111 protein-coding genes, 5 tRNA genes and 9 pseudogenes (2 of these 125 only partly in view) are annotated in these 111,344 nt (G+C 66.5%); 62 read left to right on the top strand and 63 right to left on the bottom strand.

The features are described from left to right. Window positions 1-87 carry the start of a TetR family transcriptional regulator gene (locus B8W69_RS05695; protein WP_085288947.1) on the bottom strand. 549 nt of this gene lie to the left of the window's left edge, so 87 of the gene's 636 nt are visible here — the first part of the coding sequence; it begins with the start codon at window positions 85-87; its stop codon lies beyond the left edge, outside the window. Between the two features lie 209 nt (window positions 88-296). Between B8W69_RS05695 and B8W69_RS05690 the strand changes: the two genes are divergently transcribed. Genes B8W69_RS05690 through B8W69_RS05675 form a run of 4 tightly spaced genes read left to right on the top strand, consistent with a single transcriptional unit; the run spans window position 297 to window position 3,879 of the window. Continuing rightward, window positions 297-1,766, top strand: coding sequence for an aldehyde dehydrogenase (locus B8W69_RS05690; protein ID WP_085288946.1), 1,470 nt, complete (start codon window positions 297-299; stop codon window positions 1,764-1,766). A gap of 29 nt (window positions 1,767-1,795) precedes the next feature. Continuing rightward, entirely contained in the window at window positions 1,796-2,545 is a 750-nt protein-coding gene (locus tag B8W69_RS05685; protein WP_085288945.1) for an SDR family oxidoreductase, read from the top strand. A 48-nt stretch (window positions 2,546-2,593) separates the two neighbouring features. Continuing rightward, window positions 2,594-3,451, top strand: a complete 858-nt coding sequence (locus tag B8W69_RS05680) for an NAD(P)-dependent oxidoreductase (protein WP_085289024.1) — start codon at window positions 2,594-2,596, stop codon at window positions 3,449-3,451. After that, window positions 3,451-3,879 carry a carboxymuconolactone decarboxylase family protein gene (locus B8W69_RS05675; protein WP_044487447.1) on the top strand — a complete coding sequence of 143 codons (429 nt, stop codon included), beginning with the start codon at window positions 3,451-3,453 and terminating at the stop codon, window positions 3,877-3,879. The genes B8W69_RS05680 and B8W69_RS05675 overlap by 1 nt, the downstream gene beginning before the upstream one ends. Before the next feature lie 10 nt (window positions 3,880-3,889). On the opposite strand, the gene B8W69_RS05670 is transcribed toward B8W69_RS05675, so the two are convergent. Next, window positions 3,890-4,255, bottom strand: a complete 366-nt coding sequence (locus tag B8W69_RS05670) for an aldo/keto reductase (RefSeq protein WP_085288944.1) — start codon at window positions 4,253-4,255, stop codon at window positions 3,890-3,892. Between B8W69_RS05670 and B8W69_RS05665 the strand changes: the two genes are divergently transcribed. Further along, window positions 4,254-4,535 (top strand): winged helix DNA-binding protein, encoded by a 282-nt coding sequence (locus tag B8W69_RS05665; protein WP_085288943.1) that lies wholly within the window; start codon window positions 4,254-4,256, stop codon window positions 4,533-4,535. The genes B8W69_RS05670 and B8W69_RS05665 overlap by 2 nt on opposite strands. A 50-nt stretch (window positions 4,536-4,585) precedes the next feature. Next, window positions 4,586-5,854 carry a phosphoribosylamine--glycine ligase gene (gene purD, locus B8W69_RS05660; protein ID WP_085288942.1) on the top strand — a complete coding sequence of 423 codons (1,269 nt, stop codon included), beginning with the start codon at window positions 4,586-4,588 and terminating at the stop codon, window positions 5,852-5,854. On the opposite strand, the gene B8W69_RS05655 is transcribed toward purD, so the two are convergent. Together B8W69_RS05655 and B8W69_RS05650 are read right to left on the bottom strand one after the other, a co-directional pair. Further along, on the bottom strand, window positions 5,851-7,434 hold the full coding sequence (locus tag B8W69_RS05655; protein WP_085288941.1) for a gamma-glutamyltransferase family protein: 1,584 nt from the start codon (window positions 7,432-7,434) through the stop codon (window positions 5,851-5,853). The two genes, purD and B8W69_RS05655, sit on opposite strands and share 4 nt — an antisense overlap. A gap of 52 nt (window positions 7,435-7,486) precedes the next feature. Beyond that, window positions 7,487-8,404: an alpha/beta hydrolase-fold protein gene (locus B8W69_RS05650; RefSeq protein WP_085289023.1), complete on the bottom strand. Its 918-nt coding sequence runs from the start codon at window positions 8,402-8,404 to the stop codon at window positions 7,487-7,489. Between the two features lie 61 nt (window positions 8,405-8,465). On the opposite strand from B8W69_RS05650, the gene B8W69_RS05645 reads away from it, so the two are divergent. Continuing rightward, a complete protein-coding gene (locus B8W69_RS05645; protein ID WP_085288940.1) occupies window positions 8,466-9,083 on the top strand; it encodes a TetR/AcrR family transcriptional regulator in 618 nt (205 codons plus the stop codon). Between the two features lie 7 nt (window positions 9,084-9,090). Here the strand turns inward: B8W69_RS05645 and B8W69_RS05640 are convergent, their stop codons facing one another. Further along, complete coding sequence (locus tag B8W69_RS05640) at window positions 9,091-9,837, bottom strand: DUF429 domain-containing protein (protein WP_085288939.1); 747 nt, start codon at window positions 9,835-9,837, stop codon at window positions 9,091-9,093. Between the two features lie 49 nt (window positions 9,838-9,886). Here B8W69_RS05640 and purB point away from each other — a divergent pair, with 49 nt between their 5' ends. From purB to B8W69_RS32390, 3 genes are read left to right on the top strand one after another with little or no spacing between them, the layout of a single operon-like run. Further along, window positions 9,887-11,305, top strand: a complete 1,419-nt coding sequence (purB, locus tag B8W69_RS05635; protein WP_085288938.1) for an adenylosuccinate lyase — start codon at window positions 9,887-9,889, stop codon at window positions 11,303-11,305. Further along, window positions 11,302-12,564, top strand: a complete 1,263-nt coding sequence (locus B8W69_RS05630) for a cytochrome P450 (RefSeq protein WP_085288937.1) — start codon at window positions 11,302-11,304, stop codon at window positions 12,562-12,564. Before purB ends, B8W69_RS05630 begins: the two co-directional genes overlap by 4 nt. Next, window positions 12,561-12,776 carry a hypothetical protein gene (locus B8W69_RS32390; protein ID WP_085288936.1) on the top strand — a complete coding sequence of 72 codons (216 nt, stop codon included), beginning with the start codon at window positions 12,561-12,563 and terminating at the stop codon, window positions 12,774-12,776. The genes B8W69_RS05630 and B8W69_RS32390 overlap by 4 nt, the downstream gene beginning before the upstream one ends. On the opposite strand, the gene B8W69_RS05620 is transcribed toward B8W69_RS32390, so the two are convergent. Further along, window positions 12,773-13,393 (bottom strand): hypothetical protein, encoded by a 621-nt coding sequence (locus B8W69_RS05620; RefSeq protein ID WP_085288935.1) that lies wholly within the window; start codon window positions 13,391-13,393, stop codon window positions 12,773-12,775. The genes B8W69_RS32390 and B8W69_RS05620 overlap by 4 nt on opposite strands. 52 nt (window positions 13,394-13,445) lie before the next feature. Here B8W69_RS05620 and B8W69_RS05615 point away from each other — a divergent pair, with 52 nt between their 5' ends. The 3 genes and pseudogenes from B8W69_RS05615 to B8W69_RS05605 form a co-directional block, all read left to right on the top strand. Continuing rightward, entirely contained in the window at window positions 13,446-14,336 is an 891-nt protein-coding gene (locus B8W69_RS05615; protein ID WP_085288934.1) for a phosphoribosylaminoimidazolesuccinocarboxamide synthase, read from the top strand. Next, entirely contained in the window at window positions 14,333-16,495 is a 2,163-nt protein-coding gene (locus B8W69_RS05610; RefSeq protein ID WP_085288933.1) for a S9 family peptidase, read from the top strand. The genes B8W69_RS05615 and B8W69_RS05610 overlap by 4 nt, the downstream gene beginning before the upstream one ends. A 10-nt stretch (window positions 16,496-16,505) precedes the next feature. Next, window positions 16,506-16,845, top strand: a pseudogene (locus B8W69_RS05605) (TetR/AcrR family transcriptional regulator); the annotation flags it as partial. 53 nt (window positions 16,846-16,898) lie between these two features. Here B8W69_RS05605 and B8W69_RS05600 read toward each other — a convergent pair. Then, a complete protein-coding gene (locus B8W69_RS05600) occupies window positions 16,899-18,512 on the bottom strand; it encodes a DHA2 family efflux MFS transporter permease subunit (RefSeq protein WP_085288932.1) in 1,614 nt (537 codons plus the stop codon). A 139-nt stretch (window positions 18,513-18,651) separates the two neighbouring features. Beyond that, window positions 18,652-20,271, bottom strand: coding sequence for a DHA2 family efflux MFS transporter permease subunit (locus tag B8W69_RS05595; RefSeq protein ID WP_245843130.1), 1,620 nt, complete (start codon window positions 20,269-20,271; stop codon window positions 18,652-18,654). A gap of 156 nt (window positions 20,272-20,427) precedes the next feature. Between B8W69_RS05595 and B8W69_RS05590 the strand changes: the two genes are divergently transcribed. Both B8W69_RS05590 and B8W69_RS05585 read left to right on the top strand, forming a co-directional pair. Beyond that, on the top strand, window positions 20,428-21,132 hold the full coding sequence (locus B8W69_RS05590; RefSeq protein ID WP_085288930.1) for a DUF2334 domain-containing protein: 705 nt from the start codon (window positions 20,428-20,430) through the stop codon (window positions 21,130-21,132). A 47-nt stretch (window positions 21,133-21,179) separates the two neighbouring features. Then, window positions 21,180-22,847, top strand: coding sequence for an FAD-binding dehydrogenase (locus B8W69_RS05585; protein WP_085288929.1), 1,668 nt, complete (start codon window positions 21,180-21,182; stop codon window positions 22,845-22,847). A gap of 24 nt (window positions 22,848-22,871) precedes the next feature. Here the strand turns inward: B8W69_RS05585 and B8W69_RS05580 are convergent, their stop codons facing one another. Further along, window positions 22,872-23,510 carry an MBL fold metallo-hydrolase gene (locus tag B8W69_RS05580; RefSeq protein ID WP_085288928.1) on the bottom strand — a complete coding sequence of 213 codons (639 nt, stop codon included), beginning with the start codon at window positions 23,508-23,510 and terminating at the stop codon, window positions 22,872-22,874. Here B8W69_RS05580 and B8W69_RS05575 point away from each other — a divergent pair. The 3 genes from B8W69_RS05575 to purQ all read left to right on the top strand — a co-directional run bounded on the left by B8W69_RS05575 (window position 23,487) and on the right by purQ (window position 25,194). Continuing rightward, window positions 23,487-24,221, top strand: coding sequence for an ATPase (locus B8W69_RS05575; RefSeq protein WP_181447334.1), 735 nt, complete (start codon window positions 23,487-23,489; stop codon window positions 24,219-24,221). The genes B8W69_RS05580 and B8W69_RS05575 overlap by 24 nt on opposite strands. A gap of 62 nt (window positions 24,222-24,283) precedes the next feature. Further along, complete coding sequence (gene purS, locus B8W69_RS05570; RefSeq protein WP_044487430.1) at window positions 24,284-24,523, top strand: phosphoribosylformylglycinamidine synthase subunit PurS; 240 nt, start codon at window positions 24,284-24,286, stop codon at window positions 24,521-24,523. Next, window positions 24,520-25,194 (top strand): phosphoribosylformylglycinamidine synthase subunit PurQ, encoded by a 675-nt coding sequence (purQ, locus tag B8W69_RS05565; protein ID WP_065028463.1) that lies wholly within the window; start codon window positions 24,520-24,522, stop codon window positions 25,192-25,194. The genes purS and purQ overlap by 4 nt, the downstream gene beginning before the upstream one ends. Here purQ and B8W69_RS05560 read toward each other — a convergent pair. Further along, entirely contained in the window at window positions 25,161-26,576 is a 1,416-nt protein-coding gene (locus tag B8W69_RS05560) for a WS/DGAT/MGAT family O-acyltransferase (protein ID WP_181447333.1), read from the bottom strand. The two genes, purQ and B8W69_RS05560, sit on opposite strands and share 34 nt — an antisense overlap. 28 nt (window positions 26,577-26,604) lie before the next feature. Next, a complete protein-coding gene (locus B8W69_RS05555) occupies window positions 26,605-27,420 on the bottom strand; it encodes a lysophospholipid acyltransferase family protein (protein WP_085288925.1) in 816 nt (271 codons plus the stop codon). 146 nt (window positions 27,421-27,566) lie between these two features. On the opposite strand from B8W69_RS05555, the gene B8W69_RS05550 reads away from it, so the two are divergent. Next, the gene (locus B8W69_RS05550; protein WP_085288924.1) at window positions 27,567-28,637 is read left to right on the top strand and encodes an NAD-dependent epimerase/dehydratase family protein; all 1,071 of its coding nucleotides are present in this window, start codon (window positions 27,567-27,569) and stop codon (window positions 28,635-28,637) included. 16 nt (window positions 28,638-28,653) lie between these two features. Here B8W69_RS05550 and B8W69_RS05545 read toward each other — a convergent pair whose 3' ends face one another. Both B8W69_RS05545 and B8W69_RS05540 read right to left on the bottom strand, forming a co-directional pair. Continuing rightward, entirely contained in the window at window positions 28,654-29,121 is a 468-nt protein-coding gene (locus tag B8W69_RS05545; protein WP_085288923.1) for a hypothetical protein, read from the bottom strand. Between the two features lie 117 nt (window positions 29,122-29,238). Continuing rightward, window positions 29,239-29,433, bottom strand: a pseudogene (locus B8W69_RS05540) (UTRA domain-containing protein); the annotation flags it as partial. Between the two features lies 1 nt (window position 29,434). Between B8W69_RS05540 and B8W69_RS29780 the strand changes: the two are divergent. Continuing rightward, window positions 29,435-29,524 (top strand): annotated as a pseudogene (locus B8W69_RS29780) (VOC family protein); the annotation flags it as partial. On the opposite strand, the gene B8W69_RS05535 reads toward B8W69_RS29780, so the two are convergent. The 7 genes from B8W69_RS05535 to B8W69_RS05510 all read right to left on the bottom strand — a co-directional run bounded on the left by B8W69_RS05535 (window position 29,518) and on the right by B8W69_RS05510 (window position 34,482). Continuing rightward, on the bottom strand, window positions 29,518-29,982 hold the full coding sequence (locus tag B8W69_RS05535; RefSeq protein WP_085288922.1) for a cupin domain-containing protein: 465 nt from the start codon (window positions 29,980-29,982) through the stop codon (window positions 29,518-29,520). The pseudogene B8W69_RS29780 and the gene B8W69_RS05535 overlap by 7 nt on opposite strands. A 3-nt stretch (window positions 29,983-29,985) precedes the next feature. Continuing rightward, window positions 29,986-30,672, bottom strand: coding sequence for a haloacid dehalogenase type II (locus B8W69_RS05530; RefSeq protein ID WP_085289022.1), 687 nt, complete (start codon window positions 30,670-30,672; stop codon window positions 29,986-29,988). A gap of 2 nt (window positions 30,673-30,674) precedes the next feature. Beyond that, on the bottom strand, window positions 30,675-30,923 hold the full coding sequence (locus B8W69_RS30505; RefSeq protein WP_165762554.1) for a hypothetical protein: 249 nt from the start codon (window positions 30,921-30,923) through the stop codon (window positions 30,675-30,677). 56 nt (window positions 30,924-30,979) lie between these two features. Then, window positions 30,980-32,026 carry a zinc-binding dehydrogenase gene (locus B8W69_RS05525; protein ID WP_085288921.1) on the bottom strand — a complete coding sequence of 349 codons (1,047 nt, stop codon included), beginning with the start codon at window positions 32,024-32,026 and terminating at the stop codon, window positions 30,980-30,982. A 144-nt stretch (window positions 32,027-32,170) separates the two neighbouring features. After that, entirely contained in the window at window positions 32,171-32,842 is a 672-nt protein-coding gene (locus tag B8W69_RS05520; RefSeq protein WP_245843129.1) for a TetR/AcrR family transcriptional regulator, read from the bottom strand. Window positions 32,843-32,861: 19 nt separating this feature from the next. Next, the gene (locus tag B8W69_RS05515; protein WP_085288920.1) at window positions 32,862-33,557 is read right to left on the bottom strand and encodes a TetR/AcrR family transcriptional regulator; all 696 of its coding nucleotides are present in this window, start codon (window positions 33,555-33,557) and stop codon (window positions 32,862-32,864) included. 58 nt (window positions 33,558-33,615) lie between these two features. Next, window positions 33,616-34,482 (bottom strand): alpha/beta fold hydrolase, encoded by an 867-nt coding sequence (locus B8W69_RS05510; protein WP_085288919.1) that lies wholly within the window; start codon window positions 34,480-34,482, stop codon window positions 33,616-33,618. Window positions 34,483-34,715: 233 nt separating this feature from the next. Here B8W69_RS05510 and B8W69_RS05505 point away from each other — a divergent pair, with 233 nt between their 5' ends. Continuing rightward, window positions 34,716-36,419: an MOSC and FAD-binding oxidoreductase domain-containing protein gene (locus B8W69_RS05505; protein WP_085288918.1), complete on the top strand. Its 1,704-nt coding sequence runs from the start codon at window positions 34,716-34,718 to the stop codon at window positions 36,417-36,419. 4 nt (window positions 36,420-36,423) lie between these two features. Here the strand turns inward: B8W69_RS05505 and B8W69_RS05500 are convergent, their stop codons facing one another. From B8W69_RS05500 to B8W69_RS05490, 3 genes are all read right to left on the bottom strand, one after another. After that, the gene (locus B8W69_RS05500) at window positions 36,424-37,164 is read right to left on the bottom strand and encodes an SDR family NAD(P)-dependent oxidoreductase (protein WP_085288917.1); all 741 of its coding nucleotides are present in this window, start codon (window positions 37,162-37,164) and stop codon (window positions 36,424-36,426) included. Between the two features lie 68 nt (window positions 37,165-37,232). Next, window positions 37,233-38,030 carry a family 1 encapsulin nanocompartment shell protein gene (locus B8W69_RS05495; RefSeq protein WP_085288916.1) on the bottom strand — a complete coding sequence of 266 codons (798 nt, stop codon included), beginning with the start codon at window positions 38,028-38,030 and terminating at the stop codon, window positions 37,233-37,235. Next, a complete protein-coding gene (locus B8W69_RS05490; protein ID WP_085288915.1) occupies window positions 38,027-39,037 on the bottom strand; it encodes a Dyp-type peroxidase in 1,011 nt (336 codons plus the stop codon). The genes B8W69_RS05495 and B8W69_RS05490 overlap by 4 nt, the downstream gene beginning before the upstream one ends. A 100-nt stretch (window positions 39,038-39,137) precedes the next feature. Here B8W69_RS05490 and B8W69_RS05485 point away from each other — a divergent pair, with 100 nt between their 5' ends. The 7 genes and pseudogenes from B8W69_RS05485 to purM all read left to right on the top strand — a co-directional run bounded on the left by B8W69_RS05485 (window position 39,138) and on the right by purM (window position 46,997). Further along, window positions 39,138-40,445 carry a M18 family aminopeptidase gene (locus B8W69_RS05485; RefSeq protein ID WP_110881853.1) on the top strand — a complete coding sequence of 436 codons (1,308 nt, stop codon included), beginning with the start codon at window positions 39,138-39,140 and terminating at the stop codon, window positions 40,443-40,445. Between the two features lie 53 nt (window positions 40,446-40,498). Then, window positions 40,499-40,696, top strand: a pseudogene (locus B8W69_RS31230) (aminoglycoside phosphotransferase); the annotation flags it as partial. 57 nt (window positions 40,697-40,753) lie between these two features. Continuing rightward, the gene (gene purL, locus B8W69_RS05475; RefSeq protein WP_085288914.1) at window positions 40,754-43,063 is read left to right on the top strand and encodes a phosphoribosylformylglycinamidine synthase subunit PurL; all 2,310 of its coding nucleotides are present in this window, start codon (window positions 40,754-40,756) and stop codon (window positions 43,061-43,063) included. A gap of 19 nt (window positions 43,064-43,082) precedes the next feature. Further along, window positions 43,083-43,712, top strand: coding sequence for an Rv0804 family intramembrane glutamic endopeptidase (locus B8W69_RS05470; protein WP_181447332.1), 630 nt, complete (start codon window positions 43,083-43,085; stop codon window positions 43,710-43,712). Window positions 43,713-43,777: 65 nt separating this feature from the next. Next, entirely contained in the window at window positions 43,778-44,167 is a 390-nt protein-coding gene (locus tag B8W69_RS05465) for a sterol carrier family protein (RefSeq protein WP_085288913.1), read from the top strand. Between the two features lie 137 nt (window positions 44,168-44,304). Next, window positions 44,305-45,831: an amidophosphoribosyltransferase gene (gene purF, locus B8W69_RS05460; RefSeq protein WP_085288912.1), complete on the top strand. Its 1,527-nt coding sequence runs from the start codon at window positions 44,305-44,307 to the stop codon at window positions 45,829-45,831. A 71-nt stretch (window positions 45,832-45,902) separates the two neighbouring features. Further along, window positions 45,903-46,997, top strand: coding sequence for a phosphoribosylformylglycinamidine cyclo-ligase (gene purM / locus B8W69_RS05455; protein ID WP_085288911.1), 1,095 nt, complete (start codon window positions 45,903-45,905; stop codon window positions 46,995-46,997). A gap of 67 nt (window positions 46,998-47,064) precedes the next feature. On the opposite strand, the gene B8W69_RS05450 is transcribed toward purM, so the two are convergent. Beyond that, a complete protein-coding gene (locus B8W69_RS05450) occupies window positions 47,065-47,250 on the bottom strand; it encodes a DUF3073 domain-containing protein (protein ID WP_085288910.1) in 186 nt (61 codons plus the stop codon). Between the two features lie 146 nt (window positions 47,251-47,396). After that, the gene (gene ygfZ / locus B8W69_RS05445) at window positions 47,397-48,491 is read right to left on the bottom strand and encodes a CAF17-like 4Fe-4S cluster assembly/insertion protein YgfZ (protein WP_085288909.1); all 1,095 of its coding nucleotides are present in this window, start codon (window positions 48,489-48,491) and stop codon (window positions 47,397-47,399) included. Between the two features lie 110 nt (window positions 48,492-48,601). Between ygfZ and B8W69_RS05440 the strand changes: the two genes are divergently transcribed. Next, entirely contained in the window at window positions 48,602-49,459 is an 858-nt protein-coding gene (locus B8W69_RS05440) for an aminodeoxychorismate lyase (RefSeq protein ID WP_110881852.1), read from the top strand. Window positions 49,460-49,706: 247 nt separating this feature from the next. Here B8W69_RS05440 and B8W69_RS05435 read toward each other — a convergent pair whose 3' ends face one another. The 7 genes from B8W69_RS05435 to lmeA form a co-directional block, all read right to left on the bottom strand. Continuing rightward, window positions 49,707-50,363, bottom strand: a complete 657-nt coding sequence (locus B8W69_RS05435) for a heme-binding beta-barrel domain-containing protein (protein ID WP_085288907.1) — start codon at window positions 50,361-50,363, stop codon at window positions 49,707-49,709. A 146-nt stretch (window positions 50,364-50,509) separates the two neighbouring features. After that, on the bottom strand, window positions 50,510-50,812 hold the full coding sequence (locus B8W69_RS05430) for a DUF1416 domain-containing protein (protein WP_007777644.1): 303 nt from the start codon (window positions 50,810-50,812) through the stop codon (window positions 50,510-50,512). 1 nt (window position 50,813) lies between these two features. Next, window positions 50,814-51,647 (bottom strand): sulfurtransferase, encoded by an 834-nt coding sequence (locus B8W69_RS05425; RefSeq protein ID WP_085288906.1) that lies wholly within the window; start codon window positions 51,645-51,647, stop codon window positions 50,814-50,816. Window positions 51,648-51,683: 36 nt separating this feature from the next. Then, entirely contained in the window at window positions 51,684-52,154 is a 471-nt protein-coding gene (locus B8W69_RS05420) for a DUF4395 domain-containing protein (RefSeq protein WP_085288905.1), read from the bottom strand. A 104-nt stretch (window positions 52,155-52,258) separates the two neighbouring features. After that, complete coding sequence (locus B8W69_RS32095) at window positions 52,259-52,348, bottom strand: Ms5788A family Cys-rich leader peptide (RefSeq protein WP_369332967.1); 90 nt, start codon at window positions 52,346-52,348, stop codon at window positions 52,259-52,261. 29 nt (window positions 52,349-52,377) lie between these two features. Beyond that, the gene (locus B8W69_RS05415; RefSeq protein ID WP_085288904.1) at window positions 52,378-52,797 is read right to left on the bottom strand and encodes a thioredoxin family protein; all 420 of its coding nucleotides are present in this window, start codon (window positions 52,795-52,797) and stop codon (window positions 52,378-52,380) included. After that, the gene (gene lmeA, locus B8W69_RS05410; protein ID WP_085289018.1) at window positions 52,794-53,606 is read right to left on the bottom strand and encodes a mannan chain length control protein LmeA; all 813 of its coding nucleotides are present in this window, start codon (window positions 53,604-53,606) and stop codon (window positions 52,794-52,796) included. Before lmeA ends, B8W69_RS05415 begins: the two co-directional genes overlap by 4 nt. A 177-nt stretch (window positions 53,607-53,783) precedes the next feature. Between lmeA and B8W69_RS05405 the strand changes: the two genes are divergently transcribed. The 6 genes from B8W69_RS05405 (at window position 53,784) to pstB (ending at window position 59,567) form a co-directional block, all read left to right on the top strand. Further along, window positions 53,784-54,563: a winged helix-turn-helix transcriptional regulator gene (locus B8W69_RS05405; RefSeq protein ID WP_085288903.1), complete on the top strand. Its 780-nt coding sequence runs from the start codon at window positions 53,784-53,786 to the stop codon at window positions 54,561-54,563. Further along, window positions 54,560-55,492, top strand: coding sequence for a mycothiol synthase (mshD, locus tag B8W69_RS05400; RefSeq protein WP_085288902.1), 933 nt, complete (start codon window positions 54,560-54,562; stop codon window positions 55,490-55,492). The genes B8W69_RS05405 and mshD overlap by 4 nt, the downstream gene beginning before the upstream one ends. A gap of 166 nt (window positions 55,493-55,658) precedes the next feature. Beyond that, window positions 55,659-56,780, top strand: a complete 1,122-nt coding sequence (pstS, locus tag B8W69_RS05395) for a phosphate ABC transporter substrate-binding protein PstS (RefSeq protein WP_085289017.1) — start codon at window positions 55,659-55,661, stop codon at window positions 56,778-56,780. Between the two features lie 51 nt (window positions 56,781-56,831). Next, the gene (gene pstC / locus B8W69_RS05390) at window positions 56,832-57,866 is read left to right on the top strand and encodes a phosphate ABC transporter permease subunit PstC (protein WP_439330588.1); all 1,035 of its coding nucleotides are present in this window, start codon (window positions 56,832-56,834) and stop codon (window positions 57,864-57,866) included. Further along, the gene (gene pstA, locus B8W69_RS05385; protein WP_085288900.1) at window positions 57,863-58,777 is read left to right on the top strand and encodes a phosphate ABC transporter permease PstA; all 915 of its coding nucleotides are present in this window, start codon (window positions 57,863-57,865) and stop codon (window positions 58,775-58,777) included. The genes pstC and pstA overlap by 4 nt, the downstream gene beginning before the upstream one ends. 13 nt (window positions 58,778-58,790) lie before the next feature. Beyond that, window positions 58,791-59,567: a phosphate ABC transporter ATP-binding protein PstB gene (pstB, locus tag B8W69_RS05380; RefSeq protein ID WP_065028428.1), complete on the top strand. Its 777-nt coding sequence runs from the start codon at window positions 58,791-58,793 to the stop codon at window positions 59,565-59,567. A gap of 14 nt (window positions 59,568-59,581) precedes the next feature. Here pstB and phoU read toward each other — a convergent pair whose 3' ends face one another. The 5 genes from phoU to B8W69_RS05355 form a co-directional block, all read right to left on the bottom strand. After that, window positions 59,582-60,250 carry a phosphate signaling complex protein PhoU gene (gene phoU / locus B8W69_RS05375; protein WP_007777625.1) on the bottom strand — a complete coding sequence of 223 codons (669 nt, stop codon included), beginning with the start codon at window positions 60,248-60,250 and terminating at the stop codon, window positions 59,582-59,584. A 58-nt stretch (window positions 60,251-60,308) separates the two neighbouring features. Further along, on the bottom strand, window positions 60,309-62,384 hold the full coding sequence (locus B8W69_RS05370; RefSeq protein ID WP_085288899.1) for an LCP family protein: 2,076 nt from the start codon (window positions 62,382-62,384) through the stop codon (window positions 60,309-60,311). 210 nt (window positions 62,385-62,594) lie between these two features. After that, the gene (dusB, locus tag B8W69_RS05365; protein ID WP_085288898.1) at window positions 62,595-63,728 is read right to left on the bottom strand and encodes a tRNA dihydrouridine synthase DusB; all 1,134 of its coding nucleotides are present in this window, start codon (window positions 63,726-63,728) and stop codon (window positions 62,595-62,597) included. 7 nt (window positions 63,729-63,735) lie between these two features. Next, window positions 63,736-64,758, bottom strand: a complete 1,023-nt coding sequence (locus tag B8W69_RS05360; RefSeq protein WP_085288897.1) for an acyl-ACP desaturase — start codon at window positions 64,756-64,758, stop codon at window positions 63,736-63,738. Window positions 64,759-64,931: 173 nt separating this feature from the next. Further along, the gene (locus tag B8W69_RS05355) at window positions 64,932-65,546 is read right to left on the bottom strand and encodes a TetR/AcrR family transcriptional regulator (protein WP_110881841.1); all 615 of its coding nucleotides are present in this window, start codon (window positions 65,544-65,546) and stop codon (window positions 64,932-64,934) included. A 68-nt stretch (window positions 65,547-65,614) separates the two neighbouring features. On the opposite strand from B8W69_RS05355, the gene B8W69_RS05350 reads away from it, so the two are divergent. Beyond that, on the top strand, window positions 65,615-66,688 hold the full coding sequence (locus B8W69_RS05350) for an oxygenase MpaB family protein (protein WP_085288895.1): 1,074 nt from the start codon (window positions 65,615-65,617) through the stop codon (window positions 66,686-66,688). A gap of 21 nt (window positions 66,689-66,709) precedes the next feature. Here the strand turns inward: B8W69_RS05350 and B8W69_RS05345 are convergent, their stop codons facing one another. The 3 genes from B8W69_RS05345 to B8W69_RS05335 are packed head-to-tail and all read right to left on the bottom strand — an operon-like array spanning window position 66,710 to window position 67,903. Further along, the gene (locus B8W69_RS05345) at window positions 66,710-66,910 is read right to left on the bottom strand and encodes a zinc transporter Slc39a7 (protein WP_085288894.1); all 201 of its coding nucleotides are present in this window, start codon (window positions 66,908-66,910) and stop codon (window positions 66,710-66,712) included. Between the two features lie 43 nt (window positions 66,911-66,953). Next, complete coding sequence (locus B8W69_RS05340; protein ID WP_133057973.1) at window positions 66,954-67,361, bottom strand: ArsR/SmtB family transcription factor; 408 nt, start codon at window positions 67,359-67,361, stop codon at window positions 66,954-66,956. A gap of 44 nt (window positions 67,362-67,405) precedes the next feature. After that, complete coding sequence (locus B8W69_RS05335; protein ID WP_085288893.1) at window positions 67,406-67,903, bottom strand: nucleoside deaminase; 498 nt, start codon at window positions 67,901-67,903, stop codon at window positions 67,406-67,408. A gap of 116 nt (window positions 67,904-68,019) precedes the next feature. Between B8W69_RS05335 and B8W69_RS05330 the strand changes: the two are divergent. Continuing rightward, window positions 68,020-68,917 (top strand): annotated as a pseudogene (locus B8W69_RS05330) (class I SAM-dependent methyltransferase). Between the two features lie 39 nt (window positions 68,918-68,956). Here the strand turns inward: B8W69_RS05330 and B8W69_RS05325 are convergent. Continuing rightward, window positions 68,957-69,032, bottom strand: a tRNA-Lys gene (locus B8W69_RS05325). A gap of 124 nt (window positions 69,033-69,156) precedes the next feature. Here B8W69_RS05325 and B8W69_RS05320 point away from each other — a divergent pair. The 3 genes from B8W69_RS05320 (at window position 69,157) to B8W69_RS05310 (ending at window position 69,439) form a co-directional block, all read left to right on the top strand. Further along, a tRNA-Glu gene (locus B8W69_RS05320) sits at window positions 69,157-69,229 on the top strand. A 29-nt stretch (window positions 69,230-69,258) separates the two neighbouring features. Continuing rightward, window positions 69,259-69,335 (top strand) — tRNA-Asp (locus B8W69_RS05315). A 27-nt stretch (window positions 69,336-69,362) separates the two neighbouring features. Further along, window positions 69,363-69,439: transfer RNA gene (locus B8W69_RS05310), tRNA-Phe, on the top strand. Window positions 69,440-69,471: 32 nt separating this feature from the next. On the opposite strand, the gene B8W69_RS05305 is transcribed toward B8W69_RS05310, so the two are convergent. The 5 genes from B8W69_RS05305 to B8W69_RS05285 all read right to left on the bottom strand — a co-directional run bounded on the left by B8W69_RS05305 (window position 69,472) and on the right by B8W69_RS05285 (window position 73,530). Continuing rightward, a complete protein-coding gene (locus B8W69_RS05305) occupies window positions 69,472-70,629 on the bottom strand; it encodes a tyrosine-type recombinase/integrase (protein ID WP_041787011.1) in 1,158 nt (385 codons plus the stop codon). Further along, on the bottom strand, window positions 70,630-70,860 hold the full coding sequence (locus tag B8W69_RS31225; RefSeq protein ID WP_041787012.1) for a helix-turn-helix transcriptional regulator: 231 nt from the start codon (window positions 70,858-70,860) through the stop codon (window positions 70,630-70,632). Between the two features lie 10 nt (window positions 70,861-70,870). Next, window positions 70,871-72,217 (bottom strand): hypothetical protein, encoded by a 1,347-nt coding sequence (locus tag B8W69_RS05295; protein WP_014379116.1) that lies wholly within the window; start codon window positions 72,215-72,217, stop codon window positions 70,871-70,873. Next, complete coding sequence (locus B8W69_RS05290; protein ID WP_041787013.1) at window positions 72,214-72,636, bottom strand: hypothetical protein; 423 nt, start codon at window positions 72,634-72,636, stop codon at window positions 72,214-72,216. The genes B8W69_RS05295 and B8W69_RS05290 overlap by 4 nt, the downstream gene beginning before the upstream one ends. A gap of 99 nt (window positions 72,637-72,735) precedes the next feature. Further along, the gene (locus tag B8W69_RS05285) at window positions 72,736-73,530 is read right to left on the bottom strand and encodes a GntR family transcriptional regulator (RefSeq protein ID WP_014379118.1); all 795 of its coding nucleotides are present in this window, start codon (window positions 73,528-73,530) and stop codon (window positions 72,736-72,738) included. Between the two features lie 78 nt (window positions 73,531-73,608). On the opposite strand from B8W69_RS05285, the gene B8W69_RS05280 reads away from it, so the two are divergent. After that, window positions 73,609-74,037, top strand: a complete 429-nt coding sequence (locus B8W69_RS05280) for an NUDIX hydrolase (protein ID WP_041787014.1) — start codon at window positions 73,609-73,611, stop codon at window positions 74,035-74,037. A gap of 68 nt (window positions 74,038-74,105) precedes the next feature. Here B8W69_RS05280 and B8W69_RS05275 read toward each other — a convergent pair whose 3' ends face one another. The 3 genes from B8W69_RS05275 to B8W69_RS05265 form a co-directional block, all read right to left on the bottom strand. Further along, window positions 74,106-74,705, bottom strand: coding sequence for a TetR family transcriptional regulator (locus B8W69_RS05275; protein WP_041787015.1), 600 nt, complete (start codon window positions 74,703-74,705; stop codon window positions 74,106-74,108). Between the two features lie 156 nt (window positions 74,706-74,861). Then, entirely contained in the window at window positions 74,862-75,752 is an 891-nt protein-coding gene (locus B8W69_RS05270; RefSeq protein ID WP_041787016.1) for an alpha/beta fold hydrolase, read from the bottom strand. A gap of 72 nt (window positions 75,753-75,824) precedes the next feature. Further along, window positions 75,825-78,902: an MMPL/RND family transporter gene (locus tag B8W69_RS05265; protein WP_014379122.1), complete on the bottom strand. Its 3,078-nt coding sequence runs from the start codon at window positions 78,900-78,902 to the stop codon at window positions 75,825-75,827. A gap of 790 nt (window positions 78,903-79,692) precedes the next feature. Here B8W69_RS05265 and B8W69_RS05260 point away from each other — a divergent pair. Then, window positions 79,693-80,388, top strand: coding sequence for a TetR/AcrR family transcriptional regulator (locus B8W69_RS05260; protein ID WP_014379124.1), 696 nt, complete (start codon window positions 79,693-79,695; stop codon window positions 80,386-80,388). 433 nt (window positions 80,389-80,821) lie between these two features. Here the strand turns inward: B8W69_RS05260 and B8W69_RS31220 are convergent, their stop codons facing one another. After that, a complete protein-coding gene (locus B8W69_RS31220; protein WP_044059196.1) occupies window positions 80,822-81,193 on the bottom strand; it encodes a hypothetical protein in 372 nt (123 codons plus the stop codon). 107 nt (window positions 81,194-81,300) lie between these two features. Continuing rightward, entirely contained in the window at window positions 81,301-82,770 is a 1,470-nt protein-coding gene (locus B8W69_RS32185) for a rolling circle replication-associated protein (protein ID WP_014379125.1), read from the bottom strand. 173 nt (window positions 82,771-82,943) lie between these two features. On the opposite strand from B8W69_RS32185, the gene B8W69_RS05245 reads away from it, so the two are divergent. Further along, window positions 82,944-83,011: transfer RNA gene (locus B8W69_RS05245), tRNA-Phe, on the top strand. 30 nt (window positions 83,012-83,041) lie between these two features. Here B8W69_RS05245 and B8W69_RS05240 read toward each other — a convergent pair. Then, a pseudogene (locus B8W69_RS05240) lies at window positions 83,042-84,418 on the bottom strand (TIGR00366 family protein). Between the two features lie 238 nt (window positions 84,419-84,656). On the opposite strand from B8W69_RS05240, the pseudogene B8W69_RS05235 reads away from it, so the two are divergent. After that, a pseudogene (locus B8W69_RS05235) lies at window positions 84,657-85,040 on the top strand (cytochrome P450); the annotation flags it as partial. 116 nt (window positions 85,041-85,156) lie between these two features. Here the strand turns inward: B8W69_RS05235 and B8W69_RS05230 are convergent. After that, window positions 85,157-85,606, bottom strand: coding sequence for a DUF5994 family protein (locus tag B8W69_RS05230; RefSeq protein WP_085288892.1), 450 nt, complete (start codon window positions 85,604-85,606; stop codon window positions 85,157-85,159). A 468-nt stretch (window positions 85,607-86,074) separates the two neighbouring features. Here B8W69_RS05230 and B8W69_RS05225 point away from each other — a divergent pair, with 468 nt between their 5' ends. The 4 genes from B8W69_RS05225 to B8W69_RS05210 all read left to right on the top strand — a co-directional run bounded on the left by B8W69_RS05225 (window position 86,075) and on the right by B8W69_RS05210 (window position 88,818). Next, entirely contained in the window at window positions 86,075-86,308 is a 234-nt protein-coding gene (locus B8W69_RS05225; RefSeq protein ID WP_085288891.1) for a hypothetical protein, read from the top strand. Window positions 86,309-86,865: 557 nt separating this feature from the next. Further along, window positions 86,866-87,069, top strand: coding sequence for a cold-shock protein (locus B8W69_RS05220; protein ID WP_085288890.1), 204 nt, complete (start codon window positions 86,866-86,868; stop codon window positions 87,067-87,069). A gap of 156 nt (window positions 87,070-87,225) precedes the next feature. After that, window positions 87,226-87,924 (top strand): M15 family metallopeptidase, encoded by a 699-nt coding sequence (locus B8W69_RS05215; RefSeq protein WP_085288889.1) that lies wholly within the window; start codon window positions 87,226-87,228, stop codon window positions 87,922-87,924. Window positions 87,925-88,005: 81 nt separating this feature from the next. Further along, window positions 88,006-88,818 (top strand): methyltransferase domain-containing protein, encoded by an 813-nt coding sequence (locus tag B8W69_RS05210; protein WP_085289015.1) that lies wholly within the window; start codon window positions 88,006-88,008, stop codon window positions 88,816-88,818. A gap of 4 nt (window positions 88,819-88,822) precedes the next feature. Here the strand turns inward: B8W69_RS05210 and B8W69_RS05205 are convergent. After that, a pseudogene (locus tag B8W69_RS05205) lies at window positions 88,823-89,659 on the bottom strand (SDR family oxidoreductase). A gap of 70 nt (window positions 89,660-89,729) precedes the next feature. On the opposite strand from B8W69_RS05205, the gene B8W69_RS05200 reads away from it, so the two are divergent. Genes B8W69_RS05200 through B8W69_RS05185 form a run of 4 tightly spaced genes read left to right on the top strand, consistent with a single transcriptional unit; the run spans window position 89,730 to window position 93,726 of the window. Continuing rightward, on the top strand, window positions 89,730-91,307 hold the full coding sequence (locus B8W69_RS05200) for a methylmalonyl-CoA mutase family protein (protein ID WP_085288888.1): 1,578 nt from the start codon (window positions 89,730-89,732) through the stop codon (window positions 91,305-91,307). Further along, entirely contained in the window at window positions 91,308-91,748 is a 441-nt protein-coding gene (locus B8W69_RS05195) for a methylmalonyl-CoA mutase C-terminal domain-containing protein (RefSeq protein ID WP_085288887.1), read from the top strand. Continuing rightward, a complete protein-coding gene (locus B8W69_RS05190; protein WP_085288886.1) occupies window positions 91,733-92,689 on the top strand; it encodes an LLM class F420-dependent oxidoreductase in 957 nt (318 codons plus the stop codon). The genes B8W69_RS05195 and B8W69_RS05190 overlap by 16 nt, the downstream gene beginning before the upstream one ends. Then, window positions 92,686-93,726 (top strand): CaiB/BaiF CoA transferase family protein, encoded by a 1,041-nt coding sequence (locus B8W69_RS05185; protein WP_085288885.1) that lies wholly within the window; start codon window positions 92,686-92,688, stop codon window positions 93,724-93,726. Before B8W69_RS05190 ends, B8W69_RS05185 begins: the two co-directional genes overlap by 4 nt. Window positions 93,727-93,784: 58 nt before the next feature. On the opposite strand, the gene B8W69_RS05180 is transcribed toward B8W69_RS05185, so the two are convergent. Then, on the bottom strand, window positions 93,785-94,690 hold the full coding sequence (locus B8W69_RS05180; protein ID WP_085288884.1) for a LysR family transcriptional regulator: 906 nt from the start codon (window positions 94,688-94,690) through the stop codon (window positions 93,785-93,787). A 164-nt stretch (window positions 94,691-94,854) separates the two neighbouring features. Here B8W69_RS05180 and B8W69_RS05175 point away from each other — a divergent pair, with 164 nt between their 5' ends. Further along, window positions 94,855-95,748, top strand: coding sequence for an SDR family oxidoreductase (locus B8W69_RS05175; protein WP_085288883.1), 894 nt, complete (start codon window positions 94,855-94,857; stop codon window positions 95,746-95,748). 20 nt (window positions 95,749-95,768) lie between these two features. Then, window positions 95,769-96,585: pseudogene (locus B8W69_RS05170) on the top strand (LLM class flavin-dependent oxidoreductase). A gap of 146 nt (window positions 96,586-96,731) precedes the next feature. On the opposite strand, the gene B8W69_RS05160 reads toward B8W69_RS05170, so the two are convergent. From B8W69_RS05160 to B8W69_RS05150, 3 genes are read right to left on the bottom strand one after another with little or no spacing between them, the layout of a single operon-like run. Further along, complete coding sequence (locus tag B8W69_RS05160; protein ID WP_085289014.1) at window positions 96,732-97,997, bottom strand: amidohydrolase family protein; 1,266 nt, start codon at window positions 97,995-97,997, stop codon at window positions 96,732-96,734. 41 nt (window positions 97,998-98,038) lie between these two features. Then, complete coding sequence (locus B8W69_RS05155) at window positions 98,039-98,353, bottom strand: DUF4286 family protein (protein WP_085289013.1); 315 nt, start codon at window positions 98,351-98,353, stop codon at window positions 98,039-98,041. 20 nt (window positions 98,354-98,373) lie between these two features. Continuing rightward, window positions 98,374-98,712, bottom strand: coding sequence for a 2Fe-2S iron-sulfur cluster-binding protein (locus B8W69_RS05150; RefSeq protein WP_085288882.1), 339 nt, complete (start codon window positions 98,710-98,712; stop codon window positions 98,374-98,376). A gap of 124 nt (window positions 98,713-98,836) precedes the next feature. On the opposite strand from B8W69_RS05150, the gene B8W69_RS05145 reads away from it, so the two are divergent. From B8W69_RS05145 to B8W69_RS05130, 4 genes are read left to right on the top strand one after another with little or no spacing between them, the layout of a single operon-like run. After that, the gene (locus tag B8W69_RS05145) at window positions 98,837-100,240 is read left to right on the top strand and encodes a class I adenylate-forming enzyme family protein (protein ID WP_085288881.1); all 1,404 of its coding nucleotides are present in this window, start codon (window positions 98,837-98,839) and stop codon (window positions 100,238-100,240) included. Then, a complete protein-coding gene (locus B8W69_RS05140; protein ID WP_085288880.1) occupies window positions 100,218-101,123 on the top strand; it encodes an acyl-CoA dehydrogenase family protein in 906 nt (301 codons plus the stop codon). Before B8W69_RS05145 ends, B8W69_RS05140 begins: the two co-directional genes overlap by 23 nt. Then, on the top strand, window positions 101,110-102,198 hold the full coding sequence (locus B8W69_RS05135) for an acyl-CoA dehydrogenase family protein (RefSeq protein WP_085288879.1): 1,089 nt from the start codon (window positions 101,110-101,112) through the stop codon (window positions 102,196-102,198). The genes B8W69_RS05140 and B8W69_RS05135 overlap by 14 nt, the downstream gene beginning before the upstream one ends. Before the next feature lies 1 nt (window position 102,199). Beyond that, the gene (locus tag B8W69_RS05130; protein WP_064882445.1) at window positions 102,200-102,970 is read left to right on the top strand and encodes an enoyl-CoA hydratase/isomerase family protein; all 771 of its coding nucleotides are present in this window, start codon (window positions 102,200-102,202) and stop codon (window positions 102,968-102,970) included. 21 nt (window positions 102,971-102,991) lie between these two features. Here the strand turns inward: B8W69_RS05130 and B8W69_RS05125 are convergent, their stop codons facing one another. Continuing rightward, entirely contained in the window at window positions 102,992-103,864 is an 873-nt protein-coding gene (locus tag B8W69_RS05125) for a proline iminopeptidase-family hydrolase (RefSeq protein WP_085288878.1), read from the bottom strand. A 180-nt stretch (window positions 103,865-104,044) separates the two neighbouring features. On the opposite strand from B8W69_RS05125, the gene B8W69_RS05120 reads away from it, so the two are divergent. The 3 genes from B8W69_RS05120 to B8W69_RS05110 all read left to right on the top strand — a co-directional run bounded on the left by B8W69_RS05120 (window position 104,045) and on the right by B8W69_RS05110 (window position 107,102). After that, a complete protein-coding gene (locus B8W69_RS05120) occupies window positions 104,045-105,184 on the top strand; it encodes a thiolase family protein (protein ID WP_085288877.1) in 1,140 nt (379 codons plus the stop codon). 7 nt (window positions 105,185-105,191) lie between these two features. After that, the gene (gene meaB / locus B8W69_RS05115; protein WP_085288876.1) at window positions 105,192-106,079 is read left to right on the top strand and encodes a methylmalonyl Co-A mutase-associated GTPase MeaB; all 888 of its coding nucleotides are present in this window, start codon (window positions 105,192-105,194) and stop codon (window positions 106,077-106,079) included. Between the two features lie 123 nt (window positions 106,080-106,202). After that, on the top strand, window positions 106,203-107,102 hold the full coding sequence (locus B8W69_RS05110) for a thiamine pyrophosphate-dependent enzyme (RefSeq protein ID WP_181447331.1): 900 nt from the start codon (window positions 106,203-106,205) through the stop codon (window positions 107,100-107,102). Here B8W69_RS05110 and B8W69_RS05105 read toward each other — a convergent pair. Next, window positions 107,095-107,748 (bottom strand): response regulator, encoded by a 654-nt coding sequence (locus B8W69_RS05105; RefSeq protein WP_085288875.1) that lies wholly within the window; start codon window positions 107,746-107,748, stop codon window positions 107,095-107,097. The two genes, B8W69_RS05110 and B8W69_RS05105, sit on opposite strands and share 8 nt — an antisense overlap. A 113-nt stretch (window positions 107,749-107,861) precedes the next feature. On the opposite strand from B8W69_RS05105, the gene B8W69_RS05100 reads away from it, so the two are divergent. Then, on the top strand, window positions 107,862-109,082 hold the full coding sequence (locus B8W69_RS05100) for a sensor histidine kinase (RefSeq protein ID WP_110881850.1): 1,221 nt from the start codon (window positions 107,862-107,864) through the stop codon (window positions 109,080-109,082). Window positions 109,083-109,246: 164 nt separating this feature from the next. On the opposite strand, the gene B8W69_RS05095 is transcribed toward B8W69_RS05100, so the two are convergent. The 3 genes from B8W69_RS05095 to B8W69_RS05085 form a co-directional block, all read right to left on the bottom strand. Beyond that, entirely contained in the window at window positions 109,247-110,317 is a 1,071-nt protein-coding gene (locus tag B8W69_RS05095) for a GGDEF domain-containing protein (protein WP_085288873.1), read from the bottom strand. 139 nt (window positions 110,318-110,456) lie between these two features. Next, on the bottom strand, window positions 110,457-111,200 hold the full coding sequence (locus B8W69_RS05090; RefSeq protein WP_085288872.1) for a class I SAM-dependent methyltransferase: 744 nt from the start codon (window positions 111,198-111,200) through the stop codon (window positions 110,457-110,459). Window positions 111,201-111,247: 47 nt separating this feature from the next. Further along, window positions 111,248-111,344: the 3' end of an FAD-dependent oxidoreductase gene (locus B8W69_RS05085; RefSeq protein ID WP_085288871.1), read on the bottom strand. It continues 1,520 nt past the right edge of the window; only the last 97 of its 1,617 coding nucleotides appear in the window; its start codon lies off the right edge, out of view; its stop codon occupies window positions 111,248-111,250.

The following is a 111,344-nucleotide window of genomic DNA, read 5'->3' as shown; positions in this document are numbered from 1 at the left end:
GGTCTCCTCCTGGCGACGGTTGCGCGTCGGCTGACCGGTCTGGCGGTCGCCGTCGGATGTGATCGTCACGAGTGCGTCGCTGGACACATGTCCAAGCTAGTGGATCGAAATGGCGTGAAGCAAGCCCGTGAGACAAATATGCTGTGTAATGGCTATTTACCGGAGCGCTTCGGGGGACGTTCGAGATCGGCCCTTGCACCGTCGGCGACGTGGCGACTATGGTTCGATCGGACAATATCGGACAACTGTCCACCAGAAGGCGTGCCGGGTTGGCCGTGCGCAGACGGGAGCGGGAGATGGCCTTACTGGCCGACGGCGTGAGTGAACTCTTCATCGACGGCAAGCTGTCGGCCGGCAGCGCCGGCAACTTCCCCACGGTGAACCCGGCGACCGAGGAGGTGCTGGGCGTCGCCGCCAACGCCGACGCCACCGACATGGACCGCGCCATCGACGCCGCGCGGCGCGCCTTCGACGAGACGGACTGGTCCCGCAACACCGAATTGCGGGTGCGCTGCATACGACAGCTGCGCGACGCGATGCGCGAGCACATCGAAGAACTGCGCGACATCACCATCGCCGAGGTCGGCGCCCCCCGGATGCTCACCTCGGCCGCCCAGTTGGAGGGACCGGTCGGCGACCTGAGCTTCGCGGCCGACACCGCCGAGTCCTACGAGTGGAACTCCGACCTCGGCCAGGCATCGCCGATGGGCATCCCGACCCGGCGCACGATCACGCGGGAAGCCGTCGGTGTCGTCGGCGCCATCACCCCGTGGAACTTTCCGCACCAGATCAACCTCGCCAAACTGGGACCCGCGCTGGCCGCCGGCAACACCGTGGTGCTCAAGCCCGCACCGGACACCCCCTGGTGTGCCGCCGTGCTCGGCGAAATCATCGCCGAACAGACCGACTTCCCGCCCGGCGTCGTCAACATCATCACGTCGAACGACCACCGGGTGGGGGCGCTGCTCTCGAAAGACCCTCGGGTGGACATGGTTTCGTTCACCGGATCGACCGCGACCGGTCGCAGCGTGATGGGCGATGCCGCCGCGACCATCAAGCGGGTGTTCCTGGAGCTGGGCGGCAAGTCCGCGTTCGTCGTTCTCGACGATGCCGACCTGGGCGGGGCATGCTCGATGTCGGCGTTCACCGCTGCCATGCACGCCGGACAGGGCTGCGCCATCACGACCCGGCTGGTGGTGCCGCGGGCCCGCTACGACGAGGCCGTCGCCATCGCCGCGGGCACCATGGGCTCGATCAAGCCCGGCGACCCCGACGACTCCGGAACCGTGTGCGGGCCAGTGATTTCCGCCCGGCAACGGGACCGCGTGCAGAGCTACCTGGATCTCGCGATCGCCGAGGGCGGGACGTTCGCCTGCGGCGGCGGACGCCCGGCGGACAAAGACCGCGGCTTCTTCATCGAGCCCACCGTCATCGCGGGCCTGACCAACGACGCGCGGCCCGCCCGGGAGGAGATCTTCGGGCCGGTGCTCACCGTGATCGCCTACGACGGCGAAGACGACGCGCTGCGCATCGCCAACGACTCGCCATATGGCTTGTCGGGCACCGTGTTCAGTGCCGACCCCGAGCGGGCGGCCAACTTCGCCGCGCGGATGCGAGTGGGCACCGTCAACGTCAACGGCGGTGTCTGGTACTCCGCCGACGCGCCGTTCGGCGGATACAAGCAATCCGGCAACGGACGCGAAATGGGCCTGGCCGGCTTCGAGGAGTACCTGGAAATCAAGACCATTGCCACAGCTGTGCAGTGACCGCGCCAATAGGCGACCGAGAGGAAAACATGCGATTCGAGAATAAAGTCGGCATCGTCACCGGGTCCGGTGGCGGCATCGGGCAGGCATACGCCGAGGCGCTGGCCCGCGAGGGCGCGGCGGTGGTGGTCGCCGACATCAACGCCGAGGCCGCCGCCGCGGTCGCCAAGCAGATCGTCGCCGACGGCGGAACCGCCATCAGCATCCCGGTCGACGTGTCCGACCCCGCATCCGCCAAGGAGATGGCCGACCGCACGCTGGCCGAGTTCGGCGGCATCGACTACCTGGTCAACAACGCGGCGATCTTCGGCGGCATGAAGCTCGACTTCTTGCTCACCATCGACCCGGAGTACTACCGCAAGTTCATGAGCGTGAACCTGGACGGCGCGCTGTGGTGCACCCGTGCGGTGTACAAGAAGATGGCCAAGCGCGGCGGCGGAGCGATCGTCAACCAGTCGTCGACCGCCGCTTGGCTTTACGCGAATTACTATGCCCTGGCCAAGGTCGGGCTCAACGGCCTGACACAACAACTCTCCCGCGAACTGGGTGGCCAGAACATCCGGATCAACGCGATCGCCCCCGGTCCCATCGACACCGAGGCCAACCGGACCACCACCCCCAAAGAGATGGTCGACGACATCGTCAAGGGTCTGCCGCTGTCGCGGATGGGTACGCCTGCGGATCTGGTCGGCATGTGCCTGTTCCTGCTCTCCGACGAGGCGTCGTGGATCACCGGACAGATCTTCAACGTTGACGGCGGGCAGATAATCCGATCATGAGTCGCGCCGGTGACGATGAAGAGCGAAGCGATGAAGAGGAGCGGCGCCATGAGTGACGATTTGAAGCTCGGCTACATCGGGTTGGGCAACATGGGCGCGCCGATGGCCACGAAGATGATCGAATGGCCGGGCGGGGTAACGGTTTACGACATCCGCACCGAGGCGATGACCCCGCTGGTCGAAAAGGGTGCCAGCCTGGCTGACAGCGTCGCCGACATCGCCGCCGCCGACATCGTCCACATCACCGTGCTCAACGACGCCCAGGTGCGTGAGGTGGTCGGCGAGCTGGCGACCCACGCGAAACCCGGGACCGTCATCGCGATCCACTCGACCATCAGCGACACCACGGCGGTCGAGCTCGCGGCCGAACACACACCGCGGGGCATCCACATCGTCGACGCACCGGTCAGCGGTGGGGCCGCCGCGGCGGCGAAGGGCGAGCTCGCCACCATGGTGGGCGCCGAGCGTGAGGTCTACGAGAAGATCAAGCCGGCGTTCAAACACTGGGCGGCGATGGTCGTCCACGCCGGCGAGCCGGGCGCAGGAACCCGAATGAAGCTGGCGCGCAACATGTTGACGTTCACCTCGTACGCCGCGGCGTGTGAGGCGATGAAGCTGGCCGAGGCGGCCGGGCTGGACCTGCAGGCCCTGGGCCGGGTGGTCCGCCACACCGACGCGCTCACGAGCGGTCCGGGGGCGATCATGGTCCGCGACAACATGAAAGACATTGAGCCGGACAACTTTTTATACGAGTCCTTCGTGCACGCCCGCGGCCTGGGGGAGAAGGACTTGAGCCTGGCGCTGGCCCTCGGCCAGGCGGTGTCGGTCGACCTGCCGCTCGCCCAGTTGGCCTACCAGCGGTTGGCCGCCAGCCTTGGGGTTCCGCACACAGAGAAAGAGGCGTGATGGACGAGTTGCGCAGCAAGGGTCTCGCGAAGATGAACGAGGTCTACGGCTGGGAGATGCCCAACATCGAAGGCGACGCGTACTTCGACCTGACCGTGGACCACCTGTTCGGCAGCATCTGGACGCGACCGGGATTGTCGATGCGCGACAAGCGCATAATGACGCTGACGGCGGTGACCGCGATCGGAAACCGCGACCTGGCCGAAATCCAAATCAACGCGGCACTTCTCAACGGCGAGCTCACCGAGACCGAGCTGAAGGAGATGGCCGTCTTCCTCACCCACTACCTGGGCTTCCCGCTGGGTTCGGCGCTCAACGGCGCGGTCGACGCCGTGGTGGCCAAGCGCAAGAAGGCCGCGGCGAAGGGCTCCGGTGAGGACAAGAAGGCCAACGTGGACGCCGCGTTGAAGATGCACTCGGGCGAGTGACCCACCAATCTCAGTACGGCTGAACGCCTTCGGGCATCACGTACTCAGAGATCGGTCCGGCGATCCCGTTGATCGTCGTTCCGCCGTTGATGATGCCCGGGGCCATGTCCAGCATGTTGTGCGGGAATCCGAACCGCGGCTTGGTCAGCGCGTCGAGCCGGGCCAGCTCGTCGGCGCTCAGATTCACATCGACGGCCCGGATGTTGTCCTCGAGCTGGGAGAGCCGGCGCGCCCCGATGATGACGGACGAGACGGCGCGCTGCGCGCGCACCCAGGCCAGCGCCACGCTGGCGACGTTGGTTTCGTGCGCCTTCGCGATGGCCTCGAGTTCGTCGATGACTGCGTAGGTCTTCTCGTTGAGAAAGGCGTCGACCATGGCGCCCCGGTCGGCGTTGTGCTACCGGGTGCTGCTCTCGGTCATCTCGTGCGTCGAGGCCGATATCTGCGCGCTGGGCCTCGAGTCCAAGGAACTGTTTCTGCTCGCCGAGATCGACCCGTGCGATCTGCGTCGCCACCGGCTGCTGCTCACCCCCGCCGGACGCCTGGCCGCCAGGAAGGGCCTGACGCTGCTCTCCGACGAGTTCGACAAGCGTCTCGGACGCCTTACCGTCGCGCAGCGCAACGACCTCAGGGCGCTGCTGGGGAAAATCGTGTGAATCCGGGGACGGTGGGCGTGGGCCGTTTGACCGGGCTAGTCTGACGTGTCGTGCGCGTCTTGGTGATTGGTTCCGGTGCCCGTGAACATGCGTTGCTGCTGGCGCTTCGCGAAGACCCCGAGGTAGCGGGGCTGGCGATCGCTCCCGGCAACGCCGGCACCGCGCGGCTGGCCGACCAGCACGACGTCGATGTCACCTCGACCGACGATGTCGTCGCCCTGGCCCGCGAGGTCCGCGCCGACCTGGTGGTCATCGGTCCCGAGGTGCCGCTGGTCCTCGGGGTGGCCGACGCGGTGCGGGCCGCGGGCATCGCCTGCTTCGGTCCCAGCAAGGACGCGGCCCGCATCGAAGGCTCCAAGGCTTTCGCCAAAGAGGTCATGGCCGCCGCCGGGGTGCGCACCGCGACCAGTGAAATCGTCGATAGCCCGGCGCATTTAGACGCCGCCCTGGACCGGTTCGGCCCGCCAACTGGGGATGCGGCCTGGGTGGTGAAGGACGACCGCCTGGCCGCCGGCAAGGGCGTCGTGGTGACCGCGGATCGCGGTGTCGCACGCGCGCACGCCGCCGGGCTGCTCGAGGCGGGCCACCCGGTCCTGTTGGAGTCCTACCTGGACGGCCCGGAGGTGTCGCTGTTCTGCGTCGTCGATGGCGCAACCGTGGTGCCTCTGCTGCCGGCGCAGGACTTCAAGCGTGTGGGCGACGGCGACAGCGGGCCCAACACCGGCGGCATGGGCGCCTACGCGCCGGTCCCGTGGCTTCCCGACGAGGTGTATCGCGACGTGGTCAGCAACATCGTCGAACCCGTTGCGGCCGAGATGGTTGCGCGGGACAGCTCGTTCAGCGGATTGCTGTATGCCGGCCTCGCGATCACCGCGAACGGACCCGCGGTGGTCGAATTCAATTGTCGCTTCGGCGATCCCGAGACACAGGCGGTGCTGGCGCTGCTGGAATCGCCCCTGGGCCAGCTGTTGTACGCGGCCGCCAACGGCACCTTGGCGGACTTCGGCGAGCTGCGCTGGCATGACGGCGCGGCCGTGACGGTGGTGCTGGCGGCGGAGAACTATCCCGGACGCCCCCGCGTGGGAGACGTCATCGTCGGCTCGGAGGCCGACGGGGTGTTGCACGCCGGAACGGCGCGGCGCGACGACGGCGAGATCGTCTCGTCGGGTGGCCGGGTGCTGTCGGTGGTGGGCACCGGCGCAGACCTGACGGCCGCCCGGGCCCAAGCCTACGAGGTCGTGCGTTCAATTCGCCTGCCGGGCAGCCATTTCCGCAGCGACATCGCACAACTGGCGGCAGACGGGAAGATCCGCGTCTAGAAGGCGGCGGCCTGACCGTCGCGGCGCGGATCGCTGGCCGCGAAGTAGCCGTCCTCGAGGCGCCAGATCGCCTGGCAGCTGCCGAATTGGTTGTAGTCGTCGACGGCAACGAGATCGTGTCCGCGGCGGCGCAATTCGTCCAGCGTCGAATCCGGGAAGCCCTTTTCGCAGCTGACCTGCATGCCCTCGACCCACCGGAACCGGGGGCCGTCACATGCCGCCTGCGGATTCTGCCCGTGGTCGGCGATGCGCACCATCACCTGCACGTGACCCTGGGGCTGCATCATTCCGCCCATCACCCCGAAGCTCATGACCGGTGCGCCGTCTTTGGTTACGAATGCCGGGATGATGGTGTGGTAGGGACGCTTGTTCGGGGCCACGGTGTTCGGATGTCCAGGGTTGGCAACAAAATTCGCGCCCCGGTTTTGCAGGGAGATCCCGGTGCCCGGGACCACCACGCCCGAACCGAACCCCATGTAGTTCGACTGGATCATCGACACCATCATCCCCGCGGCGTCGGCCGCGGTGAGGTAGACGGTTCCGCCCGCCGGAGCCCCGGCGGATGCGGGCTTGGCCCGCCCGCGGTCGATCAGTCCCGCGCGCTGCTTCAGGTACTCGTTGTCCAACAGGTGTTCCGGCTCCAGCGGCATGTGTTCGATGTCACCGACATAGGCCTGGGCGTCGGCGAACGCCAGCTTCACCGCTTCGATCTGAAGATGCACGCTGTCAGCGGAATCCGCTGGCAGCGCGGCCATGTCGAAATGCTCCAGAATGCCCAGGGCGATCAGCGCGACGATGCCCTGTCCGTTGGGTGGGATCTCGTGCACCGTGTATCCGCGGTAGCCGCCGTCGACCGTGCCCACCCAATCGGCACGGTGGGCCGCCAGGTCGCTGGCCCGCATGGCGCCGTCATTGCCCAGCGCGTGCGCCTCGAGCCTGGCCGCCAGTTCCCCACGGTAGAACGCTTCGCCGTTGGTCGAGGCGATCGTCTCGAGCGTCGCGGCATGATCCGGCAAGCTGAAACGCTCACCCGGTTTCGGTGCCCGCCCACCGGGCAGAAACGCCGGGGCGAAACCGGGCTGGCTTTCAAAGAGCGGCACCTGCGCCGCCCATTGCTCCGCGACGGTCGGCGAGACCGGAAATCCGTTGCGGCCATACGATATTGCGGGTTCGAAGAGCCGCTCGAACGGCAGCTTGCCGAATTTGGCATGCAGTTCGGTCCACGCCGATACCGCGCCGGGCACGGTCACCGAGTTCCAGCCCAGGATCGGAACGCCCTTGCCGCCGAAGTATTCCAGCGTCCACGCCGCGGGCGATCGGCCCGAGGCGTTCAGGCCGTGCAGTTGCTTGCCATCCCACACGATGGCGAAGGCGTCCGAACCGATGCCATTGGACACGGGCTCCACGATCGTCAGGGTGATGGCGGTGGCGATGGCCGCGTCCACCGCGTTGCCGCCCTGCGCGAGCATCCGCAGGCCCGCCTGGGCGGCGAGCGGTTGCGATGTGCACACAACGTTTTCCGCCAGGATGGGCTTGCGCGGCCAGGCGTAGGGGAGGGTCCAGTCGAAAGGTGCGGTCACCTCCGCGAGCGTAACGCTACGGCGGGGTTCGGCCTCATATCGCGCCGTGCGCTCACGCCGTCAGCAGCGGTGCCATCCAGGTGAGCTCGGCGGGCAACTGCGAGCTCCAAAATGCCCCGTCGTGGCCACCGGGCGAGAAACCACCGGCCGGCGGATTGGGCAGTTGCGCGATGAACTGCTTTGTTGCAGCGTAAAACGGATCGCTGTCGCCGCAATCGATCCGGATGGGGATCGAGGCCAGGGCGGGCGTGCCGAACACCGAGTTGGCCGCGAAGTCGTCCGGCCCGTCGAAGGCGCCGGGTGCGGCCGCACCCGAGGACATCCACAGCGCCGGGCTCACCGCGCAGATCGCCGCGGTGCGCGCCGGTCCCAGCCGGCCGCCCAGCAGCAAAGCGCCGTAGCCGCCCATCGACCAGCCCAGGAACGCCACCCGTGAGGTGTCCAGATTCTGGTTGCCCAGCATCGGGATGAGCTCGTCGAGCACCATGGCGCCGCTGTCCTCACCGGACGACCGCTTGTGCCAGTAGCCGCCACCACCGTCGACGGCGACCACCGCGAACGGTGGCAGCCCGGCATCGACGGCTTGGGCCAGACCATGTTCGACGCCGCCCGCCATCACGGTGGACGCGTCGCTGCCCTTGCCGTGCAGCGCGATCACGGGTCGCAGCGGCTTCGTCTGGCCGGGCGGGCGCGCGATGGCCCAATTGGTGTTCGCCCCGCCGCGCGCGGCGGAGACGAAGGAACCGGTCACCATCGTCGGCGCGGCCGCCGCCGGGGGAGCCGGGTCGCGAGGTGGGCTGGGCGGCGGCGCCAACGGCATCTGGGTGGCGGCGGTCGACGCCGGCATCGCGTGAGATGTGCGGGGCTCTAACAGGATGTCGAGCGCGTAGGCGCCCACCGCCCCCACGGCCGCGCTGGCGCCGAGGCCGAGTAGGGCGCGTCGGCTCAGGTCGGGCATGCGGGCCATTATGCCCTGGCCGTTTGGCCGAAATGGCAATGCAGTACCACTTTGGCTGGCACGATGGCTACTCGTGACAGCAGCGGTTACTCCAAAAGGAGAACGTCGACGGTACGCGCTCGTCAGCGCCGCCGCCGAGCTGCTGTCCGAGGGCGGCTTCGAAGCGGTGCGGCACCGGGCGGTTGCCCGGCGGGCCGGATTGCCGCTGGCGTCCACCACTTATTACTTCTCCTCCCTCGACGATCTGATCGCGCGCGCCGTCGAACACATCGCGATGATCGAGGTGGCGCAGTTGCGGTCGCGGGTCAGCGGCTTGTCGCGGCGGCGCCGGGGACCGGAGACCATCGCCGAGGTGCTGGCCGATCTGCTCGTGGGCGACGTGTCCGGCCCGGGCCTCACCGATCAGCTGATCTCGCGATACGAGCGGCACATCGCGTGCACCCGGCTGCCCGCGCTGCGCGAGACCATGCGCCGCAGCTTGCGCCAGCGCGCCGAGGCGATCGCCGAGGCCATCGAGCGCTCGGGCCGTTCGGTGCACATCGAACTGGTGTGCACGTTGATCTGCGCGGTCGACGGGTCGGTGGTGTCGGCCCTGGTGGAGGGGCGGGATCCGCGAGCGGCGGCGCAAGGTGCCGTGGTCGACCTCATCGAGGTGCTCGCGCCCATCGATCAGCGGCCCGTGCAGATCTGACCGACCGCTACGCGCGGACCGGATCCGCCGGCAGCGACGGCGTCACGATGTACCCGGTGTCCAGGTCGCCGTAGATCGTGACGTTCCCCGGGCTGCGCTGCGCATACACCGCCACATAGGCGCACACCACGGCGTCGACCGGATCCTCCGAGCGGCGCAGCTCGCTTTTGCGCTGCGCGGCCGCGACGGCGCGGCGCAGCGCGACCCAGCCGGCGTGCCCGGCCACCCGGAGCGGCACCGGGGCCTGCGCCAGCCGCTCGACGCCGTCCATCAGCAGCAACAGCTCGGATTGGAGCCCGTCCACGGTCCGACCGGGCTTCGCCTTGTATTTCAGGGTCCGCTCCAGGCGGAACAGCGCGACGGTCGCCGCGTGCGGGTAGACCTCGATGGCGCGCCGGGCGGCCGGCGATCGCGGATCCAGATCCAGGCCCAGCGCCGCGGCCAGCCGGCCCGCGCGCGGACCGCCGGCGAACTCGGGCTTCCCGGTGTTGCAGGGGTGGGCGCCGGCCTCGTATCTCCGGAAATCGCGGTTCAGCGCGGTCTCGGCCGGACGCTGGCCGGTCGGGTTGGTCACCACCAGGGGCGCATCGAAGGCGACCAGGCAATCGCCCCGCACATAGGGGCGCAACGCGGCCAGGATCTCGTCGTCGTCGCGGACCGCGCACACACTCACCAGAGCGCCGCCCGAGTCGACGACGGCGACGCCGGTCGGGTTACGACCCGCCCAGGCGAGGTCGATGCCGGCGAAGTACATCCGCATAGGTTATGACCCCGACCGTAAGCTGTGTGTTCGTGAGGACCAAGTGAGCATTCCGAATGTGCTGGCCACCCGGTACGCCAGTGCCGAGATGGTCGCGATCTGGTCGCCGGAGGCCAAGGTCGTCGCCGAGCGGCGGCTGTGGCTGGCGGTGCTGCGCGCACAGGCGGAATTGGGTGTATCGGTACCTTCCGAAGCCATCGCCGACTACGAGCGGGTGATCGAGGACGTCGACCTGGCGTCCATCGCGGACCGCGAACGGGTGCTGCGCCACGACGTGAAGGCGCGCATCGAGGAATTCAATGCGCTGGCCGGTCACGAGCACGTGCACAAGGGCATGACCAGTCGCGACCTGACCGAGAACGTGGAGCAACTGCAGATCCGGCGCTCGCTGGAACTGGTCTTCGGTCACGGCGTGGCGGTGGCCGCGCGGCTTGCCGAGCGGGCCGTAACCTACCGCGACCTGGTGATGGCCGGACGCAGCCACAATGTCGCCGCGCAGGCCACCACGTTAGGCAAGAGGTTCGCGTCGGCGGCACAGGAGACGCTGATCGCGTTGACCAGGCTGCGGGAGCTGATCGACCGCTACCCGCTGCGCGGCATCAAGGGCCCGATGGGCACCTCGCAGGACATGCTCGACCTGCTGGACGGTGACGCGGCCAAGCTCGCCAACCTCGAGCGGCGCGTCGCCGAATTCCTGGGATTCGCAACGGTATTGACCAGCGTCGGGCAGGTGTATCCGCGTTCGCTGGACCACGACGTGTTCTCGGCGCTGGTGCAGCTGGGCGCCGGGCCGTCGTCGCTGGCCCACACCATCCGGCTGATGGCCGGGCATGAACTGGTCACCGAGGGATTCGCGCCCGGACAGGTGGGCTCGTCGGCCATGCCGCACAAGATGAACACGCGCAGCTGCGAACGGGTCAACGGGTTGCAGGTCGTGCTGCGCGGTTACGCCTCGATGGCCGCCGAACTGGCCGGTGCGCAGTGGAACGAGGGCGACGTGTTCTGTTCGGTGGTGCGACGAGTGGCGTTGCCGGACAGCTTCTTTGCCATCGATGGGCAGATCGAGACGTTCCTGACGGTGCTCGACGAGTTCGGCGCCTATCCGGCGGTGATCAGTCGCGAACTGGACCGCTACCTGCCGTTCCTGGCCACCACCAAGGTGTTGATCGCCGCGGTGCGCGCCGGCGTCGGGCGCGAGGCCGCGCATCACGTGATCCGCGAGCACGCGGTGGCCACCGCCCTCGCCATGCGCGAACACGGCGCCGAGCCCGACCTGCTGGAGCGGCTGGCGGCCGACGAGCGGTTGCCGCTGGACCGGGCGGCGCTGGACGCCGCGCTCGCCGACAAGAAGGCGTTCACCGGCGCCGCCGGTGACCAGGTGGACGAGGTGGCGGCGCAGGTGGACGCGCTGGTGAATCGCTACCCGGACGCGGCCAAGTACGCCCCGGGTGCGATCCTGTGACGCTGGCCGGCGCGCTCGCGGAGATCGACTTCACCGATCTGGACAACTTCGCCAACGGATTTCCGCACGATCTGTTCGCGATCCATCGCCGTGAGGCGCCGGTGTACTGGCATGCGCCGACCGACAACACCCCGGACGGCGAAGGGTTCTGGTCGGTGGCAACCTACGCGGAAACGCTTGAGGTGCTGAAGGATCCGGTGACGTATTCATCGGTCACCGGTGGCGCGCGACCGTATGGTGGCACGCTGTTGCAGGACCTGGCGATCGCGGGTCAGGTGCTCAACATGATGGACGATCCGCGGCATTCGCAGATCCGGCGGCTGGTCAGCTCCGGGCTGACGCCGCGGATGATCCGGCTGGTCGAGGACGATCTGCGGACCCGGGCGCGCCGGCTGCTGGACGCGGTGGCGCCGGGCGAGCCGTTCGACTTCCTGGTGGACATCGCGGTCGAATTGCCGATGCAGATGATCTGCATCCTGCTGGGAGTGCCTGAATCCGAACGGCATTGGTTGTTCGAGACGATCGAGCCGCAATTCGACTTCGGCGGCTCGCGCAAGGCCGCACTGTCGCAGCTGTCGGTCTCCGAAAGAGACGCGGCGGCCGGGTCGCGGATGTATGAGTACGGTCAGCAGCTGATCGCGGCCAAGCGGGAGCACCCGACCGACGACATGTTGTCGGTCGTGGCGAACGCCATGCTGGAAGACGCCGACGGCGGGTCCGCCCTGTCCGACCTCGAGCTGTACCTGTTCTTCAGCCTGTTGTTCAGCGCCGGGGCGGAGACCACCCGCAACGCCGTCGCGGGCGGCCTGCTGGCGCTGGCCGACCATCCGCAGCAATTGCGGTCACTGCGCGGCGATCTCGACGCGCTACCCACGGCCGTCGAGGAGATGGTGCGGTGGACGTCGCCGTCACCTTCCAAGCGCCGCACCGCCACCCGCGACGTCACGCTGGGCGGGCAGCCGATCGAGGCCGGACAGAAGATACAGATCTGGGAAGGCTCGGCGAATCGCGACCCCGGCGTGTTCGAGAACGCCGACGAGTTCGATATCGCCCGAAAACCCAACCCGCATCTGGGGTTCGGCCAGGGTGTGCACTATTGCCTGGGCGCCAACCTGGCCCGGCTCGAGTTACGGGTCTTGTTCGAAGAACTGCTGTCCCGGTTCGGCGGGATCCAAGTCGTCGGGCCGGTCGAATGGGCCCGCAGCAATCGGCACACCGGCATTCGGCACCTCGTCGTGGAGCTACGCGACCAACCGTGACGATCCGGCTCGCCGATGTCGAGCCCTCACCCGATGTGTTCGCCGCGGTGATGGCGACGGGAATCTTGTCCATCGGCGCGCACGATCACGGATACCGGTTGATCATTGACGCGATGGGCGTCATCGCCAGGTGTTCTTCTGGGATGCGTTGGCCGCCTGGATCATTGTGGTCGTCGCAGGGCTGCTACTGGTGGCGCGGGCGCTGTTGCTAGCTCCCGCGCAGCGCAACTCCGGCCGACCGTAGTTCGAGCGCGACCAGGGCCCCGATGGTGGCCGGATCCTCACGGCGCCACCCGCCGACCGGATCCGCGCTGACGGCGATCAACTTCCGGGGCGGGCGGTTCGTCAGCGCGCGCAGCGCAAGCAATTGCGCACCCCCCGGGGTCGCGGCCAGTGTGGTCACCGCCAACTTGCGCCGGAAGAATCGCAGTCGCAGAAGCAGCCACGGCAGCGCCACGATGAGGATCGGGACCGCGACGACGGCCATCGCGAGCAGCACCGCGAGCCAGCTTGCCGCGCTGTCCAGATCGTGGCCCGCGCCGGCGATGTCCAGCGCGGCGTGGCTGGCGGAGTTGAGCGGCTTGCTGACCGTGTCACCCACCACCGGGATGTGCTGGGCGCCGTGGCCGGCGGACTCGAGATTGCCGGCGATTCCGTTCGCGCCGCTCTCCACCTGCCGGCCCGCGTCGGCGATGGTGGCGATGGCGTCGTAGACGGCCAGCCCGACGAGCAGCCAGAGCACTGTCCAGATGACGACGGCCAAGTCGCTGAACAGCTGGACGGCCAGCCGGCCGGGCCTGGTGGAGTAGGGCACAAACCGCAGTGTCATAGCCCCGATCCCAGCACAAAGCGCGTTTGCAGGTGCCCGATAGGCTGACCGGATGCCTGCACTGTCCGACTACCAGCATCTGGCCAGCGGCAAGGTCCGCGAGCTGTATCGCGTCGACGACGAACACCTGCTGCTCGTCGCCACCGACCGGATCTCGGCGTACGACTTCGTCCTGGACAGCACCATCCCGGACAAGGGGCGCATCCTCACCGCGATGAGCGTCTTCTTCTTCGGCCTCGTCGACGCCCCCAACCATCTGGCCGGGCCACCCGACGACCCACGCATTCCCGACGAGGTGCTGGGCCGCGCGCTGGTGGTGCGCCAGCTGGAGATGCTTCCGGTGGAATGCGTGGCTCGGGGCTACCTGACCGGCTCGGGATTGCTGGACTACCAGGCGACCGGAAGCGTCTGCGGTATCACGCTGCCGCCGGGACTGGTCGAAGCCAGCAGGTTCGCCGAACCGCTGTTCACTCCCGCAACGAAAGCCGCACTGGGCGACCACGACGAGAACATCCCCTTCGCCCGCGTCATCGAGATGGTCGGTGCCGTGCCCGCCAACCAACTGCGCGACCGCACCCTGCAGATCTACGTGCAGGCCGCCGATCACGCCCTCCGGAAGGGAATCATCATCGCGGACACCAAATTCGAGTTCGGCACCGACCGTGTCGGCAACCTGCTGCTCGCCGACGAAATCTTCACGCCGGATTCGTCGCGGTATTGGCCGGCCGACGAGTATCAGGTCGGCGTCGTCCAGAACAGCTTCGACAAGCAGTTCGTCCGCAACTGGTTGACCGGGCCCGAGTCCGGCTGGGACCGCCACGGCTCACAACCCCCGCCGCCACTGCCGGAGCACATCATCGACGCCACCCGAGACCGCTATATCGATGCCTACGAACGCATTTCCGGCCTGAGCTTCAACGACTGGATCGGTCCCAGCGCATGACCGAGACGCACTTGGAGGGCTCGGGGCCCCCGGTCGCCAAGCGGGTGGAGAGTCGACGTGAGCACCACGGCGACGTCTTCGTCGACCCGTACGAGTGGCTGCGCGAAAAGACCAACCCCGAAGTCATCGCCTACCTCGAGGCGGAGAACGCCTACGTCGATCAGATGACCGCCCACCTGGAACCGCTGCGGCAACAGATTTTCGACGAGATCAAGGCGCGCACCAAGGAGACGGATCTTTCGGTGCCCACCCGGCAGGGCGAGTGGTGGTACTACGCGCGCACCTACGAGGGCAAGCAATATCGCGTCCAATGCCGTTGCCCGATAAGCGGGCCCGACGACTGGGACCCGCCGACGCTGGACGAGAACACCGCGATCCCGGGCGAGCAGATTCTGCTCGATTCCAATGCCGAAGCCGAGGGACACGAGTTCTTCTCCCTGGGGGCCGCGACGGTGAGCCTCGACGGAAACCTGCTGGCGTACTCCGTCGACACCCTCGGCGATGAGCGTTACACATTGCGGTTCAAGGACTTACGCACCGGCGAGTTGTTCCCCGACGAGATCGTCGATATCGGCGCGGGTGCGACGTGGGCCGCCGACAATCGCACCGTGTACTACCTGACCCTGGACGACGCACACCGCCCCGACAAAGTGTGGCGGTACCGGGTGGGCTCCGGTGAAGAGGCCGAGCTGGTCTATCACGAAGAAGACGAAAAGTATTGGCTCGGCGTGGGACTCACCCGCAGCGAGGCCTACATCTTCATCGCCTCGGGATCCTCGATCACCTCCGAGTACCGCTACGCCGACGCCGCCGATCCACAGGCACAGTTCACCGTCGTGCTGCCGCGCCGCGAGGGTGTTGAGTACGCGGTCGAGCACGCGGTCATCGGCGGGCAGGACCGGTTCTTGATCCTGCACAACGACGGCGCGGTCAACTTCACCCTCACCGAGGCGCCGGTCAGCGATCCGACACAGCAGCGCACCCTGATCCCGCACCGCGACGACGTCCGGCTCGACGCGGTCGACGCATTCGCCGGTCTCCTGGTGGTCAGCTACCGGCGCGAGGCGCTGCCCCGGATGCAGCTGTGGCCCATCAACGCCGACGGCACCTATGGGCAGCCCGAAGAGATTTCGTTCGACTCCGAGCTGATGACGGCCGGCCCGGCCGGCAACCCCAACTGGGAGGCGCCCAAGCTGCGGATCAGGGCGGGATCGCTGGTCGTTCCGGCCCGGGTCTACGACATCGATCTCGCCACCGGCGAGCGCATCTTGCTGCGCGAGCAGCCCGTGCTCGGCGATTACCGGCCCGCGGACTATGTGGAACGGCGTGACTGGGCGGTCGCCGACGACGGCACCCGGATCCCGGTGTCCATCGTGCACCGCGCCGGGATCGAATTTCCGGCGCCCGCATTGCTTTACGGCTACGGCGCCTACGAGCTGTGCACCGACCCGAGCTTCTCCATCGCCCGATTGTCGCTGCTGGATCGCGGCATGGTGTTCGCCATCGCCCACGTGCGTGGCGGCGGTGAGATGGGCCGGCTGTGGTACGAGCACGGCAAGCTGTTGGAGAAGAGGAACACGTTCACCGACTTCGTCGCGGTGGCACGGCATTTGGTGGATTCCGGCGTCACCCGGCCGCGTCAGCTGGTGGCGCTCGGGGGCAGCGCCGGCGGATTGCTGATGGGGGCGGTGGCCAACCTGGCGCCGGAGCTCTTCGCCGGAATTCTCGCGCAGGTCCCGTTCGTCGACCCGCTGACCACCATCTTGGATCCCTCCTTACCGCTGACCGTCACCGAGTGGGACGAATGGGGAAATCCCTTGGCGGACAAGGATGTCTACTCCTACATGAAGTCCTATTCGCCGTACGAGAATGTCGAGGCCAAGCGGTATCCGGCGATTTTGGCCATGACGTCGCTGAACGATACGAGGGTCTACTACGTGGAGCCGGCCAAATGGGTCGCGGCGCTGCGCCACGCCAACGGCGACGGCAGTCCGGTCCTGTTGAAGACCCAGATGAACGCCGGACACGGTGGTGTCAGTGGCCGCTACAAGGGTTGGGAGGAAGCCGCCTTCCAATACGCGTGGCTGCTAGCGGCCGCCGAGGGCGACCGCTACGGCGGCCGCCAGGAAGACGATCTCGGCGCCGATCCGCAGCTGTAGCCGGGTCGTCATCGATTTCGGCGATCCGGCATCCGGGACGCACAGATGTTGGCCGGGAAGCCGGCAGACCTACCATCACGGCGACTTGCGCGCGGTGATCCTGGCCGAGGCCGCGGGGCTGGTGGCAGAGCGCGGCGCCGACGGCGTCTCGCTGCGCGTTGGCCCGGTCCGCGGGCGTCTCCCACGCCGCGCCGGCGCACCACTTCACCGATCGCCGGGGTCTGTTCACCGCGCTGGCCGCAGAGGGCTTTGCGCGGTTCGCACAGGCTCTGGTCGATGCCCGGGGCGACTTCGTCGACGCCGCACTCGCGTATGTGCGATTCGCCATCGACCACCCGGGCCACTACCGCCCGACGGAGACGGTGCGACGGATCGCGAGGATGCTGTTCGCCCGGTGAGGGCGCTATTCGCCGGCGGGCTGGCTCGGCGGCTTCTTCGGCAAGAACGATGCCGGGATGATGGTGAACGCCACCAGCACGACGGCCAGCACGAACACCGCGGTATAGGCGTGCGCCAGGTGGTGCGACACGTGGCTGGCCAGATCGGGGGCAAGCGGCTGTCGCGGGACGGCGGACGGATCCGCCGGCAGGCCGTGCTTGCCGGCGCCCGGGCGCACCCCGCCCATCTCGTTCGCCGCCATCAGGGCCTCGTTGCGGTTGAACTGATTGGTCAGGATCACCGCCATGAGTGCGGCCCCAATCGAGCCGCCGACCTGCTGGTTGACGCTGATCAGCGTCGTCCCGCGGGCAACCTGATGCGGGGCTAGCGCCTGCATGAGCGCCGCGGAGAGCGGCGTGGTGGTGAGGCCGATGCCCAGCCCCATGATCGCCAGCCCGGTCACCAAGACCGGCGAATACGCGGCCTGCCTGGCGACCCCGTAGGTGAAGACACCCAGCCCCACCGCCATGAGCGGCAGCCCGATCAGCACGATGTTGCCGGGCCCGCGCTTATCCACGAAGGCTCCGCCGAGCGGCATGGTCAGCACCGCGCCGATCCCGATCGGCAGCATGTGCAGACCGGACTGCATCGGCGTCTCGTGGCCGACGATCTGGAAGAAACTCGGCACCAGCAGGCCGGTACCGACCGAGGCGGCGGCGAACACCAGCAGCGTCGCGTTGACCTGGGTGACCACCGGGTTTCGGAACAATCGCAGGTCGATCAGGGGGTGATCGGTGCGATACCAGGCATGCAGGATGAACGCGGCGATCAGGCCCAGGCCGAGGAGGGCCGGGCCCAACACGTAGCGGTCGGCGATCGTGTGCCGCCCCGGGATGGAACACACCCCGCACAGAAAGATCGCCACGCCGGGCGACAGGAGCAGCGCGCCGGTGATGTCGAGCGCCTCCGACGGCGCCGAACGATCCTTCGGGAACATGATCGCTGCCAGGGCGAAGGCGGTGAGCCCGATCGGCAGGTTGATCAGGAAGATCCACTTCCAGCCGTAGGCGCCGATCAGCCAGCCACCTAGGATGGGCCCGCCGATGGGGCCGAGCAGGATCGGGATTCCACCCACCGCCATCAGGCGGCCGACCCGTTTCGGTCCCGCCTTGCGCGTCAGGATCACGAAGCTCAGCGGCAACAACATGCCGCCGCCGACGCCCTGGACTATCCGAAACAGGATGAGCAACAGTATGTTTGGCGCGACCGCGCACAGCAGCGATCCCAGCGTGAAGATCAGCACTGAACCCATGAAGAGGCGCTTGGTGCCGAACCGATCCGCCGCCCATCCGGTAATCGGAATCACGGTGGCGAACGCGAGCATGTAGCCGGCGATCGTCCACGAGACGATGGCCTGGGTGGACCCGAACTGCGCGATGAAGGTGCGCTGTGCGACGGCGACGACGGTGCTGTCCAGCACCGCCATGATGCAGGCCAGGCCGCACACTCCGGCGATCCTGAACAGCGCGGCGTCCAGTTTCTCGGGGTATTCGTCGGAGCGCAGCGGCGATCCCGGGCCGGTGGGCAACGGGACACTGAAAGCTGCGGAGCGGGTCTTCTGCATGGCGCCGCTGAGCATATCCACAGGGTTGCCCCGACAGAAGGTTTTTACTCGTATCCGCTTATTCGCACGCGTGTAATTCGCACCGCTGAGATCGCGTCCTGAACCCTCGCTAAACCGCCAAACGTCCTGGTTGCGCGGTTACCGGGCGATCATGTTATTCGCCGGCCGTTTCGCTTGCCGGCTTTTTCGGCAAAAACGACGCCGGAATGAAGGTGCACACCACCAGCACGACGGCAATCACAAATACCGCGGTATAGGCGTGCGAAAGATCGTGCACCACATTGCTCGCAAATCCCTGGGCAAGCGACTGCCGGGGTATCGCCGACGGATCGACCGGCACTCCGTCGGCCAACGCCTTCTGGTGCAGGGCGGCAAGCTTGTTTGCTGCGACGATGTTGGGACTCCGATTGAACTGGTTCGTCAGGATCATCGACATCAGCGCGGTTCCCATCGAGCCGCCCACCTGGTGGCTGACGCTCATCAGCGTCGTTCCCCGGGCGATCTGATGGGGCGCCAGCGCCTGCACGGAGGCGACCGACAGGGGCATCATCGTGCAGCCCATGCCCAGGCCCATGATTGCCAGCCCGACCAGCAGGATGGGCAGGTAGTGGGCCTGGGTGGCCACCCCGAAGGCGAAGGCGCTCAGGCCGGCGGTGATCAGCGCGATCCCGACCAGCACGATCTTGCCGGGACCCTGCCTGTCCACCAGCGGCCCGGTGAGCCGCATGGTCAACATGGCGCCCAGCCCCTGGGGGATCATGTGCACGCCCGCCTGCATGGGCGTCTGGTGCAGCACCTGCTGGAAATAGCTCGGGAGCAGCAGGCCGGCGCCGAAAAATGCGCCGGCGAACACCAGCATCGTCACGTTGGCGTGCGTGAGCACGGGGTTGCGGAACAGCCGCAGGTCTATCAGCGGGTGGTCGGCGTGATGCCACGCGTGCGCGACGAAGCCCGCGATCAACCCCAGCCCGATCACCGCCGGTATCACCACCTGGCGGTCGGCCACGGTGCCGCGGCCCGGGATGGAGGACACCGCGAACAAGAACATCGCCAGGCCCGGCGAGAGCAGCAGCACGCCGACGGCGTCGAAGGTCTCCGACCGGGCCGGGTGATCCCGCGGGAAGATGATGGCGGCCAGTGCGATGGTGAGAAATCCGATCGGCACATTGATCAGAAAGATCCACCGCCAGCTCGAGGTGTCGATCAGCCAGCCGCCCAGGATCGGGCCGCCGATCGGGGCGAGCAGCATCGGGATGCTCAGGATCGACATCAGGCGCCCGAGCCGTCCCGGGCCTGCTTCGCGGGTCAAGATCATGAATCCCAACGGCAGCAGCATGCCACCGCCGATTCCCTGTACCACGCGAAACGCAATGAGCTGCACGATGTTTGCGGCAATCGCACACAGCAGCGAGCCCAATATGAACGCCACCACGGAACCCATGAAGAGCCGTTTGGTGCCGAACCGGTCGGCCGCCCACCCGGTTATCGGGATCACGGTCGCCAGGGCGAGGGTGTAGCCGGTCATCGTCCAGGCCACGACGGCCTGTGAGGACGCGAATTGGTCGATGAAGGTGCGTTGCGCGACGCTGACGACCGTGACGTCCAGGATCGCCATCACGGTGGCCAAGATGCACACACCGGAGATCCGCAACAGCGCGGCATCGAGCTTGTCGGGATATTCCCGTTCCTCGACACCCGGCTGCCCGGTGGGGGCGTGGGGCAGCGGCGTTTTCGCCGCTGAGTACGAGGCCTCATCCATGGCGTTGCTTAGCATATCGAACTGATCACATTGCCTGACGCTCGCGGCGGTCGTAGTCTGTGCAGGTCTGGCAGCGGCCGAAATCAGTTATCGCGCTTGGGCGAGTGCATATACGCCTGCTGTCTGCGTGTCCTTCACCATTCCGACACTTGGGATCGGCAAACTGCTGGTGTGTCTGGAAAATTGATCGTCTCGGTCTCGGGGATCGGTGAAAGCACCCTTCCCGACGTCGAGGCGTTCTGCGCAAAAATGGATGCCCGCAAGGTACCGGTGTCATTGCTGGTGGCGCCCCGCCTGTCCGGTGACTACCGGCTCGACCACGACCCACGAACCGTTGAATGGCTGACCACCCGTCGCGCCGGCGGCGACGCCATCGTGCTGCATGGCTACGACGACGCCGCGACCAAAAAGCGCCGCGGCGAATTCGCGATCCTGCGGGCGCACGAGGCCAACCTGCGATTGACGGCCGCCGACCGGGTGCTCGAGCACCTCGGGCTGCGCACCCGCTTGTTCGCCGCGCCCGGCTGGGTGGTGTCACCCGGCGTTGTCAAGGCATTGCCGGACAACGGATTCCGCTTGCTGGCTGATCTGCATGGGATCACCGACCTGGTCCGCCACAACACCGTCCGCGCACGCGTCCTCGGCATCGGCGAAGGCTTCCTCACCGAGCCGTGGTGGTGCCGGATGGTGGTGCTTTCAGCCGAGCGGATCGCTCGCCGCGGCGGCGTCGTGCGGGTTGCGGTCGCGGCTCGCCACCTGCGCAAGCCCGGGCCGCTACAGGCCATGGTGGACGCGGTCGACCTGGCCTTGATGCACGCCTGCACACCCACCGTGTATCGCTGGGAGCCGGCTAAAGCGGTGCTCGACGCCGCCTGACGAAGCGGCTGTCTGACCTGCTCGTCGGGGCACTACCCTGGTCCGACATGAGCGATTCTTCGGTTGCGGGGTTCGACGCTGATGCCATCGTCGTCGGGGCGGGCTTGGCCGGCCTGGTCGCCGCCTGCGAACTGGTGGATCGCGGCTTACGGGTGCTCATCGTCGATCAGGAGAACAGCGCCAACCTGGGCGGGCAGGCCTTCTGGTCCTTCGGCGGCCTGTTCTTCGTCGACAGCCCCGAGCAGCGCCGGTTGGGTATCCGCGACAGCCATGAACTCGCGTTGCAGGACTGGCTCGGCACGGCGGCCTTCGACCGTCCCGAGGACTACTGGCCACGCCAATGGGCGCACGCCTACGTCGATTTCGCCGCCGGGGAGAAACGCAGCTGGCTGCGGTCGCGGGGGCTCAAACTCTTCCCGCTGGTGGGTTGGGCCGAGCGCGGCGGCTACGACGCACAGGGACACGGCAATTCGGTTCCCCGCTTCCACATCACCTGGGGCACCGGGCCCGCGCTGGTCGACATCTTCGCCCGTCAACTGCGCGACCGCTCGTCGGTCCGGTTCGCGCACCGCCACCAGGTCGACGAGCTGATCGTCGAGGGCGACGCGGTGACCGGCGTCCGGGGCACCGTGCTGGAGCCGTCGGCCACGCCCAGGGGAGTCGCGTCATCGCGAAAATCGATAGGGCAGTTTGAATTTCGCGCCGACGCGGTGATCGTGACGAGCGGCGGCATCGGCGCCAATCATGAACTGGTGCGCAAGAATTGGCCGAAGGACATGGGCCGCGTTCCAGAGCAACTGCTGAGCGGGGTGCCGGCCCACGTCGACGGCCGGATGATCGCCATCTCGCAGCGGGCCGGTGCGCGGGTGATAAATCCCGACCGGATGTGGCACTACACCGAGGGCATCACCAACTACGACCCGATCTGGCCGCTGCACGGGATCCGGATCATTCCGGGCCCGTCGTCGCTGTGGCTGGACGCGAGCGGCAGGCGGTTGCCGGTCCCGCTCTACCCCGGTTTCGACACGCTGGGCACCTTGGAGTACATCACCAAATCCGGGTTCGACTACACCTGGTTTGTGTTGAACACCAAGATCATTGAGAAGGAATTCGCGCTGTCCGGGCAGGAACAGAATCCCGACCTGACCGGACGGAGCGTCCGCGAGCTGCTGCGAAACCGGGCGCGTTCCGGGCCGCCGGGGCCGGTGCAGGCGTTTGTCGACCGGGGTGTGGACTTCGTCAGCGCGAACTCGTTGCGCGACCTGGTGACGGCGATGAACAAGCTGCCCGACGTGCAGCCGCTGGACTACGCCACCGTGGAGGCCGAGGTCACCGCCCGGGATCGGGAGGTGGCCAACAAGTTCAGCAAGGACGGGCAGATCACGGCGATTCACGGCGCGCGCAACTATCTTGGCGACCGGCTGGGCCGGGTGGTGGCGCCGCACCGGCTGACCGATCCGAAGGCGGGGCCGATGATCGCGGTCAAGCTGCACATCCTGACCAGAAAAACGTTGGGCGGCATCGAAACCGACCTTGCCTCGCGGGTGTTGAAGGCCGACGGCACGCCGCTGAGCGGCCTGTACGCCGCCGGCGAGGTGGCCGGGTTCGGCGGCGGCGGCGTGCACGGCTACCGCGCCCTGGAGGGCACCTTTCTGGGTGGCTGTATCTTTTCCGGCCGCGCCGCCGGACGCGGCGCCGCCGACGACATCACCTAGCCGCGGGCGAGGGCCAACCGGTCGCTAGAACGTGACGGCGTCTTCCTCGGGCAGCACCTGGAAGTCAGTGCTGGTCATCTCTGTCAGGCGTCCGTAGTAGATGCCGCGCGCATCCGGGGCGATGATCCCCTGGTGAATGGGAACGGCGCGCTCCGGAGCCACGGCACGCAGGTAATCGACCGCTTCGGACACCTTCATCCACGGCGCGGCCGCCGGGGTGGCCAACACGTCCACCGGTTCGTCGGGCACGAAGAGTGCATCACCGGGATGCATCAGCCGGGCGCGATGGCCGGCATCGCCCACCAGAAACGAAATGTTCTCTATCACAGGAATTTCCGGGTGGATGACCGCATGTTTGCCGCCGACCGCGCGAACCGTCAGTTCACCGATGTGCAGCTCGTCGCCGACGTGCACCTCGCGGCAGGGCGCGCCAAGTTGCGCGGTGGTCTGCGGATCGGCGTAGAGCGCCGCATCCGGGTTACCCTCAAGCAATGCCGGCAGCCGTTTGGCGTCGACATGGTCGGGATGCTGATGGGTGATCAAGATGGCGGTCAGGCCGGTGATTCCCTCGAATCCGTGCGCGAAGGTACCGGGGTCGAAGAGCACGCGGGTGTGGTCGAACTCGGCAAGTAGGCACGAATGGCCGAAATGCGTCAGTTGCATATCTACGATTGTGCCTTGATGGACAAGCTGCCGATGCGCGTGATCCTGGCCACGATGCTGGTCGCAGGCAGTTTCGCAGTTGCTCTGATCGTCGTCGTCCCTGCGCACGCCGAGCCGGAGACTTGCCCGGGGCTGTGCGACCGAATCCCGAATACCGCGTGGATCGATCAGCACGCCGTCCCGCTGGACGCCGTGTACCACTGGCCCGCCCTGGCCGGCCAGGCTCTGCAGACGACCGGTTCGGCGCCCGGCCCGCGGTTCCGGTTCGAGGAGCTGTGCGCCGCGCCGGCGATACCCCAGGACCCCCGCGACTCGGCCGTCGCGGCCCGCGTGACGGTGCAGCATCCCGACGGGCAGTGGCAACTGCAGGCCCAGGTCCTGCACTGGCGCGGTGACACCGCGCACGGTGGCGCGATCGCGACCACGGCGTTCAGCAATGCCGTCGCCGCGCTGCGGGCCTGCCAGCAGCGTGCACCGCAGGAGTCACCGTCGCTGACCATCGACGAATCGAATCGGATGGCCGCCGTGATCAGCGGCCCGGTGGTGATGCACACCTATCTGTTCGCCCACCCGGCCAGCAGCACGATCAGCGAGGTCACGCTCTGGTCGACGGCCCCGCCGCAGACGGCCTGGCCGGCGATGGCGGACGATCCGGTGCTCAATGCCATGAGCGGACCCCTGTGCGAGGCCTACATTGCCTCGTGCCCGTAACCCCGAGCTGCGCGTTCGCCGGTAGAGTTGGCGCCGAAAACGCCAACTGAGGAGGAGCGCCGGTGGCCCGGGTGATCGTGAGCGTGATGCCCAAAGCGGAGATTCTCGACCCGCAAGGTCAAGCGATTGTGGGCGCGCTGGGTCGCCTCGGACATCCGGGAATCTCAGAAGTTCGGCAAGGCAAGCGGTTTGAGCTCGAAGTGGACGACAGTGTCGACGATTCGGCGCTCGCCGAGATCGCGGAATCGCTGTTGGCGAACACCGTGATCGAAGACTGGACGATCAGCCGGGAGACGCAGTGACGGCACGCATCGGGATCATCACCTTCCCCGGCACACTCGACGACGTGGACGCCGCCCGCGCCGCGCGGCGGGTGGGTGCCGAGGCGGTCAACCTGTGGCACGCCGACGCCGATCTGCGGAGCGTGGACGCCGTGGTGGTGCCCGGCGGCTTCTCCTACGGCGACTACCTGCGAGCCGGTGCGATCGCCAGGTTCGCCCCGGTGATGACCGAGGTCGTGGAGGCCGCCCGGCGCGGCATGCCAGTGTTGGGCATCTGCAACGGTTTTCAGGTGCTCTGCGAGGCCGGCCTGCTGCCCGGGGCGCTGACCCGCAACGTGGGCCTGCACTTCATCTGCCGCGACGTGTGGCTGCGAGTGGCGTCGACCTCGACGGCGTGGACGTCTCGATTCGAGCCCGACGCCGATCTGCTGGTCCCGCTGAAGTCCGGCGAGGGACGCTACGTGGCGCCGGCTGAGGTGATCGAGGAGCTCGAGGGCGACGGGCGGGTGGTGTTCCGGTACCACGAGAACGCCAACGGATCGCTGCACGACATCGCCGGGGTCAGTTCCGCCAATGGCCGCGTGGTGGGCCTGATGCCGCATCCCGAGCACGCCATCGAGGCACTGACCGGGCCTTCCGACGACGGCCTGGGCCTGTTCTATTCGGTGCTGGACGGCGTGCTCGCCGGTTGAGCGGAAACGCCTGCGGCATCGCGCAATTCGGCGAATGACGCGGCGATGGCATCCGTCGCCTCGTGCGGGTCGTTGAACGTCCGGTCGTCGGTGAGCACCGCGACGCCGAGTCGGTCCACATAACTCCACACGGTGATGTTGACCGGGGCGCCGGGCGACAGCACGCCGGTGGAATAGATCTCGCTGACGGCCGCGCCGCCGAAGTGGCCGCGCTCGCGCGGCCCTACCACGCTGGACACCGCGACGTTCATCAGCTTGTTCGGCGCGTCGCGCAGGCCCAGCCACCGAAATGCGGCGGGCGCGAAGGCGGTCGGAAGGTAGGCCATCATTTTTCCGTAGAGCTCCGGGCCGAGGACCTCGTGGTCTTCCTTGGCGATCCTGGTGGCCAGGGCGACCAGCTGGGCCCGCTCCTTGGGGTCGGCGACATGGACCGGCAGCGAGATCATCAGCCCGCTGATCTCATTGCCGGTGATCCGGTCCGACTTGTCGGTGGCCGTCGGCACCGAGGCGATGATCGGGCGCTCGGCCGCGCCGTCATAAGCCAGCAACAACGTCCGCAGCCCGCCGGTCGCCATGGCCAGCACCACATCGTTCACCGTGATGCCCAACGCCTTTGCCGTCGCTTTGACCTCCGGCAGCGATAACGACGTGCTGGCGAACCAGCGTTGCGGCGAGACGAGATGGTTGAGGAATGTCGGCGGTGCGTCGAACGCCTCGGCCAGGTCGGGGTGGGCCCCGCGCTCTCTGGACCGACGGCGCACCCGCATCATGCCGACGGCCGCGTCCTTGAGCAGCCTGGGCAGTTCACCGATCTGCCGGACGTGGTCGCGCGCCGCCGCACGCAACAGGTCGGCATTGGACGTGGTGACGCCGCCCTCGTCGTTGTCGCGCTCGTCGGTGTGCCCGTCGCGCAGATCCATCGCGCGGGCCAGCAGGTTGACCGATGCGACACCGTCGGCCAGCGCATGGTGAACTTTGCCGATCAAGGCGAATCGGCCACCGGCCAGCCCCTCGGCGAAATGGAACTCCCACAGCGGGCGACTGCGGTCCAGCGGAGTGGATGCCACGTTGCCGATCACCTGATCGAGCTCGCGCCGACCACCCGGCGCGGGCACCTGCACCCGCCGCAGGTGGTAGTCCAGGTCGACGTCGCAGTTCTCCTGCCACATGGGGTGGTGCAGATGCCAGGGAATGTCAACGAGCTTGTAGCGCAACGGTTCTAGTAGATGGAGCCGGCGACGCACGTGGCGACGAAACGCCTCGAAACCGAATTCGCCGTCGAAGTCGGCGGGGTCGATGATGGCCACCTTCAGCGTGTGCGTGTGCAGGTTGGGCGTCTCGCTGTAGAGCAGCATCGCGTCCATACCGTTGAGTCTTTTCACACGCCACCTCCAGCGGCCCCGGGTGCGGTCAGCCCAGGATCGGGAACCGGCGCTGGCCGGCGAGCCGCTGCAGCGCGGCTTCCATGACGGCGCGTACGTGGGCGTCGACCTCGTCGACGTCGGGGTCGGCCCCGAACCGGGCGGTGATGTCGATCGGCTCGAGAACCTCGGTGACGACCTTTGCCGGCAGGGGCACGTTGGGCGGGAAGATGACGCTCAGCCCGAAGGGGAATCCGACGCTGATCGGCAGGATGTCCATCCGCGCCTTCGTTAGGCCGAGCTTGCGGGCCAGCCAGTTGCCCCGGGTCAGGAACAACTGGGTCTCCTGGGCGCCGATGGACACGGTCGGCACGATGGGCACCCCGGCTTCGATGGCGGTCCGCACGTAGCCGGTGCGGCCGTTGAAGTCGATGGTGTTGGCGCTGAAGGTGGGCCGGTAGGAGTCGTAGTCGCCACCCGGGAACACCAGCACCACGGCGCCGGAATGCAGGGCGGTGGCGGCGTTTTCACGGCTGGCCTCGATGACCCCGAGGCGGCGCAGCCAGCCGTCCAAGGGCCCGATGAACAGCCCGTAATGGCCCAGCGTGTAGACCGGGCGGTCGTAGCCGAACCTGTTGTAGAAGGCGGGGGAGAAGATCAGGACGTCCGGGGTCAGCATGCCGCCCGAGTGGTTGGAGACCACCAGGGCTCCGCCCGACGACGGCACGTTGTCAATATTTCGCACCTCGGCCCGGTAGTACCGCTTGATGGCCGGTCCGAGCACCTTCGTCACCTGTTTTGTTAAGGCCGGATCCCATTTGGCCGTTTCGTGGTTGTCCGCCGCGTCCACACCGTTGCCCTTCATGGCTCCCCGCCGTCCGTTCTGCGCTCTTTGCTACTTGTTGCCGGTGTGACGCCGGTCTCAAACCTGAGCCCTCGATCGGCATATGCTACTCTCCATTAAAGAGAATGTCATATCCGTTTGCTGGGGCGAACGCGTAGCGGGGGAGTATGTCCGAAAAGGTTCTTGTTACCGGGGGTTTCGGACTCGTCGGCTCGCAGACGGTGCGCCGGCTGGTTGCCGACGGCCATCGCGTCGTCGTGACCGACCTGGGCACCGCCGCCCAGCGCAAAGCCGCGGCGGCGCTGCCGGCCGGAGCCGAGGCGCACTGGGCGGATCTGACGGACCCGGGACAGGTTGATCGGCTGCTCGCCGAGACGTCGCCCACCGCCATCGTCCACCTGGCCGCGGTGATCCCGCCGCTGATCTATCGCCAGCCCGCGCTGGGCCGCCGCGTCAACGTCGACGCGACCGTCACGCTGCTGCGCGCGGCGCAGTCGAGGCCGCATCCGGTGCGGTTCATCCAGGCGTCGAGCAACGCCGTGTACGGCGCGCGCAACCCGCACCGGCATCACGAGCTGTTGCGCCCGGACAGCCCGATGAACCCGGCCGACCTGTACGGCGCGCACAAGGCCGAAGCGGAACAGCACCTGCGGGCGTCGGATCTCGAGTGGGTCGTCCTGCGCCTGGCCGGGGTGATCAGCGTCGAACCGGACGCCATGCCGTTCAGCGTCGATGCGTTGTTCTTCGAAAGCGCCCTGCCGGCCGATGGCCGTATTCACACCGTCGATGTCCGCGATGTCGCGCGCGCGTTCGCCGCCGCGGTGACCGCCGATGTCGCCGGTGAGACACTGCTGATCGCGGGCGACGAGTCGCACCTGCTTCGGCAGGGGGAGGTCGGTAAGGCGCTGGCCGCCGCGCGCGGTCTGGTCGACGTCCTGCCCGGCGGCCGGCCGGGCGATCCGGACAGCGACGACGACTGGTTCGTCACGGACTGGATGGATACGGTTCGGTCCCAGCAGGTCCTGCGATTCCAGCGCCATTCGTGGCCGGACATGCTCGCCGAGATGCGGGCGGTCGCCGGGTGGCGGCGCTACCCGATGCGGCTGATCTCGCCGTTGGCCCGACGGTTCCTCAAAAGCCGTGCGGCCTACCGGGATACGCCCGGACGCTACGCCGATCCGTGGGGCGCGATCCGGGCCGGGTTGGGCGAGCCGCGCCCGGATACTCCGTCGAAGTAGGTAGCGGGTCCGGAAGTCAGCCGGCGTCGCGCAGTAAAGGCCGTTCCGTGGAAGGCAATTCGACGGTGGGGCTCAGCTCATCGAAGAGCTCGGTGGCATCCGCGACGGCCCGGTCGACGAACGACGCGAAGTCGTTGAAGGACACGTCGTTTCGGATCCATTGCGACTTGCGGGCCGTCACGCCGATGCGCTGCGGGTCCGACGAACCGTGCACGATCGCGGTGACCTCGCGGTCGAGGCGGTTCCACCGGTCGCAGAAGTACGTCAGCCACGGGCGGTCGGCAGCCGGGAAATAACACCCGGGAGTGACGCGGATGATCAACACGTCGTCGTGCGCGGGCGAGACCTCGAAGTGAACGTGCAAGCGCCGCGGAGCGTTGGTGACGAAGAAGTATTCGCCGTCGTGGTGGCCGCGAAAATATCGCCGCCCGCGGGTGCGCAGGTAGCGTTCGACCAGGTTCGCGCACAGCTGCTCATTCATCATGAGTTCGATGGTGCGGCCTGTGGCTTTGGGAATGCTTGGAGCCGAGCGAAGCGGCACCGAAGAATCTGTTGAGAGTTGGCTGAGTGAGCACCGGCTCGTAGGGGTTTTGACCGTCGCTCAGGTGGGCCCGCGTCGTTCCACGATGCCGGCGCCCGGGCTGGGCACGGTGCGCGGCAGCGTGACCGTAAACCTGTACCTCTCGGGCCGGTCGTGGAATTCCACGACCTCGAGGGGCTTCTCGTCAGGGCCGTAGCTGGTGCGTTCGAGCACCAGCACGGGAGACCCCAGCGGCAGGTTCAGAGCGCCGGCCACTCCAGCGATCAAGACAGGGGCGCTGGGCGAGATGACCTCGCACTACTGCCGTGACATCGACGGCAACCTGATCGAGATCGCCGTCTACTGAGGGTCGGCCAGCGGATACAGGGCCGGAAGGTTGATCACGATGGCCTCTTGGCTGCTGCGTGCGATCACCACCTCGGCGGTAGTGTCGGGGTCGGGGTTCTCCTCGCGGTGCGGCAGGAACGGCGGGATGAAGACGTAATCGCCGGGTGCGGCAGCGATGCGGACCTCTCCGATGCCGTCATGGAAGACGAATTCCGGGTTGCCGCTTCGCACATAAATGGCGGTCTCCGAGTCACCGTGATGGTGGTTGTCCGAAGCCGATCGCGGCGACGCGTGCGTCTCGCCCATCCAGAGCTTCTCCGCGCCGACCGAGTTGCCGGACAGCGCGGCGAAGCGCCGTAATCCCTCCGATTGTGCTGTGTCGGAGCTGATTTCCGACGCCTTGATGTGGCGTACCCGGTTGCGCGCGGCGGGCGGCGCCGTGTCGAAGTCTGGATGGAATCCGTCTGTGGTGGCCATTGGTCAATTATCGCGGGATCCGAGGCGCTCGGCGAACCCGCGCAGATCCCTGGCGACGATGTTGGGCTGCGGTAGTCCGTCGACCGGCAGCGGCGCGTTGCCGCGCCGGGTGATCAGAGCTGCGCTGAATCCGACATTCTGCGCACCGATGGTGTCCCACACGTGCGCGGCGACCATCATGCAGTCCGCCGGAGCCACCGCGAGGGTCTCGCACGCATATTGGTAGACGGCGGGCGACGGCTTGAAGACGCCGCGGGCGTCGACGCTCAGTTGGTGTTCGAAAAAGCCCGCCAGCCCGGAACGTTGCAGTGCCGTCGGGCCAGCCGGGTTGGGCGGGGAGTTGCTCAGGGTCGCCAGTCGAAAACCGTTGTCACGCAGCGCGGCAAGCCCGTCGGCCGCGTCGGGGTGTGCCGGCATGGTGAGCAGCGCGGTCTTCAGGCGGTCCGCGTCGTTTTCGGTGACGTTCACCTGGTGGATGTCGCCCAGCATGCGCAGCACCCCCTGGGCGAGCATCGGAAACGTCACGTAGTTGCCGGCCAACGTGATGGACATCGAGTACATGACGAGCTGCGCGAACCACTCGCGCAGCATCCGTTCGTCCCCGAACAGCTCGCCGAAAAGCGGTGCGATGGACTCGATATCGAGCAACGTCTCGTTGACGTCGAAGACGAGGACGGATGGTGTTGCCATGGCTAGTGCTCGACATTCTTTCGTTGAGGAATATCCGGTCGTAGATACCCCACGAGGCACAACACAACCAGGACCATCGCGGCCACCGGCCACCGCAGGGCGACCAGCGCCGCCGTCACGAACACCCCGAGCGTGATGAACGAGGCGTCGGAGCGGCTCGGCGAAAAGCAGCCGCGACGCATCGGCTGTTCGGTGAGGAAATGCCCGACCGATCCGGTCGCCAGCGGGCCTTGCTGCCACGCCAAACCCATACCGTTTCCTTCCCTTTCGGACAGCCCTTCGCGGGCGGGGGGTTCGCGGACGCGCATCACTCCATGACGACGACGAGCTTTCCGGGGGCTTCACCCGACTCGGCTACGCGGTGCGCTTCGCGGATGTCGTCGAAGGAGAAGACACGTGCCGGTGCCGCGTGGAGCGTGCCATCGGCGATCTGCTGGGCGATTTCACCGAATGGCACATCGGATACCGGGAATCCGGGATTGCCGAACACGGGGCTGGCGAAGAAGCTGAAGCTCACGCCGCTAGCCATTCGCGCGAGCGGGTTGAAGTCGCCGATGGGCGCCAGGCCCCCCAGCCATCCGGCGAGGCAGGCGGTGCCGCCACGGCGCAGCATGTCCAGGGAGTCCAGGATGGTGCTGTTGCCGACGAGGTCGAGGACGGCGTCGATGCGGTTGGCTTCCGCGATGTGGGCGGCAAGGTCACCGCGCTCCACCTCGACACGGGTCGCGCCCAGCTCTTCGAGCATGCCGAAGCGTGCACGGCTGCGTGCGGTGGCAATGACAGTCGCGCCGGTGCTCACCGCCATCTTCAGTGCGGCCTGACCCAATGCCGAGGTTGCGCCCCGGATCACCAGCGTTTGTCCGGCGGTCAAATTCAGGTTGCGGTACAGGCACGTCCACGCCGTCGCATAGGTTTCCGGCAGCGCTGCCAGCTGCGACCACGGCAGGTCGGATTCGATGAGTGCGACGTTGGCGGCGCGGACGCGGGTGTATTCGGCGTAGCTACCGTTGATGATGCGGCCGAGACCGCCCATCAACGCCGCAACCTTGGCCCCGACCGGGAATTCCCCTCCCGGACACGAGTCGACGACGCCCACACATTCGATCCCGCTGACCTCGGCCGCCTCCGCCCATTCCCCGCGCCGCATGTGGATCTCGGCGTGATTGATGCCGAAACCCTTGACCGCAATCACGACTTCGCCGTCTTTGGGCAGCGGCTTGGGGATGTCGGTATAGACCAGGCTGTCCAGACCGCCGAACTTTTCCAGGACGATCGCCTGCATAGTCGGCCCCCCGGATTCCTCGCGTACGACCGCCGGCGCGGTCGGCAACTGGGGTGACTCGATTGTCGACATCCGCTGTCTCCTAAATCGTTGACAGGGGTGTCGCTGGACGAAGCCGAACCGTGGCAACGAGATCAGTGCAGCCGAAAACATTTTGGGCTGTCTGACCCATTATTATGGGCGAGCCTACCCACTATGTCCAGTGGAACTCGGCGATCAGGCTTTGCGTCGACCGCGAGGCTGGGCGGATCGCCCGTTGCGGGGCGGCGGTTGAGTTCCGAAGGAGCGCACGTAGTCGACGGCGGCATTGACGGCGGCCCGCAACGGTTGCGGATCGCCGGTGACGTGGGTGAGCATCGCGCCGCCCTGATGAGCGGTGACCAGCGACACGGCCAGATGCCGCGGGTCCGCGTCGGGGCGCAGGTCGCCGCGATCGCGCATCGACTCGAGGCCGGCCCGAAACAGCCCAATCCATTGGTCGTATCCCGCGGCGAGGTCGTCGTGTATCTCGCGGTCGGCCTCGATCAGTTCGCCTGCCAAGGACCCGTACACACAACCCCCGACCCGGTACACGGCGTCGATGTCGGACACGCAGGCGTCGGCCCATGCCTGCAGGGCGTCGAAGCTGTCGAGTTCGGCGAATTGCGGCCGAGTGTGGAAGTCCCGCACATCATTACGGCGCGCCTCGACGACGTGCCGGGTCAGATCGCGCTTGTCGGTGAAGTAGTGCGAGATCTGGGATCCGCCCACCCCGGCGGTGCGCCGTACCTGGTCGACGCTCGTGTTGGCGACGCCTCGCTCGAACATCAGCCGGGCGGCGGCGTCAATGATCCGCGCGCGCGTTGCCAGTCCCTTGCGGGTGAACCGCGATGCGGGCCGTTCAGTCACGTCGTCACCTCTGACAGCCTCAGCTCGCCCGTCGCGCCGGCCTGCGCCCCCGCGACCGGCGCGGTGGGCGGGGCACTCGCTCGGCGCTGTCGGTGGCGAACAGGCGCAGGTAGTTGACCGCGAAGCGGATCGCATCGGCATGCGGCCACTCCTCCTGGTAGGTGAACGTCAGCACGCCACCTCCCTGGTGCGCGGCGACGATCACCAGGGCGAGCCGGCGCGGATCGGCATCACGAACCAGCAGCCTGTCACCCTTCATTCGCTGAATTGCACTCTCCAGCAAGTCGATCCACTGGTGGTAGCCGGCGGCCAACGCGCCGCGCGTGGCGTCGTCGGTCTTCGCCAGCTGGGCGGTGAGTGCGTGATAGGTGGGGGTACCGAAGTAGCCGATGCGGCGCAGGTAGCGCATGTTGAGGTCGATCCACCGCTCGAAGTCGTCGAACGAACCCAGGTCCCGAAGCGTGGGCTGGCGGTGAAAGTCCAAGACCACGTTGATCTGGCGCCGGATCACCGCGCGTATCAGCGCCGCCTTGTCGGCGAAATAATGGGCAAGCTGTGAGCCGCTGACCGAAGCCGCGCGGCGCACGTTGTCCATGTTCGACGCGGACAGGCCCTCGGTGACGATCAGCTGGGCGGCCGCCTGCACGATCCGGTCGCGGGTGGCGCGCCCCTTGGGGGTCAACCGTTGTTCGTCGTGAACATCGGGATGGGCCATCGCGCCAGGCTAACCCGGGAGCGCCCCCATTTTTGGGATCTCCAGCCCATACATCAGGTCAGGCCGTGACTCGCGTGCCGAGGAAGCCGCGGATGAGCTGGGCGACGTCGTCGCACGCGGACTCCAAGAGGAAGTGGCCGCCGTCGAGCAGGTGGATCTCGGCGTCGGGGAGGTCGGCGGCGAACGCTTCAGCGCCGGCCGGCCCGAAGATCTCGTCGCCGCGGCCCCACACCGCGAGCAGCGGCACCCGGCTGGCACGGAAGTATTCGTGCAGGCCCGGATAGAGCGGAGCATTGGTGGCGTAATCGCGAAACAGCTTCAGCTGCACCAGATCGTTGCCGGGCCGGGCGAGCAACGCGTAGTCGTGCTGCCAGGATTCGGGATCGACCAGCGTCTCGTCGGCGACGCCGGTGACGTACTGCCAGCGGGTGGCATCGAGCGTGAGGAACTGCCGCACCGGCGCCTCGGTGGCCGGCGTCTGCTCCTGTTGGTACGCCCGCACGACCTTCCAGAAGCTCTCGACGAATCCCGCGTCATAGCCATTGCCGTTCTGGCTGATGATCGCGGTAACGGCGGCCGGGTCGCGCAGCGCGAGCCGCCAACCGATCGGTCCGCCGTAGTCCTGGACGTACATGGCGTACCTGTCGACGCCCAGGGTTTCCAGCAGACCCGCCGTGAGGTCGGTCAGCGCGTCGAAGGTGTAGTCGAACTCGCCGACCGGTGGGGCGTCGGACAACCCGAAGCCGAGGTGATCCGGCGCGATGACGTGGTATTTGTCGGCGAGGGCCGGGATCAGGTGGCGGAACATGTACGAGCTGGTGGGAAACCCGTGCAGGAGAACCACCGCGGTAGCGGCCGGGTCCCCGGCCTCCCGGTAGAAGATCCGATGGCCGTCGACGGTGGCGTATCGATGATGAACAGGCATGGCATTCCTCCCGACTCAATGCATTTCAGCATCGTGCGCCCCGGCGGCGTCCGATGGAGGTGCGCGGATCCCAGAGTCCAGATTTATGGGTTATACGACCCAGTATGCACCAGACGGGCATCGCGCAACAGTCCGCTAAACGGATATGTTGCCGAGCGCTTCCGGCTGCCATATTCTGGGCCAACCATCCCAGTTGACGGCTCGCTCGATGCGGGCCAGTTCGAGGTGACACAGTGGGCACACTCGTTTCGGTGAACGTGGGCTCGCCCAAAAACGTGCAATGGCGGGATAAGACCATCCACACCGGGATCTGGAAGACCCCCGTCGAGGGGCCGGTCATGGCGCGTCGGCTGAACCTCGACGGCGACGGCCAGGGGGATCTCGCCGGTCATGGTGGGGAGCAACGCGCCGTGATGGTGTACCAGAGCGAGTCCTACGCCTTCTGGAAGGCCTACCTGGGGCGCGACGACCTGCAACCCGGACACTTCGGCGAGAACTTCACCGTCACCGGGCTCGCCGACGATGACGTGTGCATCGGGGATCGCTACCGGATCGGCGCCGCCGAGTTCGAGGTGACCCAGCCGCGTGTCACCTGCTTCCGCGTCGGCATCCGCCTCGACGAGCCCGACATGCCCAATCTTCTTGTCTCTCAACACCGTCCGGGCTTTTACTTCCGGGTGATCACCGAGGGCCACGTGCGGGCCGGCGACGACATTGTGCGCACTCGCCGCGGCCGTCACGAATTGAGCGTGGCCGACGTCGACGCCCTGCTCTATCTGCCCGACCGCAACCTCGAAACGCTGCGCAAGGCGGTCGACGTTCCGGCGCTCAGCCCAGGCTGGCAGCAGTCGTTCCACGACCTGCTGGCCGCACGCGATGGCACCGCGCCGGCGGCACCACCCATCGAACCCGGGTGGAAGGGGTTCCGCGGCCTACGCGTCACCCAAACCCGACGGGAGAGTTCGCAAGTGCTCTCGATCAGGCTCGAGGCCGACGACCGGAGTTCGCTTCCGCCGGCCCTTCCGGGCCAGTACCTGACGGTCAAGGTCACCGGTGCCGGCGAGCCCGCGCCGTTGCGCAGCTACTCCCTGTCCGATGATTCCTCGGCCGGCTCCTACCGGATCAGCGTCAAGCGCGAGGATCGCGGCGTGGTGAGTCGCTGGCTGCACGCCCATATCCAGCCGGGGTCGGTGATAGCTGCGGCCGCCCCGCGCGGCGACTTCTACCTCATCGATGACGGCGACCCTGTCGTCCTGTTCTCCGCCGGCATCGGGGCGACGCCCGTCCTGGCGATGTTGCACGCGCTGTCCGCGGCCGGGAGTCGGCGCGACATCTGGTGGCTGCACACCACGCGCAATCGCGAATCCCAGTCCTTCGCAGACGAAGTCACGGCACTCATCGCGTCGTTGCCGCACGCCAGGCAATGCGTCTTCTACACCGAAACGCAGGGCCGCCTGCGCCGAGAGTCCATCGCGGCATTGGGCCTGCCCAAAAATGCCGCCGTGTACCTGTGCGGTCCAACGCAATTCATGACGGAAATGCGTGACGGCCTGACCGGCATAGGGTTCGATCCCGCCCGCATCCACAGTGAGCTGTTCGGCGCGCTGCCGGCGATCAACCCGGGCATCGTCGAGGGCGGGGAGCGCAAGCCGTCGCACCGCCCGGTCGGTCCACCGGGCACTGGGCCCGCGATCACGTTCGCGCGCAGCGGATTAACTGTCGCCTGGTGCCCTCGCTATCGGAGCATCCTGGACTTGGCCGAGGCCTGCGACGTGCCCACCCGCTTTTCCTGCCGTAGCGGGGTGTGTCACGTGTGCGTCACCGGAGTTGTCGCGGGGTCGGCCACTTACGTTCAGCAGCCGTTGGAGCCGCCCGATGACGGGTCGGTCCTCATCTGCTCTGCGGCCCCGGAAACCGATCTGGTGCTGGACCTCTAGGTCTTCACGCGGCGATTGCCCGCTGACCTCCGGTCGCGTGCAGAATGGCGCCGTTGACATAGCTGGCATCCGGTGAGGCGAGAAAGACCACTGCGCTTGCGATTTCACTTGCATCGGCCGGTCGTTGCAGCGTGGTGATGGCCGCTATGGTGTCGAGTACACCCGGAAGTGCGTTGGCCCCGGGCGTGTCGGTCGGCCCCGCGGCCACCGCATTCACCCGCACGCCCGACGCGCCGAATTCATCGGCCCAGACACGCGTCAGCTGATCCACGCCGGCTTTGGTGGCCCCGTAGATTCCCGCCCCGCGGGTCGCTACCGATGCGGCCAGAGTGCTCACGTTGACCACGGCACCACCGCCCCGGGCGGCCATGGCCGGCACCAACTGCTGGACCAGGATGTACGGCGCGCGCAGGTTGACGTTGACGTGTTCGTCGAAGGTCGCGTCGTCGGTGTCCGCCGTAGGGCCGAACTCGTAGATTCCGGCATTGTTGATCAGGATGTCCACCGGTCCCGCCTCGGCGGCCAACCGCCGGACATCGTCGGCGACGTTGAGGTCGGCGGCGACGAAACGTGCCTTGCCACCGGCATTTTCAATGTCACGAACGGTTTTGGCGCCGCGCTCGGCATTGCGGCCCTGCACCACGACCCGTGCGCCGCGAGCCGCGAGCTGCAGTGCGACTTCACGGCCGATCCCCGATGTCGCGCCGGTCACCAATGCGGTCGAGCCGGCCAAAGTTGTTGCCATCGAAACCCTGCCTCCAAGAGAGAAGTTCGTGTGCCTCTCGGTAAGCAGCGGCTCGCGGGTAATTATTCCTACGGGTTGAGCGGGACGGCCGCCTCCGCGGTGTAGCACAGGAAGGTCAGCGTCTCCTGGAGATACAGCTGCACGGTGTCCGCGTCGTGGCTGGTGTACCCGATCGACACGTCTTGCCCGAGCTGCAGGTCGAAGTCGCCGCCGCGGGTGGTCAGCACGAAGGCGCCGTCGATGGCCGGCGCCCAGATGATGTCTCCGGGGACCAGCCGGTCGATGTGTTCAAGGATCGGATAGCCGTGTTCGGTCGTCTCGCTGACCCGCGTGTAGACGTCGGCGGACAGCAGCACCGAGTAAGGGCCGTCGACACCGGCCAGCCGGAGTTCGGAGATCGCCTGGGTGATGACGTCGGGGATCTCGCGCGGATCCGCCGGCAGGGTCAGCGACTTGTTGGAGCTGGCCGAGCGGATGCCCTCGATGGATGCCGCAGCGTAGCCCTCGAAGATGGCCCGGTCTTCCACGAACGCCAGCTTCTTGGCGGCGTCCTTGACCGGGTCCCAGTCGGCGTCGTTGGCGCCGCGCTCGACGTTGTCGATCTCGTAACGCGACAGGGTGAACGGAACCCGCAGTCGGACAAGGGGTTTGCTTTCCCGAAGGTGGGCTTCCACGCCATCGGTGGGGGACGCCGCGTTGGCGAGCCGACCGGTGCTCACCGCGGCGGTGACCGGCCCGCCGGGCTCGCTGACGTCGACCACCCGGCGCCCGGCGATGTGGCGTTTGAAGGTGCGGGCCGCCTCCAATTCGATTTCTTTCCAAGCAGCTTCGGTGACCGGTGCCAGGTCGCGGTAGAGGTTGTTCATGAAATGGTTCCTTTCAGGCTGCCGATCGAAAGTGAGCCGTTCTGTGCAACAGGCGTTTCCGCCACCGGCGCTGCGGGCAGCGGCGGCGGATCGTCGAGAAAGTCGAGGGTGGGGGAGAAGAACAATCCGCCGGTGACGGCCGTGGAGAAGTCCAGGACGCGGTCGGTGTTGCCGGGCGGGTCGCCGAGGAACATGTTGCGGAGCATCCGTTCGGTGACTTGCGGCGTACGCGAATACCCGATGAAGTACGTGCCGTATTCGCTCTTGCCGAGCTCGCCGAACGGCATGTTGTGCCGCACGATCTTCAGTTCTGTGCCGTCGTCGTCGGTGATCACATTGAGGGCGATGTGGGCGTTGGCCGGCTTGACGTCGTCGTCGAGCTCGATGTCGTCCAGCTTGGTGCGCCCGATCACGCGCTCCTGCTCGGTGACCGAGATCGAATTCCACGATGACATGTCGTGCAGGTACTTCTGCACGTGCACATAGCAAGAGCCGGCGAAGGCGGGGTCCTCGTCGCCGATCGCGGTGGCGCTGGTGGCCAGCGCGCCGTCCGGGTTCTCGGTGCCGTCAACGAATCCGAGCAAGTCGCGGTTGTCGAAGTAGCGGAAACCGTGCACCTCGTCGACCACGGTGACCGCGCCGGCCATCGATTTGAGGATGCGGTCGGCCAGCTCGAAGCAGACGTCCAGGCTCTCGGCCCTGATGTGGAACAACAGGTCCCCGGGTGTGGCGGGAGCGGTGTGCCGCGGTCCGGTCAGCTCGGGGAACCGATGCAGTTCGGCGGGCCGCGGTCCGGAGAACAGGCGATCCCACGCGTCGGAGCCGATCGAGGTGATCGCCGACAACCGTTTCTGCGGTTCGCGGAAACCGATCGCGCGCACCAGCCCGGAAATGTCGGGCAGCGCGTCGTGCACCGCCTTCTCGCCGCCGTCGTCGATTGTCACCACCAGGAAGATCGCCGCGGGGGTCAGCGGCGCGAGGATGGGTTGCGGCTGGACGGGGGGCACTCTGAGGACCCTAGCGTGGCGAAGGCGAGCGCCGGAAGCGGCGCGAGTAAGGAGCGCGCAATCGAACCCAGCGTGAACTGCATGGCGGCCGACAGCCATGATGTTCAACATGTCCGGCGGGCCTCGAAACCAGGCGAAGTCCTCAGCGAGTGCGCAAGGACTTTGCGATTTCATCGACGCCTCTCCGTCGCCATTTCACGTGTGCGCCACGGTGGCCGCCCGGCTGATCGCTGCCGGATACACCGAACTGAGTGAGGCTAAACACTGGCCGTCCGAGCCGGGGCGCTACTTCACTGTGCGGGCGGGCTCGCTGGTCGCCTGGAATTCCGACGGCGCCGACGGGCCATTCCGAATAGTGGGAGCGCACACCGACAGCCCCAACCTCAGGGTCAAGCAGCATCCCGACCGGGTAGTCGCCGGCTGGCGGGTGGTGGCGCTGGAACCCTATGGGGGCGCGTGGCTCAACTCGTGGCTGGACCGGGATCTGGGCATCAGTGGGCGCCTGTCGGTGCGGGCGGACGACGCGGACGGCGGGATCGCGCACCGGCTGGTGCGCATCGACGAGCCGATCCTTCGGGTGCCGCAGCTGGCCATCCATCTGGCCGAGGACCGCAAGTCGCTGACGCTGGACCCGCAGCGACACGTCAACGCGGTGTGGGGTCTCGGGGAGACACCGCGGTCATTCGTCGATTACGTCGCGGAGCGCGCCGGGGTGGCAACGTCCGACGTGCTGGCCGCCGATCTGATGACCCACGACCTGACCCCCGCCACGGTGATCGGGGCCGACGCCGGCCTGCTGAGCGCGCCCCGGCTGGACAACCAGGCCAGTTGCTATGCGGGGCTGGAGGCGCTGCTGGCCGTGGAACGGGCCGGGGCCCAGCTGCCCGTGTTGGTTATTTTCGATCACGAGGAGGTCGGATCGTCGTCGGACCACGGCGCGCAATCCGACCTGCTGGGCACCGTGCTCGAGCGAATCGTGCTGGCGGCCGGCGGTAGCCGCGAGGACTACCTGCGCCGGCTGCCGGCCTCGCTGCTGGCCTCGGCGGACATGGCGCACGCCACCCACCCCAACTATCCGGAGCGGCACGAGCCCGGCCACCCGATCGCGGTCAACGCCGGGCCGGTGCTCAAGGTGCACCCGAATCTGCGTTACGCCACCGACGGCCGCACCGCCGCGGCGTTCGCGCTGGCCTGCCGGCAGGCCGGAGTGGAGCTGCAGCGCTACGAACACCGGGCCGACCTGCCGTGCGGGTCGACGATCGGGCCCCTGACCTCCGCGCGCACGGGCATCCCCACCGTCGACGTCGGCGCCGCTCAACTGGCGATGCATTCCGCGCGCGAGTTGATGGGCGCGCACGACGTGGCCGCCTACTCGGCCGCGATGCAGGCGTTCCTTGCGCCGGCCTGACGCTTCAGTCGGTCGTCGCCGCGCCGTGCAGTAGCGCGTCCAGCAGTCCATCGAAAGAGCTGCCGAGCGCCGACGAGGCCTGGCCGCGGTACCGGGCCTCGGTCGCGCACGGGCTGACCCTGTGGTTGTGCACGGCCAGCGCCGGCGAGCTGTGGCAGCGTCCCGACATCGCTCTGGCGCTGGCCCAACGGTATTCCTTTGCCTACGCCGACCTGGATACGGCCGCGGCGCCGGCCGAGATCGCCGGCTAGCGACGGCTGCTCGGCCATCTCGGCGCCCGGGGTGCGCACAGCCCTAGACTGTCTGGCGTGACTGTCTCCGGGACGAGTGCGCGCACCCAGGCCATCGACACCGTCGAGCACGCCGCCACCACTCCCGACGAACCGCAGCCCTTCGCCGAGCTGGGCCTCAAAGACGACGAATACCAGCGCATCCGCGAGATCCTCGGCCGTCGCCCCACCGACACCGAGCTGGCGATGTACTCGGTGATGTGGAGCGAGCACTGCTCCTACAAGTCGTCCAAGGTGCACCTGCGTTACTTCGGTGAGACCACCACCGACGAGATGCGCGCCGGCATGCTGGCCGGCATCGGCGAGAACGCCGGCGTCGTCGACATCGGCGACGGCTGGGCCGTCACCTTCAAAGTCGAGTCGCACAACCACCCCTCCTACGTCGAGCCCTATCAGGGCGCGGCCACCGGAGTCGGCGGGATCGTCCGCGACATCATGGCGATGGGTGCGCGACCGGTCGCGGTGATGGACCAGCTTCGGTTCGGCGCCGCGGATGCGCCGGATACCCGTCGCGTGGTCGACGGCGTGGTCCGCGGCATCGGCGGCTACGGCAACTCGTTGGGCCTGCCCAACATCGGCGGCGAGACCGTCTTCGATGCGTGCTACGCCGGCAATCCGCTGGTGAACGCCATGTGCGTCGGTGTGCTGCGCCAGGAAGACCTGCATCTGGCCTTCGCCTCCGGCACCGGCAACAAGATCATCCTGTTCGGTGCGCGCACCGGGCTCGACGGCATCGGCGGGGTGTCGGTGCTGGCGTCGGACACGTTTGATATCGAAGACGGCGGGGGACCGGCCCGCAAGAAGCTGCCATCGGTTCAGGTCGGCGACCCGTTCATGGAGAAGGTGCTCATCGAGTGCTGCCTCGAGCTGTACGCCGGTCACCTGGTGGTCGGCATCCAGGACCTGGGCGGTGCCGGATTGTCTTGCGCTACTTCGGAATTGGCGTCAGCGGGCGACGGCGGGATGGCGATCCAGCTCGAGACCGTGCCGCTGCGAACCAACCAGATGACGCCCGCGGAGATCCTGTGCAGCGAGTCCCAGGAGCGGATGTGCGCCGTCGTCACCCCGGAAAACGTCGACGCCTTCATGGCGGTCTGCCGCAAGTGGGACGTGCTGGCCACGGTGATCGGCGAGGTCACCGACGGCGACCGGTTGCGGATCACCTGGCAGGGCCAGACGGTCGTCGACGTGCCGCCGCGCACCGTCGCCCACGAAGGCCCGGTCTACCAGCGTCCGGTCGTCCGCCCCGACACGCAGGACGCCCTGAACGCCGACAGCTCGACGCGGCTGCCGCGGCCGGCCACGGGTGACGAACTGCGCGCTACTTTGCTTGCGCTGCTGGGCAGTCCGCACCTGTGCAGCCGCGCATTCATCACCGAGCAGTACGACCGCTACGTGCGCGGCAATACCGTGCTGGCCGAGCACGCCGACGGCGGCGTGCTGCGCGTCGACGAATCCACCGGCCGCGGCATCGCCTTGTCGACCGACGCGTCCGGCCGCTACACGAAGCTGGATCCCTACGCGGGCGCCCAGCTCGCGCTCGCCGAGGCCTACCGCAACGTCGCCGTCACCGGGGCGGCCCCGGTCGCGGTGACGAACTGCCTGAATTTCGGTTCGCCCGAAGACCCCGGAGTGATGTGGCAGTTCTCGCAGGCGGTGCGCGGCCTGGCCGACGGCTGTGTGGCCCTGGGCATTCCGGTGACGGGCGGCAACGTCAGCTTCTACAACCAGACGGGGTCCACGGCGATCCTGCCCACCCCGGTGGTAGGGGTGCTCGGCGTCATCGACGACGTCGGCCGGCGCATCCCCACCGGCCTGGGCACCGAGCCCGGGGAAACCCTGATGCTGCTTGGGGATACGCGCGACGAGTTCGACGGTTCGGTCTGGGCGCAGGTGACCGCCGACCATCTCGGCGGGCTGCCGCCCAGGGTGGACCTGGCCCGCGAGAAGTTGCTGGGTGAGGTGCTGCGTTCGGCGTCGCGCGACGGCCTGGTGTCCGCGGCGCACGACCTGTCCGAGGGCGGCCTCGCGCAGGCCATCGTCGAGGCCGCTCTGGCCGGCGAAACCGGTTGTCGCATCGTACTTCCCGAAGATGCCGACCCGTTCGTGACATTGTTCTCCGAGTCGGCGGGCCGCGTGTTGGTGGCGGTGCCGCGCACCGAGGAGAGCCGGTTCCGTTCGATGTGCGAGGCGCGGGGGCTGCCGGCGGTGCGCATCGGCGTGGTCGACCAGGCATCCGACGTGGTGGAGGTCCAGGGACTGTTCACGGTCTCGCTGGCCGAGCTGCGCCAGACCTCCGAGGCGGTGCTGCCGCGGCTCTTCGGCTGAGTGCCCGCAGCGAAATCTGATGTCTGACAAGCGTTTCCGTCGGACTGGCGCATTGTCTCTGGCCGCCGCGCTGGTCGGCTGGAGCTTCGTCAGTCCCCGGTTGCCGGCCTGGTGGCGAGCGGTGCTGCAGGCCGGCGTGGCCGGCCTGCTGGTGTCGATCACGCGTGCGCGCCTTGGCCTGGTCCCGCCCCGGTTACGGGCGGGTCTGCGGCTGGGGTCGGTGGCCGCGTTGCCGACTGCTGGCGCGGTCGCGGCGAGCACCCTGCTGCCGCCGGTGCGCCAATCGATGGCCGGCCGCGAGCAACCGGCGACGGCTCCGGACTGGCTGCTGCTGCGGATACCGGTGGCCACGGTGTGGTCGGAGGAGTCCGCCTTTCGCGGGGCGCTGGCCGCCGCCGGCTCCGCCGCATACGGGCAACGCGGCGGACGGTTGTTGCAGGCCGGCGCCTTTGGCCTGTCGCACATCGCCGATGCGCGCGCGACGGGTGAGCCGGTGGTCGCCACCGTGCTGGTCACCGGGATCGCGGGCTGGCTCTTCGGTTGGCTGGCCGACCGGTCCGGCAGCCTGGCCGCGCCCATGCTCGCGCACCTGGCCATCAACGAAGCCGGGGCGATCGCCGTGCTCGCCGTGCAGGCCTCGAAGCGCTGACCGGTCGCCTGGGTTCAAGGTCGCGGTCTCGAGCGGCGGGCCCCAGGATTTTGAGACCCTGGGGTATGGCCCCGCGCGACAAAGCCGATCCGGCGAAGACCCGCCAGGCCGTGCTGGCCGTCGCGGACTGGCTACGCGACGAATCCCGTCCGGCGCCCGACCGGCAGGAATTGGCGACGGCCGTGCGGCTGACCGCCCGCACCCTGGCCGCCGTTGCGCCCGGGCGCAGCGTCGAGCTGCGCATCCCGCCGTTCGTCGCCGTGCAGTGCATCGCCGGACCCACCCACACCCGGGGCACGCCACCCAATGTGGTGGAAACCGACCCGCGGACCTGGCTGCTGCTGGCCACCGGAATGTCGTCGTTCGCCGAGGCCCACAGCAGCGGTGCGCTGCGGCTTTCCGGCTCGCGTGCCGGTGAGATTGGACACTGCCTGCCCTTGTTCGATGTGGGCTGAACATAACCCTGAACTGCAGGTTTAGGGAATTTCGCCGGCAATTCGTCGCTCAACACGCCCGGGGGATTCGTCGGCGTGGCTCCGGTGCCCGTAGACTTTGTTACGTCACCAACCGTTCCCCGGGGAGCTGCCTAATTGTGACCGTCCAAGAGCCCGAAGAGGATTTCAGCGCACCCCGCGAAGAATGCGGTGTATTCGGGGTGTGGGCCCCGGGCGAGGACGTCGCCAAACTCACCTATTACGGCTTGTACGCGCTGCAGCATCGCGGCCAGGAAGCCGCCGGCATCGCCGTCGCCGACGGATCCCAGGTGCTGGTCTTCAAAGATCTCGGCCTGGTCAGCCAGGTGTTCGACGAGCAGACGCTGGGCGCCATGCCGGGCCACGTCGCCATCGGCCACTGTCGCTACTCGACCACCGGCGACACGACCTGGGAAAACGCGCAGCCGGTGTTCCGCAACACCGCGGCGGGCACCGGGGTTGCGTTGGGACACAACGGGAACCTGGTCAACACCGCCGAGCTCGCCGCCCGCGCCCGCGACGAGGGGCTGATCGCCAAGCGCGCCCCGGCGCCGGCTACCACTGACTCGGACATCCTGGGCGCGCTGCTGGCCCACGGCGCGGCGGACGCGACCCTGGAGCAGGCGGCGCTGGACCTGCTGCCGACCGTTCGCGGCGCGTTCTGCCTCACCTTCATGGACGAAAACACCCTGTATGCGTGCCGCGATCCGCATGGGGTGCGGCCACTTTCGCTCGGACGGCTGGATCGCGGCTGGGTGGTGGCCTCCGAAACGGCGGCGCTCGACATCGTCGGCGCGTCGTTCGTGCGTGACATCGAACCGGGCGAACTGCTGGCGATCGACGCCGACGGCGTCCGTTCCACGCGCTTCGCCAACCCCACCCCCAAGGGCTGCGTCTTCGAGTACGTCTACCTGGCGCGACCGGACAGCACGATCGCCGGCCGATCCGTCCATGCGACGCGGGTGGAGATCGGTCGCCGGCTGGCCCGGGAGCGTCCCGTCGAAGCCGACCTGGTGATCGGCGTGCCCGAGTCGGGCACGCCCGCCGCGGTCGGATACGCGCAGGAATCGGGCATTCCCTACGGCCAGGGTCTGATGAAGAACGCCTACGTCGGGCGCACGTTCATCCAGCCGTCGCAGACCATCCGCCAACTCGGTATCCGGCTGAAGCTCAACCCGCTTCGCGAGGTGATCCGCGGTAAGCGACTCATCGTCGTCGACGACTCGATCGTGCGCGGGAACACCCAGCGTGCCCTGCTGCGGATGCTGCGCGAGGCCGGTGCCGTCGAAGTGCACGTCCGGATCGCCTCGCCCCCGGTCAAATGGCCCTGCTTCTACGGCATCGACTTCCCGTCGCCGGCCGAACTGATCGCCAACGCGGTCGAAGACAAGAAGGAGATGCTCGAGGCGGTGCGGCACGCCATCGGCGCCGACTCGCTGGGCTACATCTCGCTGCGCGGCCTGGTCGCGGCCTCCGAGCAGCCGGCATCCCGGCTGTGCACGGCGTGCTTCGACGGCCAGTATCCGATCGAACTGCCCGGGGAGAGCGCGTTGGGCAAGAACGTCATCGAGCACATGCTCGCCAACGCCGCGCGCGGCGCCGGCCTCGACGATCTCGCGGCCGACGAAGTGCCCGTCGTGCACTGAGGGAACTCGGTTGCACACCTTCGCCGACGTTTGATACCGGCCGTCACCGCCGCCCGGTAGCCTTTATCACGATGACGGATCCCGGAAAGAGCCCCGGACGCCACCGCGGCAGTCAGGGCATCACCTACGCGTCGGCCGGGGTGGACATTGAAGCCGGCGATCGTGCCGTCGAATTGTTCAAGCCGCTGGCCACAAGAGCCACGCGACCCGAGGTTCGGGGCGGCCTGGGCGGATTCGCCGGCCTGTTCGCACTACGCGGCGACTACCGCGAGCCGCTGCTCGCGGCGTCCACCGATGGCGTCGGCACCAAGCTGGCGGTCGCCCAGGCGATGGACAAGCACGACACAGTCGGGCTGGACCTGGTCGCGATGGTGGTCGACGACCTAGTGGTGTGCGGCGCCGAACCGCTGTTCCTGCAGGACTACATCGCGGTTGGCCGCACGGTCCCGGAACGGTTGAGCGCCATCGTCAGTGGCATCGCCGAAGGATGTGTGCGAGCCGGCTGCGCGCTACTGGGCGGCGAGACGGCCGAACACCCCGGTCTGATGGAGCCGGACCACTACGACATCTCGGCCACCGGCATCGGTGTCGTCGAGGCCGACGACGTGCTGGGGCCCGACCGGGTCAAACCCGGCGACGTCATCATCGCGATGGGCTCGTCCGGCCTGCACTCCAACGGATATTCGCTGGCGCGCACCGTGCTGCTCGAAATCGATCGGATGAACCTCGAGGGCTATGTGGAGGAGTTCGGCCGCACCCTGGGTGAAGAGCTGCTCGAGCCCACCCGCATCTACGCCAAGGACTGCCTGGCGCTCGCGGCAGAAACCCACGTCCGCACCTTCTGCCACGTCACCGGCGGCGGGCTGGCCGGCAACCTGCTACGCGTCATCCCGCACGGGCTGGTCGCCGAGATGGACCGCGGCACCTGGACGCCCGCGCCGGTGTTCGCCATGATCGCCCAGCGCGGCCGGGTGACGCGCGACGAGATGGAGAAGACGTTCAACATGGGCGTCGGCATGATCGCCATCGTGGCTCCCGAAGACACCGACCGCGCTCTGGCCATCCTGACCGCCCGGCACCTGGACTGCTGGGTGCTGGGCACCGTCGGCAAAGGCGGGAAAGAGGGCCCGCGGGCCAAGATGGTCGGTCAGCACCCGCGATTTTAGGGAGCTCGGACTCCGGTACAACTAACGCGGCGCCGGTGCACTACGCATCGGCGCCGGGAAATTGGCTCTACCGCCGCCAGCTGTCCTGGTCGTCCCAGGATTCGTCGGATCCGTCGCTGTCCAGGTCGTTGGACCCGTCCGAACCCGTTCCGGACAGCTCTTGCTGAAGCCGCTGGAAGTCGGTCTGCGGAGAACTGTATTTGAGTTCTCGAGCAACCTTGGTCTGCTTTGCCTTAGCCCGGCCGCGGCCCATGGGGGAACCCCCTCGCGCAATAACGGAGCGGCCTAACGAGTAGGCGGCTCCGATCTCCTGGTGTCGTATTGTCCTGCCAACAGTTTACCGTGCCCCGCCACCGGACGTTGGCGCCCCCTGCTTGCTGTGGCGGACGTTACCGTTCATTATCCCGCACCGCCCCGCAACCGTTCAACAGCTAACCGTCCGGCGCCGATCTGTTCGGTTGCAGGCAGGGAATCGGCATCGATCACCGCAGCCACCGAGGCCTCCGCTCCGGTCGCCAATTCCGTGTCGGCGGGCAGCCCGCGCTTCAGCAGTGCCAGCGCTATGGGCCCGAGATCCACGTGGTCGACGACGGTGCCGACGCGGCCGACCGTGCGGCCGCCGGCCAGCACCGGATCCGCGGCGGACGGCCGGTCCACCGATCCGTCGAGGTGCAGCAGCACCAGCATGCGGGGCGGCCTGCCCAGGTTGTGCACGCGCGCGACGGTCTCCTGCCCGCGGTAGCAGCCCTTGTCCAAGTGGACGGCCCCAACATCGGGGCCACCGATCCATCCCACCTCGTGCGGAATCGTGCGCTCATCGGTGTCGACGCCGAGACGGGGTCGCACCGCCGCGACGCGGTGGGCTTCGTAGGCCCACACCCCGCCGGGCCGCACCCCGGCCTGTGCCAGGCGATTTCGCCAGTCGGCGACCGCCGCGCGCGGAACCAGCAGGTCCAGCTCGATCTGGCCGCCCGGGGTGCCGGGCATCCGCCGCACGAAGCCGTCACCGACGGCAACCGCGGTGAGCTCGGCGGGCAGCGCGTCCACCCCGAGCGCGTCGAGAACCGCCTGGTCGGCCAGCTTCGGGCCGAGCAACGACAGCACGGCCAGATCGGCGCCGGCCGGGGTGACCTCCGACCAGAACACCATCTTGCGCAGGTATTGCAGCAGCGGCTCGGCCCGCCACGGCTCGGTGTCGAGGTAGGTGGTGCCGGCCAGCTCGGTCTGGATCCAGTGATCCTCGACGCGGCCCTGGCCGTCGAGGCTGAGGTTCTGCGTGCTGGCGCCGTCGGGCAGGTCGCTGACGTACTGCGTCGAAATGCTGTGCAACCAGGTCTGCCGGTCCTTTCCGGTCAGGGTGAGCACGCCGCGGTGCGAGCGGTCGACCAGGATCACCTCGGTGTCGGCCGCACGCTGCTCGCCGAGCGGGTCGCCGTAATGCCAGACGGCACCGGCGTCGGGTCCGGTCTCGGGTGCGGGAACAGCGCGGGTCACGAGTCAACTCTACGGACCGGCCGGCCCCGGGCGGCCCGGCGTCGCCGCGCTTGCGATCGCGGGCTGGGGGTCATTGGATAGGCTTCTCCACCATGGCCGGCCCAACGGGTGTGATCGTCACGCTGGACGGCGAAATACATTCGCCCGACGCGCCCCTGCTGCATGCCGACGACCTGGCAGCGGTCCGCGGCGACGGAGTCTTCGAGACGCTGTTGGTTCGCGACGGCAGGGCCTGTCTGATCGAGTCGCATCTGCAGCGGCTGACCCAGTCGGCCGCGCTGACCGATCTGCCCGAACCGGATCTGCCGCGGTGGCGAAACGCGATCGAGGCGGCCACCCGGCAGTGGTGCGCGGGCAGCGCCGACGAGGGCGCGATGCGGTTGATCTACAGCCGCGGGCGCGAGGGCGGTTCGGCGCCGACGGCCTTCGTCATGGTCAACGCCGTTCCCGAACGGGTGACCGCAGTCCGGCGGGGAGGGCTGGCGGCGATCACGCTCGACCGCGGGCTGGCCGCCACCGGTGTCGATGCGATGCCGTGGCTGCTGGCCGGCGCCAAGACCCTGTCCTACGCGGTCAATATGGCGGCCCTGCGCCATGCCGCCCGTCAGGACGCCGGTGACGTGATCTTCGTCAGCACGGACGGCTACATCCTGGAAGGCCCACGCTCGACGGTGGTGATCGCCACCGCCTCCGAGACGCCGTGCCTGCTGACGCCGCCGCCGTGGTATCCGATCCTGCGCGGCACCACCCAACAGGCCCTGTTCGAGGTGGCCAGGGACAAGGGCTATGACTGCGACTACCGGGCGCTGCGCGTCGCGGATCTGCATGCCGCCCAAGGTGTTTGGCTGATCTCCAGCATGACCTTGGCCGCCCGCGTGCACACCCTCGATGGCCGCCCACTGCAGCCGTCACCGATGGCGGCGGACTTCGCCGAACTGATCGACGCCGCCATCGTCCACGATCGCTGAGCGCTGAATTCTGTTGTCGGCTGGCCGATTCGCCGGTACGGTCGGTCGTACACAAGGAAGGAGGTGGTCCGCGAAATTGATAGCTTCATGGACATGTGAGGTGGCTGCGCGCTAGCAGCACCTGCTCGGAAGAGCTGGCGTCACAAGTGCGCTAGCGAATTCCCCGCAGTCACCCGGCCCCCGAGCTTCCGGTTTTTGTCCAACCAGGAACGCGGCTCGGGGGCCGCTCCATGTCTGGAGGCGGTTGCTAGCCGGCGAAGCGGGACAGCCGGGCCGAGAGATGCGGCACCAGACCACCGTCAGCGTCCACTCGCTCCTCGACGTAGGCGAGGTCGCCGCCCTCGACGATGCCGTAGAGGCGTTTGGCGCCGCCGACCAGCACGCCCGACCTGCTGCGGGCCAGCGCGTCGGTGACCAACTCCCACGACGACTGGGTCAGCGGGCGGCCGTAGAACAGTTCGACGTAGCCCGCCGAATGGGCCAGCAGCAGTTCGATCGCGTGAGACTCGCCGGGGTCGTCGGGATCGGGGACGAAGCGCCAGAAACCGGTCTCGCGCAGGCCGCGTTCTTCGTAGTCGCCCGTCGCGCTGAGCCGCCAGGATCGAGCTTCCCAGTTCAGGTAGTCGCCGCCGTCGTGCGAGACCACGATCTGCTGGCCGAACCGGTAATCACCGTCGTGCCCGCGGCCTTCGCCTTCGCCGCGCCAGACACCGACCAGCGGCAGCAGCGCCAGCAGGTCATCGCTCAGGTTGGCGCCTTCGCGCAGGTTCGCGGTGTCGGCGGGCAGGGGCAGGTCATCGTAGGACGGGATGTTGCGGCCGGCGGTCAGCTTGGCGCGCTCAGCGGCGGCGGCCACGGCCCGGTCGCCGGAACCGGCGGAACTCAGCGGTTCGTCGGAACTCACGACTCGTCAGTGATGAGCCGATAGAGGGTGTACAGGGCGAACCATGAAATCACCACGACCGCCACAACCAGCATGATCTCGAAGAACAGCACCACGGGGACAAGTCTATTCGTCCCGCGGCGTCCCTGTCGGGAGCGGCTGGCGGGTCAGGCGATCTTGACGTCGACCTCGTGGATGCCTGCACCGGACGGCGCCACCACGGCGTCGCCGTTGCCGGCCTTCGACAGGGCACGCAGCGTCCAGGATCCCGGCGCGGCGAAGAACCGGAAGTCACCGGTGGCCGACGCCACCACCTCGGCGGTGAACTCGTCCGAGGAGTCCAGCAAGCGGACGAACGCGCCTCCCACTGCCTGGCCCTCGCCGTCCACGACGCGACCGGTGATCACCGTTTCCTTCTCCAGGTCGACGCTGGCGGGCAACGTCAGTCCTTGTTTCGGTGCAGAGCACATATCAGCTTCCCAACTCGATCGGGGCACCCACCAGGGAGCCGTATTCCGTCCAACTGCCGTCGTAGTTCTTCACATTCCGATGCCCGAGCAATTCATAAAGAACGAACCAGGTGTGCGACGACCGCTCGCCGATGCGGCAGTAAGCGATCGTTTCCTTGTCGCCGTCGAGGCCGGCGCCGGCGTAGAGCTCGGCCAGCTCCTCGTCGGATTTGAAGGTGCCGTCCTCGTTCGCGGCCTTGCTCCACGGCACGTTGATGGCGCCGGGGATGTGGCCGGGCCGCTGGCTTTGCTCCTGCGGCAGGTGCGCGGGGGCCAGGATCTTGCCGGAGAACTCGTCGGGGGAGCGCACGTCGACCAGGTTCTTCACGTTGATGGCGGCGATGACGTCGTCGCGGAACGCGCGGATGCTGTTGTCCGGTGCGGCGGCGGTGTACGACGTCGCGGGTCGGCTGACGGGGTCGCTGGACATGTCGCGGCCGTCGAGCTCCCACTTCTTGCGGCCGCCGTCGAGCAGCTTGACCTTCTCGTGGCCGTACAGCTTGAAGTACCAGTAGGCGTAGGCGGCGAACCAGTTGTTGTTGCCGCCGTAGAGGATCACGGTGTCGTCGTTCGAGATGCCCCGCTCGCTGAGCAGTTTGGAGAATTGCTGGGCGTCGACGAAGTCGCGTTTGACCGGGTCCTGCAAGTCGGAGCGCCAGTCCAGCTTGATCGCGCCGGGGATGTGGCCGGCGTCGTAAGCGCTGGTGTCTTCGTCGACTTCGACGAAGACGACGCCTGAGGCGTCGAGATTGCTCTCAGCCCAGTCGGTGGAGACCAGGACGTCGGAGCGTGCCATGGAGTGGATCCTTTCAATCGCTTTTGTTACAGCAGGTCAGGTGGGACGCGCGGGGCGCCGGAAACGGGCCACCAGCGGGTAGAGCTGGCAGCCGAGGCAGATGCCGAAGGCCGCGTTGAGAAACGCGGCCGCGAGGGCGGCCGCGGTGGCGATGACGCCGAACAGGACGGCACCGGTGGCGAATCCGGCGGTTCCGAGCACCGCGAAGACCAAGCCGACCAGTTGGGCGAACTTCAGCGGTGGGGTCGGCTCGCGATCCTGCACCGGCCCCAGCCGCGGCGCGACGACGGTGGCGAAGATCCGGCCGTATGGGTGCTTGCGCGGCCCACCGGCCGCACCGATGGCGAAGATGACGGCCTGGACGGCCAGGATCACCGCGGCGGCCAGCGGACTTGCCGCGGACACGACGAGCGCGAGCACCAAGACTGCGGTGGTGACCCAAGCTGCGAATCGTGGTCCACGCACGTCGACCAGGTCGGGCTGCGTGGTGGTGTTGCTGCTTGGCAAGGTAATACTCCTCGATACCTCTGTTGCTGACGGAAACGACGAATGGAGACGTGCCACGGTCTGGAACCCGGGCCGCTCCGAGTGCTACGCGGAAGCGCGGCTACTCAGCAGCAACAGCAACAACAACAGCCCGCAGTGCGGCACAGCTCAACTGCGCGGCGCTGGGTGAGCATGGGCTCGAGGCGGGCTGACACGTTGGTCAGCTTACCCAATGACGCGGTGGTCAAGCCAACAGCGGTTTCAGGGCGGACCGCAGGTCGGTGCTGCTGGGCACTCCGGACGTGCGGTATCGCTGCCGGCCGTCGACGTCGAAGATCAACGTGGTGGGCAGGGACAGGACCGAATACCGGCGTGCGGTCTCCGGATTGGCGTCCAGGTCTACCTCGACGTGCGCCACGTCGCCCAGGTCGTCGCAGACCTGCTCGACGACCCGGCGGACCCGATCACACGGCCCGCACCACGGGGCGCTGAAATGCACCACGGTCGGCCCGCTGCGGGACAGACCCAGCGCCGCGATGTCGAAGTCGGTGTCCCGATCCGGCCTGGTGTCGATTTCGCGGATGCGTCCGGAGCGCCGGGTCAGCAACCACCCGGCCAGGGTTGCCGCGGCGAGCACCGCGACGGTCACGACGATGACGGTCATGACTGCTTAAACCCATCGAGGGTCACGGTTACTCCATGGGTGATGCCCTCGATGATGACGTCGGATCCTCGAGCGCCCTCGGTGGTCGGTGCGACACCGAAGGGCAGGCGCTGATTGGGCAGCCTTCCGCTGAAGGCGTGCAGCACGGCGTCCTGTTCGTCCGCCGGCACAGTCTGGTTGGCAGTGTCCGATCCGGTGAGCACACCGGTCGGGGTGAACACCAGCGTCGCCGGGTCATCGGGGGCGATAGACAGGTCGACCGAGACGCTGACCCGTCGATCGAAGCCCGCCGATTTGGGTGTGCCGGTGAACACCAGCCCGTGGCTGTCCGAGATGCCCGATGCGGTCACGCCGCCGGTGGAGGTGTTGGTTTCCTTGGGCGGTGCCTCGACCATCAGGTCGCTGATGCCCATATACCGGCCTAGGTGCGTCGAGTCGATGATGATGCGGCTTTCCAGCTTGCCCACCGCGAGCTTCGCGTCCGGGCTGATCAGCCACGATGCCCGGGCGAGATCCACCGAGTACATCGTGGCCTCCAGGGTGGCCCTGCCGGTCATCGCGTGCTCGACGGCGTTGGCCTTGATCTCCACCTGGCTGTAGTTGCCGCGCATCGCCTGCGGAATGAAGGGAAATGCCACGATGGCCACGAACGGGTCGGTGCCCAGCCGGGCCGCTTTACGGACGCTGGACGACAGCCGGTATTCGGCATAGATGCTGGTCCCGTAGTCGAAACCGATCGCGCCCAGGGCGACCACCGTAACCAGGATCGCCGTCGCGGTCACAGCAATCAGCATCTTGCGCACGCGCATATTGTGGCGCAACACCCGAGAGCCGGCCGCCGCCGGATCCGTCGTGGTGGAGCTCACATCGGCTTGTCTGCCACGCGAAAAAACCAGGTAACACGTTATCGTTAGATGACCTGGTAACTAACGCTTAATGGCGATGTGAAATTGGGAGATGCCGTTCCCCCGAGCTGGAGGGGCTAGTTGGAGCTACTACTGCTGACCTCGGAGCTTCATCCCGACCCGGTCTTGCCGTCGCTGTCCCTGCTTCCACACGCCGTCCGGACGGCGCCGCCAGAACCCTCTTCGTTGCTCGAGGCCGGGACCGCGGATGCGGTGCTCGTCGACGCGCGCACCGACCTGTCGTCGGCGCGGGGACTGTGTCGCCTGCTGAGCACCGCCAGCCGGTCGGTGCCGGTGCTGGCCGTGGTGAGCGAGGGCGGGCTGGTGGCCGTCAGCTCGGACTGGGGCCTGGACGAGATCCTGCTGCCCACGACCGGTCCCGCCGAGGTCGATGCGCGGTTACGGCTGGTGATCGGCCGTCGCGGCGGGCTCGCGGATCAGGAGAGCGCCGGCAAGGTCAGCCTGGGCGAGTTGGTGATCGACGAAGGCACCTACACCGCCCGGCTGCGGGGCCGCCCGCTGGATCTCACCTATAAAGAATTCGAGCTGCTCAAGTACCTGGCTCAGCATGCCGGGCGGGTGTTCACCCGCGCGCAGCTGCTGCACGAGGTGTGGGGATACGACTTCTTCGGCGGCACCCGCACCGTGGACGTGCACGTGCGCCGGTTGCGGGCCAAACTCGGTCCCGAGTACGAGGCGCTGATCGGCACCGTCCGCAACGTCGGTTACAAGGCCGTCCGCCCGGCGCGGGGCCGCACGCCGGTCGCCGAGCCCGACGAGGCCGATGAGATCGACGCCGAATCCGAATCCGAATCGCAGGACGTCCAAGACCCGTTGGTCGATCCCTTGCACACGCAGTGACGGCGCCCGACTGGCGCCGGACGCTGACGATTGACGAGCAGCGGGGCGTACGCGAACTTGTCACTGCAGCAACCGAATTCGATGGCGTCGCGCCGGTTGGCGAGCAGGTGCTACGCGAGCTCGGCCACGACCGCACCGAGCATCTGCTGATCACGAATCCCGCCCCGGGCGGCGACGCGATCGTCGGTTACCTCAACCTGAGTCCGCCACGCGACGGGGAGGCCGGGATGGCCGAACTCGTGGTGCACCCGCAGGCGCGCCGCCGCGGTATCGGGTCCACACTGGCGCGCGCGGCGCTGGCCAAAACCGGTGCGGGAAACCGGTTCTGGGCGCATGGCACACTCGAGCCGGCCCGCGCGACCGCGTCGGCGCTGGGTCTGGCGCCCGTGCGGGAACTGATGCAGATGCGACGCTCGCTGCACGATCTGCCCGAGACCGTGCCGTCGGTGCCCGGGGTCGAGATCCGCAGCTATGCGGGCACCGCCGACGACGCCGGGCTGCTGCGGGTCAACAATGCCGCGTTCGCCCACCATCCTGAACAGGGCGGCTGGACGGATGTCGAGCTGGCGGAGCGCCGCAACGAACCGTGGTTCGACCCGGCGGGCCTGTTCCTCGCGTTCGCCGACTCGGGCAGCGAGGCCGGCACGCTACTGGGTTTCCACTGGACGAAGGTGCACCTCGATCGGCCCGGGCTGGGCGAGGTGTACGTGGTGGGCGTCGACCCGTCGGCGCAGGGCCGCGGCCTGGGGCAGGTGTTAACCGCAGTCGGCATCGATTGGTTGGGCCGGCGCCTCGCGGACGCCCCGGACCCCACCGTGATGCTCTACGTGGAGTCGGACAACGTCGCCGCGGTGCGGACCTACCAGCGCTTGGGCTTCGGCACCTACAGCGTCGACACCGCATACGCGGTCGTACCCGCGGCCAAATGACGCGGGAATGAGCCGCTTCTACCCAGATCGTTAATCTGGTCCTGGCCACCATGACGTTGCTGTGGACCGCGGCGGCGCATATTTTCGCCGGCGCTTGGCAACCTCACATAGACAGATGGCCGGCGGCGCCCATATGCGTCCGGAACGCGTCAGGAAAGCGAGATCGGTGAGGCTCGACAGGCAGGGCAGGGCGCTGGCCGCCGTGGCGTTGGCGATGGCGCTCGGCGCCGGAACGCTGACCGCCTGCGGCAGCGACGAGAATCCCCGCGGGGCCGGTGCGCCCAGCTCCGGCGTCACCGGAACGGCGGGATGCGGCGGCAAGGACAAGCTGACGGCGGAGGGCTCGACCGCTCAGGAAAACGCCATTACGGTGTTCAACCAGGTGTGGGGCCAGTACTGCCCGGGCAAAGGCCTGGCCTACAACCCGACCGGATCGGGCGCCGGCCGTGAGCAGTTCATCGCCGGACATGTCGATTTCGCGGGCGCGGACTCTCCCTTGGTCGCCGACCAGATCGGGCCCGCGGCCAAACGCTGCGACGGGAACCCGGCGTGGGACCTGCCGCTGGTCTTCGGCCCAATCGGGATCGTCTACAACGTGCCCGGAAATCCGGCCCTGGTGATCAACAGTGACGCGCTGGCCAAGATCTTCACCGGCAGGATCACCAGCTGGAACGATCCGATCCTGGCCGCCCTGAATCCGGGCGCGGCGCTGCCCGACTCCAAGATCACGCCGATCTACCGGACCGACTCGTCCGGGACCACCGACAACGTCCAGAAGTATCTGACCGCGGCCGCGCCGCAGAGCTGGTCCAAAGGGGTCGGCACGGAATTTCAGGGCGGCGTCGGCGAGGGCGCCGCGAAGTCGGCCGGCGTCATCCAGGCGGTGCGGGCCACCCCGGGCGCCATCGGATACGTCGAGAAGGGCTTCGCCGACCAGGCCGGCGTGCCCTACGCCAAAATCGCCACCCGCGGCGGCGTGATTCCGCTGACCAACGACACGGCCGGGAACGCCGTCAACGGGGCCCGATTCCTGGCCGAGGGCAACGACCTGGTGCTCGACCTCAATGCCATGTACGGCTCGGAGGAACCGGGCGTTTACCCGTTGCTGCTGGTCACCTACGAGATCGTGTGCTCAAAGGGCTACGACGCGCAGACCGCCGCGGCCGTCAAATCGTTTCTCTCCATATCCGCCACGAGCGCGCAGGGCGAACTCGTGAAGGCCGGCTACATCCCGCTGCCCGATAAGGTCAGGGAGCGACTGATCACGGCCATCAACGCGATGCAGTAATCAAGTGAATCGGGTTTCAAGGATCGACAGCAGAACTGTGACGGGATCACAGTGACAACGCCAAATCCCATCGACGCGGGTTCGGGTGCGGTTGTCGCCGCGCCGTATCCGGAGAAGCCGGCCACACCCACCAGCCCCTGGGGGGAGGGGCGGCCCCATGTGGCGGACCGGGTCTTCCGCCGGCTCGCGCAGTCGTCCGGCGTGGTCATCATCGTGGTCATCGCCGCGATCGCCGCCTTTCTGCTCGGACGCGCGATACCGGCGCTGCACCGCAATCGGGAGAACTTCTTCAGCTACGGCGGTGTGTGGGTCACCACGGACCCCTCCGCGATGCACTTCGGCATCGCCAGCCTGGTCCCGGTCACCATGTTCGTGTCGCTGTTCGCGTTGATCCTGGCCATGCCGGTCGCGCTGGGCGTGGCCATCTTCATCACCCAGTACGCGCCGCGGCGGGTCGCCACACCGCTGGCCTACTCGGTCGACCTGCTGGCCGCGGTGCCGTCGATCATCTACGGGGCGTGGGGCCTGTACGTGCTGGCGCCGCAGTTGCGGCCCGTCGCCGTTTGGCTCAATCGCTCCCTGGGCTGGTGTTTTCTGTTCGCCAGCGGCAACGCGTCGCCCGCCGGCGGGGGCACCATCTTCACCGGCGGCATCGTCCTGGCGGTGATGATCCTGCCGATCATCACCGCGGTCACGCGCGAGGTGTTGGTCCAGACACCGCAGGACCAGATCGAGGCCATGCTGGCGCTCGGCGCCACGCGCTGGGAAGTGGTCAAGATGGTCACGCTGCCGTTCGGACGGTCGGGCTACGTCAGCGGCTCGATGCTGGGGCTCGGCCGCGCCCTGGGCGAGACGGTGGCGCTGCTGATCATCCTGCGGGGCACCCAGTCGGCGTTCGGCTGGTCACTGTTCGACGGCGGCTCCACCTTCGCGACCAAGATCGCCGGCGCCGCGTCCGAATTCGACGACCGGTACAAGGCCGGCGCGTACATCGCCGCCGGGCTGACGCTGTTCGTGCTCACCTTCCTGGTCGACGCCCTGGCGCGGGGCGCCGTCGCCGGAGCCGGGCGGAAGGGCGCCCGATGACCTCGATGCTGGACCGTCCGCTCAAGCCGCGGACGTTCTCGCCGGTCAGCTGGCGCCGACGTATCACGAATTACGTTGCGACCCTGCTTGTTTCGCTGTCGCTGCTGGTCGCGGTGACCCCGCTGGTGATGGTGCTGTGGTCGGTGGTCGCCAAGGGCTTCAAGGCGGTGGCGTCAACCACCTGGTGGTCGCACTCGCAAGCGGGGATGACGGCATTCGTGACCGGCGGAGGCGCCTACCACGCGCTGGTCGGCACCGTGCTGCAGGGATTGTTATGCGCCCTCATCTCCGTCCCGCTCGGGATGATGGTCGCGATCTATCTCGTCGAGTACGGTGGCGGCACCGCGCTGGGCAGATTGGCCTCGTTCATGGTGGACATCCTCAGCGGTGTGCCGTCCATCGTTGCGGCATTGTTCATCTATGCGTTGTGCGTGGCAACGCTGGGACTTCCCCGGTCGGAGTTTGCGGTGTCGCTGGCGCTGGTCCTGCTGATGCTCCCGGTGATCGTGCGGGCCACCGAGGAGATGCTGCGGATCGTCCCGATGGACCTTCGCGAGGCCAGCTACGCGCTGGGCATCACCAAGTGGAAAACCATTGCCCGGGTGGTCATCCCCACCGGGTTGTCCGGCATCGTCACCGGGATACTGCTGGCGATGGCCCGGGTGATGGGGGAGACGGCGCCGCTGCTGATCCTCGTCGGTTACGCACAATCGATGAACTTCGATGTCTTCAGCGGGTTCATGGGGACGCTGCCCGGCATGATGTTCAACGAGACGACGGCTGGCGCGAGCCTCAACCCCATCCCCACGGATCGGTTGTGGGGTGCCGCACTAACCCTCATCCTGGTGATCGCCACCATCAACGTCGCGGCCCGGGTGATAGCGAAATTTCTGGGCGTCAGAAAGTCATAGGCAGGAGCACTAAGTGGCCAAACGGTTGGACCTCAAAGGCGTCAACATCTATTACGGATCGTTTCACGCGGTCTCGGATGTGACGCTGTCGGTTCTGCCCCGCAGCGTGACGGCGTTCATCGGCCCGTCGGGTTGCGGCAAGACGACGGTGTTGCGCACGCTAAACCGCATGCACGAGGTGGTGCCCGGCGGACGGGTCGAAGGCAGCGTGCTGCTCGACGACGAAGACATCTACGGCGCCGGCGTTGACCCGGTTGGCGTGCGCCGGGCCATCGGGATGGTGTTCCAGCGACCGAACCCGTTCCCCGCCATGTCAATTCGCGACAACGTCGTCGCCGGCCTGAAGCTACAAGGTGTGCGCAACCGCAAGGTGCTCGACGAGACTGCCGAGTATTCGCTGCGCGGGGCGAACCTGTGGGACGAGGTCAAGAACCGGTTGGACCGGCCCGGCGGCGGACTGTCCGGCGGGCAGCAGCAGCGCCTGTGCATCGCGCGGGCCATCGCCGTGCAACCCGATGTGCTGCTGATGGACGAGCCGTGTTCGGCCCTGGACCCGATCTCGACGATGGCCATCGAAGAGCTGATCAGCGAACTGAAGCAGGACTACACCATCGTCATCGTCACGCACAACATGCAGCAGGCCGCCCGGGTCAGCGACTACACGGCGTTCTTCAACCTGGAGGCCGTCGGAAAGCCGGGGCGGCTGATCGAAGTCGACGACACCGAGAAGATCTTCTCGAACCCGAGTCAGAAGGCGACCGAGGACTACATCTCCGGCCGCTTCGGCTAGCCGGCCGCCGGCAGTTACTGCGAGGCGGATTTCGTTTCTTCCTCGGGCAGTCTGCCGGTCGCCTGGAAGATGACCCGCCGGGCCACCTCCACGGCGTGGTCAGCGAAGCGCTCGTAGAACCGGCCCAGCAGCGTCACGTCGACGGCTGCCGCGACGCCGTGCTTCCATTCCCGGTCCATCAGCACCGAGAACAGATGCCGGTGCAGATCGTCCATGGCGTCGTCTTCTTCGCGGATCCGGGCGGCCTTCTCCGGGTCGCGCGACAACACCACCTCTTGGGCGCTGTTGCCCAATTCGACTGCGATGCTGCCCATTTCGGCGAAGTAGCCGTTGACCTCTTCGGGCAGGGCGTGCTGGGGATGGCGCCGACGGGCGATCTTGGCGACGTGCAGCGCCAGCGCGCCCATTCGGTCGATGTCCGCCACCATCTGGATGGCGCTCACGATGGCCCGCAGATCGCCGGCCACCGGTGCCTGCAATGCCAGTAGTACGAAGGCGCTTTCTTCGGCCTGCGCACTCAGCGCGGCGATGGCTTCATGATCGGAGATGACTTGTTCGGCCAGCACCAAGTCGGCCTGCAGCAGAGCCTGGGTGGCCCGCTCCATGGCTATTCCTGCCAAGCCGCACATCTCGCCGAGGCGCTCGGACAACTCGGAGAGTTGCTCGTGGTAGGCGGTCCGCATAGCACCAAGCCTACGGTCTCGCCGTCCGAAACGCGCAGCGGAGCGCCGTCAAAAGGGGTTACTCGCAGGTGGTGTCGGCCGCGTTGGTGACGGTCAGGTCCTCGGGCAGCTTGGCCGGCGCATTGCTCGAACCGCGTTCGATCTGCAGGCTCATCGACGATCCGCTGGGCTGCGGGCTGGCGACCGACTTGAAGTCGGGGCCCAGGACCACCTGCACGACCTGCCCGTAGCCCGAAACCCGCTGTACTTTCGCGTTGGCGAACGAGGACGCGACGGTCGCGGCGGCCTCTTCGTTGCCCGGCGAGAACAGCACGGTCGTCGCGTTCACCGAGCTCGGATAGTCGTCGGGCGACATCACGTTGAACCCGTCCTGCTTGAGCTGGGTGGTCGCGGTGGCCGCCAGGCCGGTTTGCGTGGTCGCGTTGGACACCCGCACCGTCACGCCGCTGGGCGAGGTCGTGGTGATCAGCTCGTGTTGCGCCTCCGCCGCCGGTGCCGGGGTCTTCTTGGTGGTCGGCGCCTTCGACGGGCCCTTTGTCGGAGAGGTACTCAGATTCTGGGCGTTCTGGTCGTTCTCCTCGGGCAGCGGATCGTCGTTGATGACGGCGTCGAACAGCGCCCGCATGTCGGCCATCCGTGGCGGCTCGTCGCCGTTCTGGTCGGTCACACCGGTCGGCACGGTGACGAACGTGACGTGACCGGCCGCCATGCCCTGCAACGACTGGCCGAGTTGGATCAGGTCTTTGGATCGCACGTTGTCGACGACGGTGTCGCTGATGAACATGTTGACGACGTTGTTGAGCTTATTGGGGTCCAACAGCGTGTCTTCGGAGATCAACGACCGCAGCAGCGACGACAAGAACAGCTGCTGGCGTTTGATCCGGCCGTAATCGCCGTTGACCTCGGTGGTGACCTGGCGTGCCCGCACGTAGTTCAAAGCGGTGGAGCCGTCGAGGACCTGGCGCCCACCGTGTTCGAGGACCGTGCCCAACTCGTAGTCGTGCAGCGGCGTGCTCGAGCAGACCTCGACGCCACCGAGGGCGTCGACCATCTTCGCGAAACCGGAGAAGTCGACGGCGATGAAGCGGTTGATGTTCAAGCCGGACAGCTTCTGGATTTCCTTCACCAGGCATTTCGGGCCGCCGAAGGCGAACGCCGAGTTCAGTTTGGTCTCGGTGTAGACCATCTTCGGGCCGTAGGTCTTGGTCTTCGGGTCGTAGAGGGGCCCGTACTTGCCGGTTTCGGGGTTCCACGCTTCGCACTGCATCGGGGTGATCGCCAAGTCGCGGGGGAACGACACCGCCACCACGCGCTTACGGTTGGCCGGAATGTTGACCAGCATGACCGTGTCCGAGCGTTCCCCATCGGCGTCGTCGGTGGTGCCGGCGCCCATGTTGGCGTTGTCGCCCGACCGCGAATCGAGGCCGACGATCAAGAAGTCCTCGTCTCCGTACTGCCCGCCCGGGTCGCGGATGTCGCTGGAGTTCTGGTCCAGCGCGCTGATCGTGTTCAGCCGGGCGTTTTTCGACGAACTCCACTGCCATGCCCCACCGGTCATGGCCAGGGCCAGCACCGCGGCCAGCGCGGCCGTCGACCGCGCGGCCACCAGCAGCGGACGGCGCCGGCGTTCAGGTTCCTCGGCGCCGGTGTCTGGGGCCAGGTCCTCGGGGTCGTCGTCGTTCGGATAGTCGGCGGCCTCGAGGGCGCGAAGCTCGGCGACGGCGTCCATGGAGTAGGCCAGGTTGTCGATCACCTGCGTTTTCTGCAGCTCGATCGGCAGGCCCGGCTCGGCGCCGGACGGCTCAAGGCCGAACGGCTCGACCTCCGGATCCTCCGGAGCGGCACGATGGTGGACGGGCCTGCCGGGGGCGCCGACTTTGGCGATCAGATCAGCGACGCTGACGCCACCGCCGGTGTGGGATCCGCCCTGTTCGGGTTCCTCCTCGCGTGGCGCGACGGGCTCGATCGGGGCCTCGGGATGCCAGCGGTGCAGGTTGTCGTCGGCCGGGGGCTCGAAGAATCGCTCCCAGGGAGCGGCGCCCGACCGCGCCGGGTCCGCCGCGATCGGATGGGCGTGCGCCCCGCCCGGGCCGGGCCGACCATTACGAGTGGCGTCGCTCTCGGCGTCACTCATGTCGTACCGGCCTCCGAAGCTCTGCTGCAGACGTCAGCGTGTCCGTGCGTAATGTCCCAGCGCAGCCCCGCATTGCGAGCGCTACCGCTGGTGCCAACTACTTTTGTTGCCCTGGTGCAGCGGCACGGAACCTGTCGGCCACCCACGCGCATGCAACAAAGCCCACATCGTACTGAGTTATTGGTCCAGACGCGATTTCAAGTTGTCGGTTCAGCCACCGGAGTGCATGACGTCGGCGCCGGCCGGCACTGTGCAGTCGTCCGGATCGGTCAGCCAACCCTCCGGCAGCACCACCCGGGCCGGTGAACCCTGCCGGCCGCGCGGGCCCGTCGCCTCGTCGGGGAACGGCACGGTGCCGTCCAGCCGGTCGAGCAGAGAGTCCAGCTCGTCGAGCGTCTTGACCATCGCAAGGGCCCGGCGCAGCTCCGAGCCGGCCGGAAAGCCGTGCAGGTACCAGCCGATGTGCTTGCGGATGTCGCGCATGCCCTTGTCCTCGCCGAAGTGCGCGGCAAGCAGCTGCCCGTGCCGTCGCACGATTTCGGCGACCTCGCCCAGCGTCGGCGGCGTGGGTGGCGGGCTGCCGGTGAACGCTGCCGACAGCTCGGCGAAAAGCCAGGGCCGGCCCAGGCAGCCGCGCCCGATAACGACGCCGTCGCAGCCCGTGGTGGCCATCATGGTCAGCGCGTCACTGGCGTCATAGATGTCGCCGTTGCCGAGCACCGGGATCGTGCGCACCTGCTGCTTGAGCCGGGCGATCTCCTCCCAGTCGGCGGTGCCGGAGTAGCGCTGCGCCGCCGTGCGGGCATGCAGTGCGACGGCGGCGGCCCCTTCGGCTTCGGCGATGCGGCCGGCGTCGAGATGCGTGTGGTGTTCGTCGTCGATGCCGATGCGGAACTTGACGGTCACCGGTATCTGGGTGCCCTCGGTGCCGCGCACCGCCGCGGCGACAATCTGACCGAAAAGCCGCCGCTTGTACGGCAGCGCCGACCCGCCGCCGCGCTTGGTCACCTTGGGCACCGGGCAGCCGAAATTCATGTCGATGTGATCGGCCAGGCCTTCGTCGGCGATCATCTTGGCGGCCGCGTAGGTGGTCGCGGGGTCGACGGTGTAGAGCTGCAGCGAGCGCGGCGATTCGTCGGCGGCGAACGTGGTCATGTGCATGGTGGCCGGATGACGCTCGACAAGCGCGCGCGCCGTGACCATCTCGCAGACATAGAGCCCACTGACGGTGCCGACCTTGGCTTGCTCGAGCTCGCGGCACAACGTCCGGAATGCGACGTTTGTCACGCCCGCCATCGGTGCCAGAACCACCGGGCTGGCGAGCGCGATGGAACCGATGCGCACCGCTTGGTTACCGCCGGCTCATGGTCAGCGTGCCCGCGGTCTGGTGCAGCTCGGCTGCGGTGGTCCTCTTGCCGGTGCGGGCTTCGCGGTCGAGCTGACGCTGCTTCGAGATCTCGAACTTGTCGCAGGTCTGCTCGAGCTCCTTGATCAGCAGGGCGAGATCGTCGCGCATGGCGGCCGCTTCACCGGTGAAGTCCTCACGCTCGAAGATGCGCCATTTCCTCAGCACCGGCATGACCACCTCGTCGAGGTGGATACGCGGGTCGTAGACCCCGCCGACGGCGATGGCGACGGCCTTCCGGCGGAACTCGGGCACCTGGTAGCCCGGCATCTGGAAGTTGCGCAGCACCTTGTGCAGCGACTTCATCGCCTGATTGGGCGCGGCCGCGAACCCGGCGTCGCTGACGTCGCGGTAGAAGATCATGTGCAGGTTTTCATCGGCCGAGATCTTGGCCAGCAACTGGTCGGCGATGGTCTCGTTGCAGGCCTTACCGGTGTTGCGGTGCGAAATCCGGGTGGCCAGCTCCTGGAACGTGACATAGATGACCGAGTCGAACAGGCTCTCGGCGAACAAATCGGCTCGAATCTGCTGGTTCTGGCCAGGGCTGAAACCCCGGTTCACCACCTCGATGCGCAGCTTCTCCAGCTCGACAGGGTCGACCGCGCGGGTCACCACCAGGTAATCGCGCAGCGCGATGCCGTGCCGGTTCTCCTCGGCGGTCCACCGGTTGACCCACTGTCCCCACGCGCCATCCATGCCGAAGTTCATCGCGATCTCGCGGTGATAAGACGGCAGGTTGTCCTCGGTCATCAGGTTCTGCACCATCGCCACCTGGGCGACGTCAGACAGCTGTGACTGACCTGGCTCCCAGTCCTGCCCGCCGAGCGCGTAGTAGTTCTTGCCGTCCGACCACGGGATGTAGTCGTGTGGGTTCCAGTTCTTGTGCATGCTCTCGTGCCGATTCAGGTACTTTTCGACGAACGGCTCGAGTTCGTGAAGCAGTTGTAAGTCGGTCAGCCCGGCTGACATACGGCCTCCAGTTATCTGTGTCGATGGGTAGCAGTCAATATATCTGTGTACTTCAGTAGCATCAAGTTCCTCGTCCGGCGCGCCAGGTGACGGTTTGATGCCGGTTTCGAGCTGCGGCGCCTTAATAGGTTCAGTTGTACGGCTTGCCGATGCGATCAAAAAGAAAACGCGCGTTATTGCGACGTGCCGAGCTCGCCGGCCGGGACGTATGGCGCGGCCGTGATGTACAGCATGTTGATGCAGTAATCGATGAACTGCTTGCGGGTGGCGCCCAACTGCCCGTGCAGGTAGGCGGTAAACAGGCCCGAGAGCCCGCCGACCAGGCTGGTGGCGATCATCTTCTGCAGCACGGCGTCGCCGATGCGGGACAGCTTGCGCTGCAACAGGTCGATGAAATTGGGCATCCACTCCGCGCCGGAGCGGGTCAGCACCGGCTCCACCGCCGGTGCCAGCAACAGCACGCGCCCGCGGACCGGGTCGTCGACCATCAGCTCGACGAACCGCTCGACGGCCTCGCGTGGGGTCGACGCCGACGTCAGGGTGTTCATCGCGCGGGTGCAGACGTCGTCGTAGACCGCGCGCACGAATTCGTCACGGTCGGCGAAGCTTTCGTAGAAGTAGCGTTCGGTCAGCGCGGCCGCACGGCAGACCGCGCGCACGGTCAGCGCCGGCCCGCCGGGGCTGCCGAGTAGCTGCACGCCGGCGCTGATGAGGTTGTCACGGCGAAGCGCGAGGCGACTCTCCAAGGGGACGCCCGTCCAGCGTCCCCGCCGTTGACCCGTCTGCACATCGCTCCTAAGCTCTAAAATGACAACGGTTGTAGTCAAAAATTCACGATACCTACAGGGATCCAATAGTGACTCAAGATACGTCCGCATCGCGCCGTCTGACCAGCGACGTAGCACGGAGAGACGCCGTCGGCGCCGCTGAGCAGTTCGTTTCGGCCGGGCCGGTCGACGCGTCCTACGGCGTCGCGGCTGGCTGCCCGGTGTCGCCGGCGGGGTACGACGCGCCGCCCGCACCGCTGGGACCCGACTCGCTGACCTGGCGGTACTTCGGGGACTGGCGGGGCATGCTGCAGGGTCCGTGGGCGGGTTCGATGCAGAACATGCACCCGCAGCTGGGGGCGGCGGTCATCGATCACTCCACGTTCTTCCGCGAGCGCTGGCCGCGTCTGCTGCGTTCGTTGTATCCCATCGGGGGAGTCGTGTTCGACGGGGACCGCGCCCCGGGCACGGGTGCCGAGGTCCGCGATTACCACACCGACATCAAGGGGGTCGACGAACAGGGCCGGCGCTACCACGCGTTGAACCCCGACGTCTTCTACTGGGCGCATTCCACCTTCTTTATGGGCACCATCCATGTGGCCGAGCGATTCTGCGGCGGTATCACCGAGGAGCAGAAGCGCCAGCTGTTCGACGAACACGTCGAGTGGTACCGGATGTACGGCATGAGCATGCGGCCGGTGCCCGCCTCCTGGGAGGAATTCCAGGTCTATTGGGACCACATGTGCCGCAACGTGCTGGAGAACAACTGGGCGGCCCGGGCCGTGCTCGATCTGACCGACCTGCCGAAACCCCCCTTCGCGCAATGGATTCCGGATCCGTTATGGGCCGCGCAACGCAAACTGCTGGCACCGTTCTTCGTCTGGCTGACGGTCGGCCTGTATGACCCACCGGTGCGGGAGCTGATGGGCTACCGCTGGTCACGCCGCGACGAGTGGCTGCACCGGCGATTCGGCGACCTCGTCCGTGGCGTGTTCGCCCTGGTGCCCCCCAGATTCCGCAAGCACCCGCGGGCCCGGGCCGGCTTGGACCGCGCCAGCGGCCGTATCCCGCTCGACACGCCCCTGGTGCACACCCCGGCGCGCAACCTGCCCCCCGAAGACGAGCGCGGCGACCCCAAGCATTACTGCCCGATGGTCTCCTGAGCCGACCGGGCTCCGGTCGCGCTATGTGTGCGTGTGACCGTGAACTTCTTCCAGGCCCGCCTGATGCACGTGCTGATGGGTGTGTTCGGTCCCGTCGGCGTGCGCGTGCGAGTGTTCGTGCTCGACGTGGTCGTGCTCGTGGGTCGTGTGCGCATGGTCGTGCGTCACGTCGCCGTGCTGGTGCTCGTGCGCGTGTGGCGCGTCGTGGGTGTGTCCGCTCATTGCTGTTCTCTCCTTTGTGAAAGGCCTTGTGGCTATTGCTCGCTCAATGGCCGGCGCTGCGCTGCCGGCTCACCGGGCGGGACGACTCGGCGACGGCCTTGAGGCCGCTGTCGCGGCGGTGGTGACCGGGCACCCCGGGGCCGGCGTGCTCGGCGTTGAAGACCGCGTCGATGACGAGTTGACGGACGTGGTCGTTTTCCAGGCTGTAGAAAATTGTCGTGCCCTCCCGGCGGGTGCGGACCAGGCGTGCCATCCGCAACTTCGCGAGGTGCTGGGAAACCGACGGTGCCGGCTTGCCCACGTGCTCGGCGAGGTCGTTGACCGACATCTCGTGGTCGGTCAACGACCAGAGCACCTGCACGCGAGTGGCATCGGCCAGCATCCGGAACACCTCGACCACCAGGCTGGCCTGGTCGTCGGGCAGCCGGCCTTTGCCATTATCTGCATGCATACGCAAATACTAGCGAAAGGCGGTCCCGCTGCCAAGGGCGCGGATCAGGCCGACGGGACCACCGTCGACTGGCGGCCGCAGTTGCGCTCGTTCCAGAGCCGGTAGACCTCCACGGCGTCGTCTTTGGGCTCGTAGCGCATGGGCAGGCGTCGCTGGTCCCATTCCTTCGCGAATTCGTCGTAGAACGTGGACAACTCGAAGTACTTGCGGTCATCGAGGTAGTACTGCTCGTAGCTGTCCCGGGTGGTCAGGAACACGACTTCCTTGGGTGAGCAGTAGTAGAGCGAGCCCAGGCACATCGGGCATGGATGGGCCAGCACGTAGATGGTGGCGTCGACGAGGTGCTCGGTGTTCAGCTTCATGCAGGCCTCGCGGATCGCGAGGATCTCCGCGTGGGCGGTGGGATCGTTCGTCTGGGCCACCTTGTTGGCGCTCTCGGCCAGCACCGCGCCGTCCTGGACGATGACGGTCGCAAACGGACGGCCACCCTCGGTCACGTTTCGGCGAGCCAGGTCGATCGTCCGCTGGGCGAAATCGGTCACGGGTCCTCCGGCGTAGAACGGGAGCAGATAACTCGGAGAGTAATCCCGCCGGCCGGGATGCGACCTTGTGATACTAGCTAGATTGTCTATGTTTTTTCTGACGCGTAAGGGGCACCATGGCGCGCGCCGAACGTGATCGATGGGACCTGGCGACGAGCGTCGGGGCGACGGCGACGATGGTGGCCGCTCAGCGGGCGCTGTCGTCCGACGCGAAGTTGATCGACGACCCGTACGCCGCACCGCTGGTGCGCGCGGTCGGGATCGACGTCTACGTCCGGCTGGTCAACGGCGAAATCGCGGCCGGCGGGAACACGGAGTTCGACCCGCAGCGGATGGCGCAGGGGATGGCCTGCCGAACCCGTTTCTACGACCAATTCTTTCTGGACGCGACCCGCAGCGGCATCGGCCAGGTGGTGATCCTCGCGTCGGGCCTGGATTCCCGCGCCTACCGGCTGCCCTGGCCGGCGGGCACGGTCGTCTACGAGGTCGACATGCCGGAGGTTATCGAATTCAAGACGCTGACGCTGGGCGACCTGGGAGCCGAGCCGACCGCCGAGCGGCGCACCGTCGCCATCGACCTGCGCGACGATTGGGCCTCGGCCCTGCAGGCGGCCGGATTCGATCCGCAGGCCCCGTCGGCGTGGAGCGCCGAAGGCCTGGTGGTGTACCTGCCCGACGAAGCTCAAGACGCGCTGTTCGACAACATCACGACGCTGAGCGCCCGGCAGCCGTCTCGCCTTCGAATTCGTGCCTGACACCGCCGTTTTCGCGGACCCGCGGTGGCGTGCGCACCACGCCCGGATGAGCGAACTCGGGTTCGAGATCGACTTCAACGATCTCGTCTACCACGGTCAGCGCAGCCACATCGTCGACCACCTGGGCCGGCGCGGCTGGCAGACCAGCTCCCAGACCATTGCGCAGCTGCATGCGGCCAACGGGTTTGTCTACGCCGACGACGACGTCGCGGCGGCCTTCGCCGATGTCACCTACAGCAGCGCGGTGCTCGGGCGATGAGCCCGCTTTCCGGCGCGTATCGCCGGGCCGTGCGCGGTGTGGTGCCCCCACCAGGGCTCGAACCTGGGACCTGCGGATTAAAAGTCCGTAGCTCTACCAACTGAGCTATAGGGGCTGCGGAGATTCAGGATACTTGGACCGAAAACGAGGCTCGTTTGAGGATTGGGCACACCGTGACCTAAGCTGACGTGGCTCCCAACGAAACCACGTTGCGAGTACCCCGGAGTGATTCGGTTCTGGCCCCCATCGTCTAGTGGCCTAGGACGCCGCCCTTTCACGGCGGTAGCACGGGTTCGAATCCCGTTGGGGGTACGCGACGCGGTGACGCGGAGCAGCAGCAAGGCCCTGTGGCGCAGTTGGTTAGCGCGCCGCCCTGTCACGGCGGAGGTCGCGGGTTCGAGTCCCGTCAGGGTCGCCAAGCGCGGCGAGGCAATCGCTGCCCTCCGGCCAGGTAGCTCAGTCGGTACGAGCGTCCGCCTGAAAAGCGGAAGGTCGGCGGTTCGATCCCGCCCCTGGCCACCAGTCTTGAACTGCACGGACGCGGTGACAGCACTCTATGGATATTTCGGTGTGTCCGGTTCCTGTCCGTTCGCCTGGTCTTTGGCGACGTCATTGAGCCGGTCGAGATTCGTAGCGACGTGGTCGAGTTCGTCTGAGTAGAGGTCGCTGTAGATGTTGGCGGTGACAGTCGGCGTCGAGTGCCCCATGGTCTTCTGGACGTAGCGGAGGTCGGCCCCGGATTTGCGGGCGAGGCTCGCGTAGGTGTGGCGCAGGTCGTGGATCGTCAACGGCGCCAAGCCGGTTTGCTTGAGGGCTTTGTTCCAGTGGGTGTGTCTGCGCCAGTTGTTTGATCTGAGAAAGCCGCCGTTTGGTGAAGTGATCGCTTGTTCTTTAGGTGAGCGGTTTTCGATTCGTGGCTCGAGCGCGTCGATGACGATTTGGGGGAGTGGGACGGTTCGGACGGCGGCGCGAGTTTTCGGTGGCCCGACGATAATTCGGCCCTCCACGTCCGGGGCGGCTTGGCGGACGTAGAGGCGGCGTGCTTTGAGGTCGATGTCGCCGACGCGCAGGCCGACGAGTTCGGACCAGCGCAGACCGGTAAAGGCCAGGATTGTGACGATGTCGCCTTGGCCGCCGCAGGCGGTTGCTAGGGCGGCGACTTCCGTAGCGGAGAGGTAGCGGTGACGTTCCCGCGCCGGCATCCGACCGGATGACACACCTTGGGCCGGGTTGATGTGAATTCGGCCGTCCTCGCGAGCCATGTCGAGAATCGAGCGCAGCAGCCGGAGCGTGGCGAGTCTGGCCCACGGGCCCACGGTGAGGCCGCCGATGAACTGCTGCACATCCTTCCGGCTGACCTCGTCGACCGGGACATGGCCGAAGCGCGGGCTGATACGCAGTTCCCAATGCTGCACGTAGCCGCTCCACGTCTTGGGGGAAACGGCCGGCTGCTTCGACGCGCTGTATTGCGTCCAGATAGCGGAGAGGCTGGCGCGGCCAAGTCTGGGGTCGAATCGTCGGGCGCCGATCGCCGACTCGCCGTCGCGATCCGCCTTGAACGCGCGCGCTTCCCGCATGGTGGCAAACGTCGATGATGTCTCGACCCATCCTGACGGGGAGTTTGGATCGCGCACCAGGTAGCGCACTTGGTAGCGCGCCTGGCCGGCTGAATTGGTCCGCTTTCGGATGCCGCGCGGTACTGATCCGGCCACTTAGCGGTGCACCTGCTTGAGCCACGCGCGGACTTCCGCTGCGTCCCAACGTCTTACGCGATCAGATAGCGTGTAGCAGGGCGGCCCCACATCTGCGCCGTGTTCCCGTAGCGCGCCCCATCGGCTCACGGTGGCAGTGGACACGCCAAGCAGCTCCGCCACCTGTTCCGCTGTCAGAAGCTCTGGAAAGGTCGCTATCTTGGTGGTGGCGTTGATGCCAAGAGTTGCCATGCCGCTGTCCTCAGTTCTCTGCGGGACCAGTAGATCTTTGGCTCTTGAACCCGTATTCTTGTGCAACAGAACGGATTAACGAATCTGGCCAGTAGTCGGCACGTACTCGCATCGTTGATCCGTCTTCTGCGATGACGTATCCGGTCCCAGGTTCACTCGGGTTGATGCGGTGCGCGGGTGCGGCATCAGCGAGGCCATCACCCAGAACCATCGCGACTTCGTCGCGTGAACGCAGCCGCAATGCAACGGTCTGGGTGAACAACCCGCGCATGGGCAGAATCTCCTTGCGGGGGTCCTGCATGAAGGCGGTGGCCACGAGGCCTACGGCCCTGCCCTTTGTCAGGATGCGTGAGAGCGAGGCTGCAACTTGCTTCTTGAGGGCGACGTCTGTCATGTAAGCGGTCAAGCCCGCCAATTCATCGATGAGCAGCACCACGAGCGGTTCGGCGGTGCTCGGTGTGTGCGAACGCGCTTGGCCGGCCATCCTGCGGCCACGGCAATCCAGCAGCTCCTCCAACTTGTTGAGCAGGCTCGCGGCCTCGACCTCGGTCGTCGCGATCTTGCTGAATAGGGCGGAGCCGACTGACACTTCGATCCCGTACTTGAGGTCGACGGCGAAAAGCCGCACGGTTCCTGACCTGATGGCCGGGCCTAAGCCGCCTGCAATGCCCCAAAAAATGGAGCCCTTGCCCGCTCCTGAGCACCCGACAGTGAGGGTGTGGAGGCCAGCGACGCGGAGAATCCAAGCCGAGCCGTTCTCCCGTCGGCCAATCTTAACGGCAGTTGCCTCGGTGCAGGCTGGCCGTCTAGCAGTCTTGATGGCCGACAGCTGTTGTCGCATAACAAATTCCATGCGAACCGTCCCGGGTGCTACCACCGTGGAACGGGCGGAATGTGCCCCGACAGCGTCGCGGATCGCGGGGACCGCGTTTTCGAGGTCATCGACTGTCTGGCCCGTTCGTGTGCGGACGGTCATGTGCAGGCAGTGATCGGAGATGCTCACCCCGAGAAGGCGAGGGTGGGTCCAGACTGTCTTCGTCGTGGTCTTGCCCTGCGAGTCCGTACGTGCGACGCGCTCGGAAGTCGACAGCCCGCAGGCCTTGGCAACTCGCGGCCAAGAGGTCAACGCCCATAGCAGCCATCGGATCCGCCGCGCAGGGGTTGCGACATAGCGCCCAAATGTGGCGGGCGAACGCAGTCTCCAAACGACGAGCGAAAGGGTGACCACGCCGGTCACCGCGGTGAGCCATGTGGCGCCGACCGTCAGTAGGTGCGTGAGGTCAAAGAGGTCCGTCCCGGCGTCGGGATCTGGAATCGAATACGGATCGCTAGGTACTACGGGGTCGTACGGACTCATGCTGACGCCCGGTCTGCCGCTGAGGACCCCGCCTTGCCAGTGTCCGCGGTCATGCTCGAGGCCCGAAACGACCACGCAATGCGGCCGGATTCGCTCGAACGGTCCACGTACGGCAACACGCACAACTCTTCGAAAATCACTGGTGTAAAAGGCATTCCGGCAGTGTTCTGTGGGCACACAGGCTGCTTGGGCGTTGCGAACTTGACGGTCAGGGTGCGTGCCCGCTTGCTCGCGGCCGGATCACCGTCGAGGACTTCCACCTGCCACAACGGCAGGCCTGATTCTCGATCAGTCGCCTGAACCTTGTTGTCTTTCGTTGACCGCTCGTAATCGATCACCGGCGTCACATCTGACACCACGAACGCTTTGTGTGGGAAAACCTGCTGGTGGGACAGCTTGAGCCACTTCGGCACAGACACTTTGTCGACCTTTCGTAGAACTGCTCTAGACAAGTTGAGGGTACATAGTCGTCTAGAGGAGTGCAACGGGCGACGCGTGATTCGTGTGAGACTTTGCGCTCAGCGGGCCGGGAACTCGTATTCGAGCAGGTAGGCGGAGGCCACCTTCACGGTGTCGCAGACCTCCACCGCCACGTCATCGGTGTCGTAAGCGGTTCGCAACACCGTAAGCACCGGAACTCCTGAGTCAAGCTCCAGCTGCCGCCGTTCTTCAGGAGTGGGCATCCGAGCGGCGACTTCTTCAGTGAAGCGAGCAAGCACATGACCGTGCTCTTCTAAGCGCGCGTAGATACCACCGGGTCCGGTATCCAGCTGCTCGATCCTCGTGCCTTCGGCAAATGCCGCCGGAATGTACGAGACGGCCGTCTCGACGGGTCGCCCATTCGCCAGGTAACGCCTCGATCTCACGACAATGTCATCGCCGTCTGAAACTCGAAGGCGCTCAGCCACAAACGAATTCGGCCTCTCTCGGCTCACAACGATGTTGTCCACCTGCGGCGCGAAATCGGATTTCTCCGCCTCGACGGTAAATGCAGCCTTGCCCTCGGCGCGGTGCTGTCGTGCGAATCGATCAGACGCTAGTCTGCGGATTCGAGGTTCCGGGCGGACGAACACCCCGCGGCCGTGTTGTGAGATGACCAATCCGTCGGAACGAAGCTCCTGCACCGCTTGTCTTACAGTCATGCGCGCTACACCGAAATGTTCGATCAGTTCCGCCTCGGACGGCAGTCGCTCCCCGGGTGCGAGCCGATTGGAACTGATCGCCTCTCGCAGTATGCCCGCGATTTGCCGATATGGCGGTTTGTCATCGCCTCGATCGATTTGTCCAAGTTGCAGCACCCGCGAGCCTTCCATTACATGTCTAGACGACTAGTCTAGGAAGCCAGTCAACCCGTGTCACCTCCGACGGCATCGAACAATGGAGACCGAACGATGGGAACCACTCCTAAACACTCAGTCAGTGTCGCCGGCATCGTCGTACGTGGCGATGATCGCATTCTCGTGATCCGGCGAGATGACAACGGCCACTGGGAAGCCCCCGGTGGCGTACTCGAACTGGACGAATCCTTCGAGGATGGTGTGCGGCGGGAAGTCCTCGAGGAAACTGGATTGAAGGTCACGGTGCAACGTCTTACCGGCGTCTACAAGAACCTCAAGCAGGGGATTGTCGCGTTGGTCTACCGCTGCAGTCCTGCCGCTGGCGACACGCACCCGACTGCCGAAGCCCGGGAAGTCCGTTGGATGGCGAAAGAAGAAGTTCAGTCTGAGATGAGCCCTGCTTTCGCCGTGCGCGTTCTGGACGCATTCGACGAATATCCGCACTCGCGTGCCCACGATGGAGCCAACGTTCTTTCAGAGTAGAGACTGTGACGGGGCCACATTGCGTTTAGCCGGCCAACCGTATGCCCCGAGTTCAAAGCGGTCTACTTTCAATCGAATCCAGCCAACGTGACTCTCAAAGCTTCTTTCAACTGAACGTGCAGCGGTGGCTTCGTTTCAGTGTCTGAGCTCAGCCAGCGCCGAAGTATGAATTGTGCGGTGGCCAAACCCGTGTGGACCAGCAGCGAGGGACGGATGTCGGATGCCGCATCGACGCCCATCCTTGTGGCGACGAGTTCGACGAGCTTGCGGTCATCGTTGTCGCTGATCAGTACCGATTCGCTCAGTAGGTGGGGGGCGGTCAGTATGGCTCGTTGCCAGTAGTGCGGGTTCGGATTGGTTTTGTCCCAGGCGGTTTCGGCAAACAACGCGATCAGCGCCTCGGCTGCCGATTGGTCCGACGGCTGAGCGCCGTAGGCACCAACGATTTCGGCGACCGCCTGCCGCAACGGCGCGACAAGAAGGTCGTCCTTCGTAGGCGCGTAACGGAAGTAAGTACTGATGGATATCCCGGCACTGGCAGCGATGTCCTCAGTGGTCACAGCAGCAAATCCACGTTCGGCAAAAAGTTGGTGCGCGGTGCCCTGGATCTGCGAGAGCAACTCGGCACGGCGTCGGTCCCTTAACGAGCCAGTATTTGCGGAGGGCATGACATCGCCTTCGTCAATCCGACATTCCCAGATGCTTCCTGAGTTATGGTACGAACAGTAGCGTAGCGAAACCAACAGTACTAGGGGGGTTCACTTGCTGGTCTCGCAGTGTTGGGGGCCCAGCAGGCGACGCGGGTTTCACGGGAAAAGACCGTCTCACAAAAATACGCGGCGGTCGAGGAAGTCGGTGACAGCGCTGGTGAAGGCGTCGTTGTCGTCGCCGGCAACCATATGACCTGTGCCCGTCACGTCAGTTGTTTCGGCGTGCGGGACGAGTTCGAGGAATTCGTTGACCGTTTCCTCGGAGACGACGTCTGAAAGCGCGCCCCGCACTAACAGCGTCGGGGCCGTGATTCGACGTGCTCCTTCGGCGAGAAACCCGCTGATCGCCTCGAACTCCTCGGTGTCGGTCATGAGTTCGCCTTGCAGGACATCGAAGTTGGAGCTGATGAAGGCTGGGTCCCAGCGCCAGACCCATCGACCGTCGCTACGTTGGCGCAGAACTTTGTGCAGACCGTCGAGATTTTCGGGTCGCGGTCGGCGCGGGTTGTATTCGGCGATGATGTCGGCGGCATCGGTGAGTGTGCCGAAGCCGTCGGGGTGGGCGGCCATGAACGACACGATGCGACGGGCCCCGTGGAACTCCATCCTCGGGGTGATGTCGACGAGAATAACGGCTGCCCACAGCCCGGCTGGGGCCAGCAGGTGGGTTGCCAGGATGGTTAGCCCACCCAGCGACGCGCCAACGAGGGCAGGGGGACTCTCGGTGCCGACGTGTTCTCGAACCGAGAGCAGATCGGCGACGAACTTTTCGACGTCGTATTGTCCGCTCGGGTCCCAGTCGCTGTCGCCGTGGCCGCGGGTGTCGTACGCGATGACGGTGTAGCCATGGGCGTGGAGGCGACGAGCTGTGGTGGCCCAGGCGTGGCGGTTTTGGCCGCCGCCATGGAGGAGCAACACCACGGGACCAGTCGTGGGGTGCCGGTAGCAATCCGCCACGAGAGTGATGCCGTCGCGCGTGTGGATGCGCTCCTGAGTAAGTGTCATGTAATCCGCGCCCCTTTGGGCGCAAGGTCCACGCCCGTCACGCTGCGTTGTCCCTCAGGTGACATGTCATCGTCAGCGTGCTCTGGCGCGCGGGGCCAAGGGCTTCCGTTGAGGCCACCAGCTGGCCTCACCGAGCAATGTGGCGATCGCGGGAACCGTGAGGGTGCGGACCACGAAGGTGTCCAGGAGTAGGCCGCAGCCGATGATGAGTCCGGCTTGGAGCATGATCGCGACGGACCCGACCATAAGGCCGAACATGCTGGCCGCGAAGATGAGCCCGGCCGAGGTGATGACTGAGCCGGTGTTCGCGACCGTGCGCAGCACGCCGACGCGAATGTTGTGAGCGGATTCCTCGCGTAGCCGCGAGATCAGCAGCATGTTGTAGTCGGCGCCCACCGCGACCAGGATGATGAACGCCAAAAGCGGAACGGGCCAAGCGATTTGCTTGCCCAGGCCGTATTGGAAGACCAGTGTGCCGATGCCCAGTGCGGCTGCGTAGTTGAGTACGACCGTACCGAGCAGGTAGAGCGGGGCCACCACGGCACGTAGCAGAACGACGAGGGTCAACCCGACGATGACGAGTGTGGCGATGGCCAGTAGGTGAAAGTCGGCCGACAGGAGGCGCTGGATATCGGAATTGACGGCGGGGAAGCCGGCCATCGATATCCGGGCGTGAGCCAGCGAGGTGTTGGGGCGTGCGGCATCGGCAACGTGCGTGATCTTCTGCGCGAGATCCATCGCTTCGCTGCTGTAGGGGTTGTAGCTAGATTCGATGGCGAAGCGCGCGGTCTTGCCGTCAGCGGATAGAAAGTGCTTTGCCACATCGGAGAACTGGCGATTCTCGAAGGCGTTAGCGGGAAGGTAGAAGCCGCTGGAGTTGTCCGAACCGGCGCTGGATCGCGCGGAATTCTGTAGCTGGGTGGCGATCTGACTCATGCCGGACAACATTTCGATGTTGCTGTCGGCGAGGGTGTGCACACCGGTGGCTAGGGCTTGTGCTCCCGACGCGAGCTGGCTGATGCCGTTTTGAAGGCGGCCGATGTTGCCGGCCATGTCGGCGGGATCGCCAAGCGCTCCGAAGGCCTTGTCCAGCGAAGTGACTGTGCGCTGCAGGTCTGCCACGGTGCCGCCTGCATTATTGGCATCGGGCTGGTACAAATCGCCGAGGTCGGCGAGCTGGCTGAAAAAGCCGCCATCGCGCAAAGTCACCAAGATCCGTACCTGGTCGCGGATCTGGGCACACTCGGGGGTGGTGGCACACCAGGGGGAGGTGTTGAGCGCACCGACCAGCGGGTCGATGGTGGCGATCGCTTGTTGGGCTTGTTGAGCTTCTTGGCGTAGCCCGGGCCCGGTTCGAATAGCTTGGTCGACGGTCGGTGTGGTAGCCGAAAGCTGCTGCAGCAGCTGGCGAAAGCGCTGAAATTGTGGCCCGCTGGACTGGGCTTGGGTAAGGATCCCGGTCAGCGGAGTCAGCGCCGTGCGCAGGGTGGTGTCAAGTTGCGCCAGGCCGCCCGCGAGTTGGTCGGCGCCACCGGTGAGTTTGGTGAGATCGGTCTTGTGGGCGTCTCCTTTGGCGACGGCATCGGCCATCTTGGTGCCGATCTGGCCGTTCTGCCAAGAAAGCTGTGCCTGGTCCAGTCGCGCCCCGGTAGGCCGGGTGACGCCGGAAACTTTGGTGACACCTGGCAATTGCGACACGCGAGACGCCATTTCGTCCAGGTCGGCCAGGCTTTTACCGGTGCGCATATCGGTCGGTGATTCGACGACCATGAACTGCGTGATAACGATATCTTTGCGAAAGTGCCTGTCCAGCAGATGATAACCCTCGTTGCTGGCGGTCGTTTCCGGCTGGCCTTGACGGTCGTCATAGCTCATGCGCATGGTCAGCGCCACAGCAGCTAGCCCTAACACGAGAGCCAGGCTGGCGGCCAGCAATGGGCCGGGCCGGCGGACTACGGCCACCGCGATCCAGTTCCAGTAGCGGCGTGTGCGGTCGGCTTTGGGCTCGCCGATGCCGCGTTTAGCGGCCAGCGCCAACACCGGTGGGAACAACGTCACGGTGGCCGCGACTCCGACGAAGACGGCTATCGCACACGCTGGGCCCAGCGCGCCAAAAACGCTCAGCTTTGCAAACACCATGGCCAAAAATGCAAACGCCACAGTCGCCGCGGAGGCCAGGATTACGCGCCCGATGGTGGCGGTCGCATTGATCACCGCGAGGTCGGGCGAGACCCCCTGGCGGCGTTGCTCGTGATACCGGCTGATCAAAAACACCGAATAATCGGTGCCGGCGCCCAACAGAATCGCCGTCATGAACGCGATGGTGAATTGCGACACCGGCATCCCCGCTTCGCCCAGCCCCGAGAGCACTCCGCGCCCTACCCCAAGACTGACGCCGATAACCACCAGTGGCAGCAACGCGGTAAACAATGACCTATAGATGACCAGCAAAATCAGCGCAATCAGCCCCGCGGTCACCACAGAAATGACAATCAAATCCTGCTCAGCCGAATCAATTTGATCGCTGAACGTCGCGGGAGGGCCGGTTACGCGAACCGTCGTGGACGTACCGTTAAACGACTGGGCGGCGATAGCGCGCACCACCTGGACGGATTCTGCCGCCTTCGGATCGCCGAGTGTGCCCGCCACCCCGACCGGCAGATACCATGCCTTGCCGTCCTGGCTCACCGCCTGACCGGCAGTAACCGGGTCGGCCAACAGATCCTGAACCAGTCGCACATGCTTGGAATCGGCACGCAACCGCGAAACCATCGCGTTGTAACGCTGACGCACCGGCGCAGTCAGGCCCGTCGGGTCCTCTACCGCGACGAAGACGGTTGTCTTGGATCCCTGCTCGCCGAATGCGATCCCCATCCGGTCCACGGTTTGCAGCGAGGGCGCATCAGGAGGGATGAGATTCACCGACTGCTGCTTTACGACGATCTCCAATTGCGGGAACAGCACGGCTAAGACGCCGGCAGCCACCACCCACGCGGCGATGACCAGAACCTTGTGCCGGATACTGAACCGCGCTAAGCGGGCAAGCCGGTCGCTGTAAACGCCCTCACCAGCGGTGACCTTGCGGAGTTGTTCCCGGACCGGCCGACTCAAGGTCGCCACGCCCGACGAAACCCACCCGGTATCTACCATCCCCCGTCTCCGCTACGTTGAAAGAAACTAACGGTATCGCAACAGTACTACCGGTACCCTTTCATGGTGTCGGTGAAACTGCTACCGACAGGCGTGCCCATTCCACTGCGGCGGCACCGATCGGCCCTGGCGCTCGACCTCGATGTCCTGTCGCCGGTTCCGTACCTCGGATACGTCAGTACGTAATCCATTGGTATGCAGATCATTTGACGTTGGGCATGGGTCATCGCTGGCTGCTGACAAGCTCACGAACGCCGTAGGCGAAATGCCAGCCGGGAACTCAGCCTGATCGGCTCATCGCGAACATGATCGTGCATTTCCCGACTCATCAGATCGTCGTCCAGGTACGAGCAAGTGCGAGGGGGATAGTGACGTGGACGAACGCGGCCCTGGTCGACCGGGCGTCCTTGGTGTGTGCGCTTGGCAATACCGCGACTGGCCAGCCGGATATCCCGAACCGCACGCCTCCAGAGGTGGGTTTTCGTCAGCGAAATCGGCACATTCATCAGGATTTGACGTCTTTCGTCCGTGAGGTCGCCGCGCCGAGGCAGAAGCTGGATCCTTCGATAGCCACGCGGCCGGCCGACTGGGGGCAGCACCGTCGACTCCCCCGGGTCCCGAACCGCTCGACCGGTTGCCTGATCACCAATCCTCCTTCGGTGCTTGGCCTACACCGCCAAAGTGTACTCATAGTATCGCTACGATACTACTAGTATCGTTCGACGGATTGAATGGCTTCCCCGGTGCAATTCGCTGCGGGCCAGGTTCGTGGGGGGTTTACGGTGACTACGTGGAGCGTGACGCCGAAACCTCGGTAGATGAAGACGACGACGTCGACCCACGCCGCCTTCGGTCACGGACCCGATTGCTGGATGCGGCGACTAAACTCCTCAATGCCGGTGGCATCGAAGCCGTCACCATCGACGCGGTCACCAAAGCCTCCAAGGTCGCACGCACCACGCTGTATCGGCACTTCACCAGCTCCACCCAACTGCTGGCCGCCACATTTGAACGGCTGCTACCGCAGGTCACCCCACCACCTGCTACGGGATCATTACGCGACCAACTGATCGAGCTGTTGAGCCGACAGGCGACCCTCTTTCAAGAAGCGCCGCTGCACGTCACCACGCTGGCCTGGGTCGCGCTCGGGCCAACACCGGACGGCACAGAGGAAACCTACGATCGCAACGCGCTCCGAACACGGATCATCGACCACTACCGCCAACCGTTCAACAGCCTCCTAGAAGGCCCTGAAGCCCGAGCCGGCCTCGACGACTTCGATCTAGAACTGATCCTGTGCCAACTCGTCGGCCCGGTGGCGTTCGCTCGACTCACCGGGCTGCGCGCAGTCGATCGCCGAGATTGTGAACGTATAGTCGACGATTTCCTCACCGCGCACCGCCGCCCGGCAGACACACCCCCTTCGCGGCCCTCGGCCCGGAAATCCTCGTCCGGCATAAGCCATTCCGATCAAGGCGGCAACTAGCTCGGCAGACGGTCGACGATGCATAGCCCGGATCGGGCTCGCGCACACTGCGCAACTAAAAAGTGTCAACGGCAAGCGAAAACTGATCAGCTTGCCGCGCAGTGGTCAGTATTCAGTTGCCGCCGACAAAAAGTCGATTCCCAGTCGGTATGCGGGCCCGCAGGGCACGAAACGCTATCCGCGCCAGCGACGCATCGAGACAGAAGTGAACGACCCGATCGAAGTGCGGCGTGACGGTAGGTGTTCACCCCGATGTCAACCACAGGACCGGGAACACGCGTTCGCCACGATCGGACAAGCCGGAAGGCAGCAGCACCGAATCACCGGGATACATCATGCTGTCATGCACATCGCATCACACCGGCGTTGGGGGACATCCACCCTCAGCGACCCACGTGTCTTTCGTGGCCAGCTTAAGAGCAGACTCATTGCCTCAGTCAGCATCAGTAACACGTTCGGCGCCAGCGGCTTTTAGCAGCTGGTCGCGCGCTTCATGAAGCCTATCGAGGGCGCTCTTCAAGTCGAGAGCGGCGTCGGCCAATTCAGAGCGGGCCGCCGGGTCGCCGTGTGAAGCAAGGCTCGCGGTCGCCGACGTGAGCGCCCTAACGTGGCGCATGACATCAATGGTGTAGCGAGCGGTCCGCATCGCGGTGGCACCCTCGGTTCGCTGGAGATGATCTCTCATGAGACCTAGCCAATCATCGATCGTGTATCGATCGAAGTTGTACATCGCGTTGAGCACCCAGCGTTGCCAGGCCGGTGGGCGTTGTGATGACGTCCGGAGCAGGACCGGAGGAGTAACCATGATCGAAATTTTAGGGCGCGAAACCGGCGTTTTCGACGGTCAGAATAAAGAATGTATGACGTGACGAACCCGAGTGCGCATTGTGGCAATGGATGAGTTCGGCTGCTTTATCTAGGTGACGCCCCCGACACTGCGGCAGCTAGGTTGGACGCAAAAGCCGGACCGTCATTCACTAGTGCGTATCCGCCCGCGAGGCCTCCTTGGCTGCAGAAGGCTCGTCGTCGGCGCACCCTCCGGAAGGTCACGACGCCCGTGTACTGACCAACGCGGGGGACCAGGCGAGTGGCCGTGCGCGGCACGACGGCGGTGGGGAAGCTGCTGCCGGGATTGCCGTATATCGCTTGGCTACGTGACCAGCGTCGCACGATCCGGCGCGCAGCCAGGTATGCGTCCTGAGCTACCTCTACAACCGCAATGGCCTTCTTGAGTCCGCAGACACCCCAGAATCGGCCGGGTCCGCGCCCAGGTTGCTGCCACAAATTGGGCACGATATGCTGATATTCCTTGTCGCCGTTGATGTTTGGCGATGAGTGTTTGGTGAAGTAGATAGCCAGGCGTTTCGGGTCACACGCACGTAATCCGTTGCGAACATCGATGGCCGTGCCAGCGAGCAAATGGCGCTCGCGCTGCTCGGGATCCGGATGGCCGACGATCTCCGCCCATTCGCGCGAGAGCCAGTCGCGGAATTTGACGCCGGATCGGCCTACCGCATGCGGCGGAGCCATCCAGAGGTGAATGTGCGGAGCGCCGCGGCGTTGAAATTCCAGCTTCCAGATGTAGCGGGCCGGTTCACCCCATTCCCGTTGAAAACGTTTGCGCCACAGCATCATATGCCGCTTTACGCTAGCCCCATCAGGTGCTACAGATTCCCAGTCGCCGGGGTAGGTCAAGGTGACCATTGCAGGGACACGGTCGCACTCCACCAGTGGCGTGTAGTCGAGCTCGGCGAAGGTGCGACACATTGCCGCGCGCGACTTGCGAGACCATTCGGTGATCGCACGGGCTGCCGAGTCGGGAATGTTGCGACCGGCCTCAATGCGATCAACCTCTGCCGTCACATCGAGGCGGTGTCGTTTGACTGCACGCTCAGATGCCTTTTCCGGACGCACCGGGTTGGTCCAGCCGAGTCGGACTACACCGGGGCCGATCGTGATCCGAAATCGGCCGGACTCAGGTTCTACGCCCAGCCGGCCCCGCCCTCGCGCCCACGGCCCCGCCGGTTCAAAGAGTGCTGCCGCCGAGGCCACCAGCTCGGGCCTTGGGAACCGCAGTCCGAGGGCATCTGCCGCCGATAACTGCGCATCAACACCGCCCTCGGCGGCATCGCGGACACTTTTGGCACATATAACAAGCCCGTTGGTCCCAGCCGGAACACGGCCTACGCCGCTCCCGCCGTCCGACCGACCGCTACCGCTCTCGCGCCCTGCGGCCCTGGCGGCCTCGGGCACTCGCGGCCTCCCGGCGTCCGCGGCTCCGTCCGTGTTCCGGCTGGCCGTTCGGCTTGTGTCCGGCCGAAGAGTGGGTCGCTCCGCGGTCGTGCTCGTTGGACGGGCGGTCGACCTCGTGATGCTGGGCATCGCGCATCTGCTCCCCGGGAGCCCTCGGCGCGCATCACTGAGTGAAGGGCGATGAAGGGGTCCCTGTCGGGAGTGCTGTCACCGTGTCCGGTTTGTGTCCGATCGTCGGACGGGCAGCCTGCGTCAGACGCGCTCAGCGCGCCGCATTTGACGCATGAACGACGTTAAACCGCAGGCCAGTGGCCATTCCGTCCGCCTGAAAAGCGGAAGGTCGGCGGTTCGATCCCGCCCCTGGCCACCAAGGATCTGCGAATCCTCGGCGTAGCGCGCGTCAAACCACGTAGGGCGCAATCAGAGTGGTGGCACCCAGCACCACCAACCCGATCAAGAACGCGACGATCGTGAAGCCCATCACCTGACGGACATTGAGCTTCGCGATCGCAAGCAGGGGCAGCAGCCAGAACGGCTGAATCATGTTCGCCACCCCTTCGCCGACGGCGACCGCCATGGACATCAACCCGAGGTAGGCCGGCGAGGTCTGACCGACCGCGCGCGCCGAGTCGACCGCGATCGGGCCCTGCACGGCCCAGTGCCCGCCGCCGGACGGCACGAACAAGCTGATGATCAACGAGCCGATGAAGGTAAAAAACGGCAGCGTGTACTGCGTCGCGCCGCTCACCAGCCCGTGCGCCAGCAGCGTCTGCAGGGGCACGGTCTTGCCGCCGGCGTGCGGGGGCGCGTAGCCGAGCAGAGCGACCAGACCGCCGTAGAGCGGGTACTGCAGCAGCAGCGGACCGGACACCTTCGCGGCACCGGTGAATGCCCGGATGAACCGGATCGGCGTGCCGTGCAGCAGCGCGCTGGTGATCGTGAACAACATGATCATCGACGAGATGTTCAGCGCGAAACCGCTGAGGCAGAAGTAGGCAATGCCCGCGGCGAACACGAAGACGTTGAGAATTCATTGATTTTCCAGCCATTCGGCGAACGATCGCTTGCCCTCGGCCTTGGCCTTGGCCTGGCCCTCGTCCTCGAACACGGCGGGATGCGGCGCAAGGGTTTGTGTCGGCTGCATGCGCCAGATCGCAAGCGCGAGCAGCGCCAGCACGACGATCACCGACAGCCAGCTGTAGGGCTCAAAGATCGTCAGCTTGAGCGGCACCGTGGCGCCAGTCATCTTGTGGATCACGTTGATTGGGCTGCCGTCGTCCGTGTTCGCCAGCGCGATCGACGACGACAGTCCCTGCGTCCAGACGATGAAGCCCATGAACGCCGCGGCGATGAGGTAGCCGAAATGTGTGTCGGCGAAGCGCTTCCCGATCTGGCGCGCGATCAGCGCACCTGCGACCAACCCGAGCCCCCAGTTCAGCAGGGATAGTGCCGCGCTCAAGCCGAAACAGAGCAGGGCCCCCTGCACCTGGTTCCGCGGCTTGCCCGCGATGTAAACGATGGCCCGCTTGAGAACTGGCGCCTCGGCGAGCGTGTAGCCGGTCACGAGGATCAAGACCATCTGGAAGGCGAAGGTGAAGATATTCTGCGATCCCCACACACCGCCGTACCACGCCTTGACCATGCCGCTCGGCGAGGCGCCCTTCACCAGGAACGCAACCAGCGCGGCGACGATGACGGTGAGGATGACCGCGAACAGGAAGGGGTCGGGCATCAGCCGTTCGACATACCGGACGCACAGCGCGGTGAACGCCTGGATGACGCCGCGGTGTCTGGGTTTACCGTCTTCGCCTGACGCGCTTGGCCGTTCGGCCTCGGGCGCCACCTCACGCGCCTCGTTGGCAGCCTTGGGTTCTTCGCTCGTCGTCATCGACCTGCCCTCGCGTTCTCTGGCCAGCTCGCGTTCGACCGCGCGCATTGGCTGATCGTAATAGCGGAACTGATGAGGCCTGAACCTGACGGAAGATGTCGCGGCTATGAACTGCCGTGGCTGCGTGGTTGCGTTCCGGGTCAACAGGGCGTTGGGTCGGGCCGGCGACCGACGGGTACTGCACATCCCGGCCGGCACGGTCATCATGCTGTGCCTGGGAGCGGCCAACGGTGACCCCCGAAAATTCGAGAATCCCAACGAATTTCAGGTTGACCGGAAGAACGTCCGCGAGCACATCGCGTTCGGCCGCGGAATCCACACCTGCGCGGGCGCACCGCTGGCGCGCGTGGAGGGGCAGATCACCATCAACCGCCTCCTCGACCGAACGCGCGACATCCGGGTCAGTGAAGCCAAGCACGGCGTGGCGCCCAACCGCGACTACCGCTACGAGTCCACGTTCTTGCGGCGCGGGCTCAAGGAGTTGCACATCGAGTTCACCCAGGCCGACTGACGCGCGTCAATCCTGTGCCGCGAGCATTACGGCACCCTCTTCACAGCTTCCTCAAGCTCCGAACGATCTTGAATACCTTGGCGATATCGCGCTGGGGTATAGCGCTGGTCGCGGGGCTAGTTTCCGGAAGACCGTTCACATTGTTGTTGTGCGGCCTGCAGGATCGCCTCTGCGACAATAAATGTGGGTTTGGCGCGGTCGGCGCCGTCGACAGGCAGGTCCGCGGCGCACCGCAGCACCATCAGGGCCAACGCACTGTGGGTCGCGTAAGAGACGATCAGCAGGTTCGCGCAACCATGTGCGCCGCTCACCGTCATGACGTGCTGGCGCTTGCCTTCCCACCCCGGCCAGTTGAAATCGGGTGGTCGCTGCAGCGATGACCAGTTCACATTGATGGAAGTGACATCCCCGAGCAACGGAGTCAGGACCGCAATGAGCTCGGGTAATTCGTTGGTGATGCGATCTGCACGCGGCCACCATGCGCCGTCGATATCGCGGCCGAGGTGGCGAGCAACCGATAGCCGGATGGGAGTGGCCTGGCGCCGGGTCCTGGCCGCGTAGCTCATCGGAAGTACCGCAGTTGGCAATTCGCGCACCTAGTCATGAAGGTGCAGATATCCGCAGAATTTGTCGGAGTTTTCCGCCCATGGGTGATGGGCGGGATTGCATAACCCATGGGCGGTGCCTTCGCGCTCGTCGTCGTCGAGCCCGCGGGTGCGGGACCAACGGAGGAATCACATTGCCGAGGGGTGTCATCCGCGCCGACCATGCGGTGGACCACCGCTGACAACGAATGGCTCGTCTTCAACGCTACGCCATTACCGGCCGGCCCGGGCGGTCGGGTAGCCAGCGACAGCGCGCAAGCACGGCACGGCTTGGCCGACCGCGTCTGGGGAATTCGCCCGGCGACTCAAGCTTGTCATTGACAACCGCAACAAATCCTTTGCGGTGCAAGGGATGAGGAGACGACGCTTCCCATCTGCCCTTGGAGCGCGATGACGGGTAGGGTGGTGGCGACGACGAGGACGGATTACATGGCAATAGCAAACTGGTGTGACGCGGTTGAGATCCACCCATCGCAGATCCGGGTCGGTGACATCATCGGCACGCGGCGTCCCACCGAATTGCGTCTGAAGGTCACGATGATCAGTGGCCCGCAGAGTGGTCCGGGGCAATGGACATTTTTCAGTCGGGACGATAACGGTCAGCAGCGAACCAGTACGTTCGGAGAAGGCGAATTGGTCCGCCGGTACGCCAAAGCATCCTGACGTACCGGCGCTTCGACGCCGATCAGGGACGGCAATTCGAAGAACCGACAGCCTCCGTATCGGGCCGATCGGAAAACGTCGGGTGCTCGACCGGTTTCGCAGAGGTTTCGCCCGAAGCGACATGCTTCGGTGCCTCGGGGTGGGAAAACAGGTTCGACTGGTCCATGGGCTGTCCTTCCAATGAAGAGTTCGGCCGATACGCATCGTTACGCGGCGTCGGACGACGATCGAATCGCACGGCGTTCTCATTCGTGACTCGTCCGCGACTCGGGGTGACCGCTAGAATGCGGTTCCCCTCCACCCTACAGGCAGCCGGCGCCGTGCATGCCCCGCTTAGGTGAGATGCCGCCTTGGCGTGCTTTCTGCATCCAGAGAGGGCGGCCCCACGGCCTGGGCGCGCTGGTTCCGCCGGCTCGCGTGGCCCCACGCCCCGACTCGCTGATAAATGAATTCGCAAGCGACGCAACTATTTTCAAAATATGGTCGGTTTCGTGCTACCCTGGGCCCGCATGGATGTTTTTGGTACATCCGCATTTGAATGAGAGAAGTTAAGTAATATGGCACAGGGAACTGTGAAATGGTTCAACGGTGAAAAAGGCTTCGGCTTCATCACCCCTGACGACGGCGCGAAGGACCTCTTCGTCCACTACTCCGAAATCCAGGGAAACGGCTATCGCTCGCTCGACGAAAACCAGCGCGTTCAGTTTGAGGTTGAGCAAGGAGCCAAGGGTCCCCAGGCAGTAGGAGTCAGTACCGTCTAGAAATTCACAAACGTCACGGTGGGCTGGTGCGGTTGCTTCGCAGCAGCCCACTGGTGTTTCCGGACCTCTCCAGCATTCGGAAGCCGCTGCCCCGTCGGCTGCGACATCATCTGGTGCTTCACCCGATCCGGACCGACCAATCGGGATAATGACCGGATGCGTCTCGCGCGGGTGCTGCTATTGACGGTCGCGCTGGCGCTTGCCTGGGTGGGCGGGCCACTCACCGCCCAGGCATCCCCCGACGTGCCGCCGGTCAGCGACGCCGCGCGTGCGGCAGGCTTCGTGGACATCCGTACCGTCGTTCCCGACGCGGTGCTCGATCTGCGCTACGCGACCACCAACAACTTCACCCACACGCAGCTGTACCCCTCCGACGCCAGATGCCTTGTGCACCAATCGATGGCGCCCGGCCTGGCCGCCGCGGCCGGCGCGTTACGCCCACAGGGCCACCTGCTGGTGTTCTGGGACTGCTATCGGCCGCACGACGTTCAAGTCAAGATGTTCAACCTGGTCCCCAACCCGGCGTGGGTCGCCCGACCGGGTCCGTACGCGCACAGCCATGAGTCGGGGCGTTCGGTCGACGTCACCTTCACGACGCCGCAGCAGCCGTGCCCGTCCGGGCAGCACGCTGGTGGGCTCTGTCTGGCCGACATGGGTACCGACTTCGACGACTTCACCTCTCGGGCGACCGCTTTCAATACCCAGGGCATCAGCCCTGACGCGGTGGCGAACCGGGCCGCGCTGCGGTCCGCCATGACCTACGGCGGCTTGAAGGTGTATTCGGGGGAGTGGTGGCATTTCGACGGCCCGGGCGCCGGCATCGACCAACCGATACTCAGCGTGCCCGTTAATTAGCTATCTCATATGATGAGACGCTGATTTCATATTGTGGCCGCTCGGCGTAAGCTGCCAGACGAGACGCGGCAAGGGATCACGGTGAACGACGAACATCAAGCGACCTACACGCACGGACACCACGAGTCGGTGTTGCGCTCGCATCAGCGACGCACCGCCGAGGACTCCGCGGCCTACCTGCTGCCGTACCTGAAGCCGGGGCTGTCCGTGCTCGACGTCGGGTGCGGACCCGGCACCATCACCGCCGACCTGGCCGCCCTCGTCGCGCCCGGGGCGGTCACCGCCGTCGACCAGGTCGCCGACGTGCTCGATGTTGCCCGCGCCGAAGTCGAGCGACGCAATCTGTCCAACGTCTCGTTCGCGACCGCCGACGTGCACAACCTCGAATTCCCGGACGGCACTTTCGATGTCGTCCACGCGCATCAGGTGCTTCAACACGTCGCCGATCCGGTCGCGGCCCTGCGGGAGATGCGGCGAGTGCGCGCGCCGGGCGGCATCGTGGCGGCCCGCGACGCCGATTACTCGGGGTTCGTCTGGTACCCCGAAATGCCGGCGCTCGACCTGTGGCGAGACCTCTACCAGCGCGTCGCGCGCGCCAACCGCGGCGAACCGGATGCGGGGCGGCGATTGCTGTCGTGGGCGCAGCAGGCTGGATTCGGCGACATCGCGCCCACGGGCAGCCTGTGGTGCTATGCCACGCCCGCGACGCGCGACTGGTGGGGCGGAATGTGGGCCGAGCGAATTCTGCACTCCACCGTCGCCCGTGACCTGGTGAGCCTCGATCTGGCGACCACGGCGCAGCTTCACGAGATTTCCGCCGCGTGGCGGGAATGGGCCTCCGCCCCGGACGGCTGGATCGCCATCCCGCACGGGGAAATCATCTGCCGCGCGTAGACGCTCAGTCGAGAAAAAGGTCCGGAATCGGTTGGTCGCCGCCGCCGTACCGGGACAGGTCCTCGACACCGGCGGAGTGCAGAACATCGGCGTCGATGTAGCAGTTGCCGGTCGCGTCCCGGCTGGGGCGAGAGATGATCTCGACGGCGGCGTCGGCCATGATCTCGGGGCTGCGCGACGGCTCGGCCAGCTTGTCCCCGTCGGCCATGTTCGCCACCGCCGCGGTCGCGATATACGTCTGCGGCCAAAGGCAATTCACGCCGATCCCGGCTCTCCCGGGTTGGAAGGCGAATTCCACCGCCCAGCCCAGCGACAGCAGCGTCATCCCGTACTTGGACAGCGTGTAGGCCGGGTGCTCGCCCAGCCACCGGGGGTTCATGTTCACCGGTGGCGAGATGGTGAGCACGTGCGGGTTGGCGGATTTCTACAGGTGGGGCACGCATGCCTTGGTCAGCAGGAAGGTGCCGCGCAGGTTGATCTCCTGCATCAGGTCGTACTTTTTGGCCGACAACTTGGCGGTCGGTTCCACCGCGATGGCGCTGGCATTGTTGACGCAGACGTCGACGCCGCCGAACCGTTGCACCGCCGCATCCACCACGCGCTGCACGTCCTCTTCGCGACGGACGTCGCCGACGACCGCCAGCACCTTGCCGCCGGCGGCCACGACCTCGGCCGCCGCGGTGTGCACGTTCCCGGGCAGGCGGGGATGTGGAGTGTCGGTCTTGGCCAGGAGCACCACGTTGGCGCCCTGCCTGGCCGCACCGATCCCGATCGCGAGCCCGATTCCGCGGCTGCCACCAGAGATGACGACGGTGCGATCGACGAGCGAACCGTTGGGCATGGAGCCTCCTTTTACCTGGTCAAGTATGCGGTATTGGCATTCTCTTTTTTTGCAAGTACGTTATTCACCGATGGATAATACGGCCCACACTCCGTCTGGTATCCCGCTGCAGCCCGTGTACGGGCCGGCGGATGTAAGCGCGGAGCCTCCGCAACCGGGTGAGTTCCCCTTCACCCGGGGTAATTTCGCGTCCGGCTATCGCGGCAAGCTCTGGACCTTCCGCCAGTACTCGGGATTCGGCACCGCCGAGGAATCCAACCGCCGTTATCGCTACCTGCTGGAGCAGGGCGGCACGGGGCTGTCGGTGGCGCTCGACCTGCCCACGCAGTGCGGATACGACTCGGACGACCCCGAGTTCGGCGAGGAGGTGGGCCGGGTCGGCGTCGCGGTGGATACCCTGGCCGACTTCGAGATCCTGTTCGACGGCATCCCGTTGGACAAGCTCAGCACGAGCATGACGATCAACGGGACGGCGGCGATCCTGCTGGCGTTCTACGTCGCCGCCGCCGAGAAAAAGGGGATACCGCGGGAGAAGCTCACGGGGACCATCCAGAACGACATCCTCAAGGAGTACGCCTCGCGCGGTACCTGGATCTGGCCGCCGGAGCCGTCGCTGCGACTGATCGCCGACACCATCGAATTCTGTGCGGCCGAGGTTCCCCGGTTCAACGCGATTTCGGTGGCCGGCGCACACTTCCGCGACGCGGGGGCCAACGCGGTGCAGGAGATGGCGTTCACCCTGGCCGACGGGGTGACGTATTGCGACACCGTGGTCGAGCGCGGCCGCATGACGATCGACCAGTTCGCGCCGCAGATCTCGTTCTTCTTCTACACCCACGGGGATTTCTTCGAGGAGATCGCCAAATACCGTGCGGGACGGCGGCGTTGGGCGACTATCGTGCAGGAGCGTTACGGGGCGAAGACGGCGAAGGCGGCCATGTTCCGCTTCGGCTGCGTCTGTGGTGGCGCGTCGCTGTACGCGCCGCAGGCCCACAACAACATCGTCAGGGTGGCCTACGAGGCGATGGCCGCGGTGCTGGGTGGTGTGCAGTCGATGTTCACGGCGGCCTGGGACGAGCCGTTCGCCCTGCCGACCGAGGAAACCACCACACTGGCATTGCGCACGCAGCAGATCTTGGCGCACGAAACCGGCGTCGCCAGCGTCGCCGACCCGCTCGGCGGCTCCTACTTCGTCGAGGCGCTGACCGATGCGACCGAGGAGCGCATCATCGAGATCATGTCCGACCTCGAGCGACACGGCGGAATGGTGCAGGCCATCGAGGACGGTTACCTGCAGGGTCTGATCGCCGACGAAGCCTTCAACATGCATCAGGAGGTCGAAGCCGGCACCCGGCCCGTCGTCGGGGTCAACAGGTTCGTGACGGAGGAACTGGCGCACGATGTCGTCACCTACGAACTCGACGCCGAAGGCCGCGATCTGCAGCTCAAGCGGCTGGCCAAGGTCAAGGCCGAAAGGGATTCGGCCGCAGTGAAATCCACGTTGGCTGCGCTGTCGCGGTCAGCCGAAGGAGATGACAATCTGATGCACAAGCTGATCGACTGCGCCAACGCGTACTGCACGGTCGGGGAAATGGTCTCTGCGCTCAAGGCGGTATGGGGCGAATTCCAGCAACCGGTGGTGTTCTAGATGGCCGTCCGCGTACTCGTTGCCAAACCCGGCCTGGACGGGCATGACCGCGGCGCGAAGATCGTCGCCCGCACCCTGCGTGACGCCGGGTTCGAAGTCATCTACACCGGCATCCGCCAGCGCATCGAGGACATCGCCTCGATTGCCGTCCAGGAGGACGTGGCGGTGGTGGGGTTGAGCATCCTGTCCGGTGCCCACCTGGCCCTCACCGCGCGCACCGTGGAGGCCCTGCGCGCCGCCGATGCCGCCGACATCGCCGTCGTCGTCGGGGGCACCATCCCGCACGCCGACGTCCCCAAGCTGCTCTCCGCCGGCGCCGCCGCGGTATTCCCCACCGGGACACCGTTGGACAACCTGGTGCGCGACATCCGCGCACTGACCGGCACGGCGGACATCGACTCGAACGACCCAGTCACGGAGGAATCATGCGCGTCGGAGTGATGATCGGCGCCGAGCGTGGCGACATGGCCCGCAAGGTGGACAGACTTGTCTCCGATATCGAATGGGCCGAATCCGCGGGCCTGGACACGGCGTGGATGCCGCAGGTGCCCAACGACTTCGACTGCCTGACCATGGTGTCGCTGATGGCCACCCACAGCTCGCGCATCGAATTGGGCACAGCCGTGGTGCCGCTGCAGGCCCAGCACCCGATCGCCCTTGCCCGCCAGGCGCTCTCGACGCATGCGGTGGCCGGCGGGCGGCTGGCGCTCGGCGTCGGCCCGTCGCACCACTGGATCATCCGGGACATGCTCGGCCTGCCGTACGAGAAGCCGGCCGCCTACACCCGCGATTACCTGCAGGTGCTCAACAGCGCTGTTGCCGGGCCGGGATCGGTTGAGGTCGAGAACGATTCGTTCAAGGTGCACAATCCGTTGGCGATCGGGGCCGATACCCCGATGCCGGTGCTCGTCGCCGCGCTGGGACCGGTGATGCTGCAGATCGCCGGTGAACTCGCCGACGGCACCGTGCTGTGGATGGCCGACGAGCGCGCGATTGGCGATCACATCGCGCCGAAGATCACCAAGGCCGCTGCGGACGCTGGGCGGCCCGCACCGCGCATCGTGGCGGGAATCCCGGTATGCCTGTGTGCGCCTGGGCAAGTCGATGAGGCCAAGGAGCGGGCCAACCGCATCCTGGGCGAGGCCGAGGTGTCGCCCAACTACCAGCGCCTGCTCGACCGCGGCGACGCCCGCGATGTCGGTGATCTGTGTGCGGCCGGCGACGAGGAGGCGATCCTGGCCCGGATGCGCCGATTCGCCGACGCCGGTGTGACGGATCTGTCCGTGCGGCTGCTGCCGATCGGCGACAACCGCGACGAGCTGGTCGCGTCCAAGGGGCGCACCCGCGAAATGATCGCCTCACTCGCCGCGGAATTGCGTTGACCGCAGACAACACCGGACCGCTGGCCGGGATACGTATCCTCGAGGTCGGCACCATGCTGGCGGGTCCGTATGCGACCATGATGCTGGCCGATCTCGGTGCCGAGGTCACCAAGATCGAGCCCGCCGGCGGCGAGATCTCCCGCAGTGTGGGTGCCACCTACTTCGCCAGCCTCAACCGCAACAAGTCCAGCATCACGCTGGACCTGAATTCCGATGCGGGGCAGCAACGATTAGGCGAACTGGTCGCCGAATCGCATGCGCTGCTGGTGAACCTGAAGCCGTCCGCCATCCGCCGACTGGGCCTGACCTACGACGAGTTGCGCCGGCACAACGAGAAGATTGTCTGCGTGGCGATCACCGGCTTCGGCCTTTACGGCGGCGACGACCCGGCCTTCGATTATGTGGTGCAGGCAGGTGTGGGCACCGCTGCCCTGACCGGCGACCCGGACGGTCCGCCGACGTTGCCCGGATACTCCTCGGCCGACAACTCCACGGGAATGACTGCGGCACTGGGGCTCTTGGCGAAGATCATCTCGGGAACCGGCGGCCAGGTGGATGTGTCGCTGCGCGACGTCATGTTGTCCCAGCTGAACTACCACGCATCGGCATATCTCAACAGCGGCGTCGAGCCGCAGCGCCGCCCCTACGGCGCCCATTCCTATTACGTTCCGGCACAGCTCTTTCCGACGGCCGAGGGATACCTGGCGCTGTTCATCACGCACGACGGATTCTGGAAGTCGTTTGCCGCCGAGGCGGGCATCGGCGGCTTCGAGACGATGGCCGAGCGAGTCGCCCGGCGCGACGAAGTGCTGACCGTCGTCACCGCGATGCTGGCCACCGACAGCGCCGTCGGGTGGGAGCGACGGCTGCGCCCGCTGGGAGTTCCGGCGGCCGCCGTCCGAACCCTGCCTGAGGCGCTCGAGGCCACGCCGGAAGTGGTTGTGACAGCGGGCGAATTCCGGTTGGTGGGCAGCCCGATCCACGTCTCGGGGTATGAGCCCGAGTACCGGCCGGCACCGGAGCTTCCCCAGGCGTAGTCAACTTGCGAGTTTGCGGCCAGCCGCGCGTCTGTGGGGATTGAGCAGCGCGCGCCGCTCAGACCGGCGCAGGTCCGGTGAGGACAGCCTCAGCGATCTTGCGGAAGGCCGCCAGCAGACGGCTGCGATCCCCAGCGCGACAAGCCAGTACGACATGGCTGGGTTCAACACCTTCCAACGGCACCGTGGTGATATCCGGCCGCACGCCGTTGCCGTGGACACCCGCCGTGATCGCCACCGCTTGTCCCGAGGCGATGAGTTCGAACTTGTCCTCCAGTGCATCGATGAATGGGCCATCGGGTGCCCGGCGACCGTCGGGTCGCGGATCGATGCGCCAGAAGGCGCTCCAGGCCGGATCCGAATGCCGCACCCGCGGCATGGGTTCGTCGGCGATGTCGTCGAGGGTGACCGATTCCCGGCCGGCCAGGCGATGGTCGACGGGTATCGCCAGCACCCGGGGTTCGTCGTACAGGATCGTCACGTGCAGCCCCTCGGTCGGAAACGGCAGCCGGGTCACCACCGCGTCCACCCGATGGCCGAGCAACGCATCGAGCGCCTGGTCCCAATCCAAATGCGTGACTTGAACATCGACTTCGGGATGCTCGCGGCGCATCTCGCGCACCGCGGGTGTGACGATCATGCCCATCGTGTACCCGATGGTGATCCGGCTGGGCTGCGCGGCCGCTCGCGCCTGCGCGGTGGCTTGGGCGGCCGAACGCAGCAGCGCCTTGGCCCGGGGCAGAAACACCTCGCCCGCCTCCGTGAGCCGGGTGCCCTGCGGGGTGCGGTCCAACAGACGGACGCCGAGTTGCTGCTCGAGCCGGCGAATCTGGCGGCTCAACGACGGCTGCGCGACGCGCAGCGCTGAGGCAGCCCGGCCGAAGTGCCGATGCTCCGCGACGACGACGAAGTAACCCACCAACCGCAGGTCAAGATCCACCACCGGCGATGCCGAGTCCGTCATGCGCTCAGTGTAATCCGCTCTGGCCGCGATTTACGCGTCAGAAGCCACGGTGAACTGCGGTGATACCTGAATTGCATCGCGCCATATGAAACAGGACTTGGACACGGGTTTCCCGCCGCCATTGACTTGATGGCATACACCCACGGGACCAGAAGGAAACTCTCATGCACGTCTTTGTCACGGGCGCGACCGGTCACATCGGCTCCGCCGTTGTCACCGAACTCCTCGACGCCGGGCATCAGGTCACCGGTTTGGCGCGGTCGGACGCCGGCGCCGCCGCCCTCCAAGCCGCGGGGGCAACACCGCGCCGGGGAGATCTTGACGACCTCGACAGCCTGCGCGACGCGGCCGCGGCGTCCGACGGCGTCATCCACCTCGCCTTCAAGCATGACTTCGATGACTTCGCGGGCGCGGCCGAGACGGACCTGCGCGCTGTGCGCGCCATCGGGGAAGCGCTCGTCGGTTCCGATCGGCCATTCGTCAGCACGTCCGGAACGTTGCTGCTTGCGCTGCTGAGACAGGGCGATGTCGCCACCGAGCAGGACACGGTGCCATCCGGCCCGCGGGTTGACTCGGAAAACGCGGTGATCGCGCTCGCCGAGCGCGGGGTTCGGTCGTCGGTGATCCGCCTTGCGCCCCTGGTGCACAGCGACCTGGATCACCATGGCTTCGCCCACCACCTGATCAACGTCGCCCGCGATGCCGGCGTGTCCGGCTACATCGGTGATGGTGCCAACCGCTGGCCAGGGGTGCACACGCTCGACGCCGCGCGCTTGTGCCGGCTGGCGCTCGAAAATGCGCCCGCCGGGACGCGTTTGCACGGCGTCGCCGATGAGGGAGTGCCGTTCCGGGACATCGCCGCCGTCATCGGTCGTCACCTGGACGTGCCGACGTCCAGCATCGCCGCCGAAAATGCCGGCCACTTCGGCTTTCTCGCGCTCTTCGCGTCGCTGGACAACCCGACGTCGAATGCCTTGACGCAGAAGATCCTCGACTGGCACTCGGAACGACCGGGGTTGCTCGAGGACCTCGACGCCGGCCACTACTTCGGCGAGTGAGCGGAACCGTGACTGATTCAGTGATCGCCTCGGCACGCCAGGCGCTGGGCCCGGTTGGGGTGTGTCTGCCCGTCTCGTTCACCAGCGCGCCCGCCGGCCGACCTTTTGCGGGAGGCCGCGCGCAGTCTGGAAAACGCTGGGTACGGCGCGGTCTGGACCAACGAGGTCATCGGCAAGGATGCCTTGGTGCAGCTCGCCGTACTGTTGGCCGCCACCGACCGAATGACCTTCGGCACGTGCATCGCCAACGTTTGGGCCCGGCCGGCCCAGACCATGCACGCAGCGGCAGCCCAACTGGCGCAGGCGTATCCGGGTAGGCTTGCGCTCGGCCTAGGGGTGGGTTACCTGGAGCAGGCGGCCAGCGTCGGCCGCGAATTCGGCAGCCCGCTGGCCACCATGCGCGACTACCTGGAGGCGATGGACAGCCCGACATGGCCGCTGGCACCGGAAGCGCCGTATCCCCGGATCGTCGCCGCCAACGGGCCGAAAATGCTTGCGCTGGCTGATGAAAAGGCGGATGGCGCGTTTCCCGCCGGGCTGCCGCCGGAGTCCACCGCCCACGCCCGCGAGGCGTTGGGACCGGACAAGCTCCTGGTCATGGGGTTGAGCCTCACCGAGGATATGCTTGTGGCCCAGAATGATTCGTCGTGCATCGCGGCGATGGTGTGCGAGCACTTGACCGCGGGCGCGGATCACGTGGCGTTGCTGCTGCCGGTCGGGGGCGACTTCGCAGCCGGGGTGCGCCAACTCGAAAAGCTGGGTCCGGCGCTGGCACAGCTACCAATCACTGATCACCGCGTATCGCCGGCGGGCACAATCGCCGACACCACCAGCTGAAGATACGGGCGGTAGAGATCTATTCCATCGAGTTCGCTGCCAAGCGTGACGCCGTCGTTGACGCGCACGGCCGACGGCTGGCGTAGCCGCAGCCTGCGCGAGAGAACGTCTGGTTCGTCAACCCGCCGACGGGCTGACCGGCCGCGCTACGTCAGCTGCGCGAGCTGCTTTCGCTGGTAGCGACGCGCCCACTCGGCACGCGACCGGATCGACACGTCCACATCACTTCCCTTGGCGCGCAAGGCCTTGACGTTCGCCTGCTCGCGTGGGGTCCGGGCGAACGGATCCCAGCCGAAGAACCGGCAGGCGTTGCCCCAGGTGATCTTGTCGATGTCGGAATCGTCGGCGCCGGCGGCGTCCAGTTCTGCGAGCACCTGCTCGGGCGCGTCCGGCCAGAAGCAGTCCGAGTGCGGATAGTCGCACTCCCACGCGATGATGTCGATGCCGATCTCGTGGCGCAGCTTCAGCGACGTCTTGTCGGTGACGTAGCAGGCCAGCGAATGGTCACGAAACACATCACTGGGCAGCTTGTCGCCGAAGTCGCGGCGCAGCCACTTCTGGTTGGTGTAGTGGCGGTCGCTGCGGTCCAGGTAGAACGGAATCCAGCCGATACCGCCTTCGGAGAAGGCGAATTTCAGGTCGGGATAGTTGCGCATCGCGGGGCCCCACAGCAGATCCTGGGCGCACATCGCCGACACCTGGGTGGCCAGGATGATCAGGTTGTCGATCGGCGCGTTGGGCGCCATGCTGATTGCCCCGAAGCCGGTGCCGATGTGCAGGCACATCACCACGTTCTCCTCGGACAGCGTGCGGAACACCAGACCCCAGTAGTCCTCGTCGTGGTAGCTCGGAAGTCCTTCCAGGTGCGGCAATTCCGGCATGGTGACGGCCCGGCAGCCCTTTGCGGCGACCCGACGGATCTCGGCGCACATGCCCTCGGGTGTCCAGGTCGGCAGGATCGCGATCGGGATGAAGCGGTCCGGGTAGGAGCCGGCCCATTCGTCGATGTGCCAGTCGTTGTAGGCCGACACCATCACCAGGGTGACGTCCTCGCGCGTCATGTTGAGGTGCCGGGCCGAGAAGCCGGTGAACGTCGGGAAGCACATCGACGCGAGGATGCCGTTGCGGTTCATGTCCCGGACGCGTTCGTGGACGTCGTAGACGCCGGGGCGCATCTCCGCGAAGCCGGCGGGATCGCGGCCCCACTCCTCGGCGGGCCACGACACCACCGCGTTGAGGCCGCTGACGCCCTGCGGCCTGCCCTGGTACATCCACTGGTCCACGCCCTTGTCGTCGGTGACGACGACGGGCGCCTCGTTCCTGTATTTGGCGGGCACGTGCCGCAGGAACATGTCCGGCGGCTCGACCACGTGGTCGTCAATGCTCACCAAAATCAGGTCGTCGACCTTCATCAAGCAGTCCTCTCCCGCGCCGCGACTCGAGCCGAACTCGGTCAGCCGCCGCACTCCGTGGTGGTTTCGAGCAGTCGTGGAATCGGCGCCGGGTCCAGCTGCAGGGCGTCCGACATGTGTAGCTGCCCCGCGTTGGCGATCATGTTGTCCAGAATCGCCTGCAGGTCGTCGCCTTCGATCTCGTAGATGGCGACGTAGGGTCCGTCGGCGGCGACGGGTCGAAGGCGGCGCGCCGAGACGAATCCGTCCAGCGCTACGAGTTCACCGAGGTGCACCTCGTCGTACCAGGTGTTGTACTCCTGTTCGCGCTCGGGCGAGCTGGGTCGGCTCTCCACGAGGATGATGCCCTTGGCCATCGTCGCCACCTCTCTGGCTGCTACTCGTAGCGCACCGTGACCGTGTCCGTATCCGGAACGCCCTGGCACGTCAGAATGTAGCCCTCGGCGACCTCGTCCTCTTCGAGAGCGTCGTTGACCCGCATGGTGGCATGGCCCTGCTCGAGCTTGGCCATGCACGTACCGCAGTTACCGGCCTCGCAGCTGAACGGAGGTTCCAGCCCGGCCCGCCGCGCGGTCTCCAGCAGGGTCTCGCCCGGGACTATGGGCACCGAGACCTTCTTGCGGTCGAGATGAATCGTCACCGTTCCGGCGCTGGAGCCGTTTGTTGCCGGATCTGTCACCCGTGGGGTCTCCTCGATGATCCGGGTGACCGTCACTGAGACCGCCCCCTTCCGTACTTGCATTCTTCAGTATAGAGAATACTATTCTCACGAAGCGATAGCATCTTCTCAAGACTGTATGGATGTCGGGTCAGCCCGGTCTGTCAGGGAAGGACGGGACGTGACCGAGCCGGCGGCGCTCGTGTTCGAGGAACGGCGATTCAGCGTGCCCGAGCTCGACGCGTTGGCCGACGGATGGGCCGCGACCCTGGCGAAAGACGGGGTCACGGCAGGTCAACGCGTCGCCGTCATGGCCTCCAATCGGCCGGAGTTCCTCGCCGTCGTGCTGGCGATCTGGCGACTGGCCGCCACGGCGGTGCTCATCAGTCCCGCGTGGAAGCGCGACGAGGTGGACCATGCGCTGGCCCTGACCAACCCCGAGCACGCCGTCGGCGACCACGCGGTACTGGCCGGTATGATGCCGATGCTGGACATGGACGAGCCGGTCGCGCCCGCGGAGCCGACCGCCGGCGCACCGCCGCCTGCGAGCGACGCGGCGCTGGTGTTCAGTTCCGGCACCACCGGCCTGCCGAAGGCCGTCCGGCACACCCACGCCTCGCTGGACGAGGCGGTGCGGCACTGGCGCCAAGCGCTGCACCTGACCCACCACGACCGGATCCAGGTCGCGACGCCACCGTCACACATCCTCGGACTGTTGAATCTGCTGACTGCGTGGGAGACCGGTGTCTGCGTGCGCCTACATCCCCGGTTCGACATCGACCGGGTGCTGCGGCACATCGAAAGTGACCGCATCACAGTGGAAATAGCGGTCGCTCCTATCGCGCTGGCCATCGCGTCGCATCCCGATCTCGAGTCCTATGACCTGTCGTCGCTGCGCTACATCATGTGGGGTGCCACCCCGGTCACGGCCCACGTCGCAGAGACGGTGACCCGGCGCACCGGAGTGGGTTGGCTTCCGGCCTACGGAACCACGGAATTGCCTGTCGTAGCGTGTAATCCGATCGATGACCCGCGCCTGGACACCGTCGGGCGGGCGGTGCCCGGCGTCGACCTGCGAGTCGTTTCGCTGGAGACCGGCGAGCCGGTCGGCGCGGGCGAGGTCGGTGAGATCCAGGCCCGGTCGGCATCGCTCATGGCCGGCTACCTCCCGGCCGAGGCGACCGCCGAGGCGGTCCGCGACGGGTGGTATCGCACCGGGGACGTCGGCTCGCTGGACACCGGCGGTTGGCTGCGAATCACCGACCGCCTCAAAGAGATGATCAAAGTGCGCGGCTTCCAGGTCGCGCCTGCCGAAATCGAGACGGTGTTGCACGGTCATCCGGCCGTCAAAGACTGCGCGGTGTTCGGGATTCCCGACGGACTGAACGGCGAAGCCGTCGTGGCTGCGGTCGCGACGTCCGCTCCCGTCGATGCGACCCAACTGACCGCCATGGTGGACGAAAGACTGGCGTCATACAAACATCTGAGCCGGGTCGTGTTCGTCGCCGACATTCCTCGCCTGCCTTCCGGCAAGGTGCTGCGCCGAGTGCTGAAGGAGCGCTATGGATGTACGTCTGACAGCTGAACAACAGCAATTACGCGATGCCGCCGCCAAGTTGGCTGACGATCTCGGGCCGGCAGCGGTGCAGGATCTCGACGACCAGGCGCGAATCACCCGTCTGGACAAGCAGATCGAGAACACCGGCTGGCGGTCGCTGCGTTCCGACGGGGCCTCGGGTGTGGAGGTGGCCATCGTGGCCGAGGAGTTCGGCCGCCGGCTGGTCGACACACCTTTCCTGGGACCGGTCCTCGCCGACGATCTCGGCCGCCACGTCGGCGCCGACGTGGCGGCGGCCACGGTGGCCGTCGACGATCGAGTGATCGATGCCCGCGGCGCCCGGCGCGCCCTGTCGCTCTCGGGCGGCACGGTCCGCGCCGTCGATGTGCAGGTTTCGCCGCAGAGCGTCGACCTGACGCGGGCCGACGGCACTGTCGCGGGATCGCCGGAGACGTTGGGTGACGTGTCGCCCGAGGTTGCCGAACAATGGCGGGCCCTCGCGCTGGTCACCACGACCGCGGATCTGGTGGGCATCGCCCGCGGCGCACACGCCGTCGCGTGTGACTACGCGAAAATCCGTGAACAGTACGGCAAGCAGATCGGCTCGTACCAAGCCATCGCGCACTTGCTGGCCGAAAGCCTTGCGCTGATTGAGGGTTCGGTGAGCGTCTTGCGGCATGCCGCGTGGGGCGTCGATGAGCTTGTCCCCGCCGAAGCGATTCGGGCCGCCCAAATCGCAAAAGTGTACTGCGCGCGCGCCACCCGCACCGTCTGCGAGACGGCTATCCAGGTGCACGGTGGTATCGGCAACACCTGGGAATGCGTGGCGCATGTCTACCTGCGCCGTGCCCTCACATCGACCGAGCTGTGGCCGGTCGCGTTGAAGGAGATCGATCTTGGACTTTCGTGACTCACCCGATGAAGCCGCCTTCCGGGAGCGGCTGCGCACATGGCTTGCCGCACACGCCAACGAGTTCTCGGGCTCGGGCGACGAGTACTGGGTGCGCATGGCCGACTGGCACCGGGCCCTGTACGCGAATGGCTTTTTCGGCCTGTCCTGGCCTCGGGACTGGGGCGGCCAGGACCTGGCACCGGTCTACGACGTCATCGTCGACGAGGAACTGGTGCGTGCCGGTGCGCCGCCGCGCCCCAGCGTCGGCTATCTGGTGTACGGCATCGGCGCCCACGCCAGCGACGAGCTCCGAAAGCGCTTCCTGCCCGGCATCATCAACGGCACCGAGCGCTGGTGCCAGGGGTTCAGCGAACCGGGCGCCGGCTCGGACCTGGCGTCGCTGACCACCACCGCTCGCCTCGAGGGCGACAACTATGTGGTGAACGGCCACAAGATCTGGACCAGCTATTCCGATGTGGCGGACCGGTGCCTGTTGCTGGCGCGCACCGACCCCGGGGCCAAGCGCCACCGCGGTCTGTCCGCATTCGTTCTGAACATGAAACAGCCTGGCGTGCAACAGCACCCGCTGCAGATGATCAACGGGGTCACCAACGAATTCGGCCAGGTGTTCTTCGACGATGCCACGGTGCCGGCGGACCGGATGGTCGGCGCACCCGGCGATGGCTGGGCCGTGGCCATGACGGTCGTCGGGCACGAGCGCGAGCCGTCCACACTCGGCTATGCGGCCCGCTACGGCAAGCTCGTCCGAGAGCTGTTGTCGCGCAACGACGGTGAAGTGCCCGAAGAACTGGCGTGGGCCGCGGTTGAGTCGGACATGCTGACCCATCACGTCCGGCGGCGGCTCTCCGAACAGCTCGACGGGGTATCGCACGGCTCGGAAGGCTCGCTGGACAAGCTGCTGATGACCTGGGTCGAACAATCCGTCGGGCATGCGGCCCTCGCCGTCGCGGGAACCCGCGATCCCGATCTGCTGAGCGCCTACTTGTACAGCCGGGCGCAGAGCGTCATGGGCGGGACATCACAAATACAAAAGAACATCATCGCTTCACGAATCTTGGGATTGGGAGTCTGACGTGTACGACATGCCTACCGAAATCGACGTTCAGGCCGACGGTGCCCTGCGCATCATCACGCTCAACCGCCCGGATTCGCTCAACTCGGTCAACGACAACCTGCATGTCGGGCTCGCGCGGCTCTGGCAGCGCCTCACCGATGACCCCACCGCCCGCGCCGCGGTGATCACCGGTGCCGGCCGGGCTTTTTCGGCCGGCGGCGATTTCACGTATCTGGAGGAGCTGGCGAACGATGCTGAGCTGCGCGCCAAAACCATCCGGGACGGGCGCGAGATCGTGCTGGGCATGGCCCGCTGCCGAATTCCGGTGGTGGCGGCGGTCAACGGCCCCGCCGTCGGGCTGGGCTGCAGCCTGGTGGCGCTCAGCGACATCGTCTACATCGCCGAAAGCGCCTATCTGGCCGACCCGCACGTGCAGGTGGGGCTGGTGGCCGCCGACGGTGGGCCGCTGACCTGGCCGCTGCACATCAGCCTGCTGCTGGCCAAAGAGTTCGCCCTCACCGGCACCCGGATCAGCGCACAGCGGGCCGTCGAGCTCGGCTTGGCCAACCACATTGCGGACGACCCGGTTGCGGAGGCGATCGCCAGCGCCAAAAAGATTCTGGAGCTGCCGCAGCAGGCGGTGGAGAGCACCAAGCGGGTGCTCAACATTCATCTGGAGCGGGCCGTGCTCGCCAGCCTGGACTATGCGCTGTCGGCCGAGAGCCAGTCGTTCGTGACCGAGGACTTCCGGGCCAACGTCGCGAAATTCAACGCGGCCAAGAAGAACTGAGGTTCTACCCGCACGACGGCCTCAGACATCATGCCGGCGCAGGAAGTTGCGCATCACCGCATCGAACTTGTCCGGCTCCTCGATGAACGGCATGTGCGCGCTGGTTTCGAACAGCTCGAACCGTGAACCCGGTATCCGCTTGTGCATCTCCCACATGTGTTCGGGCACGCACTCGTCGTATCGACCCGCGAGTACCAGTGTCGGCACGCTGATTTCGTCCAGCCGATCCAAGACATCCCAGTCCCGGATCGTCCCGACGATATGAAAATCGCTGGGGCCGAACATCGTCTCGAATACCTCGGCGCCCATGTTCCGGAACGCATCCTCGAGCTCTCGCGGCCACGGACGGATCCGGCAAAGATAGGTTTCGTTCCAGGTACGAATCGCGGCCTGGTATTCGGGAGAGTACGTCGTGCCAGCAGCTTCGTGACCGTCAATTGCGGCTTGGGTGGCCGGATCGAGCTCGGACTTCAAGCGCGCCACCATGTTTGCGAACTCCGGGATGGACGCGATGCTGTTCGAGATGGTGAGGCTCGCAACGCCGGCGGGCGCCGCGTCGAGCATGTACTGCTGGGCCAGCATCGCGCCCCAGGAGTTGCCGAAGAGGTGGAAGCGGTCCAGACCGAGGGCGCACAATACGGCGTCCACCTCCGCCACCGCGCGTTGCATGGTCCAAAGTTGGGGATTTGAGCGGCATTTGGAGTTTCCGCAGCCGAGCTGATCCCAGAAGATTACCTCTCGCCCCTTAGCCAGCCGCTCCAGCGACCGTAAATAGTTGTGCGGTAAACCCGGCCCGCCATGAATTACGAGTAGTGGAAGACCCGCTCCACCGCCTACCCGTTTGAACCAGACCCTTCCGCCCGGAACCACGATCGTCCCCTGCGGCGCAGTCATTCTGTCTGCCATCAGCAGCAGTGTAGGCACTCCCGGCGACCGGGCGACTGATAAGCCACCCGGGCTGCGGCGAGGACCGATCCTTGCAACTCGTACTCTCCTACTGAGAGAATACTGTTCTCATGAAAATGCGGATGACTCTCGGAGCATCGCACCTGCTGGTTGATCTGGAGAAGACCCGTGTCTGAAGCCGTCATCGTGTCCGCCCTGCGCACCCCCATCGGTACCGCCCGCAGGGGCACACTGCGTGATACCAGCGCGTTCGATCTGGCGCAGCACGTGGTGACCGAAGCGGCGAGAGATCTCGACCCCGCGCAGGTCGACGATGTGATCCTGGGCGAGGGCCTCTACGGCGGCGGCGTGATCGCCCGCCACGCGGCCATCACCGCCGGGCTGTCCCACGTCCCCGGGTTGGCCAACAACCGGCATTGCGCGGCCGGGCAGGCGGCGGTGCAGAGCGCGGCGGCTAGCGTGCGCGCCGGGATGGACGAGCTGATCATCGCCGGCGGCGTGAATGCGGCGTCGACGTCACCGCGCTCCCGCATCCACGTGGACGGCGAGTGGGTCGACTGGTTCCCCCCGACCCACCCGGACCGGCCCGACGCGCCGAACATGGACATGTCGATCACCGTGGGCTGGAACGCCGCGGTCAAGGCCGGTGTGAGTCGTGAAGAGATGGACGCCTGGGCGCTGCGGTCACACCGCAATGCCATCGCCGCCATCGACGAAGGCCGCTTCAAAGAGGAGATCGTCCCGATCGAGACGCCGCACGGCCTGTTCTCGGTCGACGAGCACCCGCGGCGCGACACGACGATGGAGAAGCTGGCCGCACTCAAGCCGTTGCACCCGGAGATCGAGGGCTTTTCGATCACCGCCGGCAACGCGTGCGGCGCCAACGACGGCGCAGCGGCGCTCGTCATCGCCAGCGACCGGCTCGGCATGCCCGCGCTGGCCACCATCCGGTCCTGGGCATCCGTCGGCGTCGACCCGGCGATCACCGGCCTGGCGCCGGTGGAGGCGATACCGAAAGCCCTTAAACGGGCTGGGCTTTCGACCTCCGGCGTCGACCTTTTCGAGATCAACGAAGCCTTCGCCGCGATGTGCGTGGCCACCATCAAACTGCTCGAGCTCGACCCCGACAAGGTCAACGTCAGCGGCAGTGGCTGCTCGCTGGGGCACCCCGTCGCGGCGACCGGAGCCCGGATGCTGGTCACCCTGGTGCACGAATTGCGCCGCCGCGGCGGTGGCATCGGCGTCGCGGCGATGTGCGCGGGCGGTGGAATGGGCTCGGCGACCGTGATCGAGGTCCCGGCTCCATAATGCGTACATGATCATCGCCGACCTGATTGCCCGCGCGCGCAATGGATCTCCCCGCGCGGCCGGTCGGCTGCTCAGCCTGGTCGAGGGCGACCAGCGCAACGAGGTCCTGGAGACTATCGGTCCCGCGCCGCAGGGCATGGGGCCGGTCGTCGGCATCACCGGACCGCCGGGCGCGGGAAAGTCGACGACGGTCGCCGCGCTGGTCGCCGCCTACCGCGAGCGCGGCAGCCGGGTGGCAGTGCTGGCGGTGGACCCGTCGTCCCCGTTCAGCGGCGGAGCGCTGCTGGGTGACCGAATTCGAATGGCCGCGCATATCAACGACTCCGACGTACTCATCCGTTCGGTGGCCACCCGTGGGCACCTGGGCGGCCTGGCCGCCGCGGTGCCTGCGGCCATCCGGCTGCTGGGCGCGATCGGTTACGACGTGGTCCTGCTGGAGACCGTGGGAGTGGGGCAGTCCGAGATCGAGATTGCCGCCGTCGCCGACCCGACCGTCGTCATCCTCAATCCCGGCGCGGGCGACGCGGTTCAGGCCGCCAAGGCGGGAGTGCTGGAAGTCGCCGACATCGTGGCGGTCAACAAGGCGGACCGGGACGGCGCCGAACAGACGGTTCGGGATCTTCGGGCCGAAACCAGCGCGCCCATTGTTTCGCTGATCGCTGCCCGGGGTGAGGGCATCGAAGACCTGATGACCGCCATCGAGGACCACCGCCGCACCGACAGTCGCGCCCGCCGGCTGGCCCGCGCCCGAGCGCAGATTCTGTCGCTGGCGCAAACCCGGCTGCGGACCCAGCCCGATCTGGACCGGCTGGCCGAGGCGGTCGTTGATGGTGACCAGGACCCGTACACGGCCGCTGATCAGCTGATCTCACCTCCGTCGCCCGGAACGGACTGACGGCCCGCTGTCCCCCGATCGGGGGACACGCGCATTCATCACCTTTGCTGACCGATTGGCGGAGGTGCGGCCCGCGCAATCGTCCTACGTTGAGCGCGTCCGCTTGAGAGTAGGAGATCCGGCATGACTTACACACCCCAGACTTCGGCAGCACTGGTCGGCGACGAACGGTTGGAACTGTATCGCCGGATGTGGGTTCTACGACTGCTCGACATGGCGTTGGAGGAGCTGCGCGTCGACGGTCTGATCAACGACAGCGCGCAGGTGGAATTCGGGCAGGAGGCCGTGGCCATCGGGACGGTTGCGGCGCTGAGGCCGGGCGATTTGGTCAACGCCAGCACCCCGCAGTTCCGGCACGCTCAGCAGGTCGGTCTGGCCCTCCCGCTGGGCCCGGCCATCGCCGAAATGATCGGCCCCAGGCGCCGCGCCGGCGGCGGGGCCGCCGACTGGAAACGCGCCCTGGCCAACGAGACGGCTCTGGGCCAATCGACGCTGTTTGCGCTGGGTGACGCCAACATCCAGCGACTGACCGGCGAGGGCAAGGTCAGTTTGTGTGTCATCGGTGGCTGCGACACGCACTCCGTCGAGTTCACCACTGCCGCAAGGATCGCCGTGCAATGGCGGCTACCGGTGGTGTTCGTCGTGGAGAACATCCGCGGTGCATCCAACGCCCGTCGTCGCGCGTATGAGACCGACGCGATGCCCATGCTTCCGGTCGACGGCAGGGACGTGGCGGCGGTGGCCGACGCGGTCGCCGAGGCGGTGCACCGGGCGAGCGTCGGTGACGGCCCCGCCCTGGTGGAGGCGATCACCTACCAAACGAATCACCCCGCGGCCGTCGACCCGCTGGTCTTCGCACGTCGGCAACTGGCCGCGGCCGGCAGCGACGGCGACCACCTCTACGAGGTGGAACGCGGGGCGCGCCACCTGGTCGCCGAGGCCATGGCTTCGGCGAGAGCATTGGTGCGGGCACGGCAGATTCCGCCCGTGCCAGAGTCGAAGCCCTGGTCGGCCGCTAGCTGAGCAGACCCTGCCGCATTGCCTCGGCGACGGCGGCCGCACGATCGCTGACGCCGAGCTTCTCGTAGAGGCGTTGCACGTGCGTTTTCACCGTCGACGGGGCCACAAAGAGCTCACCCGCAATCGCGGGGATGCTTTGACCGCGGGCGATCCTGTTGAGCACCTCACGTTCGCGGGCACTCAACACCGGTGCCGACGGTTCCGCACGCTGCCGGATCTGCGCGGCGAGGCCGCCGACGAGCGCGGGCGCCACCACATCGTGGCCCTGTGCGCAGTCGAGTACGGCCTTGACGATCTCGCCGCGCGTCGAGTCCTTCAGCACGAACCCGGCCGCGCCCTGCTGCAGCGCCTGGTAAACGATTGCCGACTCGTCGTGCGCCGAGATCAGCAACACCCGGGTGGCCAATCCCTGCGTTCGCACCGCCGCCGCCACCTGAGCGCCGTCCATGCCGGGCATCCGGTAGTCGAGCAGCGCGACGTCGGGCACGTGCGACCTGATCAATTCCAGTGCCGCAGAGCCGTCTTCCGCCTCACCGACGACGTTCACCGCACCGCTCAACGACAGCGCGCGCACCACGCCCTCGCGAAAAAGCGGGTGATCATCACCGACAACCACCCGCACCGTTTCGGGGGTAGCCGCGCCGACCATGGCGACGAGTGTAGCCGTTTGCCCCACAGCGGCGTTCGCATTCTCTGGGCGGCACGATGAGTCATTTTCCAGTTTTCTTCGGGGCCGCGGACGCGGATGAGTACGGTGATCGGGTGGCGGTCGCCGGTGATGTGGAGCTGGAACGGGTGCGCACGATTCACCAGTTGCGCTCGTACCGCATCGGCTCGGTGCTGCGGATCGGTGTGGTCGGCCTCATGGTCGCGGCCATGATCATCGGCACCAGGCGATCGGAGTGGCCGCAGGAAACCGTGCTGATAGTCATGTACGCGCTCGTCGCGCTCAGTGCACTGGGATTGGCTTTCACTCCTTTCCGTCGATGGATCGGAATGGGCCGACTGGTTGCGAGCGGCCGGTTGGAGCCGTTTGTCTTCACCGTCATCGACATCGTCGCGCTGACCGTCTTCCAGCTGTTGTCCACCAACGGGGTCTATCCGCTGCTGATCATGGCGATGTTGCCGGTCCTGTTGGGACTTGACGTGTCCTCCCGCCGGGCGGCGGTGGTGCTGATCTTCTCCATGCTCGGATTCGCCGTTGCCGTGCTGCAAGATCCGGTGATGTTGAGCGAAGTCAAGTTGCCGGAGGCGGGATTTCGGTTCCTGCTCTACGCATTTCTTTGTTGCGCAGCCTTCTTGGTGGTGCGCATCGAGGAACGTCATACCCGCTCGGTAGCCGGATTGAGCGCCCTGCGAGAGGAATTACTTGCCCAGACGATGAACGCGTCGGATGTGTCGCAGCGTCGGATCTCGGAATTCATCCACGACGGACCCCTGCAAGACATCCTGGCCGTGCGCCAAGAGCTCGTCGAATTGGATGCGGCGTTCGACGGCGATGAGCGCATCGGCCGGGCTCTGGCCGGTCTGCAGAATGCCTCGGAACGGTTGCGGCAGGCCACTTTCGAGCTGCATCCTACGGTGCTCGAGCAGGTCGGGCTGGGCGCCGCGGTCCAGCAGCTCGCGGAGTTCACGGCACAGCGGTCCGGCATCGACATCACCACCGACATCGACTATTCGACGCGCAGCGACATCGATCCCGTCATGTTCGGCGTGGTGCGCGAGTTGTTGTCCAACGTCGTGCAACATGCCGCTGCCCGCAGTGCGACGGTGATGCTCGGGATCACCGACCGGACTTGCGTTTTGCATGTGGTCGACGACGGCGTGGGGTTCGGCCAGGAGACGATGACGCGCCGCCTGGGGGAGGGCCACATCGGTCTGGCGTCGCATCGCGCCCGGGTGGAGGCCGCCGGGGGAGCCCTGGTGTTTCTCGACGTCCCGGTGGGCACCCACGTCTGCGTCGAAGTGCCGTTGACGAATTAACGACAGACTTTAGGGTATGCACCTCGCCAGGAGGTAGCCATGCAGCCGAGCCAGCCGTCGCGCCAAGCGACGCCTTAACTGGTAAGGCCGCCCGGCATACGGTGATTTCCAGATGCGCTATCACCGGCGCTATCACGGACGGGCAGCGGCTCGGGCAGCGGTCGCTACGCCCGCACGCCGTGCTGGGCCTGGTTTCCGCCGCCGCGTTTGGCGGAGTACATCGCAGTGTCGGCGATCCTGATGAGCTCGTCGACGAGCCACCCGACGTCGGGCCCGGCTAGTAGGTCCAATTCGGCGCTGGCGGTGCCGATGCTGGCCGTTATCTTCGGAGATTGCCGGGCCAGCTCGGCGCAAATCCGCGCGGCCAGATCACTCACGTCCGAGGTAGTCGAGGTCAGCGCAACCAGAAATTCCTCACCGCCGGCGCGGCAAATGATCGCGTCGGCCGGGGTGTGGGCACGCAGCAGCTCGGCCACCGTCCGCAGGACTTCGTCCCCGGCCGAATGACCGTAGGTGTCGTTGATGCGTTTGAAGTTGTCGAGATCAACCATCACCACCGCCAGATGGGTGTGGGGCGACGGCGGGTTCGCCAGTCGATTGCTGACGGCGGCGGTAAACGCTCTTCGATTCAGCAGGCCGGTGAGCGGATCCTCCTCCGAACGCTGAAGATACGTCTCCATTGCCCGCGACATCATCAAAATACCTAGGGGCACAGACACATTGAGGAACGCATTGACCCAAAACGCGGAGGCCGCCGTGGCCATGTTGGTTTCCCGAGCGAGCCGCACCACCGCGGCGGTGGTGACGGCGACGGTTATCGCGCCGGTGAACGGCAGAAGCCTGGAGCCGTGAAAGAAGGCGATATAGCCGGCGGGGATCGCCATCGCGGTGCAGGCCAAGGCGGCGATGGCACCGGTGGGCTGGACGAGGCTCCAGCCGCCGACGCCGAGCGCGCCGATCAGCGCGCCGGCTTGTGATTGCCGACGGGTGGGCCAGCGCGCCAACAACAACACGGTCAGCCCGAGGGTGAACGTGGCGGCAACGCCGCCGGTGATGACTTCAACGAGGCCGGGTCGATGTTGACTCGGCAACACGGTCAGCGGCACCAACGCCGACGAACCGATGACGGCGGCCAAGGCCGTACGCGCGGAACGCAGCATTCCGCGTTGCCGGAGGAAGGTCGTGATCCATTCATACCGGTCCGGCTGATCCCACCAGCTCCACAGCCGTCGCATCAGTCAGCGATCCTTCGGCCATACGGCAGGTGTTGTGCTGTGCAGCCCATCGGACCGGCAACCTTTCGTGATCCCCGGTGCCATTATTCAACTCTCCCGGGCCGGCGTCACGCGACGCGCATCCGCGTGCGGTCGTGCCTCATTCGTAGTCGCTGACCAACAGGCGGTAGCCGACGTCGAGCGTCTCTTGGTCGAGTAGTTCAGAGTGCCGTTGTTGCCATTGTCCGGAGCGCAGGTCGGCGCCGAGTCGGTCCAGACCCGCGGCCAGGGAGTCCGGCTGGGCGAAGGCCAGCATCGAAATGCCGGCGCGGACGGTGGGATCGAGATAGGCATGGGGCCGGCGCCAGTAGGCGGCGCCGAACCCGTCGGTGCAGTCGTGCGGTACGGGCACGGTCTGCACGCGCGCTCCTCCCAGCAACTCCACAAGTCGCGCGATCGGAACATGAAGCTCCTCGTTGATGCGAGCGGCATCGGGCAGATATTCACGCAACAACCAGAAGTTCTGAATCACCGATTGATCCCACGTCAAGACGACTATCCGGCGGCGCGCGACGCGGCGTAACTGTTGGATTCCGGCGGCAACGTCGCTCCAGTGATGGACGGTCAGCAGGGCAATGGCGGCGTCAACGCACTTGTCGCGCAACGGCAATGCCTCCGCAATTGCCTGTACACACGGGGCTGACCCGGCGAGCCGCTGCGCGATCATCACCATGCTGGGCTCGACCGCGACAGCGGTCTGGGCCGGCTCGTAAGATCCGGTGCCGGCCCCGACGTTGACGACGGTGTCCATCGCGGTGAGCGCGGCGTGCAGCTGGGAGGCGATCCGCGGGTCGGGGCGGCGGGTGCTGCAATAGGTGGCGCCGATCCGGTCGTAGGCGACCATCGACTCAGGATGACGCAGTCGGGCGCGTTGCGCCAGTACGTACCCGGCTACTTCAGGTCTACCGACTTCCCGGTGGCGGCCGCGTGGCCCGCTCGGTAACCGAAAACCATTGCCGGGCCCAGTGTTCCGCCGGCGCCGCCGTAG

The sequence above is a fragment of the Mycolicibacterium vulneris genome (assembly GCF_002104765.1).
GTDB lineage: Bacteria > Actinomycetota > Actinomycetes > Mycobacteriales > Mycobacteriaceae > Mycobacterium > Mycobacterium vulneris.
The sequence above is the reverse complement of the archived record's forward strand: the minus strand, read 5'-3'. Positions and strand labels throughout refer to the sequence as shown.

Coding starts and splice junctions, on each gene's coding strand:
- B8W69_RS05690 (WP_085288946.1), top strand. CDS start 297: ATGGCCTTACTGGCCGACGGCGTGAGTGAACTCTTCATCGACGGCAAG.
- B8W69_RS05685 (WP_085288945.1), top strand. CDS start 1,796: ATGCGATTCGAGAATAAAGTCGGCATCGTCACCGGGTCCGGTGGCGGC.
- B8W69_RS05680 (WP_085289024.1), top strand. CDS start 2,594: ATGAGTGACGATTTGAAGCTCGGCTACATCGGGTTGGGCAACATGGGC.
- B8W69_RS05675 (WP_044487447.1), top strand. CDS start 3,451: ATGGACGAGTTGCGCAGCAAGGGTCTCGCGAAGATGAACGAGGTCTAC.
- B8W69_RS05665 (WP_085288943.1), top strand. CDS start 4,254: ATGGCGCCCCGGTCGGCGTTGTGCTACCGGGTGCTGCTCTCGGTCATC.
- B8W69_RS05670 (WP_085288944.1), bottom strand. CDS start 4,255: ATGGTCGACGCCTTTCTCAACGAGAAGACCTACGCAGTCATCGACGAA.
- B8W69_RS05640 (WP_085288939.1), bottom strand. CDS start 9,837: ATGTACTTCGCCGGCATCGACCTCGCCTGGGCGGGTCGTAACCCGACC.
- B8W69_RS05620 (WP_085288935.1), bottom strand. CDS start 13,393: ATGACACTGCGGTTTGTGCCCTACTCCACCAGGCCCGGCCGGCTGGCC.
- B8W69_RS05615 (WP_085288934.1), top strand. CDS start 13,446: ATGCCTGCACTGTCCGACTACCAGCATCTGGCCAGCGGCAAGGTCCGC.
- B8W69_RS05610 (WP_085288933.1), top strand. CDS start 14,333: ATGACCGAGACGCACTTGGAGGGCTCGGGGCCCCCGGTCGCCAAGCGG.
- B8W69_RS05600 (WP_085288932.1), bottom strand. CDS start 18,512: ATGCTCAGCGGCGCCATGCAGAAGACCCGCTCCGCAGCTTTCAGTGTC.
- B8W69_RS05595 (WP_245843130.1), bottom strand. CDS start 20,271: ATGCTAAGCAACGCCATGGATGAGGCCTCGTACTCAGCGGCGAAAACG.
- B8W69_RS05585 (WP_085288929.1), top strand. CDS start 21,180: ATGAGCGATTCTTCGGTTGCGGGGTTCGACGCTGATGCCATCGTCGTC.
- B8W69_RS05575 (WP_181447334.1), top strand. CDS start 23,487: ATGGCCGAAATGCGTCAGTTGCATATCTACGATTGTGCCTTGATGGAC.
- B8W69_RS05580 (WP_085288928.1), bottom strand. CDS start 23,510: ATGCAACTGACGCATTTCGGCCATTCGTGCCTACTTGCCGAGTTCGAC.
- B8W69_RS05555 (WP_085288925.1), bottom strand. CDS start 27,420: ATGAAGGGCAACGGTGTGGACGCGGCGGACAACCACGAAACGGCCAAA.
- B8W69_RS05550 (WP_085288924.1), top strand. CDS start 27,567: ATGTCCGAAAAGGTTCTTGTTACCGGGGGTTTCGGACTCGTCGGCTCG.
- B8W69_RS05545 (WP_085288923.1), bottom strand. CDS start 29,121: ATGATGAATGAGCAGCTGTGCGCGAACCTGGTCGAACGCTACCTGCGC.
- B8W69_RS05535 (WP_085288922.1), bottom strand. CDS start 29,982: ATGGCCACCACAGACGGATTCCATCCAGACTTCGACACGGCGCCGCCC.
- B8W69_RS05530 (WP_085289022.1), bottom strand. CDS start 30,672: ATGGCAACACCATCCGTCCTCGTCTTCGACGTCAACGAGACGTTGCTC.
- B8W69_RS30505 (WP_165762554.1), bottom strand. CDS start 30,923: ATGGGTTTGGCGTGGCAGCAAGGCCCGCTGGCGACCGGATCGGTCGGG.
- B8W69_RS05525 (WP_085288921.1), bottom strand. CDS start 32,026: ATGTCGACAATCGAGTCACCCCAGTTGCCGACCGCGCCGGCGGTCGTA.
- B8W69_RS05515 (WP_085288920.1), bottom strand. CDS start 33,557: ATGGCCCATCCCGATGTTCACGACGAACAACGGTTGACCCCCAAGGGG.
- B8W69_RS05510 (WP_085288919.1), bottom strand. CDS start 34,482: ATGCCTGTTCATCATCGATACGCCACCGTCGACGGCCATCGGATCTTC.
- B8W69_RS05500 (WP_085288917.1), bottom strand. CDS start 37,164: ATGGCAACAACTTTGGCCGGCTCGACCGCATTGGTGACCGGCGCGACA.
- B8W69_RS05495 (WP_085288916.1), bottom strand. CDS start 38,030: ATGAACAACCTCTACCGCGACCTGGCACCGGTCACCGAAGCTGCTTGG.
- B8W69_RS05485 (WP_110881853.1), top strand. CDS start 39,138: ATGTTCAACATGTCCGGCGGGCCTCGAAACCAGGCGAAGTCCTCAGCG.
- B8W69_RS05470 (WP_181447332.1), top strand. CDS start 43,083: ATGTCTGACAAGCGTTTCCGTCGGACTGGCGCATTGTCTCTGGCCGCC.
- B8W69_RS05465 (WP_085288913.1), top strand. CDS start 43,778: ATGGCCCCGCGCGACAAAGCCGATCCGGCGAAGACCCGCCAGGCCGTG.
- purM (WP_085288911.1), top strand. CDS start 45,903: ATGACGGATCCCGGAAAGAGCCCCGGACGCCACCGCGGCAGTCAGGGC.
- B8W69_RS05450 (WP_085288910.1), bottom strand. CDS start 47,250: ATGGGCCGCGGCCGGGCTAAGGCAAAGCAGACCAAGGTTGCTCGAGAA.
- B8W69_RS05430 (WP_007777644.1), bottom strand. CDS start 50,812: ATGTGCTCTGCACCGAAACAAGGACTGACGTTGCCCGCCAGCGTCGAC.
- B8W69_RS05425 (WP_085288906.1), bottom strand. CDS start 51,647: ATGGCACGCTCCGACGTCCTGGTCTCCACCGACTGGGCTGAGAGCAAT.
- B8W69_RS05415 (WP_085288904.1), bottom strand. CDS start 52,797: ATGACCGTCATCGTCGTGACCGTCGCGGTGCTCGCCGCGGCAACCCTG.
- lmeA (WP_085289018.1), bottom strand. CDS start 53,606: ATGCGCGTGCGCAAGATGCTGATTGCTGTGACCGCGACGGCGATCCTG.
- pstA (WP_085288900.1), top strand. CDS start 57,863: ATGACCTCGATGCTGGACCGTCCGCTCAAGCCGCGGACGTTCTCGCCG.
- phoU (WP_007777625.1), bottom strand. CDS start 60,250: ATGCGGACCGCCTACCACGAGCAACTCTCCGAGTTGTCCGAGCGCCTC.
- B8W69_RS05370 (WP_085288899.1), bottom strand. CDS start 62,384: ATGAGTGACGCCGAGAGCGACGCCACTCGTAATGGTCGGCCCGGCCCG.
- B8W69_RS05360 (WP_085288897.1), bottom strand. CDS start 64,758: ATGTCAGCCGGGCTGACCGACTTACAACTGCTTCACGAACTCGAGCCG.
- B8W69_RS05345 (WP_085288894.1), bottom strand. CDS start 66,910: ATGAGCGGACACACCCACGACGCGCCACACGCGCACGAGCACCAGCAC.
- B8W69_RS05340 (WP_133057973.1), bottom strand. CDS start 67,361: ATGCATGCAGATAATGGCAAAGGCCGGCTGCCCGACGACCAGGCCAGC.
- B8W69_RS31225 (WP_041787012.1), bottom strand. CDS start 70,860: ATGGCAACTCTTGGCATCAACGCCACCACCAAGATAGCGACCTTTCCA.
- B8W69_RS05295 (WP_014379116.1), bottom strand. CDS start 72,217: ATGAGTCCGTACGACCCCGTAGTACCTAGCGATCCGTATTCGATTCCA.
- B8W69_RS05285 (WP_014379118.1), bottom strand. CDS start 73,530: ATGGAAGGCTCGCGGGTGCTGCAACTTGGACAAATCGATCGAGGCGAT.
- B8W69_RS05280 (WP_041787014.1), top strand. CDS start 73,609: ATGGGAACCACTCCTAAACACTCAGTCAGTGTCGCCGGCATCGTCGTA.
- B8W69_RS05275 (WP_041787015.1), bottom strand. CDS start 74,705: ATGCCCTCCGCAAATACTGGCTCGTTAAGGGACCGACGCCGTGCCGAG.
- B8W69_RS05270 (WP_041787016.1), bottom strand. CDS start 75,752: ATGACACTTACTCAGGAGCGCATCCACACGCGCGACGGCATCACTCTC.
- B8W69_RS05265 (WP_014379122.1), bottom strand. CDS start 78,902: ATGGTAGATACCGGGTGGGTTTCGTCGGGCGTGGCGACCTTGAGTCGG.
- B8W69_RS31220 (WP_044059196.1), bottom strand. CDS start 81,193: ATGGTTACTCCTCCGGTCCTGCTCCGGACGTCATCACAACGCCCACCG.
- B8W69_RS32185 (WP_014379125.1), bottom strand. CDS start 82,770: ATGCCCAGCATCACGAGGTCGACCGCCCGTCCAACGAGCACGACCGCG.
- B8W69_RS05230 (WP_085288892.1), bottom strand. CDS start 85,606: ATGAGCTACGCGGCCAGGACCCGGCGCCAGGCCACTCCCATCCGGCTA.
- B8W69_RS05225 (WP_085288891.1), top strand. CDS start 86,075: ATGGCAATAGCAAACTGGTGTGACGCGGTTGAGATCCACCCATCGCAG.
- B8W69_RS05220 (WP_085288890.1), top strand. CDS start 86,866: ATGGCACAGGGAACTGTGAAATGGTTCAACGGTGAAAAAGGCTTCGGC.
- B8W69_RS05215 (WP_085288889.1), top strand. CDS start 87,226: ATGCGTCTCGCGCGGGTGCTGCTATTGACGGTCGCGCTGGCGCTTGCC.
- B8W69_RS05200 (WP_085288888.1), top strand. CDS start 89,730: ATGGATAATACGGCCCACACTCCGTCTGGTATCCCGCTGCAGCCCGTG.
- B8W69_RS05195 (WP_085288887.1), top strand. CDS start 91,308: ATGGCCGTCCGCGTACTCGTTGCCAAACCCGGCCTGGACGGGCATGAC.
- B8W69_RS05190 (WP_085288886.1), top strand. CDS start 91,733: ATGCGCGTCGGAGTGATGATCGGCGCCGAGCGTGGCGACATGGCCCGC.
- B8W69_RS05180 (WP_085288884.1), bottom strand. CDS start 94,690: ATGACGGACTCGGCATCGCCGGTGGTGGATCTTGACCTGCGGTTGGTG.
- B8W69_RS05175 (WP_085288883.1), top strand. CDS start 94,855: ATGCACGTCTTTGTCACGGGCGCGACCGGTCACATCGGCTCCGCCGTT.
- B8W69_RS05160 (WP_085289014.1), bottom strand. CDS start 97,997: ATGAAGGTCGACGACCTGATTTTGGTGAGCATTGACGACCACGTGGTC.
- B8W69_RS05155 (WP_085289013.1), bottom strand. CDS start 98,353: ATGGCCAAGGGCATCATCCTCGTGGAGAGCCGACCCAGCTCGCCCGAG.
- B8W69_RS05140 (WP_085288880.1), top strand. CDS start 100,218: ATGGATGTACGTCTGACAGCTGAACAACAGCAATTACGCGATGCCGCC.
- B8W69_RS05125 (WP_085288878.1), bottom strand. CDS start 103,864: ATGACTGCGCCGCAGGGGACGATCGTGGTTCCGGGCGGAAGGGTCTGG.
- meaB (WP_085288876.1), top strand. CDS start 105,192: ATGATCATCGCCGACCTGATTGCCCGCGCGCGCAATGGATCTCCCCGC.
- B8W69_RS05110 (WP_181447331.1), top strand. CDS start 106,203: ATGACTTACACACCCCAGACTTCGGCAGCACTGGTCGGCGACGAACGG.
- B8W69_RS05105 (WP_085288875.1), bottom strand. CDS start 107,748: ATGGTCGGCGCGGCTACCCCCGAAACGGTGCGGGTGGTTGTCGGTGAT.
- B8W69_RS05095 (WP_085288873.1), bottom strand. CDS start 110,317: ATGCGACGGCTGTGGAGCTGGTGGGATCAGCCGGACCGGTATGAATGG.
- B8W69_RS05090 (WP_085288872.1), bottom strand. CDS start 111,200: ATGGTCGCCTACGACCGGATCGGCGCCACCTATTGCAGCACCCGCCGC.